Origin of the sequence: Pseudidiomarina piscicola (assembly GCF_902806985.1) — a bacterium.
Lineage (GTDB): Bacteria > Pseudomonadota > Gammaproteobacteria > Enterobacterales > Alteromonadaceae > Pseudidiomarina > Pseudidiomarina piscicola.
This window is the reverse complement of record NZ_CADCXY010000006.1, coordinates 1-115,343: the sequence shown is the minus strand read 5'-3', so window position 1 is coordinate 115,343 and position 115,343 is coordinate 1. Positions and strand designations below refer to the sequence as shown.

Annotated in this window: 100 protein-coding genes, 2 tRNA genes, 1 pseudogene and 1 riboswitch (1 of these 104 running past the window's edge); of the genes and pseudogenes, 47 read left to right on the top strand and 56 right to left on the bottom strand. The window is 49.6% G+C overall.

The window, feature by feature from the left end:
- Positions 1 to 801, bottom strand: partial view of a S8 family serine peptidase gene (locus PSI9734_RS10765; RefSeq protein ID WP_173921150.1) — the start only. 813 nt of this gene lie to the left of the window's left edge; the window shows 801 of its 1,614 coding nt (coding positions 1–801); the start codon lies at positions 799 to 801; the stop codon falls past the left edge of the window.
- Positions 802 to 1,021: 220 nt separating this feature from the next.
- Here PSI9734_RS10765 and trmA point away from each other — a divergent pair, with 220 nt between their 5' ends.
- Positions 1,022 to 2,128 carry a tRNA (uridine(54)-C5)-methyltransferase TrmA gene (trmA, locus tag PSI9734_RS10760; protein WP_173921149.1) on the top strand — a complete coding sequence of 369 codons (1,107 nt, stop codon included), beginning with the start codon at positions 1,022 to 1,024 and terminating at the stop codon, positions 2,126 to 2,128.
- On the opposite strand, the gene PSI9734_RS10755 is transcribed toward trmA, so the two are convergent.
- The 3 genes from PSI9734_RS10755 to efp form a co-directional block, all read right to left on the bottom strand.
- Entirely contained in the window at positions 2,103 to 2,489 is a 387-nt protein-coding gene (locus PSI9734_RS10755) for a MerC domain-containing protein (protein ID WP_173921148.1), read from the bottom strand. The two genes, trmA and PSI9734_RS10755, sit on opposite strands and share 26 nt — an antisense overlap.
- Before the next feature lie 98 nt (positions 2,490 to 2,587).
- Positions 2,588 to 3,559: an elongation factor P--(R)-beta-lysine ligase gene (gene epmA / locus PSI9734_RS10750; protein ID WP_173921147.1), complete on the bottom strand. Its 972-nt coding sequence runs from the start codon at positions 3,557 to 3,559 to the stop codon at positions 2,588 to 2,590.
- A gap of 16 nt (positions 3,560 to 3,575) precedes the next feature.
- On the bottom strand, positions 3,576 to 4,145 hold the full coding sequence (gene efp, locus PSI9734_RS10745) for an elongation factor P (RefSeq protein ID WP_173921146.1): 570 nt from the start codon (positions 4,143 to 4,145) through the stop codon (positions 3,576 to 3,578).
- Between the two features lie 111 nt (positions 4,146 to 4,256).
- Between efp and epmB the strand changes: the two genes are divergently transcribed.
- Positions 4,257 to 5,273 (top strand): EF-P beta-lysylation protein EpmB, encoded by a 1,017-nt coding sequence (epmB, locus tag PSI9734_RS10740; protein WP_173921145.1) that lies wholly within the window; start codon positions 4,257 to 4,259, stop codon positions 5,271 to 5,273.
- On the opposite strand, the gene PSI9734_RS10735 is transcribed toward epmB, so the two are convergent.
- From PSI9734_RS10735 to PSI9734_RS10725, 3 genes are all read right to left on the bottom strand, one after another.
- On the bottom strand, positions 5,270 to 5,782 hold the full coding sequence (locus PSI9734_RS10735) for a DUF3016 domain-containing protein (RefSeq protein WP_173921144.1): 513 nt from the start codon (positions 5,780 to 5,782) through the stop codon (positions 5,270 to 5,272). The genes epmB and PSI9734_RS10735 overlap by 4 nt on opposite strands.
- Positions 5,783 to 5,911: 129 nt before the next feature.
- Positions 5,912 to 7,549: a chaperonin GroEL gene (gene groL / locus PSI9734_RS10730; RefSeq protein WP_173921143.1), complete on the bottom strand. Its 1,638-nt coding sequence runs from the start codon at positions 7,547 to 7,549 to the stop codon at positions 5,912 to 5,914.
- 37 nt (positions 7,550 to 7,586) lie between these two features.
- Positions 7,587 to 7,880, bottom strand: a complete 294-nt coding sequence (locus PSI9734_RS10725) for a co-chaperone GroES (protein WP_173921142.1) — start codon at positions 7,878 to 7,880, stop codon at positions 7,587 to 7,589.
- A gap of 172 nt (positions 7,881 to 8,052) precedes the next feature.
- Between PSI9734_RS10725 and cutA the strand changes: the two genes are divergently transcribed.
- The 11 genes from cutA to purD all read left to right on the top strand — a co-directional run bounded on the left by cutA (position 8,053) and on the right by purD (position 18,849).
- The gene (gene cutA / locus PSI9734_RS10720) at positions 8,053 to 8,373 is read left to right on the top strand and encodes a divalent-cation tolerance protein CutA (protein WP_173921141.1); all 321 of its coding nucleotides are present in this window, start codon (positions 8,053 to 8,055) and stop codon (positions 8,371 to 8,373) included.
- Positions 8,373 to 10,172 (top strand): protein-disulfide reductase DsbD, encoded by a 1,800-nt coding sequence (locus tag PSI9734_RS10715; RefSeq protein ID WP_173921140.1) that lies wholly within the window; start codon positions 8,373 to 8,375, stop codon positions 10,170 to 10,172. The genes cutA and PSI9734_RS10715 overlap by 1 nt, the downstream gene beginning before the upstream one ends.
- A 143-nt stretch (positions 10,173 to 10,315) precedes the next feature.
- Positions 10,316 to 10,789, top strand: coding sequence for a type II 3-dehydroquinate dehydratase (gene aroQ / locus PSI9734_RS10710; RefSeq protein ID WP_173921139.1), 474 nt, complete (start codon positions 10,316 to 10,318; stop codon positions 10,787 to 10,789).
- Positions 10,790 to 10,818: 29 nt separating this feature from the next.
- A complete protein-coding gene (gene accB, locus PSI9734_RS10705) occupies positions 10,819 to 11,274 on the top strand; it encodes an acetyl-CoA carboxylase biotin carboxyl carrier protein (RefSeq protein ID WP_173921138.1) in 456 nt (151 codons plus the stop codon).
- 23 nt (positions 11,275 to 11,297) lie between these two features.
- Positions 11,298 to 12,647 carry an acetyl-CoA carboxylase biotin carboxylase subunit gene (accC, locus tag PSI9734_RS10700; RefSeq protein WP_173921137.1) on the top strand — a complete coding sequence of 450 codons (1,350 nt, stop codon included), beginning with the start codon at positions 11,298 to 11,300 and terminating at the stop codon, positions 12,645 to 12,647.
- Positions 12,648 to 12,652: 5 nt separating this feature from the next.
- Positions 12,653 to 13,534: a 50S ribosomal protein L11 methyltransferase gene (gene prmA, locus PSI9734_RS10695; protein WP_173921136.1), complete on the top strand. Its 882-nt coding sequence runs from the start codon at positions 12,653 to 12,655 to the stop codon at positions 13,532 to 13,534.
- 124 nt (positions 13,535 to 13,658) lie between these two features.
- Positions 13,659 to 14,624, top strand: coding sequence for a tRNA dihydrouridine synthase DusB (gene dusB / locus PSI9734_RS10690; protein WP_173921135.1), 966 nt, complete (start codon positions 13,659 to 13,661; stop codon positions 14,622 to 14,624).
- A gap of 19 nt (positions 14,625 to 14,643) precedes the next feature.
- A complete protein-coding gene (gene fis, locus PSI9734_RS10685; RefSeq protein WP_173921134.1) occupies positions 14,644 to 14,937 on the top strand; it encodes a DNA-binding transcriptional regulator Fis in 294 nt (97 codons plus the stop codon).
- Positions 14,938 to 15,029: 92 nt separating this feature from the next.
- On the top strand, positions 15,030 to 16,601 hold the full coding sequence (gene purH / locus PSI9734_RS10680) for a bifunctional phosphoribosylaminoimidazolecarboxamide formyltransferase/IMP cyclohydrolase (protein WP_173921157.1): 1,572 nt from the start codon (positions 15,030 to 15,032) through the stop codon (positions 16,599 to 16,601).
- A 78-nt stretch (positions 16,602 to 16,679) separates the two neighbouring features.
- Positions 16,680 to 17,534, top strand: coding sequence for a class I SAM-dependent methyltransferase (locus tag PSI9734_RS10675; RefSeq protein WP_173921133.1), 855 nt, complete (start codon positions 16,680 to 16,682; stop codon positions 17,532 to 17,534).
- A 25-nt stretch (positions 17,535 to 17,559) separates the two neighbouring features.
- Positions 17,560 to 18,849, top strand: coding sequence for a phosphoribosylamine--glycine ligase (gene purD / locus PSI9734_RS10670; RefSeq protein ID WP_173921132.1), 1,290 nt, complete (start codon positions 17,560 to 17,562; stop codon positions 18,847 to 18,849).
- Positions 18,850 to 18,899: 50 nt separating this feature from the next.
- On the opposite strand, the gene PSI9734_RS10665 is transcribed toward purD, so the two are convergent.
- From PSI9734_RS10665 to PSI9734_RS10645, 5 genes are all read right to left on the bottom strand, one after another.
- Positions 18,900 to 19,262 carry a MaoP family protein gene (locus PSI9734_RS10665; protein WP_173921131.1) on the bottom strand — a complete coding sequence of 121 codons (363 nt, stop codon included), beginning with the start codon at positions 19,260 to 19,262 and terminating at the stop codon, positions 18,900 to 18,902.
- Positions 19,263 to 19,360: 98 nt separating this feature from the next.
- Positions 19,361 to 21,556, bottom strand: a complete 2,196-nt coding sequence (locus PSI9734_RS10660) for a TonB-dependent receptor domain-containing protein (RefSeq protein WP_173921130.1) — start codon at positions 21,554 to 21,556, stop codon at positions 19,361 to 19,363.
- Entirely contained in the window at positions 21,556 to 22,107 is a 552-nt protein-coding gene (locus tag PSI9734_RS12105) for a cytochrome D1 domain-containing protein (RefSeq protein ID WP_281351470.1), read from the bottom strand. Before PSI9734_RS12105 ends, PSI9734_RS10660 begins: the two co-directional genes overlap by 1 nt.
- Positions 22,104 to 23,642, bottom strand: a complete 1,539-nt coding sequence (locus tag PSI9734_RS12100) for a cytochrome D1 domain-containing protein (RefSeq protein WP_281351469.1) — start codon at positions 23,640 to 23,642, stop codon at positions 22,104 to 22,106. Before PSI9734_RS12100 ends, PSI9734_RS12105 begins: the two co-directional genes overlap by 4 nt.
- Before the next feature lie 142 nt (positions 23,643 to 23,784).
- On the bottom strand, positions 23,785 to 25,068 hold the full coding sequence (locus tag PSI9734_RS10645; RefSeq protein ID WP_173921129.1) for an acetyl-CoA hydrolase/transferase family protein: 1,284 nt from the start codon (positions 25,066 to 25,068) through the stop codon (positions 23,785 to 23,787).
- A gap of 57 nt (positions 25,069 to 25,125) precedes the next feature.
- On the opposite strand from PSI9734_RS10645, the gene PSI9734_RS10640 reads away from it, so the two are divergent.
- The 4 genes from PSI9734_RS10640 to dgcN all read left to right on the top strand — a co-directional run bounded on the left by PSI9734_RS10640 (position 25,126) and on the right by dgcN (position 27,931).
- The gene (locus tag PSI9734_RS10640) at positions 25,126 to 25,497 is read left to right on the top strand and encodes a DUF423 domain-containing protein (protein ID WP_173921128.1); all 372 of its coding nucleotides are present in this window, start codon (positions 25,126 to 25,128) and stop codon (positions 25,495 to 25,497) included.
- Positions 25,498 to 25,503: 6 nt separating this feature from the next.
- The gene (locus PSI9734_RS10635) at positions 25,504 to 25,905 is read left to right on the top strand and encodes an Lcl C-terminal domain-containing protein (RefSeq protein ID WP_173921127.1); all 402 of its coding nucleotides are present in this window, start codon (positions 25,504 to 25,506) and stop codon (positions 25,903 to 25,905) included.
- A gap of 17 nt (positions 25,906 to 25,922) precedes the next feature.
- Positions 25,923 to 26,807: a LysR family transcriptional regulator gene (locus PSI9734_RS10630; RefSeq protein ID WP_173921126.1), complete on the top strand. Its 885-nt coding sequence runs from the start codon at positions 25,923 to 25,925 to the stop codon at positions 26,805 to 26,807.
- 119 nt (positions 26,808 to 26,926) lie between these two features.
- The gene (gene dgcN, locus PSI9734_RS10625; RefSeq protein ID WP_343039827.1) at positions 26,927 to 27,931 is read left to right on the top strand and encodes an N-acetyltransferase DgcN; all 1,005 of its coding nucleotides are present in this window, start codon (positions 26,927 to 26,929) and stop codon (positions 27,929 to 27,931) included.
- A gap of 5 nt (positions 27,932 to 27,936) precedes the next feature.
- Here the strand turns inward: dgcN and PSI9734_RS10620 are convergent.
- The 3 genes from PSI9734_RS10620 to orn all read right to left on the bottom strand — a co-directional run bounded on the left by PSI9734_RS10620 (position 27,937) and on the right by orn (position 28,747).
- Positions 27,937 to 28,012, bottom strand: a tRNA-Gly gene (locus tag PSI9734_RS10620).
- 27 nt (positions 28,013 to 28,039) lie between these two features.
- Positions 28,040 to 28,115 (bottom strand) — tRNA-Gly (locus PSI9734_RS10615).
- A gap of 77 nt (positions 28,116 to 28,192) precedes the next feature.
- Positions 28,193 to 28,747: an oligoribonuclease gene (gene orn, locus PSI9734_RS10610; protein ID WP_173921125.1), complete on the bottom strand. Its 555-nt coding sequence runs from the start codon at positions 28,745 to 28,747 to the stop codon at positions 28,193 to 28,195.
- Between the two features lie 115 nt (positions 28,748 to 28,862).
- Between orn and rsgA the strand changes: the two genes are divergently transcribed.
- The 3 genes from rsgA to PSI9734_RS10595 are packed head-to-tail and all read left to right on the top strand — an operon-like array spanning position 28,863 to position 31,527.
- Positions 28,863 to 29,927 carry a small ribosomal subunit biogenesis GTPase RsgA gene (rsgA, locus tag PSI9734_RS10605; RefSeq protein ID WP_173921124.1) on the top strand — a complete coding sequence of 355 codons (1,065 nt, stop codon included), beginning with the start codon at positions 28,863 to 28,865 and terminating at the stop codon, positions 29,925 to 29,927.
- Entirely contained in the window at positions 29,924 to 30,793 is an 870-nt protein-coding gene (gene asd, locus PSI9734_RS10600; protein ID WP_173921123.1) for an archaetidylserine decarboxylase, read from the top strand. Before rsgA ends, asd begins: the two co-directional genes overlap by 4 nt.
- Before the next feature lie 5 nt (positions 30,794 to 30,798).
- On the top strand, positions 30,799 to 31,527 hold the full coding sequence (locus PSI9734_RS10595) for a glycerophosphodiester phosphodiesterase (protein WP_173921122.1): 729 nt from the start codon (positions 30,799 to 30,801) through the stop codon (positions 31,525 to 31,527).
- On the opposite strand, the gene PSI9734_RS10590 is transcribed toward PSI9734_RS10595, so the two are convergent.
- The 4 genes from PSI9734_RS10590 to nudC form a co-directional block, all read right to left on the bottom strand.
- Entirely contained in the window at positions 31,524 to 34,631 is a 3,108-nt protein-coding gene (locus PSI9734_RS10590) for an efflux RND transporter permease subunit (RefSeq protein ID WP_173921121.1), read from the bottom strand. The genes PSI9734_RS10595 and PSI9734_RS10590 overlap by 4 nt on opposite strands.
- 2 nt (positions 34,632 to 34,633) lie before the next feature.
- The gene (locus tag PSI9734_RS10585; protein ID WP_173921120.1) at positions 34,634 to 35,689 is read right to left on the bottom strand and encodes an efflux RND transporter periplasmic adaptor subunit; all 1,056 of its coding nucleotides are present in this window, start codon (positions 35,687 to 35,689) and stop codon (positions 34,634 to 34,636) included.
- Positions 35,690 to 35,798: 109 nt separating this feature from the next.
- On the bottom strand, positions 35,799 to 36,863 hold the full coding sequence (hemE, locus tag PSI9734_RS10580; protein ID WP_173921119.1) for a uroporphyrinogen decarboxylase: 1,065 nt from the start codon (positions 36,861 to 36,863) through the stop codon (positions 35,799 to 35,801).
- 49 nt (positions 36,864 to 36,912) lie between these two features.
- Entirely contained in the window at positions 36,913 to 37,740 is an 828-nt protein-coding gene (nudC, locus tag PSI9734_RS10575; protein ID WP_173921118.1) for an NAD(+) diphosphatase, read from the bottom strand.
- Between the two features lie 88 nt (positions 37,741 to 37,828).
- Between nudC and rsd the strand changes: the two genes are divergently transcribed.
- Positions 37,829 to 38,299: a sigma D regulator gene (gene rsd, locus PSI9734_RS10570; RefSeq protein ID WP_173921117.1), complete on the top strand. Its 471-nt coding sequence runs from the start codon at positions 37,829 to 37,831 to the stop codon at positions 38,297 to 38,299.
- Between the two features lie 46 nt (positions 38,300 to 38,345).
- On the opposite strand, the gene fkpA is transcribed toward rsd, so the two are convergent.
- Positions 38,346 to 39,128, bottom strand: coding sequence for an FKBP-type peptidyl-prolyl cis-trans isomerase (gene fkpA / locus PSI9734_RS10565; protein WP_173921116.1), 783 nt, complete (start codon positions 39,126 to 39,128; stop codon positions 38,346 to 38,348).
- An 87-nt stretch (positions 39,129 to 39,215) separates the two neighbouring features.
- Between fkpA and PSI9734_RS10560 the strand changes: the two genes are divergently transcribed.
- Both PSI9734_RS10560 and PSI9734_RS10555 read left to right on the top strand, forming a co-directional pair.
- The gene (locus PSI9734_RS10560) at positions 39,216 to 39,452 is read left to right on the top strand and encodes a SlyX family protein (RefSeq protein ID WP_173921115.1); all 237 of its coding nucleotides are present in this window, start codon (positions 39,216 to 39,218) and stop codon (positions 39,450 to 39,452) included.
- An 84-nt stretch (positions 39,453 to 39,536) separates the two neighbouring features.
- The gene (locus PSI9734_RS10555; RefSeq protein ID WP_173921114.1) at positions 39,537 to 40,430 is read left to right on the top strand and encodes a phosphoribulokinase; all 894 of its coding nucleotides are present in this window, start codon (positions 39,537 to 39,539) and stop codon (positions 40,428 to 40,430) included.
- Here PSI9734_RS10555 and PSI9734_RS10550 read toward each other — a convergent pair.
- The 8 genes from PSI9734_RS10550 to rpe form a co-directional block, all read right to left on the bottom strand.
- Entirely contained in the window at positions 40,427 to 41,299 is an 873-nt protein-coding gene (locus PSI9734_RS10550; protein ID WP_173921113.1) for a 23S rRNA (adenine(2030)-N(6))-methyltransferase RlmJ, read from the bottom strand. The genes PSI9734_RS10555 and PSI9734_RS10550 overlap by 4 nt on opposite strands.
- Positions 41,300 to 41,704, bottom strand: coding sequence for an OsmC family protein (locus PSI9734_RS10545; protein ID WP_173921155.1), 405 nt, complete (start codon positions 41,702 to 41,704; stop codon positions 41,300 to 41,302).
- A 15-nt stretch (positions 41,705 to 41,719) separates the two neighbouring features.
- Positions 41,720 to 43,204, bottom strand: a complete 1,485-nt coding sequence (astD, locus tag PSI9734_RS10540) for a succinylglutamate-semialdehyde dehydrogenase (RefSeq protein WP_173921112.1) — start codon at positions 43,202 to 43,204, stop codon at positions 41,720 to 41,722.
- Between the two features lie 27 nt (positions 43,205 to 43,231).
- Positions 43,232 to 44,245 (bottom strand): arginine N-succinyltransferase, encoded by a 1,014-nt coding sequence (gene astA / locus PSI9734_RS10535; RefSeq protein WP_173921111.1) that lies wholly within the window; start codon positions 44,243 to 44,245, stop codon positions 43,232 to 43,234.
- 15 nt (positions 44,246 to 44,260) lie between these two features.
- Positions 44,261 to 45,463, bottom strand: coding sequence for an aspartate aminotransferase family protein (locus PSI9734_RS10530; protein WP_173921154.1), 1,203 nt, complete (start codon positions 45,461 to 45,463; stop codon positions 44,261 to 44,263).
- 183 nt (positions 45,464 to 45,646) lie between these two features.
- Positions 45,647 to 46,240 carry an anthranilate synthase component II gene (locus PSI9734_RS10525; protein WP_173921110.1) on the bottom strand — a complete coding sequence of 198 codons (594 nt, stop codon included), beginning with the start codon at positions 46,238 to 46,240 and terminating at the stop codon, positions 45,647 to 45,649.
- A gap of 19 nt (positions 46,241 to 46,259) precedes the next feature.
- A complete protein-coding gene (gene trpS, locus PSI9734_RS10520) occupies positions 46,260 to 47,264 on the bottom strand; it encodes a tryptophan--tRNA ligase (RefSeq protein ID WP_173921109.1) in 1,005 nt (334 codons plus the stop codon).
- A 43-nt stretch (positions 47,265 to 47,307) separates the two neighbouring features.
- Positions 47,308 to 47,982 carry a ribulose-phosphate 3-epimerase gene (gene rpe, locus PSI9734_RS10515; protein WP_173921108.1) on the bottom strand — a complete coding sequence of 225 codons (675 nt, stop codon included), beginning with the start codon at positions 47,980 to 47,982 and terminating at the stop codon, positions 47,308 to 47,310.
- Between the two features lie 187 nt (positions 47,983 to 48,169).
- Here rpe and PSI9734_RS10510 point away from each other — a divergent pair, with 187 nt between their 5' ends.
- Together PSI9734_RS10510 and PSI9734_RS10505 are read left to right on the top strand one after the other, a co-directional pair.
- The gene (locus PSI9734_RS10510) at positions 48,170 to 48,502 is read left to right on the top strand and encodes a hypothetical protein (RefSeq protein WP_173921107.1); all 333 of its coding nucleotides are present in this window, start codon (positions 48,170 to 48,172) and stop codon (positions 48,500 to 48,502) included.
- Between the two features lie 8 nt (positions 48,503 to 48,510).
- On the top strand, positions 48,511 to 48,708 hold the full coding sequence (locus PSI9734_RS10505) for a DUF2970 domain-containing protein (protein WP_173921106.1): 198 nt from the start codon (positions 48,511 to 48,513) through the stop codon (positions 48,706 to 48,708).
- On the opposite strand, the gene prlC is transcribed toward PSI9734_RS10505, so the two are convergent.
- A complete protein-coding gene (prlC, locus tag PSI9734_RS10500; protein WP_173921105.1) occupies positions 48,705 to 50,771 on the bottom strand; it encodes an oligopeptidase A in 2,067 nt (688 codons plus the stop codon). The two genes, PSI9734_RS10505 and prlC, sit on opposite strands and share 4 nt — an antisense overlap.
- Positions 50,772 to 50,875: 104 nt before the next feature.
- Here prlC and PSI9734_RS10495 point away from each other — a divergent pair, with 104 nt between their 5' ends.
- On the top strand, positions 50,876 to 53,191 hold the full coding sequence (locus PSI9734_RS10495) for a S9 family peptidase (protein ID WP_246194917.1): 2,316 nt from the start codon (positions 50,876 to 50,878) through the stop codon (positions 53,189 to 53,191).
- Between the two features lies 1 nt (position 53,192).
- Here the strand turns inward: PSI9734_RS10495 and PSI9734_RS10490 are convergent, their stop codons facing one another.
- The gene (locus tag PSI9734_RS10490) at positions 53,193 to 53,900 is read right to left on the bottom strand and encodes a M48 family metallopeptidase (RefSeq protein WP_173921104.1); all 708 of its coding nucleotides are present in this window, start codon (positions 53,898 to 53,900) and stop codon (positions 53,193 to 53,195) included.
- 110 nt (positions 53,901 to 54,010) lie between these two features.
- Between PSI9734_RS10490 and gorA the strand changes: the two genes are divergently transcribed.
- On the top strand, positions 54,011 to 55,366 hold the full coding sequence (gorA, locus tag PSI9734_RS10485; protein WP_173921103.1) for a glutathione-disulfide reductase: 1,356 nt from the start codon (positions 54,011 to 54,013) through the stop codon (positions 55,364 to 55,366).
- Here gorA and PSI9734_RS10480 read toward each other — a convergent pair.
- Positions 55,363 to 56,058 carry a DNA-3-methyladenine glycosylase I gene (locus tag PSI9734_RS10480; protein ID WP_173921102.1) on the bottom strand — a complete coding sequence of 232 codons (696 nt, stop codon included), beginning with the start codon at positions 56,056 to 56,058 and terminating at the stop codon, positions 55,363 to 55,365. The two genes, gorA and PSI9734_RS10480, sit on opposite strands and share 4 nt — an antisense overlap.
- Positions 56,059 to 56,163: 105 nt before the next feature.
- Here PSI9734_RS10480 and PSI9734_RS10475 point away from each other — a divergent pair, with 105 nt between their 5' ends.
- The 3 genes from PSI9734_RS10475 to PSI9734_RS10465 all read left to right on the top strand — a co-directional run bounded on the left by PSI9734_RS10475 (position 56,164) and on the right by PSI9734_RS10465 (position 61,239).
- Positions 56,164 to 57,177, top strand: coding sequence for a CNNM domain-containing protein (locus PSI9734_RS10475; protein ID WP_173921101.1), 1,014 nt, complete (start codon positions 56,164 to 56,166; stop codon positions 57,175 to 57,177).
- Between the two features lie 2 nt (positions 57,178 to 57,179).
- Positions 57,180 to 58,211, top strand: coding sequence for a GGDEF domain-containing protein (locus tag PSI9734_RS10470; RefSeq protein ID WP_173921100.1), 1,032 nt, complete (start codon positions 57,180 to 57,182; stop codon positions 58,209 to 58,211).
- A gap of 139 nt (positions 58,212 to 58,350) precedes the next feature.
- Positions 58,351 to 61,239, top strand: coding sequence for an insulinase family protein (locus PSI9734_RS10465; protein ID WP_173921099.1), 2,889 nt, complete (start codon positions 58,351 to 58,353; stop codon positions 61,237 to 61,239).
- A gap of 65 nt (positions 61,240 to 61,304) precedes the next feature.
- On the opposite strand, the gene PSI9734_RS10460 is transcribed toward PSI9734_RS10465, so the two are convergent.
- The 3 genes from PSI9734_RS10460 to PSI9734_RS10450 form a co-directional block, all read right to left on the bottom strand.
- Complete coding sequence (locus PSI9734_RS10460) at positions 61,305 to 62,840, bottom strand: DUF3300 domain-containing protein (protein ID WP_173921098.1); 1,536 nt, start codon at positions 62,838 to 62,840, stop codon at positions 61,305 to 61,307.
- Positions 62,841 to 62,974: 134 nt separating this feature from the next.
- Positions 62,975 to 65,137, bottom strand: coding sequence for a S46 family peptidase (locus PSI9734_RS10455; protein ID WP_173921097.1), 2,163 nt, complete (start codon positions 65,135 to 65,137; stop codon positions 62,975 to 62,977).
- Between the two features lie 168 nt (positions 65,138 to 65,305).
- Positions 65,306 to 67,786, bottom strand: a complete 2,481-nt coding sequence (locus tag PSI9734_RS10450) for an ExeM/NucH family extracellular endonuclease (protein WP_173921096.1) — start codon at positions 67,784 to 67,786, stop codon at positions 65,306 to 65,308.
- 104 nt (positions 67,787 to 67,890) lie between these two features.
- Here PSI9734_RS10450 and PSI9734_RS10445 point away from each other — a divergent pair, with 104 nt between their 5' ends.
- From PSI9734_RS10445 to PSI9734_RS10430, 4 genes are all read left to right on the top strand, one after another.
- Positions 67,891 to 68,205 (top strand): DUF488 family protein, N3 subclade, encoded by a 315-nt coding sequence (locus tag PSI9734_RS10445; protein ID WP_173921095.1) that lies wholly within the window; start codon positions 67,891 to 67,893, stop codon positions 68,203 to 68,205.
- Complete coding sequence (locus PSI9734_RS10440; RefSeq protein ID WP_173921094.1) at positions 68,205 to 68,903, top strand: 2OG-Fe(II) oxygenase; 699 nt, start codon at positions 68,205 to 68,207, stop codon at positions 68,901 to 68,903. The genes PSI9734_RS10445 and PSI9734_RS10440 overlap by 1 nt, the downstream gene beginning before the upstream one ends.
- A 53-nt stretch (positions 68,904 to 68,956) precedes the next feature.
- Positions 68,957 to 70,636, top strand: a complete 1,680-nt coding sequence (locus tag PSI9734_RS10435; protein ID WP_173921093.1) for an NAD-dependent malic enzyme — start codon at positions 68,957 to 68,959, stop codon at positions 70,634 to 70,636.
- A gap of 69 nt (positions 70,637 to 70,705) precedes the next feature.
- Entirely contained in the window at positions 70,706 to 71,683 is a 978-nt protein-coding gene (locus PSI9734_RS10430; protein WP_173921092.1) for a hypothetical protein, read from the top strand.
- Between the two features lies 1 nt (position 71,684).
- Here the strand turns inward: PSI9734_RS10430 and PSI9734_RS10425 are convergent, their stop codons facing one another.
- The gene (locus tag PSI9734_RS10425; protein WP_173921091.1) at positions 71,685 to 72,896 is read right to left on the bottom strand and encodes an Nramp family divalent metal transporter; all 1,212 of its coding nucleotides are present in this window, start codon (positions 72,894 to 72,896) and stop codon (positions 71,685 to 71,687) included.
- Positions 72,897 to 72,944: 48 nt separating this feature from the next.
- Here PSI9734_RS10425 and PSI9734_RS10420 point away from each other — a divergent pair, with 48 nt between their 5' ends.
- Entirely contained in the window at positions 72,945 to 73,445 is a 501-nt protein-coding gene (locus tag PSI9734_RS10420) for a methylated-DNA--[protein]-cysteine S-methyltransferase (protein ID WP_173921090.1), read from the top strand.
- On the opposite strand, the gene PSI9734_RS10415 is transcribed toward PSI9734_RS10420, so the two are convergent.
- On the bottom strand, positions 73,417 to 73,956 hold the full coding sequence (locus PSI9734_RS10415) for a WYL domain-containing protein (protein WP_173921089.1): 540 nt from the start codon (positions 73,954 to 73,956) through the stop codon (positions 73,417 to 73,419). The genes PSI9734_RS10420 and PSI9734_RS10415 overlap by 29 nt on opposite strands.
- Before the next feature lie 210 nt (positions 73,957 to 74,166).
- On the opposite strand from PSI9734_RS10415, the gene PSI9734_RS10410 reads away from it, so the two are divergent.
- The 5 genes from PSI9734_RS10410 (at position 74,167) to PSI9734_RS10390 (ending at position 81,150) form a co-directional block, all read left to right on the top strand.
- Positions 74,167 to 74,472, top strand: coding sequence for a hypothetical protein (locus tag PSI9734_RS10410; protein ID WP_173921088.1), 306 nt, complete (start codon positions 74,167 to 74,169; stop codon positions 74,470 to 74,472).
- 155 nt (positions 74,473 to 74,627) lie between these two features.
- Positions 74,628 to 75,671 carry a bifunctional glycosyltransferase family 2/GtrA family protein gene (locus PSI9734_RS10405; RefSeq protein ID WP_173921087.1) on the top strand — a complete coding sequence of 348 codons (1,044 nt, stop codon included), beginning with the start codon at positions 74,628 to 74,630 and terminating at the stop codon, positions 75,669 to 75,671.
- A gap of 339 nt (positions 75,672 to 76,010) precedes the next feature.
- Positions 76,011 to 78,713 carry a TonB-dependent receptor gene (locus PSI9734_RS10400; RefSeq protein WP_173921086.1) on the top strand — a complete coding sequence of 901 codons (2,703 nt, stop codon included), beginning with the start codon at positions 76,011 to 76,013 and terminating at the stop codon, positions 78,711 to 78,713.
- Positions 78,714 to 78,781: 68 nt separating this feature from the next.
- Entirely contained in the window at positions 78,782 to 79,513 is a 732-nt protein-coding gene (locus tag PSI9734_RS10395; protein WP_173921085.1) for a hypothetical protein, read from the top strand.
- A complete protein-coding gene (locus PSI9734_RS10390) occupies positions 79,510 to 81,150 on the top strand; it encodes a 2Fe-2S iron-sulfur cluster-binding protein (RefSeq protein ID WP_173921084.1) in 1,641 nt (546 codons plus the stop codon). The genes PSI9734_RS10395 and PSI9734_RS10390 overlap by 4 nt, the downstream gene beginning before the upstream one ends.
- 41 nt (positions 81,151 to 81,191) lie before the next feature.
- Here PSI9734_RS10390 and PSI9734_RS10385 read toward each other — a convergent pair whose 3' ends face one another.
- Positions 81,192 to 82,265 (bottom strand): helix-turn-helix transcriptional regulator, encoded by a 1,074-nt coding sequence (locus tag PSI9734_RS10385; protein ID WP_173921083.1) that lies wholly within the window; start codon positions 82,263 to 82,265, stop codon positions 81,192 to 81,194.
- A gap of 102 nt (positions 82,266 to 82,367) precedes the next feature.
- Between PSI9734_RS10385 and PSI9734_RS10380 the strand changes: the two genes are divergently transcribed.
- The gene (locus tag PSI9734_RS10380) at positions 82,368 to 83,276 is read left to right on the top strand and encodes a MaoC family dehydratase (protein ID WP_246194910.1); all 909 of its coding nucleotides are present in this window, start codon (positions 82,368 to 82,370) and stop codon (positions 83,274 to 83,276) included.
- Here PSI9734_RS10380 and PSI9734_RS10375 read toward each other — a convergent pair.
- From PSI9734_RS10375 to recC, 5 genes are all read right to left on the bottom strand, one after another.
- On the bottom strand, positions 83,257 to 85,776 hold the full coding sequence (locus PSI9734_RS10375; protein ID WP_173921082.1) for an acylase: 2,520 nt from the start codon (positions 85,774 to 85,776) through the stop codon (positions 83,257 to 83,259). The genes PSI9734_RS10380 and PSI9734_RS10375 overlap by 20 nt on opposite strands.
- Before the next feature lie 72 nt (positions 85,777 to 85,848).
- Entirely contained in the window at positions 85,849 to 86,268 is a 420-nt protein-coding gene (gene arfB / locus PSI9734_RS10370) for an alternative ribosome rescue aminoacyl-tRNA hydrolase ArfB (RefSeq protein ID WP_173921081.1), read from the bottom strand.
- Positions 86,265 to 88,190 carry an exodeoxyribonuclease V subunit alpha gene (gene recD, locus PSI9734_RS10365; RefSeq protein ID WP_173921080.1) on the bottom strand — a complete coding sequence of 642 codons (1,926 nt, stop codon included), beginning with the start codon at positions 88,188 to 88,190 and terminating at the stop codon, positions 86,265 to 86,267. The genes arfB and recD overlap by 4 nt, the downstream gene beginning before the upstream one ends.
- Positions 88,181 to 91,870 carry an exodeoxyribonuclease V subunit beta gene (gene recB / locus PSI9734_RS10360; protein ID WP_246194920.1) on the bottom strand — a complete coding sequence of 1,230 codons (3,690 nt, stop codon included), beginning with the start codon at positions 91,868 to 91,870 and terminating at the stop codon, positions 88,181 to 88,183. The genes recD and recB overlap by 10 nt, the downstream gene beginning before the upstream one ends.
- Positions 91,860 to 95,297 carry an exodeoxyribonuclease V subunit gamma gene (gene recC / locus PSI9734_RS10355; protein ID WP_173921078.1) on the bottom strand — a complete coding sequence of 1,146 codons (3,438 nt, stop codon included), beginning with the start codon at positions 95,295 to 95,297 and terminating at the stop codon, positions 91,860 to 91,862. Before recC ends, recB begins: the two co-directional genes overlap by 11 nt.
- 110 nt (positions 95,298 to 95,407) lie before the next feature.
- Between recC and PSI9734_RS10350 the strand changes: the two genes are divergently transcribed.
- The 4 genes from PSI9734_RS10350 (at position 95,408) to PSI9734_RS10335 (ending at position 97,822) form a co-directional block, all read left to right on the top strand.
- Positions 95,408 to 95,941, top strand: a complete 534-nt coding sequence (locus tag PSI9734_RS10350; RefSeq protein ID WP_173921077.1) for a protein tyrosine phosphatase family protein — start codon at positions 95,408 to 95,410, stop codon at positions 95,939 to 95,941.
- 72 nt (positions 95,942 to 96,013) lie between these two features.
- Positions 96,014 to 96,937: an oxygen-dependent tRNA uridine(34) hydroxylase TrhO gene (gene trhO / locus PSI9734_RS10345; RefSeq protein ID WP_173921151.1), complete on the top strand. Its 924-nt coding sequence runs from the start codon at positions 96,014 to 96,016 to the stop codon at positions 96,935 to 96,937.
- 106 nt (positions 96,938 to 97,043) lie between these two features.
- On the top strand, positions 97,044 to 97,520 hold the full coding sequence (locus PSI9734_RS10340; RefSeq protein WP_173921076.1) for a Dps family protein: 477 nt from the start codon (positions 97,044 to 97,046) through the stop codon (positions 97,518 to 97,520).
- A 104-nt stretch (positions 97,521 to 97,624) separates the two neighbouring features.
- A complete protein-coding gene (locus PSI9734_RS10335; protein WP_173921075.1) occupies positions 97,625 to 97,822 on the top strand; it encodes a DUF3185 family protein in 198 nt (65 codons plus the stop codon).
- Between the two features lie 99 nt (positions 97,823 to 97,921).
- Here PSI9734_RS10335 and PSI9734_RS10330 read toward each other — a convergent pair whose 3' ends face one another.
- From PSI9734_RS10330 to ubiD, 6 genes are all read right to left on the bottom strand, one after another.
- Positions 97,922 to 99,268, bottom strand: a complete 1,347-nt coding sequence (locus PSI9734_RS10330) for an MFS transporter (RefSeq protein ID WP_173921074.1) — start codon at positions 99,266 to 99,268, stop codon at positions 97,922 to 97,924.
- 9 nt (positions 99,269 to 99,277) lie between these two features.
- On the bottom strand, positions 99,278 to 100,060 hold the full coding sequence (locus tag PSI9734_RS10325; protein WP_173921073.1) for a phosphotransferase: 783 nt from the start codon (positions 100,058 to 100,060) through the stop codon (positions 99,278 to 99,280).
- The gene (gene pnuC, locus PSI9734_RS10320; RefSeq protein WP_173921072.1) at positions 100,042 to 100,662 is read right to left on the bottom strand and encodes a nicotinamide riboside transporter PnuC; all 621 of its coding nucleotides are present in this window, start codon (positions 100,660 to 100,662) and stop codon (positions 100,042 to 100,044) included. Before pnuC ends, PSI9734_RS10325 begins: the two co-directional genes overlap by 19 nt.
- 27 nt (positions 100,663 to 100,689) lie before the next feature.
- Positions 100,690 to 102,792 carry a TonB-dependent receptor gene (locus PSI9734_RS10315; RefSeq protein ID WP_173921071.1) on the bottom strand — a complete coding sequence of 701 codons (2,103 nt, stop codon included), beginning with the start codon at positions 102,790 to 102,792 and terminating at the stop codon, positions 100,690 to 100,692.
- Positions 102,793 to 102,853: 61 nt separating this feature from the next.
- Positions 102,854 to 102,969, bottom strand: a riboswitch (TPP riboswitch).
- Between the two features lie 21 nt (positions 102,970 to 102,990).
- Positions 102,991 to 103,689: an NAD(P)H-flavin reductase gene (fre, locus tag PSI9734_RS10310; protein WP_173921070.1), complete on the bottom strand. Its 699-nt coding sequence runs from the start codon at positions 103,687 to 103,689 to the stop codon at positions 102,991 to 102,993.
- The gene (ubiD, locus tag PSI9734_RS10305) at positions 103,689 to 105,173 is read right to left on the bottom strand and encodes a 4-hydroxy-3-polyprenylbenzoate decarboxylase (protein WP_173921069.1); all 1,485 of its coding nucleotides are present in this window, start codon (positions 105,171 to 105,173) and stop codon (positions 103,689 to 103,691) included. Before ubiD ends, fre begins: the two co-directional genes overlap by 1 nt.
- Positions 105,174 to 105,293: 120 nt before the next feature.
- Between ubiD and PSI9734_RS10300 the strand changes: the two genes are divergently transcribed.
- The gene (locus PSI9734_RS10300) at positions 105,294 to 106,295 is read left to right on the top strand and encodes an endonuclease/exonuclease/phosphatase family protein (protein ID WP_173921068.1); all 1,002 of its coding nucleotides are present in this window, start codon (positions 105,294 to 105,296) and stop codon (positions 106,293 to 106,295) included.
- A 57-nt stretch (positions 106,296 to 106,352) separates the two neighbouring features.
- Here PSI9734_RS10300 and PSI9734_RS10295 read toward each other — a convergent pair whose 3' ends face one another.
- From PSI9734_RS10295 to PSI9734_RS10285, 3 genes are all read right to left on the bottom strand, one after another.
- Entirely contained in the window at positions 106,353 to 106,658 is a 306-nt protein-coding gene (locus tag PSI9734_RS10295) for a hypothetical protein (RefSeq protein WP_173921067.1), read from the bottom strand.
- Positions 106,655 to 106,993 (bottom strand): hypothetical protein, encoded by a 339-nt coding sequence (locus PSI9734_RS10290; protein ID WP_173921066.1) that lies wholly within the window; start codon positions 106,991 to 106,993, stop codon positions 106,655 to 106,657. The genes PSI9734_RS10295 and PSI9734_RS10290 overlap by 4 nt, the downstream gene beginning before the upstream one ends.
- 71 nt (positions 106,994 to 107,064) lie before the next feature.
- Complete coding sequence (locus PSI9734_RS10285) at positions 107,065 to 107,745, bottom strand: hypothetical protein (RefSeq protein ID WP_173921065.1); 681 nt, start codon at positions 107,743 to 107,745, stop codon at positions 107,065 to 107,067.
- Positions 107,746 to 108,537: 792 nt separating this feature from the next.
- On the opposite strand from PSI9734_RS10285, the gene PSI9734_RS10280 reads away from it, so the two are divergent.
- Positions 108,538 to 109,077: a hypothetical protein gene (locus PSI9734_RS10280; protein ID WP_173921064.1), complete on the top strand. Its 540-nt coding sequence runs from the start codon at positions 108,538 to 108,540 to the stop codon at positions 109,075 to 109,077.
- A gap of 24 nt (positions 109,078 to 109,101) precedes the next feature.
- On the opposite strand, the gene istB (PSI9734_RS10275) is transcribed toward PSI9734_RS10280, so the two are convergent.
- The 5 genes and pseudogenes from istB (PSI9734_RS10275) to PSI9734_RS10255 form a co-directional block, all read right to left on the bottom strand.
- Positions 109,102 to 109,848 (bottom strand): IS21-like element helper ATPase IstB, encoded by a 747-nt coding sequence (istB, locus tag PSI9734_RS10275; protein ID WP_173921063.1) that lies wholly within the window; start codon positions 109,846 to 109,848, stop codon positions 109,102 to 109,104.
- Between the two features lie 11 nt (positions 109,849 to 109,859).
- Complete coding sequence (gene istA / locus PSI9734_RS10270; protein ID WP_173921062.1) at positions 109,860 to 111,404, bottom strand: IS21 family transposase; 1,545 nt, start codon at positions 111,402 to 111,404, stop codon at positions 109,860 to 109,862.
- 390 nt (positions 111,405 to 111,794) lie between these two features.
- Positions 111,795 to 112,415 (bottom strand): annotated as a pseudogene (gene istB, locus PSI9734_RS10265) (IS21-like element helper ATPase IstB); the annotation flags it as partial.
- Between the two features lie 142 nt (positions 112,416 to 112,557).
- Positions 112,558 to 112,779: a hypothetical protein gene (locus PSI9734_RS10260; RefSeq protein WP_173921061.1), complete on the bottom strand. Its 222-nt coding sequence runs from the start codon at positions 112,777 to 112,779 to the stop codon at positions 112,558 to 112,560.
- Between the two features lie 16 nt (positions 112,780 to 112,795).
- The coding region (locus PSI9734_RS10255) for an RHS repeat domain-containing protein (protein ID WP_217420783.1) at positions 112,796 to 115,343 on the bottom strand (2,548 nt) is incomplete at its 5' end.

Genomic DNA, 115,343 nt, shown 5'->3' with positions numbered 1-115,343 from the left:
AGCCGGATAGGAATGACGCGTATTACCATCATTACCAGCAGCGGCAATACTTAACACACCGGCATCGTGTAACTGGCTAAACGCCCGTTCTTCTGTACGGTTCGCGCGCGAACCACCGAGACTCATATTGATAACTTGAGCACCCTCGTTCGCACATTGCTCAGCCGCTGCGATCAATGAAGATGAATAGCTCCAACCACTAGCGCTAAATACTTTAACGATATGAAGATTAAGGTTACCACTTGGCAACACACCAACCACACCCTCACCATTAGTTAATGCCGCAATCGTACCGGCAACATGTGTTCCATGACCATTTTCGTCTGTATACCAGTTACCTGAACCACTATCGTAGCGCCCCGTAACACCCGACGTTGGTAAGTCTGGGTGGCCGAGATCATAGCCAGAGTCGATAATACAGACTTTGCGACTACCGGCACCTGCATCTGAGACTAGGTCAGCCTGAACTTGGGCAATACCATAAGGCGAACCTGGTTCATACTGTGAGCTAAACAGCTGGCGTGGCGTATCTTCTTCTACCAAGACGACATTTGGATTATTGCGCAAACCATTTAATGCTGCCGCGGGAACCGATATCGCCATGGCGTTAAAGCTTGACAAGTCAACGTGCTTATTACCGCCAGCTCGCGACACCGAACGTTCGACTTTCGCTTGGCTACCCGGCTTGAATTGAATAATGACACGCTCTTTATCGTTACCTGCTTGAGCGACTGAGCTGCTCACCGCCAGTGCGAGTGCTGCTAGGGCAAAGCTACCGTGCTTCACAAAGTGCTTAGACATGTTGTTCACCTTATTATTGTTAAACCTAGTGTTGTTCAGCGTAATTATTCGTCTGTTTATCGTACGCTTGAAATCATACTGAAACATCCGCACTGGTTAATCAATGTACAATTGCAAACTTTTTTGTAAAGACCGTGGGCACGCTCTACGCTAGACTTTTCGACTCGAGGGTTTACAATTCGGCCTCGCGCAATGCATCGCCCAACCATGAGGAGTGTCCATGACACATTTAGCCGTACAACCGGAACGTTACCAACAACAATTGGCTGAAAAGCAACAACGCTTGCAGACACTGTTGGCTCCACACACCAGTTCCGAGCTAGACGTGTTCGCTTCACCTGCCCTGCACTATCGCATGCGCGCTGAGTTTCGGATGTGGCATGAGGGCGATGACCTGTTCTATATCATGTTCGATCCGGAAACCCGGGAAAAGATTCGTATGGATGAATTTCCTCCGGGCAGTAAACTCATCAATGAATTGATGCCTGAGCTCATCACGCAAATTAAAGATCGCCCAGTGTTGCGCAACCGACTTTTTCAGGTTGAGTTTCTCACCACCACCAGCGGCCAGGCATTAGTTTCGTTGATCTACCACCGTCAACTCGACGAAGAGTGGCAACAGGCGGCGCAACAATTAAGAGCCGAACTGCAACGTAAGGGGAAAGTTGAACTGATTGGTCGCGCGCGAAAACAAAAGCTACCGCTGCAGCAAGACTGGGTGGTGGAGGAGTTAAACATTGCTGGGCGCGATTATAAATTTCAGCAAATCGAAAACAGTTTCACCCAACCTAATGCGGCAGTAAATATAGCTATGGTGGAGTGGGCTCTCGCAGCAACCGAAGAGACCGATCACGATTTGCTAGAACTCTACTGTGGTAATGGAAATTTCAGTTTGCCTCTGGCGCGTAACTTTAATCGTGTTCTGGCAACTGAGATCAGTAAGGTTTCTGTCGCCTCGGCGCGTTACAACTGCGAGTTGAATAACATTGATAACGTTACTGTGGTTCGAATGTCAGCCGAAGACTTTAGTGCAGTCATGAAAGGTGAGAAAGAATCGCGGCGAGCAAACGAAGCGCAAATCACCAGCTTCGACTGTCAAACAGTGTTGGTAGACCCACCTCGCGCAGGCCTAGACGACGATACTATCGAACTGGTTCGCCAATACGACCGCATTATCTATATTTCTTGCAATCCTGAAACGCTGGTCGATAACTTAGAGAGCTTGGGCAATACGCATAAAGTAGTGAAATGTGCCCTGTTTGATCAATTCCCGTACACCCATCATATGGAAGCTGGGGTTATTATTGAAAGGCGTTCGTCGCTATAGGAGTCGCTTGACGGGTGAGCTTTAAGTTCACCCAATGCGCAGCAACAATAAGTGCAGCGCCGGTAAGAATGATAATAGGCTCGCCTACTTCACCAAGGCTGTCTTTGTGCCAGTAGATAACACCGCCAGCTATCAGAAGCAGCAAAGGGTAAACTCGAAAGTGCTTGCGCATACCCATCACCAGTGCAACTAGACCAAGCGCGATACTGGTGCCCAAAATAACTCGCTCGAGTAACTCTTCACCAATAAACGATAAGCCCATTAACGACAACATCGGCAGAATCACTGGCAGCAGCAAGCAATGCAATGCGCACAAGGTGGTCACCCACATACCTGTTCTGTCTAATGATCGTTGTGTCATGGCTACTTAGCCTTTCGTCGTAAAATCTGTTAGTTGTTATATTATAACATCACGAAAGTGTCGGCAAGTTTTCGGCTAAAAGTTTTATCGGTGACGACTTAGGCTCGGTCGATGGCGAACGGTAGCACCTTCTCAATCTCACTCTGGTTCAATAACACCATTAATAAGCGATCGACACCGAGAGCAACGCCTGAGCAATCAGGAAGCCCTTGTTCCAATGCCGCTAATAGACGAACGTCTGGCACAGCCTTAAGCTTTCCCGATGAGTTTCGGCGCTGGTTATCGCGCTCAAACCGCAATTGTTGCTCACCGGCATCCGTCAACTCTTGATACCCGTTCGCAAGTTCCAGACCGCCATAAAAAAGCTCAAACCTTAACGCCGTGCGTGGATCTTCTGGATTAACTTGCGCCAAAGCTGCCTGCGAGACCGGGTAGTGAGTGACAAAAGTGGGTTGCTTCGGGTTTAACTGTGGCTCGATAACTGTTGCCATCGCTAAATCTAACAACAGATCGCGATCATCTTCGCGATGAACGAGGTCGGCTAACGAAGAATAACTACTTAAAGCGTCACGCAGCTGGCCTACAGCATCATCGGCTAGTGGGTCCACGCCAAGCTGATCGATAAATAGTTGCTGATAACTGATGCTCACTGCGGCAGGAGCATCGCTAACGTATTGCATCAACTCGTTGATTTCTTGCATCAGCTGCGCGGCAGTAAAATCAAGGCGATACCACTCTAACATGGTGAACTCAGGGTTATGCCTAGAGCTTAGTTCGTCATCACGAAACACTTTCCCAAGCTGATAGATACTACCGCTACCAGCAGAAAGTAAGCGCTTCATGGCATATTCAGGGGACGTTTGCAGGAAGTATGGCTGCGCGGCGCCGCTTATCTGTGTGCGCAGATTATCTAAATGAACATCGGTGACAGCAAACTGACCGAGCAGCGGGGTGTCGACTTCAAGCACATCGCGGGCCGCGAAAAATTCTCGAATCGCAGCTAACAATGCAGCGCGTTGGCGCAGTACATCCATGGTTGCGGAAGGTTGCCAAGCATTTGAACGCTGCATCGTTAGGGCTTCGTCATTACTTTTGAACGCGTGACACGTACTCACCAGTACGCGTATCGACCTTAATCACTTCGCCAATTTGCACAAATAAAGGTACGCGAACCACAGCGCCAGTAATTAATGTTGCTGGCTTGCCGCCGGTACCTGCAGTATCACCTTTTAAACCTGGATCGGTTTCGGTAATTTCAAGTTCGACAAAGTTTGGTGGCGCCACAGTAATAGGGTTTCCGTCCCATAACGTGATGGTGCAGGTATCTTGTTCAACGAGCCATTTCACCGCATCACCCACGGCTTTTTCGTCGGCGGCAATTTGCTCAAAGGTTTCGTTATTCATGAAATGCCAAAACTCGCCGTCGTTATACAAGTAGGCTAAGTCGACGTCCATAACGTCTGCACCTTCAACGCTGTCACCAGACTTGAACGTCTTTTCGACCACTTTACCACTGATCAATTTACGAATTTTGACACGGTTAAACGCCTGGCCTTTGCCTGGTTTAACCATTTCGTTTTCAACGATGGCACAAGGCTCGCCATCTTGCATAATCTTTAATCCAGCCTTGAATTCGTTCGTACTGTAGTTCGCCATAGTTTCCTCTTCATTCCACAGGTTTAGCGATTTCGCGCGCAATAATAAACCATAACCACGCAATTTTCAGGTAAAATAACACGTCTAGCTAATGAAATCTGAGAGTGACGTGTGACTGAAGCAGCTACGATCGCGGTTCGCCCTGCTTGGCAACAGGCCCTTGCACAGGCGATTCGTGCCCCCGAACAACTTGCCGAACACCTAAACCTTCCCCACAGCTGGGTGCAGCAGCACGGCGCAGCCCGGGAGCTTTTCCCGCTAATGGTGACGCGCCATTTTGCTAATTTGATGACCCCAGGCGATATCGATGATCCGTTGCTGCGACAAGTCATGCCTCATCTTGATGAGTATCAAGAAACCGAAGGTTTTACCACCGACCCGCTAGAAGAGCAAAACGCTCAACAGCCTAGTTTATTGCATAAATATCGATCACGCGTTTTAGTCATTATGCGCAGTGGTTGCGCAATTAACTGTCGCTACTGTTTCCGTAGACACTTTCCCTATGCTGATCATCACTTCGGACCTCAGCAACGGGCGCAACTACTAGCTTACTTGCAGCGTGACCCAGCGATAAACGAGGTGATTGTAAGTGGCGGAGACCCATTGTTGGCAACCGATAAACAGTTTTCGCAACTGCTCGACGAGCTCGAACAATTGCCGCAGCTCAAACGTATCCGCATACATTCACGCTTACCGGTGGTACTTCCCGAGCGCTTAACCCATGAACTGGCTGAGCGGTTGGCGCGAAGTCGTCTGCAAGCAGTGTTGGTAATTCACGCTAATCACCCGCAAGAAATTGCGCCACAGCTGCAGCAGCGGCTAATTCACTGGGCCGATGCTGGTATCACACTATTGAATCAAAGTGTGCTATTGCGCCAGGTAAATAACAACGCGGATGTTTTAGCGGAGTTAAGTGAACGTTTATTTGCCGCCCGAGTCCTGCCCTATTACTTGCATATGCTCGACAAAGTAAAAGGCGCCAGCCACTTTGCTGTGACTGACGCCGAAGCCTGTGCATTGGCAGCGCAACTAAGAGCTCAGCTACCGGGCTTTCTAGTGCCGCGACTGGTTCGCGAGGTAGCGGGTGAACCGAGTAAAACACCACTCGAACTCACCATGTCTGACTAACGGACATCGAACTGACGTTGCACCCACTCGGTCATTAAGCGTTTCTCGCGAAACAGATTATCACTGCCTGACTTACGCGTATTTCGCAAGCTTGCTGAACGGTCGCCGAGATCTTTTAAGCGGACATCGGCTTCTTGCGCAATGACCTCACCGTTTGCTCCCTTATAAGTGTAGGAAAAGCTCATGGTTGGGTAAGACACACTATCTAATACTCGAATATGGCCGCTGCCACCCATACCGTAGGTCGGTTCAATATGCCCCGTAAGATCAAGGTCCGTCATGGTAATAGCTAACGTGTTCGCCGCTGGAAGTTTAGCGCCAAGTTCTTGCCAGTGCTCGGTAAGCTTGTTCATGATGCGGTTTTGAAACCGCTCCTGGATATCACTTACCGCTTCGATATCACGGTAATCTTCTACGCCTTGCCATTTCACCGTAACCTCGGCTGCATACACCGACGTACTCAAAATGGCTGCTGCCAATCCAAGACTTATTTGGCTTAACTTTTTCATACTGCACCTCCATTGAACTGCTTTAATTATAAGATGCGTTATAGCTCGAATTTGTGACAAAAAAAAGCGGCACTCTATCGAGTACCGCTTCGGTTCATTTGGCAGATCTTTTGCCAAAGGCCGGCGAGCTTACATCATGCCGCCCATGCCACCCATGCCGCCCATGTCTGGGGCTGCTGGTGCATCGTCTTTTGGTAACTCTGCGACCATGGCTTCGGTGGTGATCATCAGTGCTGCAACAGAGGCTGCGAACTGCAATGCTGAACGCGTAACCTTAGTTGGATCCAAGATACCCATTTCCAGCATATCGCCGTAGGTGTCGTTACCCGCATTGTAGCCATAGTTGCCTTCGCCATTTTTGACGTTGTTGGCAACAACAGAGGCTTCTGCGCCAGCGTTCATAGAGATTTGACGCAGTGGTGATTCCATCGCTCGCAACGCAAGTTTAATACCAACGTTTTGATCTTCGTTTTCACCACGTAAGTCACCTAGTTTGCTAGCGGCACGTACCAGTGCAACACCACCACCAGGCACTACGCCTTCTTCTACTGCAGCACGAGTTGCGTGTAAGGCATCTTCAACGCGCGCTTTCTTCTCTTTCATTTCGACTTCGGTTGCAGCGCCGACTTTGATAACTGCAACACCGCCAGCTAATTTAGCTAGGCGCTCTTGTAGCTTCTCTTTGTCATAGTCTGAAGAAGTTTCTTCGATTTGCTGACGAATTTGCGTCACGCGACCTTCGATAGCTGTGTCATCACCGTTACCGTCGACAACAGTGGTGTTGTCTTTGTTGATCACGATGCGCTTTGCAGTACCTAAGTCTTCGAGCTGAGCTTTCTCAAGCTCCATGCCGATTTCTTCAGAAATCACTGTGCCACCAGTTAGCACGGCGATGTCTTGCAACATTGCTTTACGACGGTCACCGAAACCAGGCGCCTTAACGGCTGCTACTTTTACGATGCCGCGCATGTTGTTCACGACCAAGGTCGCTAAGGCTTCGCCTTCCACGTCTTCAGCAATAATTAGCAAAGGCTTGCCTGACTTAGAAACCGCTTCCAAGGTTGGCAGCAGTTCGCGGATGTTCGAGATCTTCTTGTCAACCAACAAGATGTACGGGCTGTCGAGTTCAACGGTGCCGTTCTCTTGGTTATTGATGAAGTAAGGAGACAAGTAACCACGGTCGAACTGCATACCTTCAACAACGTCGAGCTCGTCTTGCAAGGCTTGGCCTTCTTCGACGGTAATAACGCCTTCTTTACCGACTTTTTCCATCGCGTTGGCGATGATTTCACCGATAGTGCTGTCAGAGTTTGCAGAAATGGTGCCTACCTGAGCAATGGCTTTGTTGTTGTCGCAAGGCTGAGAGATTTTTTTCAGCTCTTCAACGGCGCTAATCACGGCTTTGTCGATGCCGCGCTTAAGGTCCATTGGGTTCATGCCCGCAGCAACAGCTTTTAGGCCTTCGTTGACAATCGACTGCGCTAAAACTGTGGCAGTTGTAGTACCGTCACCAGCTTCATCATTGGCTTTCGACGCAACTTCTTTAACCATTTGTGCGCCCATATTTTCAAACTTGTCTTCAAGTTCGATTTCTTTCGCTACTGATACACCATCTTTGGTGATCACAGGTGCGCCAAATGACTTTTCTAATACAACGTTACGGCCTTTCGGGCCCAAGGTGACTTTCACCGCGTCGGCTAAGACATTTACGCCACGGAGCATACCTTGACGAGCGGTGTTACCAAATTTTACTTCTTTAGCTGACATATTCGTAATCCTCTTTCAAAACCGTTACTCGGGAAGCTTAACCTTCAACAATTGCGAGAATATCTGACTCGCTCATGATCAAGTATTCTTCACCATCGATTTTTTCTGTTTTTACGCCATAACCTTCGCTAAACAGCACGCTATCGCCGACGTTTACGTCAAGCGCTTTCACTTCACCACTGTCGAGCATACGGCCTTTACCGACTGCGACGACTTCACCGCGGGTTGATTTTTCCGCAGCTGAGCCAGTCAGTACGATACCGCCTGCAGACTTGGTTTCTGCTTCCGAACGTTTAATGATCACACGATCATGTAAAGGACGAAGTTTCATCTTTGATAACTCCTACACCTAGTTTGTGGATGGATAACCTACCCTTGTGCTAAAGCACTTGGGCTGTTAAAAAGTTTGTGCCACAGTTATGGGGTGACATCAGACCGAACTCAAGGCTTAAGCTGAAATTTTTTTTGCTTTGTGAACTCTCTTTACTTCTTAAGGATGCGCTATGACCACAGCCTTTCATGTTGTTTTATGTAGTTGCCCAGACAAAGGAACCGCCAAAGCTATCGCTGAAAAGGTTCTACGTGCAGGCCTTGCCGCTTGTGTTAACATTGGCGCCCCTTCTACGTCGATTTACTGGTGGGACGATCATTTACACAGTGACGAGGAAGTTATGCTCGCCATAAAAACTTCGCAATCGCACCTTGATGACTTGTTTGCGATGGTCGAAGCCGCGCACCCTTACGATGTAGCAGAACTTATTGCACTGCCAATTACCGCTGGCAGTGAGGCTTACTTGCAATGGTTAAAAGAGGTAACGAACTAATGTGGCAGAGTTGGAAGGCGTTGATAGGTATTATTGCGCTCACTGTAGTTTCAGCTTTAAGTTTGAATACCAGTGCTTACGCACAAGATTTTTCCAACAGCAGCGCAGATCCCTTTGCCAGCTCTGAGTTTTTGCCAGTTGACCAAGCGTTTGAGTTCGATTTTCGCCAGCAGGGAAAGCAACTTACCGTACAGTTTGATGTTGCCCAAGGCTACTATCTTTACCAACATCGATTTGGTTTTGATGAGCAAGTACCTTTAGCAGAGCAGGTCACGCTACCGGCGGGTGAAAGCCACTACGATGAATTTTTTGGTGAATCCACCATCTATCGCGATCGCGTTGAATTCACTATTACCCTTGCAAATACCTCGGCCGAGTCGTTTACGCTCAGCTATCAGGGCTGTGCTGATGCTGGGTTGTGCTACCCACCTACTCGTAAAACAATTCCATTAGCGGCAGTGACGGATTCCATTGCCGCAGAAGATGCGGTGGCCTCAGCCATTGCACCGCCAACCATCGACGTTGAACAAGTTTCGAAGAACAGCCAACAAGGTGCAAGCCAAACGGTCTTCTCTGAGTTAAATGACCAGCCTTTATTATGGTTGCTCGGGATCTTTCTGCTCGCTGGTTTAGGCCTTGCGTTCACGCCTTGCGTGTTACCCATGTATCCCATTCTCTCGACCATTATTATGGGTCCGCAACAGCGTTTATCGACCGGTCGGGCCTTCACCTTGTCATTTGCCTATGTGCAAGGCATGGCCCTTACCTATTCTTTATTAGGTGTGGTCGTCGCGTTTGCCGGTTTGCGCTTCCAAGCCATGCTCCAACATCCAGTGGTGTTGATTACACTGGCGGTGATTTTCTTAGTTTTGGCACTGAGTATGCTTGGTGTGTATAACCTACAATTGCCCGCAAGTTGGCAAAATCGCCTGAATGAAATTAGTCAGCAACAGCGTGGCGGGGCGCATCGTAGTGTATTTGTGATGGGGGCACTTTCGGGGTTGATCGCCTCACCCTGCACGACAGCTCCATTATCAGGTGCGCTCTTGTTTATCGCGCAAACTGGTGATTTGACCATCGGCGCCAGTGTTCTTTATGCGCTCAGCCTCGGTATGGGAATCCCGCTTATTTTGTTCGGCACCACAGGCGGTAAACTGTTGCCCAAAGCCGGTGCTTGGATGACTATTATCAAGCGTATCTTTGGCATTGTGCTGGTGGCTATGGCTGTCTTTTTCGTTGAACGCTTGCTTCCTATCGCAATCGCCGACTGGTTATGGGTTGTCTTTATATCGCTCAGTGCGCTTTTCATGATTGTAAGCACCCTGCGCGATAGCGAAGGGGTTTTAGGCGTAACCTTGAGCACCTTCTGGCTGGCCATCGCCACCGTGCTATTGATCACATGGTGGCCGCAAGGAGAGCATCAACGTTTACCTTTCACGGAAGTGACCTCGGTCAGTGCTATCGAACAACAACTTGCCAAGGCCGAACCAAACCAACTGGTAATGCTTGACCTCTATGCCGACTGGTGCGTCGCCTGTAAAGAGTTCGAACGCTACACCTTTAGTGATGCAGAGGTTCAGCAAGCGTTAGCAGACGCCATCGTGTTACAGGCCGATGTCACCGCGAACTCGGCGGCAAATAATGCGATTTTACAGCGCTACCAAGTTCTCGGTCTACCCACGATTTTGTTTTTCCGTGATGGTGAACTCCTAAGCGGTGCTCGCGTAGCGGGTTTCCTTGATGCGAACGACTTCTTACAACATGTCCAAGAGCTTGACCAGCGACAGCAATTGCAGTGATCGTCGGTGATAAGACCAGTATTTTGCTGCGTTTTGGTTGATTTTAACTATAATGCCTAAGTATCGACAGAAAAAAGCCAAGATACCCTCGTGAACCTTGGCTTTTTCAACATAAAGACAACTTCGCAACAGATCGCAGCATAATGACCGAAAATACCAGTAAAAAACATAGAATCTTGCTGTTGAACGGGCCTAACCTGAACCTGCTAGGTCAGCGTGAGCCCGATATCTACGGCGCTGAAACGCTTTCACATATCGAAAGTCGTCTCCGTCATCGTGCTGAAGCGGTACATGTCACGCTCGATTGTCGCCAGTCCAATGCCGAGCATGAGTTGCTCGAATGGGTTCATGAGGCGGCGCATAGCAAAGTCGACTTTATTATTATTAATCCCGCAGCCTATACCCATACAAGTATTGCGCTGCGTGATGCACTTGCTGGCGTAAACCTGCCTTTTATAGAGGTTCACTTGTCAAACATTCACGCACGTGAAGCGTTTCGTCGCCACTCGTATCTTGCCGAATTAGCTGTTGGGGTTATTTGTGGCTTTGGGGCTCATGGTTATGAACTTGCCCTAGACGCCGCAGTCGAACATTTACAACAGCGTCAATCAAATTAACAACATTGAGTATGGGGTCATATTAGATCATGGATATCCGTAAAATTAAAAAACTGATCGAGCTGGTCGAAGAATCAGGCGTCGCTGAACTGGAAATTACCGAGGGTGAAGAGTCTGTACGAATCCACCGAGGTAGTAGCCAGGCAGCACCAATGCACTATGCCGCGGCACCTATGCCGCAACAAGCTGCTCCTGCACCGGCACCAGCTCCAGCGGCACCTGCGGCGGAAGCTGCAGAGCCAGAGATCACCGGTCATATCGTCCGTTCACCCATGGTCGGTACTTTCTACGCTGCTCCTGCACCTGGAGCAAGTGACTTTGTCGCGGTTGGCCAACAAGTCAAAACGGGTGAAACACTTTGCATCGTCGAAGCGATGAAGATGATGAACCAAATCGAATCTGATAAGGGCGGCGTAGTGAAGCAAATCTTGGTTGAAAACGGCGAACCAGTAGAGTTCGATCAGCCATTATTCGTGATCGAGTAAACGCATCAATTCGGGACATCATCATGTTAGATAAGGTTGTCATTGCAAACCGAGGTGAAATTGCGTTACGCGTACTGCGTGCCTGCAAGGAACTCGGTATTAAAACAGTCGCGGTACACTCCACTATTGACCGCAATCTTAAGCACGTTTTGTTAGCTGACGAGTCCATTTGTATCGGCAATGCGCCAGCAACAGAAAGCTATTTGAATATTCCACGGATCATCAGTGCCGCTGAAATAACCGACGCCGCAGCGATTCATCCAGGCTATGGATTCTTAGCTGAGAATGCCGACTTTGCCGAGCAAGTCGAAAATTCCGGCTTTATCTTTGTTGGACCTACTGCTGATATTATCCGCTTAATGGGCGACAAAGTGTCGGCCATCGAAGCGATGAAGAAAGCCGGTGTTCCATGTGTACCAGGCTCTGGCGGTCCACTTGATGACGATGAAGCGACCAATAAAAAAGTCGCGAAGCGCATCGGTTATCCAGTTATTGTAAAAGCCGCCGGTGGTGGCGGTGGGCGCGGTATGCGCGTGGTTCGTAACGAAGACGAGCTGGTCAGCGCAATTAGCACCACCAAAGCGGAAGCCGGCGCAGCCTTTGGCAACTCCATGGTATACATGGAGAAGTTCTTAGAGAACCCACGCCATATTGAAATACAAGTATTGGCCGATGGCCAAGGCAACGCTGTCTATTTAGGCGAGCGTGACTGCTCGATGCAACGCCGTCACCAAAAAGTAGTTGAGGAAGCACCCGCTCCTGGCATTACACCAGAGATGCGCAAATTCATCGGTGAACGCTGTGCGAAAGCCTGTGTTGAAATTAACTACCGTGGCGCCGGCACCTTTGAGTTTTTATACGAAAACGGCGAATTCTATTTCATTGAAATGAACACCCGTATTCAGGTGGAGCATCCAGTGACCGAAATGGTCACCGGTATTGACCTAATCAAAGAACAACTTCGGGTTGCGGCGGGGCGTCCACTGTCGTTCTCACAAGAAGACGTGGTGATTCGTGGGCACGCAGTCGAATGTCGAATTAACGCAGAAGATCCCGATACCTTTGTGCCTTCACCTGGCTTGATTCACCGCTTCCATTCACCGGGCGGGTTGGGTGTTCGCTGGGACTCTCATGTCTATGCAGACTACAAGGTTCCGCCAAACTACGACTCGATGATAGGTAAACTCATTACCTATGGCGAAAACCGTGATGTGGCGATTGCGCGCATGCGCAACGCACTCGGTGAGTTGATTATCGAAGGTATAAAAACCAACGTGCCATTGCAGAAAGATATTATGGCAGACGAGAACTTCCAACATGGTGGCACCAATATTCACTATCTTGAGAAGAAACTCGGTATGGGTGGACACTAACCCTTATGGCATGGATGCAACTTACTGTATCTGCACCGGAGCAGCATGCGCCCCTCGTCGGGGACATGCTGCAAGGCAATGGTGCGCTGGCAGTCACCTACCGTGATGCGCAAGACAACCCTATTTTCGAGCCGCCGTTAGGTGAAGTCCTGTACTGGCAAGAAACCCTAGTTACGGGGCTATTTCCTGCCGAAACAGATCTTGCACCGATACTGCATAACTTAAAGCAGTCTCGCTACTTTGACGACGACCTCAAGTTTAAAACCGACCAACTTGAAGACAAAGACTGGGAACGTGAATGGATGGACAACTTTCATCCGATTCAGTTTGGTCAACGTTTATGGGTCTGCCCCACCTGGCGTGACATTCCTGACCCTGCTGCGGTGAATATTATGCTTGATCCAGGCATGGCGTTTGGCACAGGAACCCACCCCACTACCGCACAATGCCTCGCATGGCTTGACGGACAAGACCTGCAAGGTAAGACTATTGTCGATTTTGGTTGTGGGTCGGGCATCTTAGCCATTGCCGCCTTGTTACTGGGCGCCGAAAGGGCGATTGGTATCGACATTGACCAGCAAGCACTCATCGCCAGCCGAGAAAACGCTGAGCGCAATGGGGTGGCCGACAAGCTCGAAGTTTATTTGCCAAGCAATCAACCGTCGTTGGCGGCCGACATTGTGTTGGCAAACGTACTGGCAGGGCCCTTGCAGGAACTCGCCGACGTTATTCAAGCGTATGTTGGCGAAAATGGTCATTTGGTGATGTCTGGGATCCTACCAAGACAGATCGAGCAGGTACAAGCAGCGTACACACCCACGTTCGAATTCAGTGAGCCGCAACAGCAGGATGATTGGGTGATGCTCCACGCACTACGCAAGCATTAGATTGTCCGACAATTGTCAAGAGTAAAAAGTGCAAAAAAGGCGGCTTTTGTACAAATTACAGCCTTTTCTTTCGCCGCCAAATTCCCTAAAATTTCCGACCCTTGAGTTGAACAGTTTTTAACCGATGCAGATCGGAAATTATACGTTAGAAAATCCAGTCATCTTAGCGCCTATGGCAGGCGTTACAGACCTCCCCTTTCGGCAACTTTGCAACGAGTTGGGAGCTGGCCTTACCGTATCCGAAATGCTCTCAAGTAACCCACGCGTGTGGCAAACAGAAAAGTCACAAAAACGCATGGGCCACGCCAATGAGCCCGGTATAAAAGCTGTTCAAATTGCTGGTTGTGAGCCTGAGTTGATGGCCGCCGCAGCGCAACATAACGTTGCCAACGGCGCGCAGATTATCGACATTAATATGGGCTGCCCAGCAAAAAAGGTAAACAAGAAAATGGCAGGCTCTGCGTTACTGCAGCACCCCGATCTAGTACAGGACATTTTGTACGCCGTGGTGAATGCAGTTGAAGTGCCTGTCACATTAAAGATTCGTACAGGTTGGGATCCTGACCATCGCAATGGCGTCGAGATTGCAAAGCTAGCTGAACAAGCCGGTATTCAATCTTTAGCCGTGCATGGCCGCACTCGAGCCTGTATGTACAAGGGTGAGGCAGAATACGACACCATTCGCGCGATTAAGCGCGCGGTGACCATTCCAGTGGTCGCTAATGGCGATATTGTGTCACCCGAAAAAGCCCGAGACGTTCTCGATTATACCGGCGCCGACGCCGTCATGATCGGCCGTGGAGCTCAAGGTAACCCATGGCTGTTTCGGGAAATTGCGCATTTTTTGGCAACCGGAAAACAGCTGGCGAAGCCTGAAACAGCTGAAGTTACCGAAGTGGTCATGCGGCATGTACAACGCCTTCATGACCATTATGGTGAATTTAGCGGCATCAGAATCGCCCGCAAACATGTAGGTTGGTATTTGCAACAGCAACAGCCCGCAGCAGAATTTCGCCGCCAATTTGTGGCAATCGAGTCGGCCACTGAGCAGCTCGAAGCCTTGGCGTCGTTTTTTAACTCAGTAAACTAAGAAGAGATAGAGCGCACCTATGTTTGATCAAAACGCAAATCGTGACCAAGTTTCACCTTTCACGACGATTGGTAATAACGCCCAGCCAAAACCGCTGCGCGACTCAGTAAAGCAAGCCATGAACTCATTCCTAAAGCAACTTGATGGACAAGATCCTGAAGAGCTATATGAACTGGTTCTCGCTGAGCTTGAAGCACCACTACTGGAAGAGGTCATGACCTATACTCGCGGTAATCAAACCCGTGCAGCGACCATGCTCGGTATCAACCGCGGCACATTGCGTAAGAAGCTGAAAAAATACGGCATGAATTAAGTGCCCCTGAAAAAGAGCGCCTTGTGTGCTCTTTTTTTTTTGCGAAAACGAACTTTTACGACTACATACTTAGTGACTCTTAAATGGTGACCATCATGACTTCTCGACCCATTCAACGCGCTCTTCTTAGTGTTTCCGATAAAACTGGTATTGTTGAATTTGCTCAAGCCTTGCAACAACGTGGCGTACAGATCCTTTCTACTGGCGGCACAGCTCGGCTGCTGCGTGAGCATGAGGTAACAGTCACTGACGTATCTGAACACACAGGCCAAGCCGAAATCATGGACGGTCGTGTCAAAACCCTCCATCCGAAAATTCATGGTGGTATTTTGGGGCGTCGAGGTACCGATGACGGTGTTATGCAAGAGCAAGACATTGCCCCAATAGACATGGTTGTGGTTAACCTATACCCATTTGCTTCTACGGTCGCTGACCCCAATTGCTCGCACCAGGATGCCGTTGAAAATATCGATATCGGTGGCCCTACCATGGTTCGCGCAGCGGCGAAGAATCACCAAGATGTCACTATCGTGGTCAATGCCAACGATTACGACCGCGTGATTGCTGAAATGGACACTCAAGCCAATAGCTTAAGCTTCGACACGCGACTCGATCTAGCCGTGCGTGCATTCGAGCATACAGCACAATACGATGGCATGATTGCCAACCATTTCGGTGCGCGACTACCACAACAAGAAAGCCCGTTTCCGCGTACTTTCAATGCCCAGTTTGAGAAAAAGCAAGACCTACGTTATGGCGAAAATAGCCATCAACAAGCGGCTTTCTATGTCTCCGCACAGCCTCAAGAGGCCTCAGTTGCCACGTCAGTGCAATTACAGGGCAAAGCGCTGTCATTTAACAATATCGCTGACACCGATGCCGCGCTGGAGTGTGTAAAGTCCTTCAGTGCGCCCGCATGTGTCATCGTTAAACACGCAAATCCTTGCGGCGTTGCTGTTGGTGAGTCATGCCTCGACGCCTACGACCGCGCCTTTAAAACCGACCCGACCTCAGCCTTTGGCGGTATTATTGCGTTTAACCGAGAGCTTGATGAAGCGACCGCCAAAGCGATTATTGAGCGTCAATTTGTCGAAGTAATTATCGCACCGAGTGTTAGCGAAGCAGCTCAACAAATCGTTGCTAGTAAAGCCAATGTGCGCTTACTGTCAGCCGGCCAATGGCCAGCCCAACGCACTCCTAGCCTTGACTTCAAGCGTGTTAATGGCGGCCTACTGGTTCAAGATAACGACCTCGGCAGCATTACTGAGGACGAATTACGCGTGGTTAGTAAAGTACAACCTACAGCGGCCCAGATTGACGACTTACTGTTCTGTTGGAAAGTCGCTAAATTCGTTAAATCAAATGCCATCGTTTACGCAAAAGACGGTATGACTATAGGCGTGGGCGCCGGTCAAATGAGTCGTGTTTATAGCGCCAAAATCGCCGGCATCAAGGCCGCTGACGAAGGCTTAGAGGTTGCCGGCAGTGTCATGGCATCTGATGCTTTCTTCCCGTTCCGCGACGGCATCGATGCCGCTGCCGAAGCCGGTATCAAGGCCATTATTCAGCCTGGTGGCTCAATTCGCGACGACGAGATCATCCAAGCGGCTGACGAGCACGGTATTGCCATGCTATTTACTGGCATGCGTCACTTTCGTCACTAATAACGTTGCCGATCAGCTATCCTCGGTCTAGGATTAGACCCATCGAATGATAAATCGACTCATAATAAGGATAACGCTATGAAAAACGTCATTGCATTAGTCGCTATTGTTGCCAGCTCTCTTGGGCTGGCCGCCTGCTCTGAGAACACAACCACAACAGCGACAACGTCAGACACCATGACGCTGGAACAAGCTGTTAATGAGAACTCAGCGCGCAGCGCAGCGAATCTCGACCGCGATGTGCACCGTCACCCCATCGAAACATTAGAGTTCTTCGAGGTTGAACCCGACATGACCGTGGTGGAAATTTGGCCAGGTGGTGGCTGGTACAGCGAAATCCTCGCCCCTTATTTAAAAGAGAACGGCCAATTCTATGCCGCCCACTTTGCACAGTCAGAAACCCGCAACTATTACGTGAATTCGCGTAAAGAGTACGCTCAACGTGTTGCCAATGACCCTGCGTTTGACGCTGTCGTAATGACCGAATTCGCACCCGGCGCCAGCAATGAAATTGCACCCGCCGGAAGCGCAGACCGCGTACTTACCTTCCGCAACCTTCACAACTGGTACATGGGCGGCGGTGAAGACGGAGTCAAAGAAGCCTTCGCAACATTCTATAAAACACTCAAGCCAGGCGGCATTCTCGGTGTGGTTGATCACCGCCTGCCAGAGGCGCGCCCAGACACCCACATGGATAGCTCTGGTTATATGAAACAAAGCCTCGCAGTGGATGCTGCTGAAGCCGCTGGCTTTGAATTTGTTGGCGCTAGCGAAATTAACGCCAACTCAGAAGATACCGCAGACTATCCGCGAGGTGTTTGGACCTTGCCACCGACATTAGGCTTGGGCGAGGAAGATCTCGAACGCTATCTCGAAATTGGTGAAAGCGATCGCTTTACTTTGAAATTTAAGAAACCTGAATCATCTTCTTAAACAAAACAAGAGAGTCTGAAACGACATGAATGTACTTGTGATTGGCGGCGGTGGTCGCGAACATGCGTTAGCATGGAAAGCGGCCCAATCGCCAGCCGTAGAAACGGTTTTTGTGGCACCCGGTAATGCGGGTACGGCAACTGAATTGAAGTTAGAGAATATAGCCCTTGCAGCTGACGATATTGACGGCTTATTGGCATTTGCCCAAGAGCACAATGTTGGCTTAACCATTGTCGGCCCTGAGGCTCCCCTAGTGGCTGGTGTTGTTGATCGTTTTCAGGCGGCAGGTTTGACCATTTTTGGTCCGACCAAAGGCGCCGCCCAACTCGAAGGGTCCAAAGCGTTCAGCAAAGACTTCCTCGCGCGACATTCAATACCAACGGCTGCCTACGGCACTTTCACCGATAGCGAACAAGCCAAAGCTTATGTCGCCCAGCAAGGCACGCCGATTGTCATCAAAGCCGATGGTTTGGCGGCTGGTAAAGGCGTCATCATCGCCGAAACAGTCGAGCAGGCCAACGCCGCTATCGATGATATGCTGGCCGGAAACCGTTTTGGCGATGCGGGTAGTCGCGTCGTGATTGAAGAGTTTCTGGTGGGCGAAGAAGCTAGCTTCATTGTGATGGTCGACGGTGACACGGCCTTAGCCTTCGCTAGTAGCCAAGACCATAAAGCCCGTGATAACGGCGATAAAGGACCAAATACTGGTGGTATGGGCGCCTACTCCCCCGCTCCTGTGGTCACCCCAGACGTACACAATTGGGTGATGGATAAAGTCATCGAACCGACCGTTAAAGGTATGGCCGACGAAGGCCACCCCTACACCGGTTTTTTATATGCAGGTTTGATGATTGCGCCGGATGGCACTGCAAAAGTGCTCGAATACAACTGTCGGTTTGGTGATCCGGAAACCCAACCGATCATGATGCGTTTACAGTCTGACTTAGTTGCTTTGTGCCTTGCAGCCTGCGCTGGTGAACTTGAGAATGAAGTGATTGATTTCGACCCACGCGCAACAGTTGGCGTAGTGATGGCTGCCGGCGGTTACCCTGACTCTTATGCAAAAGGCAAGGAAATTACCGGCCTCGAAAATGCGGATACTAATGACACTAAAGTGTTTCACGCAGGCACCAAATGCCGCGACGATGGCACTATAGAAACCTCAGGCGGGCGTGTTCTGTGCGTAACGGCAATCGCTGATAGCGTGCAGTTTGCGCAGCAAAAAGCCTACCAGGGTGTGACTAAAATTCGTTGGGAAGACGCGTACTATCGTACCGATATTGCTCATCGCGCAATCGCTCGCGAACAACAGTAGCACTAGAATGAAAAAGGCCACATGGGAAACGATTCCACATGTGGCCTTTGTTAGTCTTCGACCACTAAGTCGTCGTCGTGAGAACCGTAGTCAAAGCTTTCGTCGCTGAATCGACTACGACCATACATACTTGCGACTTTTTGCCGGTTGATGCGGCCTTGATATTTCACCCAAGCTTTTTCAACCAAGCTAACTGCAGCTTTTTCACCACGCGCCACGGCGAGCAACGACTGTTCCTCTGAGTTTATCGGTTCAATGTCGCCGGCTAGCAGCGCAGCTATCAGGTTTCCATGCTTACTTAGCAGTTCACTTTCGCGAATTGAAAAGTCGCCCGAACGTGCAAATCCGTATGGATAATTTTTAAAATCGTTAAACGATTTCTTTGTGATTAGATCACGATTTTGTGTTGCCATTAGTGCCTTCCTCCAGACCAATAACCAAAGGAAATGACATTCGTCTTTCCGTTACTGACGATATAGAGTCGAACGGCGAACTTGTCAATTTATTTCTGTTAAAAACGATAATTAACGGTCGCTTTCACGTGCCGGCCCGCTGCCGCCATAATAGGGATAATTGGATCATCTTGCGGATAATTACCTACTTGTATGGGATTCCAGTATTTACGATCTGCAAGGTTGAACACTCCCGCGCCTACCTGTAGCTGATGGCTTGGAAACCACTGAACCAGCCAATCCATCGTGGCATACCCGGGTGCTGCATATAAGGCTTCATCATCGACATTATAAAGCTGCTTTTGACCCTGTTGGGCACGCAGTATAAAGCGCGTTTCCCAAGCTCCAGAGGGCGCTGCGTAGTTTACTTCCGCCAACATTGAAGGTGGGCTTACTGAAGCAACATCTTGGCCTGTGGTGCGGTCTTCGCCCTGACTATAGTCGAGCCACAGCTGCGATTCCCAGCGCCGGTTCCACTGCTGCTTCCAACTCAACTCAAGACCTTCAATAACCACCTTGTCGCGGTTGACCGATTGGAAAATGAGTAACTGCTGTTGCGGATCAAATCCTTGTGCAGCACGACTATCAATAAAGTCACTAAATCGATTGTGATAGCCGGTCAGAGTAAGCTCCGTATTTTTAGCACGCCACCGTAAACCGGTTTCGAAGGTATAACCTCGTTCTGGCTTTAAATCAGGGTTTGCGATCGCGAGAACTCGAAACTGCGGGTAATACAAGCCCACATTTACGTCTGCAAAAGGTGGCGCACGGTAGCCGCGGGCGTACTGCGCAAACCATTCCGCCTGCGGGCCTAACGGCCACAGCACACCAAGTTTCGGCAACCATGCGGTGTGAGTGAGATCGGTTACTGCCGTATTGGGGTAACGCAGGTCGAACAACTCATCGGCTTGCGTCGCTAAGTCATAATACTCATAACGTAACCCTGGACTCACCGTTGGCCCGCCACGCCAAAGTTTTATTTCATCGTGAAGGTAGAGCCCGAGCTCTTGAATTTTGCTACGCGGAAAGTCTCGAAGCGGGAAGGTTTCGCCAAGTAAGGTCTTGGTCGTTTGCTGTGTGACTTGATTAAATTGCCACGCATCACGCTCGTCCCACACTTCAGCTTGTGACCATTCAAAACCGTAACCGATGCGTTGCGACAGGCCTAGCAACTGAGTTTCGAACTCAAGATCTGCAGCGGCACCGTAATTTGAGTAGTCGTAGCGAAAGCCACGAAATATCGATACCGGCTCGGCCAAGCGGCCGCGCTCTTCAAAAGAATTTTGTTGGGTTTGCGCTTGTTGCAAAAAGACCCGCCACTGCCCCTGGTCATAAAACGCGGTAGCAGCGCTATCAAAGCTGAGAATGGCGCGCCACTCATACCGCTCATCATCACCACTTAATGCGGTTGTAGACGCTTGTCGTCCGGTTCCCAAGCTATGTTTAATTTGGCTGTCGCGTTGCTCTCGTAAAGCATCAAAACTTAGTTTCAGTTCACCCTGATCGGTCAAATAGTGCCACTTTAATAACGCAGCCCTTTGTACCGTTTTTTGAGGATCAAGCTGATCGCCTTCTAGGCCTTTTGCTTCAACCTCATCGTTGTGGCTCACAGCGGCCGCCATTAATAGGCTATGGTTGCCCGAGCTCAAGGCCGTAGCAACACGGCCATAGCCACGATCGGCATCTGAGCCATAACCTAGGCGCACGCGTGTGCCTTGATGTTCGGTGGTTAAAACGTCCTCAGGTTGAAGTGTCTGTACGGCCACGACACCACCTAAAGCGTCACTTCCATAGAGGGTCGACGCTGGACCTCGAAGAATTTCGACCCGGTTTGCTAGGCCTAAATCAAGTAAGCCTCGCCCGGTATCTGAAAAGCTGCCAACCGCAAAGCGATCAGCGATAGCTACTTGGTCGACGACAATGGCGGTGCGGTTGCCACCAACACCACGAATGCGGAAACCGCTGTAACCAAAGCGATGAGTAGTGTCATCGAGCTCAACTCCCATTTCATAGCGAATTAAATCGCTGGCGTTAAAAACCAGATCTCGTTCAAGCTCGGCATCACTCAACACCGATACCGTACCCGCGACTTCGCTTAGGGCACGCGCTTGGCGGTGAGCAACAACAGTAATGATTTCATCTGGAAGGATCGTGTTATCTGAATCGTTGCTTGTCTGTTGAGCGGTGGCCGGTAAGGCCACCGCCAACATTAACGCGCTACAGACATTGGTTAGCCTGTGGTGCGGTGTTGCCATTAATACACCTCGTTACGAGTATTGTAGTTATTGAATTTACCTGTTGGAGTAACAATTTTATCGCCCTTAATTACGTGCTTAAGTTCACGAGTTTTGTCATCCACAATCACAATCGCTGATTCTTCTTCCATGCCACTCCAGACCGAGAACCAGACTTCATCACCTTCCATATTGTACTCTGGTTGCACGATACGCTTCGGACCAGGACCTAAGTCAGCCCACTCGGCAATCGGCAGTACTTCATAGCCGGCATCAAGATTATTGACGTCGAATACTGCAACAGATTGTGCTTTATCACTGGCTGGGTTCAACGGAGTGTCGACCCAAAGGTTCGTTGATTTTGGATGGGTCTTAATAAACAGTGAGCCACCGCCTTGACCTTCGAGTATACGAACCACTTTAAACGCGTTGTCAGGGTGTCCCTCTGGGTCAGTACCAATCAGGGTAATGTTGGCATTACCTAAAGCACTAGTGGCCCATACAGGTCCATTCTCTGGGTCAACAAAGTTGGCACCGCGCCCTGGGTGAGGAATCCTTTCAACCGGAATCAAGCTTCCAATTCACGCTCGAGCGCATCAACAACAGCAATGGTGTCATTCTCGTTCGCTGCGGTCATAAAGTAGCGGCCAGAGCGATCCCAACCACCGTCATGCAAAAATGGTGCAGCGTCGATGGTAGTCACCTGGAGGTTGTCGATATCAGCATAGTTCACAAGCTTAATTTGCCCTGTTTCTTTCACGTTAACGATAAACTCAGGGTGTTTGTGTGAACCAACAATCGCTGCCACACGCGGCTCTGGGTGATACTCCTGAGTATCGACCGTCATTCCACGGGTTGAAACAATTTTCTTCGGTTCAAGGGTTTGACCATCCATTAGCACGTAGTGCGGCGGCCAATAAGCGCCTGCGATCGCGATTTGATCTTCGTAACCTTTGTAACGAGAGTTCTCGACCGAGCGTGCTTCTAGACCAATTTTTATTTCGGCAACGACTTGCGGCGGAAACATGTACAAATCGATAAGGTCAATTTTGCCGTCACGACCGATGGTAGTGAAATAACGCCCTGAACTAGAAGCGCGTGAAATATGCACCGCGTAGCCAGTTTCGACATAGTTCAACACTTCTTTACTGTCACCATCTATGATCGCAACTTCACCAGCATCACGCAGAGTGACGGCAAACATATTGTCGACATCATAGTCGTGCTGCGGCTCACTCGGACGATCTTCAGGTGCAACATGCACTTCCCAGCTGCCCTTCATTTCTGGCATGCCCCACTCAGGTGGTGTTGGTGGCTCATGCTGAATAAAGCGCGCCATCATATCGATTTCTTCGTCCGATAGCTCACCAGAAGTACCCCAGTTTGGCATACCGCCTGGAGAACCGTAATTGATCAACGCTTTAAGATAATCAGTGCCTTTTTCCTGAGTAATATCTGCTGTCAGTGGCAAACCGGTAGCGCCCTTACGCAACACTCCGTGACACCCGGCACAGCGCTGGAAATAGATCTCTTGAGCGTGTTTAAACTCTGCTTCGCTCATCGGTGGTGCACCAGGTGAAACAATTTGCTTGCCTCCACTCATTGCTGACGGAGCGCCTTTGTAGCGAACTTCAGCCGCCGTTGCGCCAGCATGTGGCTTACCGGCAGCTCGGTCTTTCAAGCCAAGCTCCACACGCACGTCTTCAACGTCATCATCGTCAACTTCGGCACCAGTATTGCCCCAGCTTGACAGCACGTAGTTGGTGATAGCGGCGATGGTGTCATCACTTAAATGCTGCATCGGGGGCATCATGGCGTTGTAATTTTGGCCATTGACCTCTAATGGACCCGACTTACCTTGCAAGATGGTGGTGATCAAATAATTCGGTTCACCATCTACATTAGGGTTATTCGCTAACGGTGGAAATGCACCTGGCAACCCAGTACCCGTAGGTTGGTGACAGGCTTGACAATTTTTTTCGTAAGCTGCTTTGCCATCTTCATCGGCAAGCACCGGCTGGCCCGAGATCATTAGCGCGGCTAACCCACAAAATACTGCAAGTGGTGAACGGCGCCAATTTGGCTGATGATTAACTTTATTACGCATGAAACGTCCTCCTTGATGGACTATCAGTTAGTTGCTAACTAACGTCAGTTTAACTGTAAAGGATAGACGGGATTTGATCGATATCAAGGAAGGGGGGGCTACCTAGTAGCATAAGGAGTACCCCCCGAGGAGTAGTTAAAAATTAGAGACTTAGGTTTAATCCCCAATCATTTCTGGCATCTCTGGCAAGTTGCTCACGAAACTGTGGCGCGGCAATTTGAATGAGTGCTTGCGCACGCTCCGATAGGCTTCTTGCACGCAAGTTCGCGACGCCATATTCGGTTACAACATAATGCACATGCGCACGTGTCGTTACCACCCCCGCACCTGGCGCGAGCATAGTTGAAATACGCGACACCTGTCCGCCTTTTGCCGTCGCTGGCAGCGCTATCACCGAGCGGCCGCCCTCGGACAGGCTCGCGCCTCTAACGAAGTCCATTTGCCCACCGACCCCTGAGTAAACGCGCGTGCCAATCGAGTCGGCACAAACTTGGCCTGTCAAATCAACCTGTAGCGCACTGTTAATCGCCATGACTTGTTTGTTCTGACGAATTACTGCGGTGTCGTTGGTGTATTCAACATCCAAAAAAGCGACCTGCGGATTGTCATCGACAAAGTCATAAAGCTGCTGACTTCCCATCGCAAAGGTTGTGACAATACGCCCACGATGCTTACGTTTACGCGAGTTATTGATCACACCACTTTCAACTAAAGGTAATACGCCATCAGAAAACATCTCGGTGTGAATACCTAAATCTCGGTGGTGCCCCAAACATCCTAACGTCGCATCTGGAATCGCACCAATGCCCATTTGCAAACAGTCACCATCGTTTATCAGTTCGGCAACGCGTTCGCCAATACGTAGCGTTGTCTCGCTTTGCTGGGGTCGTTGGTGTAACGGTAAGTCCAGCTCAAGCTCAAAGTAACGGTCGATTCGCGACATCGAGATGAAAGAGTCGCCGTGGGTTCTCGGCATTTTAGGATTCACCCAAGCAATAACTTTTTTCGCGACTTGTAACGCCGCGCGCGTCGCCTCTACAGAAATGCCAAGGCTACAATTGCCATGAGCATCTGGTGGTGAAACCTGAATCAAAACCGCATCCAAAGGCTGCTCGCCAGATCTAAAGAGCTTCGGGATCTCGGACAAGAAAATCGGCACGTAATCTGCTAAGCCTTCATTCACCGCCTCTCGCGTCGACTTTCCCACAAAAAATGCGCGCTGGCGTAAGTGCCCTTGCAACGCTGGATCGCCAAGAACCTCGCTGTGCTCGGTATGCAGTTGAAGCAACGTCATGTTTTTCCGCGAGAGCGCAACTTCTGTTAATCCCTCTAATAATTTATAGGGAGTGGCCGCCATCGACTGGCACCAAATTGTATCGTTATCAGCCAAAATACTTAGGGCTTCTGCCGCTGTTGCTACACGCATTTTCACTCCTTTTGCGGTACATTAGGATCATATTCGTTGAACTAGGGTAATCACAGTATGAAGTTATTCGCAATGTTAGGTGCGATCAATATGGCGCTTGGGGTAATTCTTGGGGCATTTGGGGCACATGGATTAAAGGCGAAATTAAGTTCTGAAATGTTGGCAGTGTTTCAAACGGGAGTTCAGTACCAGATTTATCATGCACTAGGCCTTCTCATGGTCGCTGCATTATTGATTCCCTACCCGCAAGCGGCAGGCTTAAGAACGGGCGGCTGGTTACTTTTAGCGGGTACCATTTTATTCTCAGGTAGCTTGTACTTGTTGGCCTTAAGCGGAAATAAGGTGTTCGGCCCCATTACGCCGGTGGGAGGCGCCTGCTTTATTCTTGGCTGGCTATGGATATTTTGGGCCATGCTCAAGGAGTTTTAAGCTTAGATGTCGCTGTTAACTGCACTGTTGTTACAACTTCTATCCGTTTCCCTGCCACAGGCGGACGCGCCAAGTGAGCTGCATTGGCGTGCTTGCCTGCTTGGTCAAACCAAGGTTCAACAGCAATGCCAAGGTGCACTGCAGCAGTTCGATTGGCATCAAGCGAAAGCTGAAATTTACCGTCTCAAAGATCAAGGCGCATGGCGTTTGCCGACCGCCGACGAACTTAGCTCTTTGATTGATAACGCTCCCGAGGTGTTAGCCAAAGTGTCAGATCAATGGCTACTTAGCGCCTCAGTGTTACGTCACGGTAACGAGCTATTGGTTGCCGCAGTCCACTACCCGTCAGGTAAGGTGGAATATATTCCCGTACGCGAGCCGGCCTTAGTGTTGCTGGTTGAAATTTAGCTTAGGTGACAGAATTAATGCGTTTACGTCATATTGAAGTCTTTCATGCTATTTATTCGTCGGGGTCCATTACTGCGGCGGCGCAGTTGCTGCATATTTCACAGCCAGCAGTCTCAAAAGCGTTAGCTCATGCCGAACAGCAACTGGGGTTCGCTTTGTTTAAGCGTGAAAAAGGTAAATTGCTACCCACCGCCGAAGCGTTAAGCCTGATTCCAGAAGTCGAACAGTTGAATCGCCAATTGCATAGCGTTAAGGCGCTTGCGCAAAACCTCCAGCGCCACGACGAAGGACTCATCGACCTTGCTATCACACCGGCGTTGGGCTTTGATGTGATCCCGCGAGCTATTGCCAATTTCTCACAGCACTATCCCAAGGTGCGCTTTCGGGTGCAAACCATTCACAATGACGAAGCCATGCGCGCATTGATTGAGCAAGACTGCGAATTGGCGCTATTATTCGCCTCGCCAAACTACCCTAATGTCAGTGCCATTGGCTTGGGCGACGTAGAGATCAAGGTCCTTTATCCAGCTAACACCTGGAATTCACAACCAGCTTCAGTTGGCTTGTCTGAACTTGCCGCGCAAAACCTAATCGCAATATGGGATAGCGGCCCCGTCGGGCAGCTGCTTTGGCAGCAGTTAAACCAAGCCGGCGTTGAAACGTCGTCAAATCTACAAGTCGATACCTATTTTGTTGCCGCCAAAATGGTTGCTGAGGGGCTTGGCTGCTGCACCATTGATGCGTTATCTGCAACTGGCAATAGCGATACCCGGGTCGGTACCGCACGGCTCGAGCCGCCACTTTTTGTTCCACTACGCGCCCTACACTTAACCACCAAACCCTTAAACCAGCTAAGCCAAGCCTTTCTGCCCTTTGTTCAACAGGCGCTGCCTACTCTATAACTTAAGGTTATACCTAGCCCCCAACTATTCACTGTTGCTTGGCGCTGCTTTCGTTATGCTGCTGTTCGGCGTTGCAATAGTGCTACCGAATAACGACATTGAGCAAATGAGGACAAGCTGTGAGCCAGTTAAAAGCCCCCTATCTATTATTTATTGGTGATGCCAAAGATCCCCTAAGTATTAAAATGGCGCGCAGTGCTGCCGACTGGAGTCCCGAAAAGTGCCTTGGCGAACTAAGGCTTGACGGCTGTGAAGTGACCACCGGTTGCACTGCAATGAGTCTCGACGAGGCGGTTTCACGCGGCGCCAAAAGTTTAGTGCTCGGGTTTGCCAACAGTGGTGGTTACATTGATTCGGCATGGCTGCCGATATTACAGCAAGCACTTGCCTCTGGGCTCGACATTATCAGTGGTCTGCATGATCGACTCAACGACCTTCCTGAGCTTGTTGCGGCCGCGCAGAGCAACGGTTGCACCCTGCACGATATTCGCCACCCGTCAGCTAAACTAAGAACAGGTAAAGGCTATCACCGCCAAGGTAAGCGCTTACTTACGGTAGGTACTGACTGTTCGGTAGGTAAAATGTATACCAGCCTCGCACTTACCAAAGAGTTACAGGATCGACACATCAAGGCAAGTTTTCGGGCGACTGGGCAAAGTGGTATTTTAGTTGCCGGCGACGGTATTGCTGTTGATTGTGTTGTGGCAGACTTCATTGCCGGAGCTATTGAAGACCTCGCGCCCGCCAATGACGCTGATCATTGGGATATTATTGAAGGGCAAGGGTCGCTGTTTCACCCTGCTTTTGCTGGCGTCAGCCTTGGCCTGCTGCATGGTGCACAAGCCGATGCTTTAGTGGTGTGCCACGCGTTAGGGCGTTCCAGTATGCGTGCCATCGATGATCGACCACTGCCTAGCTTAGTTGAGACTATTGCAGTGAACGAGCAATTGGCTCGCACCACCAATCCACAGGCAAAAGTCATCGCCATCGCGGTCAACACGTCTGCGGTTGATGAAGCTGCTGCTATGGCTTACTGTCGCGAGGTTGAAACGCAATTAGGCATGCCCTGCGTAGACCCTATACGGCATGGGGTTTCGCGCATCGCAGATAAACTAAATGGATAAAGTATTGGAGCGGGAAACGAGATTCGAACTCGCGACCCCAACCTTGGCAAGGTTGTGCTCTACCAGCTGAGCTATTCCCGCATCAAGAAAGTAATCGAGGGTGAAGTTTGGAGCGGGAAACGAGATTCGAACTCGCGACCCCAACCTTGGCAAGGTTGTGCTCTACCAGCTGAGCTATTCCCGCATGAACTTCGGTTATCAAATGCGATAACGGAGGCGAATTTTACTTAATTCAGCGGGCTTTGCAACCGCTTTTTAGGCTTATTGGCCCTGAATGTCGAAAAAGTGTGCACGGTAGTGCTTTAATTCATCGATTGATTCACGAATATCGGCAAGTGCAGTGTGTGCTCCCTGCTTAGTCACCCCTTTTGCAACCTCAGGTGCCCAATATTTGGCGAGTTGTTTTACGGTACTTACATCTAAATTACGATAATGAAAGAAAGCTTCAAGTTCGGGCATATAACGCGCCAAGAAGCGTCGATCCTGACAGATGCTATTGCCGCACATAGGTGAGCTATTCGGCGTGCACCAGCGTTTAAGAAACGCCAGGGTCTGTTGTTCTGTCGCCGCCTCATCGTGGTTACTCTCTTGTACTCGCGCAACGAGGCCTGAACCTGTATGAGTGCGCACATTCCAATCGTCCATCAGATCTAAATTGGCTTGGGGCTGGTGGACTGCGATAACCGGTCCCTCGGCCAAAATGTTCAGCTGTTGATCGGTAATGATAGTTGCGATCTCGATAATCACATCGCGCTCTGGCTCCAAGCCAGTCATTTCTAGGTCAACCCAAATCAGTCGATCTGCTTGTGCGGTCATGACTTTACCCTCTAAATTGTGGTGTTAGGATGCATTGTCGGTAATTCAGGCGCTGTTGCCAAGAATATTGTATCATTAGCAGTGAATTGACGTAGCCAATTAAGTTAGGAGCCTTGTGGGAAAACATCGAAAGCTAAATAAAGGACAGCTACGCCGTGTCCGCGCCAATCAACAAAAGCGCTTGCAGCAGAACGATCTTGAGCAAGAGCTCGACGACGCTAGCCTAGGCGGCACTGAATCAGGTGTCATTATTAGCCGGTTCGGCCAACATGCCATCGTTGCCACCGACGACCAACAGCCAATTCGTTGTAATATTCGTCGTGCCATTGAGAGCTTGGTTTGCGGTGATGAAGTTGTCTGGCGTCGCTTTACTGGACAAAGTGCTAACACTGAGCAAGGTGTCATTGAAGCGGTACAGGAACGTCGCTCACTGTTGAGCCGCCCTGACTATTACGATGGGGTAAAACCTGTCGCAGCAAACATTGACCAAATTCTGATTATCACCAGTGTATTGCCGGCTTTTTCGGCACAAATTATTGACCGCTATTTAGTCGCCTGCGAAGACATTGATATTACCCCAGTGATTGTCTTGAATAAGGCTGATCTACTTGACGATGTTGAGCCTGAACAACGTCAAGAAATTGCGGATGCGTTAGCGATGTATCAAGCTATTGGCTATCAAGTTCTTAGCGTAAGTGCCAAAACAAGCGGTGGCTTAGATGACATACAAGCGGTACTTAAAGACCATGTCTCCATTGTCGTAGGTCAGTCTGGTGTTGGTAAGTCGTCTTTAGTGAATGCACTATTACCCGACATTGATGCCGACGTTGGCGATGTCTCAAGTAATTCAGGCTTAGGTCAACATACCACCACCGTCGCAACACGTTATGCGCTGCCTAGTGACGGCTTTTTAATTGACTCACCTGGCATTCGTGAGTTCGCGTTATGGCACTTAGATGAAACCCGAGTGGCTTGGTGTTTTATCGATTTCCGTCCGTTTTTAGGGCTTTGTAAATTTCGCGACTGTAAGCACCAGCCGCAAGATCCGGGCTGTGCCTTACAACAAGCTGTTGAAGCAGGTGACCTTCACTCTCTTCGACTGTACAATTTCCATAGAATCATAGAGTCGATGGCAACCAGCAAGCCATCGCGAGCGATACCTCGAGGTAGCAAGAAGTGAATTGGGACGACGTTAAAATTAAAGCACAATACTTAACCCCTAAGCATGCTTTATCACGCTTAGTTGGCGCCTTTGCAGCTGCCCGTGCAGGGTGGTTCACTCAACTTTTTATTCGCTGGTTCATTCGCCAGTATAAAATTGATATGAGTGAAGCTGTGCATGAGAGTCCGGCAGCTTATAAAACCTTCAATGACTTTTTTACCCGACATTTAAAGCCGGAACTGCGCCCATTGGACGCCAGCGATCCAGACCAGTTCGCCCATCCTGTCGATGGTGCTGTGAGTCAACTTGGCGACATTAACGACGGTCGCATTTTCCAAGCCAAAGGACACGATTACAGTCTCACCGAACTGCTTGGTGGTGACCCGCGTGACGCGCACGCATTCAAAAATGGAAAGTTCGCGACTATCTACCTAGCGCCGAAAGACTATCACCGTCTTCATATGCCTTGTGATGGTACCTTACGCAAAATGGTGTATGTACCAGGTGACTTGTTTTCAGTAAATCCTCTAACGGCCGCCAATGTGCCTAATTTGTTTGCCCGCAACGAGCGTGTGGTCGCTATTTTTGATAGCGAATTCGGCAAGTTCTCGATGGTTCTCGTTGGCGCAACCATTGTCGCCAGTATCGGCACTGTGTGGGCCGGAACCGTAACGCCACCGACCGGCGACCATGTGCACAGTTGGGATTATCCAGCCTCTGGAGATCAAGCGATACGGCTGAAAAAAGGTGAAGAAATGGGACACTTTAAATTAGGTTCGACCGTGGTGCTGACCTTCCCTGAAGACACCATCGATTTCGACGACGCACTTGAAGCCGGCTCACAAACACGTATGGGGCAAGTGCTCGGTCAACGAGACGATTAGCCCGGATGCAGGTTATCGCGCACCGAGGGGCTAGTTTTGAGGCCCCAGAGAATACACTCACCGCTTTTGGTCGAGCGCTTGATGCCGGAGCCGATGGAATTGAGCTGGATATTTATCCGTTGCAGGACGAATGGATTGTCTTTCATGACCGGTATCTTGCGCGCTTAACAGCCCATCCTGGGCGCTTGCAAGATTTAACCCTCGAACAAGTGCGGCAACTCAAGGTATTTGGGCAACAGCCGGTACCTACCCTCGACGAGGCTTTAGCCTTCATCGCTGGGCGCTGCATGGTCAACATCGAGCTCAAGGGAGCCGATATTCGACGCGGTCTGACCCAGCATTTAAGGTTGGCCTGTGAGAGCGCCGGCTTTCGCCGCGAACAACTGCTGGTTTCGAGCTTTAATCATCATTGGTTACGTCAGCTCAAACACGATCATCCTCAGCAGCGTATTGGTGCACTTACCGCCTCCTGCCCGTTAAGCTATGCGGCCTTTGCCAGCGAACTTGATGCTTGGTCCGTGCATATTGCCGTCGATTTTGTGACAGCGGAATTCGTTGCCGACGCGCATCAGCGCCAGCTACGCGTCTATGTTTATACCGTTGATGAAGCCGAAGATATCCAAGAGCTGCAGCGCATGGGCGTTGATGGTATTTTTACCAATCATCCCACTGCAGCTCGTAACTGTCTGCGAGGGCTGCCCGTGCAGCCCGCAGAAGCTTGGCATATTGACTAGTTCGGTTCATCGTTATACTTCGGGTATTGCTGCTCTAACTCATCAAGCTTATGGCTTAACGCCATCGGCGAAGTGGTTTTTCGCGCTAACGCCGAGTACAACGATGGTATGATGAAAATCGTCAAGAACGCCGAGAACGCCACACCACAGAAAATCACCGTACCTATCACCATCCGGCTTTCGGCACCCGGCCCGGTACCTAAAATCAACGGTACGGCACTCATGAGCGTGGTAAATGCCGTCATGATGATCGGCCGCAAACGCTGCTGTGAAGCTCGCACAACTGCTTCATCAAAACTGTAGTTTGCATCACGGAGTTGGTTCGCAAATTCAACTATCAAGATACCGTTTTTCGCGGCTAAACCGATCAGCATGACAATACCAATTTGACTATAGATATTAATCGTTAAGTCCGTGAAAAATAGTCCAAATGCAGCACCAAGAATGGCAATTGGCACCATTAACATGATCACCAGCGGGTGAATAAAGCTCTCAAACTGCGCAGCCAGCACTAAGAAAGCGATCACCAAGGCTAAGACAAACACAAAGATCACCGAGCTGCCGCTTTCTTGGTAAAGTTGTGATTCACCTTTGTAGTCGATTGAAATATCTTCTGGTAGCTTTTCTGCAACCACAGACTCTAAATAAGCTAACGCATCACCTAGCGAATAGCCTTCAGCCAAGTTAGCCTCGATAGTAATACTCCGCATGCGATTGTAGCGGTTTAATTGGCCTGAGGTTGCCTGTTCTTCAACGGTAACAAGGTTCGACAACGGGATCAGTTGACCACTGCTGTCGGACCGTACATAGATTTGATCAATCGCAGTAGGGTCCCGGTAGTCCGAGCGTTCACCCTCGAGAATAACATCGTACTCTTCACCGCGATCTAAATAGGTGGTCGCACGACGTTCGCCGAGCATGGTTTCAAGGGTACGACCAATATCGCCTACCGAAACACCTAGATCGGCAGCTCGCGTTTGATCAATTTGAATCAGCAATTGCGGTAGCGTTTGTTTGAAATCACTATCAAGCTCTAGCAAGTTTGGGTTCTTACTAGCTTCTTCGATCACAATATCTCGATAGGCCGCCAGCTCCTCGTAGGTGTTCCCTTGCAGTACAAATTGCACCGGCCGACCATTGCCGCCAGAAATACCACTGCGCATAAAGGCAAAGGCGCGCACCCCGGTCACTTGATTTAACTTCTCGCTGACCTCGTCCATTAAATCGAACGAGCTCCATTCACGCTCATCAAAAGGTACGGTTCCGACAATAGCGATACCGGCAGAATTTCCCCAACCTGGTGCTCGCACCAGTAAGCGATCGATTTTTCCTTCGTCTAAATAAGGTAACAGTAAGGCTTCAATTTCGCGCATGTCTTCTGCGTTCGATTCAAAGCTCGCACCTTCAGCACTGCGCACCATCACAAAGAAAGTGCCACGGTCTTCGGGTGGCACAAACTCTTGCGGGACCAGTTTCAACATGTTGTAAGAAACAACCCCGGCTAGCAGCACTAAAACGACGGCCATCCACGGGTAAGCCAGCGTGCGTTTTAAGACCCGCCCGTAACCTTCTTCTACTCGATTAAAAAAGCGGTCCATGCCACGTCCAAAGCCACTTGTACGTTCGCGCCGACGCAGAATTTTGGAACTTAGCATGGGTGATAAGGTTAAAGCGGCAATACTCGAGCACAATACTGCTGCGGCGATGGCGAGGGCGAATTCGGTAAACAGCTGACCTATGTTGCCTTCCAAAAAGGCCAGTGGTACGAATACCGCAATCAACACTAGGGTTGTTGCCACGACCGCGAAGCCGACTTCGCGCGCTCCACGATAGGCCGCCAGTAACGGTGGTTCTCCGGCTTCCACGCGGCGATAAATATTCTCCAAAACAACAATCGAGTCGTCGACAACCAAACCGATAGCAAGCACTAGGGCTAACAATGTCAGTAAGTTGACCGAGAAACCCATCACATAAAGCGCGATGTAAGAAGCAATAATGGCTACCGGCACCGTCAGCGCAGGAATTAATGTGGCTCGAATATTGCCTAAGAACAAATAGATCACGACCACCACGAGGCCCATAGCGATGGCGAGAGTGTTATACACTTCATCAATGGAGCCTTTGATGAATATCGATGAGTCGTAGCTAGGTACAATCATCATCGACTCTGGCAGCGTTCGCTGGATACTCTCTATTTCGGCCTGAACATTTTCAACAACGGCAAGGGTATTGGCTTTCGACTGCTTAATGACCCCCACCCCGATCATGTTTATGCCATTGCCGCGAAACTCAGTTTTATCGTCCTCGGAGCCCATTTCGACCCGAGCAAGCTCACCCAAACGCACCAGTTGGCCATTATCACCGCGCTTGATCGACAGCATTTTAAAGTCGGTTGGGTCTAAATAAGTGCGAGCCACGCGCACGGTGAATTCACGATCAACGGATTCCACTTCACCCGCCGGAAGCTCGATATTTTCGGAACGCAGGCGCGTTTCGATATCTGTCACAGTAACGCCACGAGCTGCCATTGCATCTCGATCAAGCCAAACTCGCATTGCATAGCGGCGCTCACCACCTAAGTTCACACGCGCCACACCGTCCACCACCGACAGTCGATCAACAATGTAGCGATCGGCATAATCAGTGAGTTCTAGAATGCTAAGGTTTTCACTGCGCAAGTTGTACCAAACCACAGTGGTTTCATCAGAGTTCGCTTTCGACACCTCGGGCGGGTCGACCTGCTCTGGTAGATTATCAACCACCCTTGAAACCCGGTCACGAACATCATTGGCGGCCGAGTCAACATCACGACTCAAGTCGAATTCAATAGTAATCCGCGAGCGGCCATTGCGACTGCTCGAACTTATATTTTTAATACCCTCGATGCCGCTGATTCTGTCTTCGATCGGCTGGGTGATTTGAGTTTCAACAATTTCAGCAGAGGCGCCGGCATAATTAGTATCAATCGACACAACGGGGGGATCAATGTCGGGGTACTCACGGAGCGGTAGCATGGTGAAACACACAATACCGAAAACAATCAGCAGTAAGTTAACGACCGTTGCAAATACCGGGCGTTTAACTGAAATATCGGAGATCACCATAACTAGCCCTCCTTAATGCTGACTTCGATACCGTCGCGCATACGCACGATACCGTCCGTCACTATTTTTTCACCGGGTGTAATCCCATCAATGATCTCGACACTGCCGGGTTGTCGACGACCAATCGTCACTTGACGTTCTTTAGCAATGTTATCGGCGCCAACCACATAGACAAAGTGGCGAGTATCCATAGGGACAATTGCCCGCTCAGGCAACAAAAGAACGTTATCAACGCTGCGCAGTAGCTCTACTCGCAGTAGCATACCCGGACGCAGTAAACCTTCGTCGTTGGGAACTTCAGCACGCACAAGAATCGAGCGAGTCATGGGGTCTACGCGCGAGTCGATACTTTGAATGACGCCCTCGAATGCACGTTGCGGATAAGCGCCACTGGTCGCAGAAACCTTTTGCCCTACAGCGAGGCTGGCGAACACTAATTCAGGCACATTAAAGTCAAGCTTAATCGGCGTAATATCATCTAGGGTTGTGATCTGTTGACCGGGCGAAACAAGCGAGCCAACACTGATATGGCGAATACCAAGTCGTCCATCAAAAGGTGCCACAATACGTTTTTGTGCTAACTGCGTTTTAGCAACTTCTAACGACGCCACGATCTCTTTGACAGCGACATCTTGGGTCTCTAGCTGCTGTTGCGACGCGGCGTTTTGTTGAGCAAGGTTTTGTAAGCGTTGGTACTGACGTTTGGCTTCGGCTAAGCGAAACTTGAGCTCCTGCACACGAGCTTGTTCTTCGCGCGCGTCGAGCTCCACCAGCAAATCTCCCGCGGACACCGTCTGGCCATCACTAAAGTGAACCGCAACCACCTGCTCTTGGGTTTGTGCAGTAATCACCACTGACTCGTTGGCCTGTGACGTGCCGATGGCAGAAATCACATCGCGGAACGGCTTTACCTGCGCCTCAGCAACTTCTACGGGAACCGCGTCGCGTTGCCGCGGTTCGTCGACCACGGTTTCGTGGACGAGCAAAAAGTAAGCTGCTGCTAATGCTAGCGCTGCAACGATTAAGGAAACCGGATTGAAAAACTTTGTCACCGCCATATACTCCCCGACGTGCTGTGAAGGAATGATAAGTCTATGGCTTTATTGTAACGTGACACGCGTCGGCGGTAGTTCCACTTACCGCCGATTCGTATAGTTTTACCGCAAATTAGCGGTGGTAGGCAGGGCTTAACTTATGCACAGCTTCAATAAACGCTTTGGCATGCTCTGGATTAACTTGAGGATGAATACCATGGCCTAAGTTAAACACATGTCCGTTACCTTTACCGTAGCTCGCTAAAATGGCGGCAACTTCTTCTTCGATGCGCGCAGGTGAGGCATAAAGCACACTTGGATCCATATTACCTTGCAAGGCGACTTTATCTTGCACCAATGTTCTCGCTTCGGCTAAGTCGGTGGTCCAATCGACACCTAAGGCATCGGCACCGGTTTCCGCCATCTCACTTAGCGCATTACCAGCATTCTTAGTGAAGAGAGTTACAGGAACACGGCGCCCGTCATTCTCACGTGTCAGGCCATCGACGATTTGTTGCATATACCGCAACGAAAACTCACGATAGTCACGTGGGCTCAACACCCCACCCCAAGTGTCAAAGACCATAACAGCCTGTGCACCAGCAGCTATTTGCGCATTTAGATAACTGGTTACCGACTGCGCTAGCTTATCCAACAGTTGGTGCATTGCTTGCGGCTCTGCAAACATCAGTTTCTTTACTTCACTAAAGTTTTTTGTACTACCACCTTCGACCATGTAGGTCGCGAGTGTCCACGGGCTACCAGAGAAACCTATCAATGGTACCTCGCCTTTAAGCTCGCGACGAATCGTGCGCACGGCGTTCATTACATAGCCAAGCTCTTGCTCAGGGTCTGGCACACTTAACTTATTAATTGCAGCTAGATCACGCACTGGGCGCTCGAATTTCGGCCCTTCACCTGTTTCAAAGTAGAGCCCAAGCCCCATTGCATCAGGAATGGTGAGGATATCCGAAAACAAGATAGCTGCATCCAGCGGGAAGCGGCGCAGCGGCTGTAAAGTCACCTCGCAGGCTAACTCTGGGTTCTTACACAGAGTCATAAAGTCGCCAGCTTGCTGACGCAATTCTCGATATTCAGGAAGATAGCGGCCAGCTTGACGCATCATCCAAATAGGGGTGCGTTCAGTTGGTTCCCGCATTAACGCTCGTAGATAAACATCATTTTGCAAAGTATTCATTCGCTTCAACTACCTATTTTAGCCAGTCAAAAATTATGCCGGTATTCTATCAGTCTCTGGCTTCAGATTCTTGATCTATTTGGCTTTTGACTGTCTCAATTAAACGATGAGCGATGGTTCCTGCTAAAGGCGTTTCAGGTAAGTCATGAATATTGAACCAGTCGCCTTCTTCAAGCTCAAATGGGTCTAAGTGTAGCTCGCCACTTTGCCACTCAGCAGTAAAGCCCATCATTAAAGAATTTGGAAAAGGCCAAGGTTGACTGCAGACATACTGAACCTTAGAGACTTTTATCCCGGCTTCTTCCATAACTTCACGCGCTAAAGTTTGTTCTAAGGTTTCACCTGCTTCCACAAAGCCGGCCAGCACCGAAAACAGCCCCGGACGGTGGCGTTTACCGCGAGCCAGCAAGATTTCATTGCCTTTGCGAATGGCCACGATAATACAAGGCGAGATCCGCGGGTAGCAACGGTGATTGCAGGTATGGCATTGCATCGCCAATTCCCAGTCCACCGACTGCATGCGGGTTCCACAGCGACCACAAAAACGGTGGGTCGATATAAATTCAGTAATTTGTTTCGCCCGCGACGCCATGGAAAACATTTCTTCGTCATGTTGCGCGATCATTGGCCGCAATGATTGGAACTCGCCTAACGCCGCAAATGCGTCGTCACCGTAGTCCGCCAAGACCAAATAGCAACTGCGCTCACGCACTTCGCCGAGCCATACCACCCCATAGTCATCGAGTGTCGGTAAGGGCAAGTCATCTAACCGACCATGAGGAGGTTGGTTATTGTCATCTAAAACAATCTCCCCTGCTGAACAAATAAACCACCACGCAGGTTCATCAGCAGAAGGTCGTTGATAAGGTTTCGTCATAGTATTAAGTTATCTATCGAGTAAAAACGGTTGACCTTAGCTTAGCATCATCGGTAGATTGACTCTATGCAAAGGAAGAGGGACACGCATGTTAACGCGACAAGAACAAGCTAAACAACGCTGGGGCGGTGCTCATCAAGAAATTGATGCTTGGTTGCATGAGCGCCAAGAGATGCTCATTGAGTACTTTAAGCTGGCCGGTTTACCGCCATACAATAAACGACAAGCAGCATTGCCCTCAGCAGAGGAAATTCGTAATTTTTGTGGTCTACTTGTCGACTATGTGTCGTCGGGGCACTTTGAGATCTATGATCGCATCGTACGCAACAGCACCAGTGAGCCAGATCAAACGGAAGCCCTTGCTAGTGAGCTTTTTCCGCTGATTAGTGAAACCACAGAAGTCGCTCTTGCATTCCATGATCAGTATGGGAACAGCGTGGATGAGACACAACTCAATGAATTTGACCGGCGTTTATCTGAGTTAGCCGAGGTACTCGAGTTAAGAATGGAGTTTGAAGACCGTCTATTGCAATCGCTTGAGCAACAGCAACTGCTATAAAGAAAAAAAGCGCCAAACGGCGCTTTTTTTACCAACTACTTACCTATTAACCTTCAGCTTCAACGTCCGCTGCAGGTGCTTCCATCGCTGGCTTTTCTTTTACATCAAGTAGCTCAACTTCAAAGATAAGCGTCGATTTCGGTGGAATAGTGCCACCGCCAACTTCACGGTCGCCATACGCCAATTCCGGCGGGATAACAAAACGGAATTTGTCACCAACGCTCATCAATTGCACGCCTTCGGTCCAACCTGGGATCACTCGGTTAAGTGGGAAAGTTGCTGGTTCGCCACGTTCAACTGAACTGTCAAAAACAGTACCGTCAATCAAGGTGCCTTCATAATGAACTTGCACGATATCTTCGGCTGTTGGCTGCTTGCCACCCTCTTCGCCTTCATTGAGTACTTCGTATTGCAGACCCGACTCAGTGACCATCACACCTGCTTTTTCAGCGTTTTCCGCCAAGTACGCATCGCCGGTCGCTTTCGCTTCAGCACCTAAATTGGCAGCTTTCTTTTCAGTAAATTGCTGCTGCATGGCGGTCAGCAGTTCTTGCTGTTCTTCTTCGGTAATTTTTGACGTGTCTTTCAACGAGTCAACAAAGCCCGCAATAACTTGGTTACGATCGAGTTCAAGATCCATTTTATCTTGCTCTACCAAGTTACTGTTTACGAACGTACCTACCGAGGCACCTAAGGCATAGGCCATTTTCGCTTGCTCTTCCGTAGGTGCTTTCTCAGACACAGGATAAGCTTCCTGCTCTTGCTGAGTACAGCCAGTAATCGCGATAGCTACTAAGCTAAGCGCTAAAGTCTTCTTTAAATAGCTCATTCATTTACTCCGTGATTGAATTCTTGTGTCTAACAAGGTCTAATTCGTCGCGACCACTATATTACACATAAAAAGGTACTTTTGCCTATGGCTGAACATCCAGAGTCTCAACTTGAATTGCGTGTTGCTAATCTTGAAAGCCAACTAGCGTTCCAAGATGACACGATTGAAACGCTCAATCAATTAGTGACAGCACAGTCTGAACAGTTACAACTAATGAGCCACAAAATGAAGTTGCTCGGCCAGCGCCTGCAGCAGTTGCAAGAGCGCACTGATGACGGGGACACGTCTGACCCCGCGGCCGATGTACCGCCTCATTATTAAGCAGAACACCTACCGGCGCGGTACTTAACTTGACCCTTGTGGACTGACCCCGTATAACATTCATTCAACTTTAACGGAGTTTCTATGTCGGTCAAGCACCCAATTATTGCGGTAACAGGCTCATCAGGCGCTGGCACAACCACCACCAGCCAAGCCTTGCGACACATTTTTCGCTCGCAAGAGATCACCGCTGCGTGCGTAGAAGGTGACAGCTTTCACCTGTACTCACGCCCGGAAATGGATGTCGCCATTCGTAAAGCACAAGAACAAGGGCGACATATTAGTTATTTTGGGCCGGAGGCGAACGACTTTAATCGCTTAGAAGCGTTGTTCCGCGAGTATAGTGCCAACGGGAGAGGCGAGGTTCGGCGTTACCTGCACAACTTTGACGATGCAGTTCCTTATCACCAGATGCCGGGTACATTTACCCCGTGGGAGCCGCTGCAAGAAAACACCGATCTACTGTTTTACGAAGGCTTACATGGTGGAGTGAAAACAACCGATCACGATGTCGCAAAAAACGTTGATTTGCTCATAGGCATGGTGCCTATCGTTAACCTTGAGTGGATTCAGAAGCTACTCCGTGACACGGCAGAACGTGGGCATAGCCGCGAGGCAGTCACGCAAAGTATCGTTCGCAGTATGGAAGACTATATTCACCACATTGTGCCGCAATTCTCACGCACTCATATTAACTTCCAACGCGTACCCACAGTTGATACATCGAACCCTTTCAGCGCGAAAGATATACCCTCGTTAGACGAAAGTTTTGTGGTCATACGCTTTCGCGGCATGCGTAACGTCAACTTCCCCTATTACCTACAAATGATTGACGGGGCATTTATGTCGCGTATGAACACGCTCGTGGTGCCTGGTGGAAAAATGGTGTTTGCCATGGAGCTAATTCTAGCTCCCTTAATCGAAGAGATGATGTTCGCTAAACAGCACGGCGGTAAACCGGGCTGGCTGAAAAATTAGTTGTGCTCGCCTGCCAACCAATGCTGTTGCCATTGCGCACCGCGATCTTGAGCCAGCAACGGGGTGAGAAAGTTCATTATCTTCGGTAACTGCTGCACCACGCCGAAAGGCGGGTTAATAAACAGCATGCCACAACCATTTAGGCGACTTGCATCTTGTGGCCCACGAATCAACAAGTCCACAGCTAAGGCTTTTTCTACCTGGGGTAAATCAGCAACGGCTTGCTGAAACTCGCTCGCCACGATGGGGTCTTTGATAGGATACCAGACCACATAGGTACCATTGGCCCAGCGCTTCGTTCCCTCAGCTAACGCCAACGTTACTTGCTCAAGCTCATCGGTTTGTTCGAACGGTGGATCGATCAGCACCATGCCGCGTTTAATGGGCGGTGGGGTAAGCGCTTTTAACATCGCGAAACCATTGCGACCACCGGCAACATTAATACGCTGACTCAAAGGAAAATCGTGACGAACATTTTCGCCGAGAAGTTCAGCGTCTTCAGGGTGCAGCTCACAGAGTGTGAGCAGGTCTTGCTCGCGCAATTGCAGGGCTGCCAGGTAAGGTGACCCCGGGTACCATCGACAACTCTCAGCGTCGCTGCCATGATTGAGCTCGCGGACCGCTTGCACATAGCCGGTAAGTTCAGCGGGTACCTCGGCGGCACTCAACAAACGTTTAATGCCAAGCTCCCATTCCGCGGTCTTTTGCGCCTGTTCAGCTTGCAAGTCGTACATGCCAATTCCGGCATGGGTGTCTAACAACCAAAACGGTTTTTCTTTTTGCTGTAAATACGACAAGCACGCCCATTGTAAGGCGTGCTTCATCACATCGGCAAAATTACCCGCATGATAGCTATGACGGTAGTTCACCTAATCGGCCTGCTCGATGCTGTAGCTGTGAGTGATTTCAACGGCGGCCTCAAGCATTTTTGCCACTGAGCAATATTTCTCAGCAGACAGCTGTACTGCTCGCTCAACATGTTTTTCAGCCACGTCGTGGCCGGTGATCACAAAATGCAGATGAATTTTGGTAAACACCGCTGGTACCGCGTCGGCACGCTCACCTTCAACGTCACAGCGACACCCTGTCACCTGTTGACGGGCTTTCTCTAGAATACTCACCACGTCTACTGATGAGCAACCGCCGGCCGCAGCCAGTACCAATTCCATAGGCGATGCGCCAACGGCTTTGTCGCCGTCCAACTGCACTTGATGGCCGGTACCAGAGGTGGCGTTAAACACCATCCCCTGTTGCCATTCAACGGTCGATTTCATTGCTGCAGCCATTAGTTAGTCCTCGGCTTTATCAAAGTTAAGCCCTGGGGCTAGCTTCTCTGGCATGGCGACTTTTTCAGCTTCCACTGATGCCACTGGGTACGCGCAGTAGTCGGCTGCATAATAGGCACTTGCGCGATGGTTACCACTTGCGCCAATACCGCCGAAGGGCGCTGCACTGCTTGCGCCGGTGATCGGCTTATTCCAGTTCACAATGCCCGCACGAATGCGCTTGAAGAAATAACGGTAGGTTGCTTCTTCGTCACAAAGAATACCCGCAGACAAACCGAAACTGGTGTTGTTGGCTTCTTTAATAGCAGCATCAAAATCAGTATAACGATAGACTTTTAATAATGGCCCGAAGTGCTCAATATCAGGCATATCTTCAACGTTAGTCACGTCAAGAATACCTGGAGTCACAAATCCTAGGTTATGATCTTGCTGTTGCATCCGTACCAGCACTGACGCACCGGCTTCAGCGAGATCGTTTTGTGCTTTGACCATTTCATTTGCTGCTTTAGCAGAGATCATTGCGCCCATAAACGGCTGCTTTTCAGCGGCATAATCGCCGACTTCAATCTGCTTGGTGACTTCAATTAAACGCTCGAGAATAGCATCACCGTTTTCACTGCGCTCAATAAACAAGCGGCGTGCGCAGGTGCAACGCTGACCAGAGGTGATATACGCCGACTGTACGATGTCGTGTACCGCACCTTCAATATCTTCAACGTCTTTTACGATTAAGGGGTTATTACCACCCATTTCGAGCGCCAAAATTTTGTCGGGACGGCCGGCAAATTGTTTATGCAACACGTGCCCCGTACCTGACGACCCGGTAAAGAAAAGACCATCAATTTGAGGGTGTGCAGAAAGTGCTTTACCCGTTTCAACCAGGCCTTGAACCAAGTTCAATACGCCTTTAGGCAAACCGGCTTGTTGCCATAGCTTCACCGTATACTCGGCGACATTAGGAGTCAGTTCACTTGGTTTAAACACCACGGTGTTACCCGCTAATAGCGACGGTACAATATGCCCGTTAGGTAAATGTCCCGGAAAGTTATAAGGGCCATAAACAGCGACCACACCGTGTGCTTTGTGACGGATAAAAGCTTTGCCTGCTGGCATTGGGTTTTCGACGGTGCCTGTACGTTCATGATAGGCGCGCTCAGAAATCGCCACCTTGCCCATCATTGCGCCAACTTCAGTTGAGGTTTCCCATACTGGCTTGCCGGTTTCGGCAGCGATGATTTCGGCGAACTCTTGCTTATTTTGTTCTAGCAACTCGGCAAACTTTTTACAGATCGCTAAACGCTCGTCAAACTCTCGATCGCTCCAGTCAACAAAAGCGTCTCGCGCTGCCATAACAGCGGACTCGACTTGCGCTTCAGAGGCACACGCGCCGCTCCATACGACTTCGTCGCGAGCTGGGTCGACCGACTTAAAAACTTCACCTTCACCAGCGAGCCATTCGCCGGCAATAAATAAATTTTGTTCTGACATTATCTGTTCCTCGTTATTTGAGTCCAGTTACAGCGCGACAAAACGCGCTGAGTCTCCGTGCTTCAAGCGCAACGCCTCGGCGGTGTCTTGGGAGACTGTAATCGAATCTTCAGCGACGTGGATAGTGGCACGTGCGGCGCGAAAATCTGCGACACGGGTGTTACAAAGAATAACATCGGCACCGTCCGCAACGTCACCAATGTGGACAGGTTTACGCATACTCTCACGCACGGTTTTAATATTTTCGACATCAACTTCAACTGTTGGCCCTGCATCGAAAATATCAACATAGCCGCGGAACTTGAAGCCTTCGCTTTCTAGCATCCGCAAAGCGGGTCGAGTGTTATCATGAACCTGGCCAATCACTTCTTGTGCTTTCGGCTCTAGCATTTTCACATACAGTGGAAACTGCGGCATTAATTCCGCCACAAACGCTTTTTCGCCAATCCCGGTCAGGTAATCCGCCTGGTTGAAGTCCATGGTGAAGAAGTGCTGTTCCAACCAATCCCAAAACGGTGATTCACCATTTTCGTTTGAAACACCGCGCATTTCGGCAATCGCTAGGTCACTAAAACGTTCACGAAACTCAGCCATAAACAGCATCCTGAAACGTGATAACACACGGCCATTTTGGTTTTTACGGAATGGTTCGCGCAAAAATAAGGTGCAAAACTCGCTCACGCCAGTGTAATCGTTGCACAGCGTCAAGGTTTCCAAAGCGTTGTAAACATCAAGGCTTTTCGAGTGATGGACGACTTTGCCGAGCCGGTAATGATAGAACGCCTCGGTTAAACCTACGGCGGCTTCGATACCACTACAGCCGACGATTTCACCCGATTCAGTGTCTTCCATTACAAACAAGTAGCCTTCTTCACCTGGCTCACTTACGTGTTCGCGGGCAAAGGCTTCCTGAGCACGAGCGATGCGACGACGCAACAAGTCTTCGTCAATCGGCAACGAAGTAAACCCATAGCCTGACTCAACCGCGCAAGAGTAAAGCGCCGCATAATCTTGCGGCGTAATTGGACGTACCACTAACATAAAAGCTCCGTCGTCTTAGCCGACGATTTTTGCGATGGCTTTTTCAAAACGCGCTAAACCTTCAAGCACATCAGCTTCAGGAATAATTAATGATGGCGTAAAGCGAACCACACTTGGTCCGGCGACCAACACCATCACACCTTCTTCAGCACCGGCGTTAAGGAAATCTCGAGCCTTTCCGGCGTAATCGTCACTCAACTCAGCGCCAATCAATAGGCCTTTGCCACGGATATCTTTAAAAATTCCGTAACGTTGATTGAGTTCTTCTAACTTACTTTTGAAGAGTTCTTCGCGAGCCTTTACGCCAGTCAAAACTTCATCGGTGTTGACCACATCAAACACCGCTTCGGCAACAGCACACGCCAGTGGATTACCACCGTAGGTGCTGCCATGTGTACCTGGCTTAAGATGTTCAGCAATTGCCGCTGTGGTTAGCATGGCACCGATTGGGAAACCACCACCCAGCGATTTAGCCGAAGCTAAAATATCAGGTGTCACACCTAGTTGTTGGTAAGCATACAAGCTACCCGTGCGACCGAAGCCCGTTTGCACTTCATCAAAAATTAACAACGCATTGTATTTGTCACACAACGCACGAACGCCTTTAATGAACTCAAGGTCAGGGCTAATAACACCGCCTTCACCCTGCAAAGGTTCCATCATCACCGCACAGGTTTTGTCGGACATTTGCGCTTCTAAAGCGGCTAAATCATTGTAGTCCACGTGCTCTACGCCACCTGGCTTAGGGCCAAAACCGTCTGAGTAAGCCGGTTGACCACCCACGGTTACCGTAAAGAAGGTACGGCCGTGGAAGCCTTTGTTAAAAGCAACGATTTGGTCTTTATGGGCACCGTGTTTATCCATCGCCCAACGACGTGCCAACTTCAAAGCTGCTTCGTTTGCCTCGGCGCCAGAGTTGGCGAAATAAACACGATCAGCAAAGGTGGCATCGGTCAGTTTTTTGGCCAAACGGATGGCCGGCTCATTGGTGAACACGTTGCTTAAGTGCCAAAGCTTGTTGCCTTGTTCAGTTAACGCATTGACCATGGCAGGATGGCAGTGACCGAGACAGTTCACGGCGATACCGCCGGCAAAATCGACGTATTCAGTACCGTCTTGATCCCATACACGCGAACCTTCACCTTTCACCGGGATCATTTTCGCTGGGTTATAGTTAGGGACCATTACGTCGTTAAACGTTGCGCGGGTAACTTTCATCTGATCTGCCATAAATTCCTCTCTTTCGGATTCTCTTACGGATAATTTAAGTGGCCATATTATTGCAGATATTGCGTCGGTTGTCGTGGCTGAAGAACAGAAAAAACAGGGCGTTCAGCGAATCAGGTTAAGCTTGCGGGTTCCCTGCATAACTATGCGTGAGCTGACTTTTCAGGTGCATAGTTAACGCGTGAAATTTGCACAGAAAGTGACGAAATTCTGCAAAACGGCGTGCCCATACTCGGTTTCGACTGCTTCCGGGTGATACTGAACCCCCCAAATCGGTAGCTGTCGATGATGCAGCGCCATCACCTCTTGACGACCGTCGTCGGCGCTGGTCCAAGCGTCAACGTGTAGACACTCAGGAACTGATTCTGGTGCCAGCACCAAAGAGTGGTAGCGCGCCACACGAAATGGTTGTGGTAAGCCCAACATTAAGCCCTGATCGGCATGCGAAAGCAGCGAGGTTTTGCCATGCATCACTTGCTGCGCTTTGACCACGCGTGCACCAAACACCTGACCAATAGCTTGATGGCCAAGGCAGACGCCAAGTATTGGTAGTTTGCCAGCAAAGCGCTCAATCACAGCAAGAGTAATACCGGCTTCGTTGGGGCTGCAGGGCCCAGGTGAAATGACAATACCTGACAGCGCCAGCCCTTCAATTTCCGTAAGCGATATCGCATCGTTTCGGCGTACTAAAACATCGACCTCTAACTCACGCAGATACCTTACTACGTTATGGGTAAACGAGTCATAGTTATCGATCATCAACAGCATGGACGGCGCTCTGGTGCAATCAAGGACGCGGAACTAAGCCAATCACGTCATAAACTTTGCGTAACGTTTCGGCGGCATGAGCACTGGCTTTTTCAGCACCTTTCGCCATTACCTGGTTAAGAAAGTCGGTATCGTTACGGTAGTCGTGATAACGCTGCTGCAAAGGCTCGAGCATTGCTACCACAGCCTCTGCCGTGTCAGTTTTTAAGTGGCCATACATTTTATCTTCGTAGTCTGGCACTAAATCTGCAATTGAGCTTCCGGTTGCTGCTGACAAAATCGATAGTAAATTCGATACCCCAGGCTTTTCTTCTGGATCAAAGAAGATTCGCGCTTGTTCGTCGGAGTCGGTGACTGCCCGCTTAAGCTTCTTCGTAATTTTTTTCGGGTCTTCGAGCAAGCCAATAAAGTTATTTGGATTGTCGTCAGACTTTGACATTTTCTTGGTAGGATCTTGCAGGCTCATTACCCGCGCACCAACTTCTGGAATAAAAGGCTCTGGAATAGTAAACACATCACCATAAATATTATTAAAGCGTGTCGCTACGTCGCGAGCCAGCTCAAGGTGCTGTTTCTGATCATTGCCCACCGGCACTTCGTTCGCCCGATAAAGCAAAATATCAGCGGCCATAAGCGCTGGATACGTAAATAAACCGGCATTGATATTGTGTGCATGACGGTCAGACTTATCCTTAAATTGCGTCATACGATTGAGTTCACCCATTTGCGTATAGCAATTTAACACCCAAGCTAACTGTGCATGCTCCGGAACATGTGACTGCACAAAGATGGTGCTTTTCTCAGGATCCAAACCACATGCCATATAGAGCGCTAACCCATCTAACGTAGCTTCGCGCAACTGGGCAGGGTCTTGACGCACGGTAATGGCATGTAAATCGACCAACATAAAGCGACAATCATGGGTTGCTTGCATGTTCACCCATTGCCGTAATGCGCCAATGTAATTACCGATAGAAAGTTGTCCAGATGGCTGACAGCCACTTAATACAATAGGTTTACTCATAAATAGTTCCGTTATTACGTTCAGTGCAACACTTAACCCTTGGCTACTTTGCGACTGTTGCTAGTTGTTGGCGCATTTGGCGAATAACCTGCGCATAATCGGGTTGATTGAAGATGGCAGAACCAGCGACGAACATATCCGCCCCCGCGGCTGCGATTTCGGCGATGTTATCGGTCTTCACACCACCATCAATTTCCAGCCGAATGGGCAAACCACTGGCATCAATGCGTTGCCTTGCTTCACGCAGTTTGTCTAAGGTTGCTGGAATAAAAGCCTGGCCGCCAAAGCCTGGGTTCACCGACATCAACAAAATGACATCGACTTTATCCATCACATAATCAAGATAATGCAACGGCGTCGCAGGGTTAAACACCAAACCGGCTTTACAGCCATGATCGCGAATTTGTTGTAAGCAGCGGTCGATATGTGTCGCGGCTTCAGGATGAAAGGTAATAATCGACGCCCCAGCTGCGGCGAACTCATCAATCATGCGCTCGACGGGTTCCACCATCAGATGTACATCGATAGGCGCTTCAACACCATGCGCACGCAAGGCCTTACATACCATTGGTCCAATCGTTAAATTCGGTACGAAATGGTTGTCCATCACATCAAAATGAACCACATCCGCGCCTGCTTTTATCACCGCATCAACTTCTTCCCCCAAACGGGCAAAGTCAGCGGATAAAATCGATGGTGCAATCAGAAAGTCTGCCATAGTGTTCCCCGTAACCGGTGATCGGTAACTGCAATGGTGCCCAGAAAGTGCACTAGTGTACCAGACCGCTGTGCGCTTGCCAGTTAAAATAATCAGCTAAATGCCTTGGCAAAGTTGTTAAAAAACTGCTAGATTGTACGTTATCTACGCGACCTTCGAAGCGGTTTAAGTTCCTAGGAGTTCCAGTATGTACAAGCAACGTTCACACAAAAAATTAGCGAGTGGCTTCATTGTTGCCTCGGTAATGATTGGTGCCGCCTTGTTCACTGATTTAGGACCGACCACTCAGGCGCCTTCAGACACAAAGTGTCAGCAAGCCTCGAGTCTTACTGATGAGGCTCAGCTCGCGCAACAGTGCACCCTCCAGACTGGCACCAATGAACTCTCTTGGAGCTCTTGGTTTTCTGGCAATAGCCGCTCTACGCAGTTTCATTTTATGGATCTTTTCGAACTCCTGTTTGGCGACTCAAACCACAGTCAAAGTGATTACGGAAGCAATAAGAAAGTAAGCATAGGCTAAGTGGCGTAATGAGCTCAGATTCCAAGCCGGGTGTCTTCAGTATTATTCTTAGTGTCCTTGCTGCACTCTTTGGTGTGCAAACGGAAACCAACCGCCAACGCGATTTCACTCAGGGCCACCCTGGTATTTTTATCGGCGTTGGCATCGGCTTTATCGTGTTATTTGTCGTAAGTCTACTGTTGATCGTAAACTGGGTGCTCCCTTAAAGGTGAGCACCCGCTTGTTCTTGCGTCGTAATTCCAGAGTGTCGCAATAACGCCTCCACTTGTGGTTCACGACCACGAAACTCTTTAAACAGCTGCATTGCCTCGCGCGAGCCGCCACGCTCAAGAATCGCGTGAAGGAAGTCCATACCAACCTCGCGGTTAAAAATACCTTCTTCCTCGAAACGGCTAAAGGCATCTGCCGACAACACTTCAGCCCATTTGTAACTGTAATAACCAGCGGCATAACCACCGGCGAAAATATGCCCGAAGCTATGTTGGAAGCGGTTGTAGCTCGGTGGTTGTCGAACTGCAACTTGCGCTCTTACGTTATCGAGAATAGCTTGAATTTGATCGCCTTTGGCGGCATCGAAATCACGGTGTATGCGCAAGTCGAATAGGCTAAACTCGAGCTGCCGCACCATTTGCATTGCTGATTGAAAATTTCGCGCTGCCAGCATTTTATTTAGCAGCTCTTCAGGTAAGGGTTCACCCGTCTCATAATGCCCAGAAATAAGTGCTAAAGCATCGGGTTCCCAACACCAGTTTTCGAGGAATTGCGACGGTAACTCGACGGCATCCCAAGCCACACCATTAATGCCAGACACACCAGCGACATCGACCTTAGTGAGCATATGATGCAAGCCATGACCAAATTCGTGGAATAGTGTCAGTACTTCATCATGTGTAAAGAGCGCAGGTTTATCGCCCACAGGTTTGTTGAAATTACAGGTTAAGTAAGCCACTGGAAATTGCAGCTTATTTTCACTGCTAATACGCCGTACAGCGCATTCAGCCATCCAAGCGCCACCTCGTTTGCCGTTACGAGCATAAAGATCGAGGTAAAAACTCCCGCGTAATTCGCCGTTACTATCACCGATCACAAAGTAGCGTACATTTTCGTGGTAGGTCGACGGCGGTGTTTGCTCTTCCACGTGCATGCCAAATAGACTTTGGACGACACTAAAGAGCCCTTTTAGAACTTGCTCTTCCGGGAAGTACGGGCGCAACTCTTCATCGGAAATCGCGTATTTTTGTTGTTTCAATTTTTCACTGAAATAAGCAACATCCCATGCTTCAAGTTCATTGCGGTTATAGTTTTGCCGCGCGAAGTCGAGCACTTCTTGGTAATCTGCTTTGGCTTGCGGCAAAGAACGCCTTGCTAGGTCTTGCAGGAACTGTTCAACCTGATCCGCAGATTCAGCCATTTTCGTAGCAAAGCTCAACTCGGCATAATCTTTGAAACCTAGTAACTGAGCCATTTCATGACGCAGCGCTAGAGTTTCCGCCATAATTGCAGTGTTATCAAACTCACCTGCCTGGGGTCCTTGCTCCGATGCACGCGTGGTGAAGGCTTGATACATTACTTTACGCAGTTCGTCATCGTCGGCGTACATCATTACCGGTAAATAGCTTGGAATCGCCAAGCTAAAGCGCCAGCCTTGCTGGTTATTTTCTTCAGCCGCGCTTGCCGCAGCATCAATGGCACTTTGTGGTAGGCCTTGCAGGCGAGCTTCTTCGGTCACCAAGTGATGCCAGTTATCCGTGGCGTCCATTAAGTTATTACTAAAGCTGGAGCTAAGTTCCGATAGTCGCGTTTGAATTTCGGCAAAGCGTTGCTTTTCGGCCTCAGGTAGCGCAATACCAGATAGCTCGAAGTCTCGTAACGTATCATCTATAACTTTGCGCTGCGCCTCGGAAAGCTGCGAATAGTCATCACTATGCCGAAGCGCTTTAAAGGCTTTAAACAGCCCTTCATGCTGACCGACAAAGGTGCCGTACTCACTCAGTAGCGGCAAACAGCCATCATGCGCTTGACGCAGCTCGGCCGAGCTAACCACCGCATTTAAATGTGCCACGGGCGACCAGCTACGTTCGAGTAAATCGTCGCTATCCTCAAGCGGTGCCACCAAACCTTGCCAGCTGAAGTCTTGCGCTTGAAGCACTTGCTCGATGGTCGCTTTACAATCGGCAATGCGCTGCTCAATCGCCGGTACCACATGCTCGGGTTCGAGCTCATTAAATGGCGGCAGTCGATATTCTTTTAATAAAGGGTTTTGACTCATTCGGCTTCCTCTTGAATAATGCGCTGTGTAACTACTTTAATGAAGATGTTAGGCCAAAGCTCTTAATTTCAAGGTCGCCGCCTAAATAACAACAGGAAACCACCATGAACTTAGCTCACCTATGGTCACGCAAGTGGTCACGCAAAATGCGCCACGGAATTGCACTGGGGCTTGCGTTTACCGCGCTTGCCGGTTGCAGCAGCGTACCTAGCTATGCACCAACAGACTCACAAAATAGCGCAACCACTGGACAAGACCTCGACTTAGACGCACTTTATTCGAGCGGCACCTATCAAGCTCGTGGTGTTCCCCCGACACGCTGGCTTGCCGACGGCAGCGGCTATACCACCCTTGAAGAAGCGGCGCAGGGCGAGGGCCGCGATTTAGTGCGTTACCACCCGCGCACGCAAGCCCGTACCGTATTGATTAGCGCCACTGAGCTGACACCTGAAAACGCTGATGAAGCGCTTCATATAGCCGACTACCATTGGTCGAATAGCGGCAATAAACTACTTATTTTCACCAATACCAAACGTTCATGGCGTACCCACACCCTGGGCGATTACTGGGTGTTTGACCTCACCGATCGAACACTCAACCAATTGGGGGCTTTTGCCGAACCATCGACCTTACAATTTGCCAAGTTTGACCCTGCTGCTGAACGCGTTGCTTATGTTATGCAAAACAATATCTATGTTGAGCAACTGAGTAGTGGCAAGGTCACTCAGCTCACACACGACGGTAGCGACACTATCGTCAATGGTACTTTTGATTGGGTCAACGAAGAAGAATTTTTCTTGCGCGACGGCTTTCGCTGGAGCCCCGACGGTAAAGAAATTGCTTACTGGCAACTCGATACCTCGGGCACGCCGGTGTTTACCATGATTAATAATACCGACCAGCTATACCCGACACTGAAAACCTTTCCCTACCCTAAAGTAGGCGAGACCAACGCTGCCATGCGCATTGGTGTGATGTCAGCTGACAGCGGTGAAACCACTTGGATGAACGTACCAGGCGATCCACGTCAGCACTATTTAGTGCGGATGCAATGGGCTGGCAATTCCGAGCAATTATTTATCCAGCAACTGACCCGCTCACAAGCCGTCAACCGCGCCTTTTTAGCCGATGCAGACTCAGGCTCTGTGACCGAAGTCGTCCGAGAAACCACAGCCAGTTGGGCTGAATATGTGGACGACGTAACCTTCCTTGATGACGGCAAAGCCTTCACCTGGTTGAGCGAGCGCAGCGGCTATCGACATATCTACCGCGTCGACCGTGCAAGCGGTCGGTTGAAGGCGATTACTCGGGGTAATTGGGACGTCGTTGAAGTGTTGCAAATAAACGAGCAGCAAGGCTGGGTTTATTTCATTGCCTCGCCTGAGACACCTCTTGAACGCTATCTATTTCGTGCAAGCCTTGACGGTAGTAGCAAGCTGGAACGTTTAACGCCAGCGCGTGCAGGAACCCATAGCTATCAGCTGTCTGCGAACGCTGATTATGCAGTTCATACTTTCTCCAGCGTGAATCAAATGCCGCAGGTCGACATGATTAGCTTGCCTGAGCATCAACAAATTCGTTTGATCAAAGACAATGCTACACCACAGGCCGCCTTTAATGAGCTTGCGCGGGGTGATTTTGAGTTTTTCCAAGTAACAGCACAAGACGGTCTTACACTCGATGGTTTCTTAATGAAACCGGTCGATTTTGATCCTACCAAAGAATACCCGATCGTATTTTATATATACGGCGAACCTTGGGGGCAAACTGTTAGCAACAGCTGGGGCGGAGAGCGCTTTTTGTGGCACACCTATCTCACTCAGCAAGGCTACATCGTGGCCTCTATTGATAACCGTGGAACTCGCTCACCACGCGGCTTTGAATGGCGTCGTTCGATCTATCAACAGCTAGGTGTGGTTACCGTACGTGATCAGCACGACGCGCTGCAGGAAATGCTTGCACGTTGGTCGTTTATTGATGAAGATCGCGTCGGCATTTGGGGCCATAGCGGTGGCGGTTCACAAACCCTCAATGCGCTGTTCCGCTACCCAGAGTCGTATCATGTCGGCCTTGCGCTTGCTCCCGTGCCTGATCTGACTCTGTATGACACCATCTACCAAGAACGCTATTCAGGCTTACTGCCCGACGCTGCAGCAAGTTACCGCGAAACGTCGGCACTTACCCATGCTGAAAACCTGCAGGGCGACTTACTTTTAGTCCACGGTACCGCTGACGATAACGTTCACTTTCAAGGTTCTGAGCGACTCGTCAACGAGCTGGTGAAGCATGGAAAGCAGTTTGAGTTCTTTGCTTACCCTAACCGTACCCATGGTATTCGCGAGGGCGAAGGTACAACACTCCATTTGCGTACCATGATGACGGAATTTTTGCGCCAGCATTTACCAGCAGACGCTAACTAAGTTAGTCAATATAATCTAGATAGGCTTCGTTCAGCACGGTCATTCCGTGCTGACGTAGCCACTTCTCAGCAGCCTGATAATCATCAGAGTAACGCGCAACCAACTGCCAAAATCGGGCGCTGTGATTGAACTCTGCCAAGTGGCATAACTCGTGGATGACCACATTTCGTACTATCCACTCTGGTGCGAGCCAGAGCTTCCATGAAAACTTCAACTCGCCGGCACGACTACAGTGCCCCCACTTACTGGAAAAATTACCGACTCCCCAACTCTTCGGCTGTAGCGGATGGGTCGCTGGCCAAGCCGCAAAAAACGCATCTAACCAAGCTAACGCGTGTTGTTGGTACCAGGCTCGTACGATACCACGCGGTTCATTTTCTGGATTTGAACGTGCCGTTACCGTTGCCACCAATTTAGCAAGCTTGCGTTCACACGTTTTGCGAGTTGCAACGTGCACTTCAAGCACTAAAGGCTCACCTAACCAGCGTAACCGTTCGCCGGTTCGCCAGTAACGCCGCTTTAGACCGGACAGTTGCTGTTGTTGACGGTGCCGGTGGCGCTCTATCCACTCTTGTTTACTGGCTACAAAGCGTTGAATTTCTGCTTCAGATACCGCCCACGGCGCATGCACCTGCACTTCGCCATCGCGAATTTTGATGGCAACTGAGCGGCGTCTTCGACTGCGATGGATAGGATAGATTAAACTCATCGGTTCTTTGGTCTCGCTGTAGCGGTAGCTTGCATTGCACAGAGGCTCATTTTAGGCGATCATAACGCCATAATTTAGACACAGATTAGCATGTAACAGGAGTACAACGCATGGCTCGACATTATGATTATTTAGCAATTGGCGCTGGTAGCGGAGGTATTGCATCCGCAAATCGCGCGGCAATTCGCGGTGCTAAGTCCGCCGTTATTGAAGCTAAAGCGGTCGGTGGAACCTGCGTCAACGTTGGTTGCGTGCCGAAAAAAGTAATGTGGTACGGTGCTCACATTGCTGAAGCCATCAAGTACAGCGAAGCCTACGGTTTCGATTTGCAGCAAAACGGCTTTAACTGGAAAACCTTGGTCAACAACCGCGAAGCCTACATTGAGCGCATTCATGGCGGCTACAAAAGAGGTTTCGAAAGCAATGGTGTTGAGTTTATTGAAGGCTTTGCCCGCTTTGTAGATGCTAACACGGTCGAGGTCGATGGTGAGCACATCACCGCTGACCATATTACCATTGCCGTAGGCGGCAGAGCCACGATTCCTGACTGTGAAGGTGCTGAGTACGGTATTGACTCAGATGGTTTCTTCGCGCTCGAAGAACGCCCCAACAAAGCTGTTGTGGTGGGTGCCGGTTACATTGCGGTTGAAATCGCAGGTGTTCTACACGCTCTGGGTAGCGATAGCCATTTATTGGTGCGCCGCGATCGCCCTCTGCGTCACTTTGATGAAGACATTACTGAAGCTCTCCTTGAGCGCCTAGCGTTAGACGGCCCTACGCTGCACACCAATACCAATGTTGCGAAAGTCGTCAAAGACGATAACGGGCTGCTGCAAATTCATACCCAAAGTGGCGAAATCCTTGAAGATGTTGATTGCCTGGTTTGGGCTATTGGCCGCGAACCTGCAACTGACAAAATTAACCTTGAGGCGGCAGGCGTTGAAGTTGACCCGGTTGGCTTTATCCGCACCGATAAATACCAAAACACCAATGTGAAAGGTATTTATGCGGTCGGCGATATTACCGGCGAAGCCCAATTGACCCCAGTAGCGATTAAAGCGGGCCGCTTGTTAGCAGAACGGCTATTTAACCCCGAGCTCGGCGATGTGCACATGGATTACACGCAAATCCCAACCATCGTATTTAGTCACCCGCCGATTGGCACCGTGGGTTTAACGGAAGTTGAAGCGGTCGCCAAGTATGGCGATGGTAATGTAACAGTGTATAACTCCAAGTTTGCGGCTATGTACAATGCAGTAACACCGCACCGAGCACTCAGTACCTTTAAGCTCATATGCACCGGGCCCGATGAAAAAGTCGTTGGTATTCATGGTATCGGCGAAGGTATGGACGAAATTTTACAAGGCTTCGCGGTAGCAATGAAAATGGGCGCAACGAAGGCTGACTTCGATGCCACCGTTGCATTGCACCCAACCAGTGCCGAAGAGTTTGTCACGCTGCGTTAGCGGCGTGCAGGCTTGCGCTCGGCAGACGCAGCATCAAGGGTCATCGACACAATCCGCGACAGGTGACTGTACGGTAGACCCGTTTCCTCATGCCACTGATTGAACACTTGCTGCACCTGACGCAGTCCTTTTTGACTGGTGGGTGATGCATCCAACAGGTTGTGGTTCTTCAATGCGGTGACCACGTCGGGCGACAGTACAAAGCCATCCCAGCCAACACGGCGCAAAAAGTGCTGCGCTGTTGCGCCGGCAAGTCGGGAACCATTTTTTTTGAAAAAATGAAGTAGTTCGAATTGCTCCGACGATGGCCAATCGGCTAGAAACTTTCCGAAGCTACCATGGCGCTCCGCTACTTCGACAATCATCCGTGCGTTCACAGGAACGGTGTTAATTTTTTGCCAGTTGCGCACAATACGTTCGTCATTTGCTAGCGACTCAAGGCGATCGGGCGGAACCTGTTGCCAATACAGGGGCACAAAGCCGCTAAAAGCCTGTTCAAAACCGCTCCATTTAGCGTCAATAATACGCCAGACAAAGCCCGCTCGGAAAATCCCTCGCGTCATTTCCGCCAAGTAAAAAGCGTCATCATGTTGTACGAGCTGTTCCACTGGAGGTAGTTTTGGCAGTCGAGCCTGTAGTTCTTTTGGCCCTTTTCTCGCCAACGCGCGGTCATAAAAGTAACTAAATTTCATCAGTTTCACTTTAACCTTTATCGTATTGGTACTAGCTTAGCTAACCATCTCTGTGCTAATTTCACAAGATTGCTTCATGTTCATTCTTTTGGTTAGTAGGTAACCATGTTTTTACTGATTGTTTTTGCGTTTATTGCGATTGGCATTTCCTTTCTCTGCTCGATTCTTGAGGCTGCGCTGCTTTCAATAACGCCAAGCTATATCGCACAACTCCGCGAGCATCGCCCGCATTTACATCAACAATTACAAGGTTTGAAAGCCAACATCGACCGGCCCTTAGCGGCCATCTTAACGCTAAATACCATCGCTCACACCGTCGGTGCAGCCGGTGTTGGCGCCCAGGTGGGCGTGGTCTTTGGCGATGGTTACCTGGCGATCGCCTCGGCGGTCATGACGTTACTGATTTTAGTGCTCTCTGAAATTATTCCCAAAACCATCGGTGCAAAGTTTTGGCGTGGCTTGGCCCCCATGCTCCCAGCACTTTTGAACACCATGATCACGGGCTTGAAGCCTTTCATTTGGGCCTCTGATCAAATCACCAAGCGAATAGGCGGCAACGCCCACGACATTGATGTTCGCGCCGAAATAAAAGCCCTTGCCATCGTGGGTAACGAGCAAAAAGCGATTGATGATGACGAAAAACGCGTGATCAGTAACATTCTCGATTTGCACTCAATTAAAGTAAGTACCGCAATGACCCCACGTACGGTCTGTGAAGCTGTACACCCCGACGCTACAGTGGGTGACTTTTTAGAGCAGGTTAAAGCTTTGCCCTACTCACGCTTCCCGGTCATTGATGAAAACGAAATACCGCACGGTATTCTGTTGCGTAACGAAGCTCTCGAATCGCAACACGACCAAGTTGTCAGTTCACTGATTCGCGACGTTGAAGTAGTAAGCCCCAGTGTTGATTTAGAAAGCGCACTCACCTTATTGCTCGAAAAGCGTCAGCACCTCGCGGTCGTCTTTGATGAGCACGGTTCTTGGCTCGGCTTAATTACGTTAGAGGACATCATTGAGACCATTCTTGGCCAACCAATTATGGACGAAACAGACACCATTCCTAGCCTGAGGCGTTATGCCAAGCAGCGCTGGGCGCAACGCATAAAGCCTGAGTAGCTATGCAGTTAAACGTGCCCACACCTTCCGAACAGCCGTTTGTTCACCAGTCACAGTTACTGCGCGCCGTACTAAAAATTATCGGTGTGTTTTCGCTACTTATCGGTACGATCAATATATTTGCGTTTGAACGTTTTGACATTGCGGCCTTTAACTTTGTCAGTGCGATTGTAGCGCTGTTGCTACTTATCTACTTTCAACGGTCCAAACAGTTACTACGCACCTCATGGCTAACCTGTGCGGCAGTTACATTCAATGTCCTGATGTTTATTCACCTCGCTAACGGTGAAAGCTACTCAGTGCTGTGGGTCATGATTCTGCCGCCTATTATGTTTTTCTTACTTGGCAGAGCTGTAGGTGCATGGCTGACAGCGGCGTTGTTTCTTTATGTGATTGTTTTCATGGCGTTGCAGCTACCATCAGCTGAGCCTCGCGCATTTAGCATCAGTGGACTGTTAAATATCACAGAAGTGTGCATTGCACTGTGGTTTTTGTTTCGATTTTACGAGGGGTCACGTGAGTCTGCCTATCGACAACTAGAGCGACAGTCGATGACTGATAAATTAACCGGGCTATATAACCGCATAAAACTCGACGCAGTGGTCGCAGAGCAACATCAGTTGGTCAGCTCAGGTCAGCTGAAGCGTTCGATAGTGGTCATCGCTGATATTGATGATTTCAAATCGATCAATGACCAGTTAGGCCATATTCAAGGTGACAAAGTGCTTCAGCATGCCGCCACATTACTGCGCAACTTCACCCGCGACGACGGCATTATTGGCCGCTGGGGTGGCGAAGAATTTATGCTGATTCTACCTAATTACACGCTGACGCAAGCGCAGCACTATAGCGATTTGTTAAGGCGATATATCGCTGACCACGGCACGCCTTTTGCACAACCCTTAACGATGAGCTTTGGGCTTGCAGAGCTTGGTAAAGAGATTCCCGCCGAGCAAACCTTTATTCGTGCTGACCGGGCGCTTTATAGAGCCAAAGAGGCCGGTCGAAACTGCGTCAAAGTAGCGCATAGTTAAATTTTGTTACAAAGCTATCGTTTATCTTAAGCTTCTACGCTGCCAAACAAGGGCAACTCGCTTTACACTCTGCTGATAACTTATTTTTCGTTAACTCGCCCGTTAACGTCTCCGTTCGTTACCAAAGAGAACTTAATCTATGAAACGCTTATTTCTAAGCAGTGCCATAAGCATGGCGCTACTAGCTGGTTGCAGCAGCCCCATGAACGCTCCTAGCGACGCCAATACCGTTGCCGAACAGCAAGCCCAAGCCGCATCATCGGTCATTACATCACCGAACGACGAACGGGCCTATAAGACCATTGTCTTACCGAATCAACTTGAAGTCATGTTGATTTCCGACCCAAGTACCGAGAAATCTGCAGCCGCACTGAGTGTGGGTGTTGGTTTGCTTCATGATCCGATGTCGCAGCAGGGCATGGCTCACTACTTAGAACATATGTTGTTTTTAGGCACTGAACGGTATCCCGATACCAAAGGTTACTCAGCATTTATGACCGCTAACGGCGGCAGTCAAAATGCCTCAACCTGGCTGGATATCACCAAATACATGTTCAGTGTTAACAACGACGCCGTCGACGAGGCACTCGATCGCTTTTCTGACTTCTTCAAAGCCCCTATGCTTTACCCAGAGTACACGGACAAAGAGAAGAATGCGGTGAATGCCGAATGGTCGATGCGCCGAGAAATGGACTATTTTGGTCAATTCAAACTGGCGCGCAATCTACTTGGTGACCACCCAGCCAACCGTTTCTTGATAGGCAACCTTGATTCGCTAGGTGATAAGGAAGGCAGCAGCTTGCATGCTGAAACGGTCGCGTTTTATGAGCGTTTCTACTCGGCAAACATCATGAAAGTTGCGTTGCTTGGTAACCAGTCACTCGCGGAGCTTGAGCGCCTTGCCGTAAAACACTTTAGCGCAATCGAAAACGCCCAAATTGCGGAGCCAAACGTCAGCGCGACCATTGATTTCTCTGAGGTAGGTGGCAAGCGTATCCACTATGTGCCTAATCAAGATATCAAACAATTGCGGCTAGAGTTTATTATTGATGATAATAGCGACGCGTACGCGGTGAAGCCGAACCGCTTTATTACTTATTTGCTGGGTTCAGAAATGCCTGGAGCACCGGCCTATGAACTGAAAGAGTTAGGCCTTGTTTCGAGCCTTAACGCTTCAGCAAGCCCAACCTATTATGGTAATTACGGTGTTTTGCAAATTGACGTGAACCTGACCGATACGGGCCTTGAGCATCGCGAGCAAATTACATCGTTACTGATGAGCTATATTGAGCTCATCAAAAACCAAGGTGTCGATGAAAAATATTACAGCGAGATTAAAACCAGTCTTACCAATCAGTTCCGCTTCTTAGAAAAGTCTGACGAGTTTGGTTATGTGTCTAGCCTCTCTGAAGCAATGCAAAATGTACCTGCCGAAATGGCCATCGCGGCACCATTCCACTACCAAGAGTTTGACGCACAAGCCATTCATAATGTGCTGGATCAACTCACACCTGAGCGCCTGCGTGTTTGGTATGTCAGTAAACAGGAGCCGCACGATAGCGAGCTGCACTATTACGACGGTAAATACCAAGTCGTCGATATTTCTGCAGCTGAACAAGCTGCTTGGCAACAGCCGCCCATGGTTGATTTAGCCTTGCCGGCGGTCAACCGGATGCTGCCAGAAGACTTCGCGATTGTTGCGAGCCAGCAACGCGAAAAACCAGAAGTGGTTATTGAAAACGATCAGGTCAGCGTATGGCATTACCCCAGCGAAGCGTTTTCGCAACAGCCGCGTGGATTATTGAATATTCACATGAACAGCGCTGAACCCTTAACCTCAGCTAAAGCCGATGTGCTGTTAGCTTTATGGCGCGACCTATACAGTTTGCAACAGAGCGCACTCGCCACCGAGGCGGGCATTGCCGGTATGCAACTGTCACTCTCTGCAGGAACAGGCCTAACGTTAAGGATTGGCGGTTTTACCGATAAGCAGCCGGTATTGCTTGAGCAGGCATTAGCAGGGTTACTCATTGATGTAGAGCCGCAGGCATTTAATCAAGCTGTTGACCGCTATGTTCGCGCACTCAATAATCAAGGCAAGCAATTTCCGTTTTATCAAGCCTTTGGGGCTTACAATAAACTTATTCGCGAAGGCAATTACGCGACCGATACGTTGATTGAAACTGCACAGTCGCTTAGCGCCACCGATTTGCAGGTGTTCATGAACGAGTTCATCGCTAAGCATCAGCTGCGTATCTTCGCTTTTGGTAATTACAACAAAGCTGCGTTAGAAAATGTTGTCACCACCTTAGCGGATGCGCTTCCTGAAAAAGCTACAGCCAGCGATTACCATCGCGCAGCGTTCTGGCAGCCTGAAGCAAACAAGCACTTGGTTTGGCAACAAGATATCGATGTCGCAGATGTCGGCTTGATTGACGTACATATGAACCTGACGCCCGGTTATGCGACCTATGCCGCCGCCACCGTGCTAAGGGGGCACTTTAGTAATGTAGCCTTCGACCGCTTACGCACCGAAGAGCAACTTGCTTATGCTGTGGGCGGAACCGCGACACGGTTAGAGGATTACACTGGCTTTGCCATGTATATTCAAACACCAGTTAAAGACGTTGCAGCAATGCAGGAGCGCTTTGAGCAGTTTAAAACGGAGTACGCGAACGAACTTGAGCAGCTAAGTGAAGAAGAGTTCCAGCAGCTGAAAACCAGTACTTTGGTAACTCTAAAAGAGCCACCTAAGAACCTTCAAGAAGAACTTGGCCCTCTGCTGGCCGACTGGTATCGCGAAGACTATGACTTCAACAGTCAACAACAGTTAATTGACGCTGTCGAACAAGTCACCTTAGCTGATGTTAAGGCCTTCTATAGCGAAACCATGCTGAACTCAGCGGCACCGCGGATCAGTGTACAGATGCGTGGCACGAAGTTTGCTGAACAACCATTTGCAAACTTTGATTCACAAACATTGGTCGAGCAGTTTGATGCTTTTCACCAAGAAATGAAAAAGCAGTAGCGAGACATTCTCAACCACTGCTTTCAATCAAGCACGCTGCCCAGCAGCGTGCTTTTTTTTGCTCTTCAATCGATATGACTAGCTTCTTTACTCTTTGTTGGCTGGCGTACTGGCTTCGCTTCCATCGTCGGCTGCTGACGCATTACCGGCTGACTTGGCTTCGGCTCAAATCGCGGCTGCTGACGCATTACCGGCTGACTTGGCTTTCGCTCAAACCGCGGCTGCTGACGCATCACCGGCTCACTTGGCTTCGGCTCAAACCGCGGCTGCTGACGCATTACCGGCTGACTTGGCTTTCGCTCAAACCGCGGCTGCTGACGCATCACCGGCTCACTTGGCTTCGGCTCAAACCGCGGCTGCTGACGCATCACCGGCTCACTTGGCTTCGGCTCAAACCGCGGCTGCTGACGCATCACCGGCTCACTTGGCTTCGGCTCAAACCGCGGCTGCTGACGCATTACCGGCTCCACCGGTTTTTGCTCATAAAATGGCTGTTGACGCATGACAGGTGTGGTTGGTTTTTGTTCCACCTCACCCGGCTTAGCTGCGACACGACCACCTTCGCCAACCCGACGCATGCGCGGCTGCGCTTCGGCTTCTAGTAAACGTCGACGCACTTCAACCTGCGGTGGGCGCGTGTCTTTTACCGGCGCTCCGACCACACGACCCGGCGACTCTTTACCTATACGCGGTGGCGGGTTTTGCACCAGCTCGCGATGTCGATAGTCTACATTGCGGCGATGGCGAGGATCATGACGCCATCGGTCGCCATCATTTGGCGTGGGCCGATAATCGCGACGGTCACGACGATGATCACGGCGGTCACGATTATGATAATGGTGGTGATGCACAACGACATAACGGTTGGGCCAGTAGAAATCGCTAAAGAAATACCACTGTGGTACATGATACGAGAACGACCAGCGGATACCGCTACCAAGTGAGACAGACAAACCTGGATAGCCCCAGTACACCGGTGGTGTTCTATGCCACCATGGCCCATAAACATAACGTGCATCATAAACGGGGACGTAAACGTATTCACGGCGCACTGTTTCAATACGAATAGTGCGTTCTTGGCGCGCCACCGTTACGGTTTCATCACTGCGTAAATTACCGGCGATATAGGCTTTATCACGGAGCACCTGGATACTGGCTAATACGTCTTCTTGTTGCGCTATGAATGCTTCGCCCACGGCTTGGGTCCATTCGAGGTTTTCACTCATCTGCTTGAGTACGTCAGGCGTCGCAACCAGTGCTTTAACGCTGGGATCCCAGCTTTCGTTATCAGCCTGCTCAAGGGCTTGTTGCGCTGATAAGTGATCGTTTCGACGGGTCCACCGCTCGGCTTGAACAACCTCTAACGGGTAAGTAGCAGCTATTAGAATATGTGACAGCAGGCTATCAGGGTATAACGCCACTGGCGCTAGCATGCGATCTAAGTCAGCTTGGCTGTAAACACCGTTGGTGGTGCTAACCGAGTAACTTTCCGACTCGGCATGTGCGGTGGTTATCGCGGTGCAACCGACCGACGTCGCAAGTGCCAGCGATAACACACTAAATTTAAAAAACGGCGCTTTGGCCATGCTTAGTTTGAACATGAGATCACCTCCGTTTGGCGAATCATTTCGCCTACTCGTTAGAGTATAGACGCTGGAAACCGTTCATTAGTGACACTGTGCGGATAAAAAAACACCGCCTCAATGGGCGGTGTTTCAATAAACCACTAATTTTATTAGTGAATACCTAGTTCTTTCAATAAATTATCAGCGCCATCGACGTGTTCCATTTGCCAAAGCATGAAACGACTATCGACCTGAATTGAGCGCGTATTATCAATATTGAAATCCCAGTCCGAGATAATCGAATCAAGCGTTCCATCAAAGGCTAAGCCAACAAGTTCGGCTTTACCATTAAGTACCGCGGAACCAGAGTTACCGCCGGTAATATCTAATGTCGCTAAGTAGTTGACTGGTACAGAATTCAAGCTTGCTACCGCATAATCACCGTAGTCTTGGTTCTTGATTGCTTCAAGCTGGGCGGCCGGTGCATTAAACTCGCCTTCACCTGTGGCTTTCTCTTGGATGCCTCGTAACGTAGTAAACGCAGTCCACGCGGTACCGTCGTAGGTGCCATGATCGCGACCTGTCACGGTGCCGTAAGTGACACGCAAGGTACTATTTGCGTCTGGGTAAACCGCTTCGCCCTGTTCACGCATAAAGGCGATTTTGGCACGCATATAATTTGCATAAGCCGCTTGAATTTTACCCGATAACTCTTCAGCTTCATCTTGCTGAGCTTGCTGTTCGGGGTAAATTGCTACCGCTGCTTTAACAAAAACATCGTCCTGACTCGCAAACTCGCTTGGTGTTGCAGCCAACAACTGATTACGCACCGTGAGCTCAGTCAGGTTCGTTTGCGCATACCAACTTGCAATCAAACCACGTAATTCCGCATCCGACATTTTCGCTTTAAGGCCTAATGCTGCATCGAAGTCTTCATCGCGCTGAGCTTGCGGAACTTGCAGGTAGTTTTTTAGATTATAAAAATCTAACGCCATTTCCACGCTAGCGTCAAAGCTGCGTTCAAACCCTGCGACATAGGCTTCATAACGCGGAAAATCACGTTCTTGATAGCCCGCTTCACGCTCGGCATCAGGCTTACTACGCTCCTGGCTGAGCTTATATAAAACCGCTGCAAGCCCCATCAAACGCGGGGTTGCCAGTGAGCGATAGTAACCTTCACGACTTTCAGCATGGCGCTCGGCAAGTAGTTTTTCAATCGCTTTTAAGTCATCCGCATAAGCCGCACCATTATCGGCACTCGCGTTAACCCACTTGGTCAATGCAGCATGCTCGGCCTGCTTGCGCTCTAGTAAGTCAGAGTTGGCAAAACTGTCTAACATTCCTTGACGGTTTTTCAGGTAGTTGTTCAGACCGGCCACACGGCTGGCATATTTTAGTTCTGCATCTTTGTTGTCTGCGGTTTGCTCGGCAATAATTGCCAAATTTTCTTGGAAACGTTGAACGGTATTTGGGTAGCTCCATTCAAAGGTATTTTCGACTTCACTCGGCAACCGGTGACGGTTGGTGCGGCCCGGATACCCAAGCGCCATTACAAAATCACCTTCGTTTAACGCATCACTAGCAATCGTTAAATGATGCTCAGGTTGATAAGGCACATTCTCTTCAGCAAACGCAGCTGACTCGCCTTCGGGGCTCACGTACGCGCGGTAAAAAGAATAGTCTCCGGTATGGCGTGGCCACATCCAGTTGTCCGTATCACCCCCAAATTTACCTACCCCTTCGGCTGGTGCATGCACGAGTCGTACATCTTTGATTTCGAGTTGCTTAATTAAATAATATTCCAAACCACCGTAAAAAGACGAGACAGAACAGCGGTGACCAGGATCTTGCTCACACTCGGCAACGATCGTTTTATAGTTCTCTTCAATCGCATCTACACGAGCTTTACCGGTAAGTTGAGATGTTTCAGCATCAACGACTTGGGTGGTGACATTTTCGACGGCCTTGGTGACATAAATACGTGACCCTGGCGCCGCAGCCACTTCATCTTCCATCGACGCAGCTAAGAAGCCATTCGCTAATAGGTCGTTTTCTGGCGTCGAGTTGTAGGCAATGCTGTTATAAACACAGTGATGATTGGTCACTACTAAGCCTTTGGGCGATACGAACGACGCCGAACATCCGCCCAAGCTAACGACTGCTCCCATCGGGAATTCGGTTAACTTTGTCAGGTCGTTTGGATCAAGCTCTAACCCAGCAGCTTTTAACTTACTGGCGATTTCTGGTAGCTGTTGCGGCATCCACATGCCTTCATCTGCGATGGCGGCAGAGCTCATGCTCACAAGAGCCAATGCAAGGAGTGACTTTTTCATTCTGTTTCTCATTGTTTTTAGGTAAAAATTAAGGTGTTTTTAATCAGTCTATAATTGCTTTTGTCAGCCGCAAAGTCAATCGCCACTTGTGGTTAGCCGATAGACTTCTCCAACAAAAAAAGCGCCGGCCAATCGGCCGGCGCTTTCAGTTCTTACCGTTCGAGCGAATTAAACCCGACGACGGACTAAACCTAAGAACAACGCACCTAAACCTAGCCAAATAGGGAACGAACCACTGGTGGTTGCGTGATCTAAGTTAGGAACTTCGTCTGTAGGTGGCGCTGAACCACCGTCATCGACGTCCGGATCGCCACCGTCGTTATCGCCGGTATCGCCTTGCTCAGTGGTCATGGCAACCACAACTGGGTCGTGGTCTGAACTACGATACGGGTCGTCGTTGTAGTAGTTCGCCATATTCACTTCACTCTTAAACTCGGTGTTGTAATCGAATACTTTTGGCTCATCTGAGTTGATGTTCCAGTTCGCAGTCGCCACAACTTTTTCAGTCAAGCTGGCAGAACCAAACGCATGATCAAGAGAGCCCGACAGGCCTTGATAAACATAAGTATGATTTTCCGCACCCAGCTCAGCCATCTGCAAATCAGTGTAGCCACCATCAACTAAAGCCTGGATAGGGTCTTCCATACCGTATGCGTTAAAGTCACCGATTAAGATAACATCGTCGACAGCGCGTCCAGTTGGATTGTTAGCAACCCACGCCATGAGTGTTTCTGCTGCTTCCACCCGTGTTGCGTTCCAGCAACCTTGGCCGTCACCATTATCTTGGTCACCTTCGGCAGCACTATTACTACAACCACCTTTAGAACGGAAATGATTCACCACTACGGTAACTTCGTCTTCGTTGGCAATATCATGGAAGGTTTGCGCAATCGGCGGACGGCTACCAAAGTCAAAGGGGACATCCGTGGTAAATACCGCTGTGCCTGTTTCTGCCACACGATCGGTACGATAAATGAGCGCGTTGGTGATTGCATCACCACCGATGTAGGAAGCATCACCAAAGCTTACAAATGCCCATTCAACATCGCTTTGTGCATTCACTTCAGCAACCAATTGAGCAATGGCACTGTTGTCACCAAAGCCGTCATTTTCGATCTCATTTAAGCCAATAATGTCGGCGTTCATGCTCGTGATTGCAGCAACTAACTTCGCCAACTGACGGTCGTACTCAGCTACGCTATCTGCGCCGCGCTCGGTTGGGAAGCCTTCACCTTGGCCATCGCCATTAAAAAAGTTTTCAACGTTGAACGAAGCAATTCGGAGATCGCCTTCGGCGGCCAATTCCGGCGCATCAGTACGCGGGTTGGTATCAACGTACTGCAGTTCAGCGGTAGGCAGTAAGCGATACTCACTGAATGAGTAGTTAATGATTCCGGTAGGGTTGGTGATCTCGGTGCCTAATCGTAGCGAGTTCATTGCGCTCAAACCACCGGCTGGGAACGGAACATCTTCCGCGTTTGTAACACTACGAGCATCGTCGATTGAAAAACCATTCAAGCGCACGTTAACGTTGTTGTTTTCAACCGGTGCGGCAACTTGTGTCGGCACATACAGACGTTCATGTGCAACCCAGAAATCACCATATTGACCAAGTGAGTCGGTATTAGTCACAATCACAGGGTGGCTAACACTTACCAACATACCCTCAATCGCTTCAAACTCATTCATTGATTCAACGGGGACACTGAACGATGCGGGCGTGACGCTCGCTCCCGAAGCACAGACTGAGATATTGGTGATATTACTGACTTGGGTTGAATCATAGTACTCTGCAACACTACCAGCGAGACGAACTGTGTCACCAGCAGCTACTGCGGTGTCTTGATGATAAACAAAGATACCCTCAGAAGTTGTCGCGTCACCGTCTTGGTCCGCATCTTCCTCTTGCAAGAAGAAACCATTTAACGGACGTTCACCGTCTAAGTAGACACCCGTGACAACCGCTTCGATAACCACTTCAGAGTCAACCATTGGACTCGACAAGCCACTACCTTGTACCGCAGAAATCAAGGTCGCTGAATCGCCACAAGCACCAAATTCTGGAGCAGGCTCTGGTTCAGGTTCAGGCTGGCTTTCACCGTAACCTAAGTGCATACCTAAATTACTAATGTCATCGATATCGAAGCCGTTGAATTCATCACCCGGTGCATACGCATCACTTGGGTCGGTGTCGCCGGCTGTAATAGTGTCTTTGCGACGAATGGTTTGGTCTTTCATGGACACACCACCAGACGCCCAAACCTCATCAACACCTACTTGCCCCATAGAGTCGACAACGGTGTCACCGTTTTTCAATACCAGCGCATCGTTACCGTTGTAATAGAGGTTACCGGTTTTGTCTGCGATCGCTTGGATCTCGGCATTCGCTGACGGATGGGCGATAACATAAATGCCATTGGCCGGCAGAGTTCCCGCTAACGGAACAGTGTTGCCTGCTTCAGTGCCGCCGTTTGAATAAATTTCAAGGGCATAGGTACTGAGGTTAATTTCAGTACTACCTGCGTTATAAAATTCAACAGCCTTGTTGTTGCTGCTACCTTCAATGTATTCAGAAATAATAATATCTGCATTTGCAGCGCCACTGGCAAGTAGTGCTGAAACTGCGAGTGCTAAATTATGGCGTTTCATAGTCCATTCTCTTATTGTTGTGTAATCCAATCAATTTGCATGGCTAACTATAGCGTAATTCATGTGACAACTTAATGACTTTTTTACGACATGGGTCAAACACAATGAATCATGGTTATATCATTGATATAAAATCCTTTTTTGATGTGCAATCTGATACAGATAGGTGCCGGGCACAGATAGATCTTCGGATTGGGCCTCCGCATGTCGTTCCGTTACTTCGTTACGCCAGAGAAAGTAAATTAACCTTGCTCAGTGCTACCAAAGCCACCACTGAAGTCCATCTTGAAGATTTACGTGAAAGGATTATTGAAGCATTACAGCTAGAGGATGCACAAGCGTGCGACGGTGAGTTACAATCGCCTGTCTGTTTCGCTACAGAACCCACAGTGCCAACGACCAGCGATGAGGATAACTAATGACGGATGATTTTATCGAGGTCTATGACAACGCATTAAGTGCTGACTTTTGTAAGCAATTCATGCAAACCTTCGACGCCAGCCCTCACCTGCAGGCCGGACGCACCGGGGGTGGTGTTGATACCAGCAAAAAGCTAAGTACCGACCTGTACTTAAATCAACACCCCGAGTACCAACGTCAGCTCGACATTATTACTGAAACCACACAGCGCTATGCGCTCGAGTATTTCAAAAAATATCGCTTCGCACTCATCGCTCCGGTAGCACTGCAGGTACGTCACCCTACAACCGGACAGCCGGTGACTTTGACCAACGACAACTTTGACGAAGTTGCTGCCGGCAATGAAGCCGCCTTCATGCAATTGCTCTACCGCTTAGGTCAAATTCAAGCGCAAAAGTACGAACGGGGCAAGGGCAACTACAACTATTGGCACTGTGAGGTTTTTCCCGAACAAAACAGCGTTGAAGCTTTGCATCGTAGTTTACTCTTTATGTACTATCTTAATGATGTAGACGAAGGCGGAAGTACTGACTTTTATTATCAAAAACGTAGTATTAAGCCACAGCAAGGGCGAATGGTGATTGCACCTGGCTATTTTACCCATACCCATCGCGGCACCATTCCCGTTTCGAATGATAAGTACATTTTAACCAGCTGGATCCTGATGAACTCGGGACAGCAACTCTTCGGTCGCTAACGCCACCAAAGCCATTAACGCGACAACTTTTTTCGCGCCAGGAGAATGATTCCATGAAGAATCCGCTGTATATTCCCTATGCAGGCCCAAATTTATTAGAAACCCCCTTGCTGAATAAGGGCAATGCTTTCACCCGTGAAGAACGCGCCATGTTCAACCTAACAGGGCTACTGCCGCCGCGTTACGAAACCATAGAAGAGCAAGTTCAACGCTGCTACATGCAGTATTCAAGCTTTGACACAGCACTGAATAAACACATCTACCTAAGAGCCATTCAAGACAACAACGAAACACTTTTTTATCGTTTGCTACAAGATAACTTAGAAGAGATGATGCCCATCATCTACACCCCAACGGTGGGCGATGCCTGTGAACAGTTTTCCGATATCTATCGCAGCTCGCGCGGCCTCTTTGTGTCTTACGAAGAGCGTGATCAAATCGATGATATTTTGCGCAACGCGACCAAGCGTAAGGTGAAAGTAATCGTGGTGACCGACGGCGAGCGTATTCTTGGCTTAGGCGACCAAGGCATTGGCGGCATGGGTATTCCAATCGGTAAGTTGAGCCTTTATACCGCCTGCGGCGGCATTAGCCCAGCTTATACTCTGCCTGTTTGTTTAGATGTCGGAACCAATAACGAAAAGTTATTGAACGATCCAATGTACATGGGCGCGCGGCACAAGCGTATTGACCAAGAAAGCTACGACGCCTTTATTGAAAAATTCATGCTGGCAGTGCGACGCCGGTGGCCTGAAGCCATGATCCAATTTGAAGACTTCGCGCAACCAAATGCAATGCCGATTTTGCAGAAGTATCGCGACGATTTTTGCTGCTTCAACGACGACATTCAGGGCACTGCTGCGGTTACCGTTGGTACCTTGCTTGCTGCGTGTAAAGCAAAAGGTGTTCAACTCAAAGACCAACGCGTAGCTTTTGTCGGTGCCGGCTCTGCGGGATGCGGTATTGCTGAACAAGTTATTGCGCAAATGGTCGCCGAAGGGTTAAGTGATGCCGAAGCACGTCAGCGCATCTATATGGTTGACCGCTTTGGATTGCTTACCGAGGGTATGGAAGGGTTAAGAGACTTTCAGACAGCTCTCATACAGCCGCAAGCGCAATTGAAAGATTGGCAGCACAGTGGCAACTACCCGTCGTTGCTAGACGTTATGCATTGCGCCAAACCGACGGTTTTGATTGGTGTGTCTGGTCAGCCCGGTCTCTTTACCGAACAGGTGATTCGAGCAATGCACAGTTATACGGCCCAACCCATCATTTTCCCGCTGTCGAATCCGTCACGACAAATTGAAGCGCACCCGGCGCATGTCATCGAATGGACCGAGGGCAATGCCATTGTCGCAACCGGAAGCCCTTATGAACCGATTAAGTTTAACGGCAACGAGTATCCTATTGCGCAGTGCAACAATAGCTATATATTCCCCGGAATAGGTTTAGGTGTACTGGCCGTTAAATCACGAGTCATTTCTGACGCTATGTTAATCGCCGCAAGTAACACGCTTGCCGAAGCGTCGCCTCGCGCCAGCGATGTCAATGCGCCGTTATTACCGCCATTAACCGACATTGGTGAGCTCAGCAAACGTATCGCCTTCGCGGTTGGTAAAGTTGCACAAGACGAAGGAAACGCACTCGAGATCAGCGATGACACGCTCACTCAGCGTATTAATGCTCATTTTTGGTCACCTGAATACCGCCACTATAAACGCATTAGCATTTAACTTTGCTTAACTGGAGAAGTACGCAAATTCCTTGTATGTTGAGCATATGCTCAATAAGGAGTTTGCGTCATGCGCTGTCAGTTGTGCTTATACCAACTTTTGAAGTGGCTTACGTTTGCGTTGTTCGTGCTGGGCGTGAGTCCGAGTATTGCCGCGCAACAAAGCGAGCAGGATGACTCTGAAGAGCTGCTCGAAGACATTCGCTCGGGCTTACAAACCACTGTCGGTTCAACCGCCGCTTGGTTAGACTCCTTTTTTACTGAATCCATCGACCCTGCCGATTACAACAACGCCAAAGGTAGCCTAACGGTTCGCCCAGAATGGGACGAATATGGAGGCTTTAAAATCGACTCTAGCTTTCGCGCAAAAGTTATTTTACCGCACGCCGAACGAAAAATTTCGGCAATTATCGGACGTGGCGACTTTGACGATTTTATCAACGACCAGCAGACAACTCGGCCCACCGTTATCCAACGTAGCGAAGCGGATGAAGAATGGATGATAGGCTTAGGATTCGACCCCGTTGTTCATGCAAATCATAGCTTATCGTTTGGGGCCGGCTTTCGTGGTGGTCTTAAGCTAGATCCGTACGTTCGCAGCCGCTACCGTTACGAAGGAATTATCAATGAACGCAGCGAGATCCACCTACAAACCGTCGGATTTTGGCGTGATAGTGATGGTTTTGGTGTCGCACAAACCATTGAGCACGACTTCGCCCTAAGCGAACGTTGGTTTAATAAGTTCTGGGTTCGTGGCACCGTCGCCGAACGAACCCAGGGGTTACGCTGGCATGCCTCGGAGAAGCTTTACTATATCTATCATCATGAACGCGCTATCGGCGCCGAGTTATGGTGGTACGGTGAAACAAGTCACGATGTGCCAATGCAAGACTATGGCTTACGCGCTTTGCATCGCTCTCGCCTACTAAAAGACTGGTTCTACCTTGAAACTTGGGTTGGCCTTCATTGGCCTCGTGAAACCCAAGCCGAACGCCGACAACCACGTTGGTTAGTGGGCCTCGAGCTTGAATTACAGTTTGGTAGCTAACTCACCACCATTGAAGCGCCGCGCCAATACTGCGTAAGCCTAAACCAATAGCCACCAGCACCACGACAGCCGCCAGCAGGTTTTGTTTTAGCGAATTACGATAGTTACCCATCATTTTGTGGTTACAGGCCCAAACTAAAAATAACGCCATAATCGGTAACAATAAGCCATTCGCAACCTGTGCAAACCAAATAACGCTGACGGGCTTTAGACCCAGCGACGCAATACAAACACCGATACCGATAATTGCCAGCCAAGTTAGGCGAAACGGCAAACTACGTAAGTCACCACCGTAACCAAGAATACCGCTCAGTGCATAAGCTGAGGCTAACGGGGCCGTAAGAGACGACGATAAGCCGGCCGCAAACAGACCGATGGCCATTAACCATGTGGCACCATCACCGGCCAGTGGTCGCAATGACTCGCTTAAGTCGGCAGCTCCTTCGAGGCTCACCGCCTGACCAAAAAATGCCGCCGCCGCAGTAGACACAATCGCAATTGAAATTAAGCCGCCCAACGGAATCGATACCAGCAAATCGCCACGAGCTTGCGGCAACTGCTCGGCACTTTGCCATTTCTGAGCTGAACTAGCGGCATGCAAGAATAGGTTATAGGGCACCACCGTGGTGCCAATCAAAGCGACCACCGTCAGTAATGATCCCACAGGTAAGCTCGGCACCAACATACCTCTAAAGAACGCCGACCAATCGGGCTGCGCAATTAAAAAGGTCGCGACAAAGGCTAGGCTCATAATCAACACCAAACCAATCAACACCCGCTCTAATAAACGATAACTACCATTCCATAACAGCCCCGCCGCTAGCATTCCTAACACCAAGGGTAACCAAGCAGCATGTTCACCAATAACACCTGCCATACCAAGGCTTGCACCGCTTAAGTTTCCTCCTTGGTAGACACTATTACCGATCACCACTGCACCTAGCACAAGCGCAATAGAGAACCATTTTATAAAAGGGTTTTGCAACTGAGAACGGATCGCCTCACCTAACCCCTGTTGGGTTACCACCCCCAACCGCGCGGCCATTTCTTGCAAAATCATGGTGGCAATAACTGAGAAAACCAAAGCCCACAGCAATGCATAACCGAAGTTGGCGCCCGCGAGGCTTGCGGTCACTACAGTTCCTGGACCAATAAAGGCTGCCGCGACAAGGGTCGCAGGACCAAAGCTAAGATTTTTAAGCTTACTAAACATAAGTGTTACTCTCTGGCTATCACTGGCTGGGTGTGCTAAATCAATACCATGAACACAATTTATCAAGCAAGTATCGAAACTCAATTAGGCACGGTCACTATCGATAGCGACGGTGAAGCAATCACGCGTGTGGCGTTCGGCCAACCTAACTTGAACACTGCCCGCGAATGCAACGTGTTGAATGAAGCGGTACAGCAGCTTAGCGACTACTTCGCCGGCCATCGTGAGCACTTTAAACTACCGTTACGGCCGCAAGGCACAGAATTTCAACGTAAAGTTTGGCGAAGCTTAGAAGCCATCCCCTATGGCAAATTGGTAAGCTATGGCGACATTGCCAACACTATCGGTAATCCTAAAGGAGTGCGAGCCGTGGGAATGGCAAACAGCAAGAATCCCATTGGCATCATCATTCCCTGCCATCGTGTCATCGGCGTTAATAGAACCTTAACAGGCTATGCTGGGGGCTTGGATAAAAAAGAAAAGTTATTACGGTTGGAGGGATGTTGGCCACCACAGTTTGCTATGAACTTCGGTAATAGCGATACATGAGAGCTGCTTGCTCGGCCACTTTGGTTCTAAGCTCCGTTGGCGCTAAAACCTCAACTTGCCCTCCGTAACTTAGCAACCACACGATCAACTCATCGGTTAGTTCCGCCTGCGCCGTGAGCCTTAAGCTATCGCCTTCGGTTCTAAGCTGCTGGCTATCGTTGAGTGGGAAGGCCTCAAGTTGCTCTTTTATCTCAGCCACACAACGTAATTCGATGGTAGCGGGGCCGGCCAATGCGGCATCGCGAGCTTCCGCAATACGTTGCATTTGAGTAGAGGAAATTAGCGGCAACAGTGGCGTGTCGGGCAACAGACTCCAGCCATAAGGCTTGCAGCGCTCATCAGTGGTCAACGGAAACACTTCAGAAAGCTCAACGAGGTTGCGCTGTATAGTGCGAATACTCACATCAACACCGTGTTCAGCAAGTCGCTCGCGTAAGGTGTTAACATCAATTTTTTGTGGCTGCTTTGGTACATGCCGCAGCATTAACAGGTAGCGTAAAACCGTTTGCATTACTGAACTCCCTTTCTTAATTCAGTTTCGGCTTTGTGAAAGACTATACTCCCAATGCGACATGCTATGTCGCAGCGTGTTAATTTTGTAAAATAGTCGCAAACTTACCCCCAGCTTGTCGAATTAATAAGCAAAAGTCTTCGTTCTGGCGTACAATCGACCCATAGATGATGTTTTACTCTGCACATGTATGAGCGATCAGGAGGTCCTATGAACCGTTTAATCACCCTATTAATTTTTGGTATCGCGCTGCTGATGCCGCTGGCTGCTTCAGCGCAAAGCCAAAACGCTACCCAAGGCCAACAGCAAGCTGAAGATTCCAAAGACAAAGCCGAACAGCGTAAAGAAGATCTGCGCGCGAAGATGAAAGCTGAACACGAAGCAATGAAAGCTGAGCGCGAAGCACAAAGGGCGGCATTGAAATCGAACACTGAAGATAAAGAGAAAGACACCAAAGATAAGGACAAAAAGAAAAAAGATAACGGCGATAATGGCGATAACGGAAATAACCGCTAGCCCTCGACCGGCTTTTTAATAACCACACTTATTTTCAGTTTTCTTCTCACAATTCAAAAATTTTTTCTTGTGTGCCGTGATATATTCTGTCTTACTGTTTATAGCCTTTGTTATCATGGTATTTACCGGTATTTGAATTGCTTAGAGAGGAAATTTTGGCCAACTGCCAGCCTGCTATCGTTATACCCGCATATAATCCAGATCATCGTCTTACGCAATTGGTGCAAACTCTGCGCGAGCAAACCACGAATGATCAGCAAATTGTTGTCGTAAACGATGGCAGTGACTCGCGCTCGCTATTTACCGAACTTCAAGCGCTCCCTAACGTCGAGGTTTTGCACCATGAGCACAACCAAGGCAAAGGTGCGGCATTAAAAAGTGGGTTTAGTTGGATACAAAAACATGTTGGCCCACAGTGCGGTGCCATTACCGCAGACGCTGACGGTCAACATTTACCGAAAGATATTCTTGCCCTCGCACAAGCTTTCATCACAGAGCCTGAAGCTTTATGGTTAGGCTGCCGTGACTTTAGCGCCAAAGATATTCCGTTTCGCTCATGGTTTGGCAACACGTTTGCCCGTTATACCTTTCGTTTGGGGTTGCGAATCAACATTCCAGACACGCAAACCGGTTTGCGGGGCGTACCTGCGTCACTGTTACCTGAGTTAATCGACACACCAAGCAATAGGTACGAGTTTGAACTCGACATGCTGATCATTGCCAAGCGCAACCAATTAGATTTTCGCAATAAAAGCATCACCACTGTGTACGAAAAGGGCAACAAAAGTAGCCACTTTAAGCCCTTACAAGACTCAATTAAAATCTACAGTAAGTTTTTAAAGTTCTCAGGTGTCGGCATTGCATCCGCGGGGCTCGACTATGGCTTATTTGCACTAATTTATGGCTTCACCGGAGAAATACTGGCAGCCATCGCAGTCGCTCGGCTTTGCTCCGGTGTTTTTAATTTCAGTATGAACCGGCAGTGGGTGTTCGGTCGTGGCGGTTCTTTAGCCCGCGATGCCACCCACTATAGCTTGCTCGCAGCGACGCTCGTAGGTATTAACTACCTACTGACCAAAGGCTTACTCCTGCTCGGCGTCTCACCTTTTATCGGCAAACCTGGCGCGGAAGTGATTGTTTTCTTGCTCAGCTACCGACTACAAAAGAAGCTGGTTTTTCATGATAAGAACCCTGCTTGAGATGCATTATCTTGCGTTTATAAGACATATTTATGATGCACCTTTAAAGGGTTTCTTTGTTTTTCTACAACTTTTTTTTATCGCTCAACATTAGTCATTTTATCGCGCCACACTAACTGTTTGACGCGTTTTGGAATGGCAGCCCCTTGACTATACAACCCCTGCAAAGCCCTAGATATCGTGCTTTCCTTATACAACTTTCATTTCCTTATGCCTTTACTCCGGAAAAAAAACTTCTATTGTAAGAGTTGTATAAACAAGTTATTCGAGTACACTCGGAAACGCAATTCGGAAACGAATACATAAACTATAACTATGATAAATATGCAGGGTGACAAGATGAAGAAATTACTACTCTCCACCGTCGCAATTGGTGTTTCAGCAAGCTTTTTGGGCGCTCCATCAGCGTTCGCGCAATCAGGTGAAGCTGAAGCCGAAGCGGCAGCAGAGCGAATTACCGTAACCGGCTCGCGCATTAAACGCGCCGAAGCCGAAAGCGCTGCACCAGTTCAGGTTTTTACGGCTGAAGATATTGAAGTTTCAGGTATGACTTCAGTCTCTATGATTCTTCAAAAAATGTCGGCTTCTGCTGGCTTTGCTGGTAACCAAAGTAATGCGTATTGGACCGGCAATGGCTACGGTACAGCTCAGGTTAACCTTCGAGGCTTAGGTATAAATCGTACCTTGGTATTGCTTAACGGTCGTCGTATCGTGAATGGCGGTACCGGTGCCAACAGCTCTGTTGACTTGAACATGATTCCCGTTGAAATGATTCAACGCATGGAAGTTTTGAAAGACGGCGCTTCAGCCATTTACGGTGCCGATGCGGTCGCGGGCGTGGTTAATATCATCACCAAAAAAAGCTTCGACGGTTTCACCATTGAAGGTCGTGTTGGCTCAACAGACGAAGGCGAAGGACAAGATCGCAGCGTCAATATGATCATCGGCACGAGCAGCGACAAAGGCCGCATCATGGCAACTGTCGGCTATCGCTCTTCTGATGAAATTAACATGGCCGACCAGGCTGGCTGTGCATTGGCTGAAAGTACTCCAGGTCAACTCGACTGCTTCGGTAGCTCAAGCACCATTGGTGGACGTGCGACGATCTTATCTGGGCCCAACGCAGGCGACCGTATCAACTTTAACCAAGACCCTAACGGGGATGGTGACTCTTACGAAAGCTATGATAGCGCTAAGCATAACTTTGCATTTTTCCCCTATCTAAATGCCGTTAACCCAATTACCAACTGGAACGTGTCAGCCTTTGCTGATTATCAACTCTCTGCTGATACTACGGTATTTACCGAATTTCTTTTTAATAACCGTACTTCCGAGCAGCTTGCCACCCCTGGCACCGTGCGCGGTATTGAATTTGCCGCTGACCACCCGACCAATCCAACTGGTGAGGCCATTCGTTTAGACGGTCGCCGCTTACTGGAAGGTGGACCACGTATATTCTTCCAAGACGTCAACACCTTCCGTACAGTTGTTGGCGCAAGTGGTTTTATTGGTGACGGCTGGAACTGGGAAGTCGCTTACAATTACGGTCGCAATACCGCCATTGATGGTATGACGAACATTGTGAACATGCAGCGACTTGGTCAAGGGCTAGACGCCGATACTTGTGGTTCTAATGGTATCCCATGTATTGACCTGCTTGGCTACGGCGATCTGTCGCAAGAAGCGCTGGACCACATCATGTTCCGCACCACTGATAATGGCGGCAACGAGCAACGTTCACTTACGGCAAACATTACCGGGGACCTGTTTGATCTCCCTGCAGGCTGGGTCCCGGTAGCGTTTGGCGTAGAACACCGGAAAGAAAAAGGCTGGCGTCATCCTGACTCCTCAATCGCTGCAGGCATTATGAACACCAACCAAGCCGACCCGATTGAAGGTAGCTATACCGTTAACGAAGTGTACGCCGAAACATCTTTACCAATCCTTGCTGACGAAGACTTCGCAAAATCTCTAAGCCTAGATTTAGCCTATCGTTACAGCGACTATGATACCTTCGGAAGCGATGGTAACTACAAAGCGAGCCTTCACTGGCAGGTGTCTGATGCTTTAAAATTACGTGCAACGAAATCAACCGCATTCCGTATTCCTAACATTCCGGAGCTATTCGGTGGCGTGGCGGAAGGTAACTTAACCACCACAGATCCATGTGATGGATGGGACCAACCAGGTGCAAACCCTACTGTTGCGGCAAACTGCCAAGCCGACGGCTTACCTGCGGGTTATACGCAATTCGGCGCAACCGTGCTGACCACAGTGGGCGGTAACCCAGACTTAAAACCTGAAGATGCAGATACTTTCACCGCTGGTGTGGTTTGGGATGTCAACTTCGTTGAGAACCTGCAACTGACAGTCGACTATTACAATATCGATATTGAGAACGCCATCCAGCGCATTCCAGGATCGACCAAGCTTTCGGTTTGCTACAACTCTGACAACCTATCGCATCAGTTCTGTAGTGCCGAACACTTTACCCGTGACTCACTCACCGGTGACATTAACTATTTGTCAGCACAACCGACAAACGCAGCAACAGAAAATGTCTCTGGTATTGATGCCGCATTATTCTATAAAACGGAAATTGCGGGTTGGGCAAGCGACTTTAGCTGGAACGTAAGCTATCTGGACGAGTACACTTTCGCACCATTTGCTGGAGCTGCTGAAATCGAGTACGCCGGCTACATTACTGGCGGTCGCGGTAGCTACACTAACTGGCGCTCTAATGCCAACGCGACCTTTGCGCGTGACGACTGGCGTGTTCACTACAGCGTGCAATATATCGGTGGTGCAGATGACATCAATGCCTCACCTGGTGATATCGGCGACCAAGCACCAAGCGTGTTCTATCATAATGTGCAAGGTACGTACTTCATGAACACGAACCTCAGTGTTACAGCGGGCGTCAATAACCTGCTCGACAAGGAACCGCCGTTCATTCAGAGCTGGACTGATGCAAATACTGACACCATGACCTACGATCTGCTGGGTCGTCAGTTGTATCTAAAAGTTCGTTATAGTTTCTGATAGTCTGCACTACTGCTGCCGCTCACCCACCGAGCGGCAGCTTTTTCAAATTAATTCCGAGGTAAGACATGGCGCAACATCAGCGTTCCAGTCAATGGCGAATATGGCACCGCTGGCTGTCATTAATTTTCGGCGTACAAATGGTTATTTGGACCATCAGTGGCGCCTACATGGTGTTTTTCCAGCTCGATTTTATCCATGGTGACCATCTGGTCCAGGATATTTCAGCTCCAGTTCCCGCAGGTACCAACGCAGCCCCCTTAACCGAGGTATTGCAACAGTATCCGCACAGTCAAACTATTGCGCTTGAAACACGTTGGCTTGACCAACAGTTAACCGCTGTCTATAAGCTTGATGGCCACCAAGGCCAAGCGCTCATTAACGCGGAAACCTTAGTCCCCATCACCCTACAAGAGTCTCATATTCGCGAGCTAGCAAATCGCTACTATGCGCTTGAAGAGCCGACGATTGAGTCAGTCGTTTATCTGACAGACAATCCGCCAACGGAGCTGAACCCGGCTTTGTTGCCGATTTGGCAGGTGAATTACGATGACTTCGGCAACACTAGTCTGTATTTATCTGAAACTACTGGTGAAATGCTCGTTAAGCGACACACTTTCTGGCGTGGCTTTGATATTGTCTGGATGACTCACATCATGGACTATAGCGAACGGGTCGATATCGAAACCTGGTGGCTCAAAGCCTTTATTATTGGCACCTTCATTCTGATGATTACCGGCGCCGTACTCTTGGTTTACACCATTAGTTTTAAAAAGAAAAAGCCCGGAGGTGAGCAATGATGCGCTTTATGCAATGGTTGCACCGTTGGGTGAGCCTCATTTTGGTCGTACAGGTGCTGTTATGGTTGTCCAGTGGTTTATTTTTTGCCTTTACCGGACACCACGGTATGTCTGGGCATCAGTACCTAGAGCATCAACACCCTGCTATGTTGACCGACACCGAAACCACCGTCGGCATCGAAACGGTTTACGCCAACTATCCGCAAGCCAAATCCATTGAGCTTGCCAGTGTGATGGGGGTTGGGCAATACATTGTCACGCTCGCAGATAAAACCCTCTATTTAGACGCAACATCAGGCCAAGTTTGGCGCACTGATGCCACATTAGCGCAAGAGATTGCCCTTGCAAGCTACAGTGGGCCCGGCTCTTTCGAAAGCATCGCGGCAGTCACCGGCAGTGACGAAGTGGTCGGTTGGGATGCCAAAGGCTTTCGCGTCGATATGGCGGACGACCTTAACACCCGTATCTATGTCGATGCAGCCTCCGGACAGGTCGTAGAGCATCGCAACACACCCTGGACCATCGCTGATTGGGCCTTCAAGCTTCACTTTATGGATTACAGTGGCGAGCGAAGCTTTAACCACTTGCTGATATGGAGTGCGGGGCTATTAGCGCTATGGTTTTCGTTGTCAGGTTTGATTTTGCTCGGGCGTAATATTGCCCAAGGCGATTTTAACCCGCGCCGCAAGCCAACCTTACTTGAGCATTTGCAAAATACTCAGCAACCTGTCGCCAGCAGCTGCGGCGGTGGTGGAACCTGTGGTTTGTGCAAAGTAACCCTGCATGGCGATCAGTTGCCGCAGCCTACGGCCGCCGAGAAGGCCATGCTTAGCCCTGCGGAAATAAAGGCTGGCTTGAGGTTATCGTGCCAACATCGCGTCAACGACAGTGTGAAAGTCGAGTTACCCAATAACGACGTAGCTACGGTAGAGCTCACGTTAGCGGCCAAGCGCCAGTTGACGCCTTCCATTGTCGAACTAACTTTCTCAAGCGAGCGTGCCATTGACTACGCTGCTGGGCAATTCTTACAGTTCCGTATACCTCATCAAGAACAGGTATTGACGCGTCATTACTCGGTTGCAACGCGGCCAAACCCACAGCAGTTGGTGTTCACTGTGCGGCAAATGCCGTCGCCAAGCGAAGGCGTGCCTCCAGGTATCGGTTCAAGCTATCTCTGCCAATTAGCCATTGCTGATACGATTGAGGCCATTGGCCCATTCGGTGACTTCCTGCTAACTGATGCGAACGCGCGAACCCAATTGTTTATTGGCGGCGGCGCTGGTATTGCGCCACTTCGTGCCTTGTTGCAAACAGAGCAAACCGCTGAATCACCGCGTGACTGTGTGTTTTTCTACGGAGCGCGCCATCGCAGTGAGTTATGTTATCGCGATGAATTCGAGCAGCATACTGGAATCAATTACACCCCGGTTCTGTCTGAAGCTTCAGCGGAAGAGCAATGGCAGGGGGAGACAGGGTTTGTACACCAGGTCGTGGAGAAATGGTTGCAGTCGCAAAACGCTGCCAACCTCGATATTTACGTGTGTGGCCCGCCGCCTATGCTGAAGGCAACCATGGCTATGCTCGCGGCAGCAAAGGTACCTCGCGATCAAATCAGATTTGATGACTTTGGTATCTAACTAAAGATAAGCGCTTGGTATGGATACGCCAAGCGCTTTTTTTATGACTCTTGCGCATCACCAAAGTTGCGTTTTTTGGGCACCTGTAAGGTCTCGCCCTCAAAGTTCGCAAGAGCTCGCTTTAACTCTTCTCGCAACTTTTCGCGAAATGGTACCGGTGAAATAACTTTAATATAAGCCGCCCGCGCTAATAACCATTGGATAAGGTTCAAGGTGTAAGGGACTTTTACCTTTAATAAGCGACAACTGGGCTGCTCGGGCAGTTCAAACAATTCCTGACCTTCGCCTAATGGCGCATCTTCAATTTCTCGTCGCACCGAATTAAACACAATGGCTTCAAGCCAAAAAGGTTCACCATATTTGAACGCTAGGGCGCCACTTGCGCGGTACTCCGCTAAGTTAAAGTCATGCACCCGTGGCGCTTCGGTAATGACTTCTCTCACCTCACTAATGCGTGAAAACGGCAGTTGACGTAATCGGTCATTCTCATGATCACGAATCACCAAGTACGCTACAGCGCCGCGATAAAAAACAGCGAGTGCTGTGGCGCGAAGTACTTCCGCGGGGTCGCCTTGATGCGGATGGTAATGAAGCCTTACCGCAACTTGTTTAAGAGCAACTTCTAGCAGCCTTTGCGCCTGCTCCTCGTTGAGGTCAGGACCAATTAAACGGTGTGACGAAGCCCCCACAGCGACACGCTCAAGCCACTTTGAGGCGGTGCTAGTTCGGGCCGCGAGCTGCTCGCGTGCGCGTTCAAATAGGCTGGTTACTGGCGCAAATACCGACACTGGCCCCAGCTCTTCGAGTTGCTGCTGTGCGATCACCAGAGCAAGCGCAACTGGATCCTCTAATTCAAGTAAGCGCTCAAACTCAGGCTGCGCCAATGCCCAAGTATCTGGACTATTGAGCGCATGACGCTCGCGCCGATAAAGCCCAAAGTAGCCCTCAAGGTCTTCCAGATTTCGCTGCAGAGAACGTTTCGAAACCTTAGGTAGCTGCTTGTCCGCAAGGTAATCAAGCAGTTCGTCAACGGTTCTCGGCCGCTCATAAAGCGCTAGCAGCATGTAGATACACCGAATCGTTAACGATGCGCCCGCAGTGGTTTGTCCTTCCATAGCTTTATTCCATGTATACTAGTAGTACACCGATGCTACTGACGAATAGCCATAAAAGTCAAAATTATGTTATAGTTGGCGCATCTCACGTAAGGAATTATTATGCAGGACTCGCAGGGGATCATGTCGCATCCATCAGCTTTACCGAAACTGCCAGGCATGTTTTTTCGTTCGCTGTTCACTGTAGCGCGTAACGATCAAGCAGAGGCAGCGGCAACCACTGTCGATAACGACTACAAAGCGCCAGCCCTGACGCAAGCTCAGGTTGGCCGTTATAAAGACGCGTTTGGCGGCTTTGTCAGTGACGTTCCACTGACGCTGATGTACTGCCTTGCGCAACGTGTACATCTTGCGCAAATGCTCGATGAAGCCTTCCCATGGCCGGCCCCAGGGCTGGTACATGTGAGTAATGAATTGGAGCTGCATGCACCTATTGCTTTAGGTCAAGAGTTTCTGATCCGCGCCCAAATCAAGCTTCCAGCGCGGGGCCCCAAAGTTTCGCCGAGGCGTCTGCGCCCGCTATTTACCGTCGAGTTCTGGCAGCAAGATACAAAAGTCGTTACCTGTGTTAGTCAGTATCAGGTCATGCCAAAACAGGCGACAAAACCGAACAAGTCACGCGATAGCAAAGTAGGTAATGCGCTGGGCGAAGACTGGCAGCAGCTACAACTTTGGCAACTTGAAGCACCTGCAGGTCGTGCTTATGCGCGTCTCTCTGGCGACTTCAACCCGATTCACCTGCACCCATTGGTGTCACGTTGGTTTGGATTTGAAAAACCTATCATTCATGGCATGTATATGGCTGGGCGAGCACAAGCTGAACTCGAACGCGCCTACCAAAAGCCGGTACAGCGCATCGATGTGAGTTTCAAGCGTCCAGTACCATTACCGGCTGCGATCACCTTATGGCAGAAGCCAGCAGCCGATAATAGCAGCGGACACTATCAAATTTGTGGCGCTGAGGATCACCTGCAGCGCCTTGAAGGAAGCTTTACTCTTCAGTCAGAGTAATTTGTTCTGCCGCAACACTGGCAACATCATCATTGTTAAAATGAAGCGGTCGCAGTTGTGGCGCTGACGAATAGAGTAACGTTTGGTCCAGATAGTGATCAGAGTCACTATTGGAAGCCTGCGAGTAGGTTAGCAACCCTTCGGCAACCGGCCCTTGCGCAGTAAACTCCATCGCAAACATCCAGCTAGAACCGTAAGTAATAGGGTAGCCTCCGGCTACTGCACTTAGGTCTGAACCTGGCAGCGTTGGATAGATATGACGCGGCAACAAGGTTCCATCTTTACCATTATTGGCACGGAAAACGTTAAAGCCGCCTTCAATATTGTTTGCACCACCCCAAGGCAGACGAACACCAGACGGTGTACCGTCAGGCAAGCTACGTTCAACGAATTGCACGTCTGATAATGTGGCTGCCACGGAAAGGTTGGCACTCTCAATACGCTCTTGTGCTGTTGCCAACTGCTGCAACACACGATTATTGGCCGCTAAGGTATTCGGGGTCGTTACCGGTTGAGCTGGGTCAAATGCCACTTGCCACTGTGGATCACGGCTGAATTCCGTCGCAAACTCACGGAACATCATTGCACCTACACTACCGAGGTTCATGCGCCCGTCAAACTGCGCTAGTGCCGCGCAACCACTGGAGATATCAACACTGCTACCACCTGCAGTCATTACCGGTGTTGAGCCTTGAGCCTGGCACTGTGCAACAAGGTCGTCTAACACTTCTTCAGCAAGCCATGTGCGATTACCAATCAAGCGGTCAACCAAGTCAGCACGCGTAAATTTGCCATCCACTGAACCACCTTCGGCTAGCATTTTTTGGCCCAAGCGTGAACGGAACGATTGTTGATCACCAACCGGCCCCCACAATGGCGAAACGCCAGTAATCGGTGTTGCCGGGTTCGTTAGCCAGTAACTGTTATTCGAGTTTTGCACGAAGTCGCTGCGCTCAAGCTGAGGCGCTTGGGCAAAAGGTACGGTGCCTTGAGGTAAGTATAGGCTGTCATCACCGGGGAAAATAAACAAGCCAGCTTGTTGCGAGAGCCCTTGATAGAGCGCATTTTGCGACCATGCGGCTAAAGCTTCAGGTACAATGTTTGGTACCGAAGAACCATCGGTAAAGAACGCGTTACCGTCTTTATCCACCGCCATGGCATTGTTAAATACCGTCCCTGTGTAATCGACAAAAGTCTGCTTATAGCTTTCGATGCTATCCGCAAGGTTCATCCCCAACCAATGGTCAAATAAATCATAGTTAGGCAAGTTTGCATCATGCAGCGCATAAGCGACTTGTTGACCGGTTACTGGATCAGTCCCCCAAGGGAGTGCATTTGGAATAACGATGACTGGGCCAAACTCGCTATGATAGCTTGAACGCTGTAAGGTCATGAATGAGTTCGGGCCTGTGGCCACTTCGATTTCGTGAAATTTGCGAGTCATTGGTACCGACTCACCGTCTAACAGGTAAGTTTTACCTTCAGCGTCGTTCTCATCAAGGGTCAAGCGATGCACAGTGAAACGCGATGCCGTTGAAAAGGTATGTGTCCACGCCACGTTCTCGTTAAACCCAATATTGATAATTCCCGGCATGCCCGACAAAGAGCCACCGACCACTTTTAACTCGTCAGGGATCTCGATTCCAAATTGCCAAAACCGTTGGTTACCGGTGTGCGGAAAATGTGGGTTGGCAATGAGCATTCCTTGTCCAGACGCACTCATATCACTACCCAACGCCCAGCCGTTCGAACCTGATTCAGTAGGGTTGGTGTCCGGAATGTCACTATGCATGGCAGCGATGGTATTCACTGACATGGTTTCACCTGTTTCTTTGTTAGTGGCACCACTGTTTTGCTGCGGTGGATTTGCCAAGAACAAGGGGCCCGTGAAGTTTGCCGCACCAGGCAGTAGCGCAACCCCTTGGGCGTAGGTCATTACGTCGATCGGCGTGATCGGCTTAACCCATGGTTGGCCGGCACATTCGGGGGCAATGTTATCAACTCCGGTATCGGCTAGGTAACGGTTGTAGCCAGCAGCATAGCCGGTGATCAAAGCTTGCGCGCGCTCACTAATTTGGCTGAAACCTTGCTCTGCATTGTCGCGAATACCAAGCGCTAAATAACCGAAATCATTTAAAATGTTGTCGGAATCACCGCTTCCTGGAACACGATCAGGGCCAAAGTAGCGCGCCCGTTCAGAATTAAACTTCACCACCTGATCGGCAAGAATACAAATGTTATCACGGGCGAACGCGAAGCCTACACCATAGCCTAGGCTTTCGAGGTTGTCGGCGGTGATATACGGAACACCGTAGTCGGTCCAAGTGATATCTGCTTTTACTTGACCGTCAGCTGCAAAAGCAACCAGCCCTGTGGGTTCTGAGGGGGTGACCACATCTTCTTCGACGGGGTCAGAGTCGCTACCGCAGCCCGCCAGAGCCATTGCACATGCGGTTGCAAGTACCGGTAGCCATAATCGTGTTTTAAGCTGTTCTGCCATTTTAAATACCTGTTGTTTTTTTGTTTTAAGCGTTTCGATTATGGCTGCTCAATGGCACAGCTGCAAGTAAGACTAGACCAATGGCTTTTGTCGCAAACTCTTAGTGTCACTGCGCTTTTTCTTCTTTTCAATACGACGTCGTTTGCTCGCTTTAGTGGGCCTTGTTGCGATGCGGCGTTTTGGCACTTTTCCGGCACTGGCCACCAACTCAATGAATTGTTCAAGCGCCAATTCACGGTTATGCGCCTGACTACGCGTGGTTTGGCTTTTTATAATTATTTTGCCGCTTGCGGTAATGCGGTGATCACTTCTAGCTAACAGTCGCTGTTTATAGACGTCGGGTAATGACGATGACCGAATATCAAAAATTAATTGTGCGGCGGTGGCGACTTTATTTACGTTTTGCCCACCGGCGCCACTTGAACGAATAAACTGCCATTCTATTTCATGCTCAGGCAAAATCACGCGCTGAGATATTTGGATACCACTCATGTTAAACCACCACCTCGATGAATACGTCGCTGGGTTGCTTGCAACACCAGCTTAGGGTTCGCAGCCACTAAGGTTAACCGTTCACGCGCTCGAGTGATACCGGTATAAAGCAGCTCTTTGGTTAAAATAGGTGCGTCATACTCGGGAACCACCACTACGGTATGGGTAAATTCAGAGCCTTGTGATTTATGAATTGTCATCGCGAAGGCGGTTTCCACGTGAGTCAGCCGCGACGGTAGCAGCCAGCGTAGGCTTCCTTGTTTATGACCGCGAAACAGGACCCGTGGAGGGTCAGTTGGGTCAAGCTGTACTACAAGGCCAATATCACCATTACGCAAGTCTAAGCTGTAATCATTATGGGTCACCATTACGGGCCGCCCAATAAACCATTGGTCGCTTGTGACTCTATCGCCGTGCAGCCATAACGTGGCAAGCTCATTGATACGTCGCATGCCCCAGTCCCCTAGCCGAACCGCGGTCAGCAGTTGAAACTGCTCTAACTGATGCAGCAGAGCATCCCCCCACTCAGTTACATCATTGAAGGCCTGCGGGCCATCGTGCAACAGTTTCTGTAGGGGCGCATAACCTTGCTGAACCAATTGCTTCAGTGCGCCGGACGCACTACTTTGGGTGTTTAACAATTCAATATTGGCCATTTTGGGGTCCGCGAGGGCCATCGCTTCCGACTGCTGAATCCACTCACCTAGCCATGCAGTTTGCTGGCGGTTTATTTCGGTGGCTAATTTGCCGATACCCTCGTCGGCTTTAAAGCGTCGACTTTCTCGCAACATTACTGTGTGCTGCAGATACGGCCACTGGCTGGCTCCTTGAGGATCTATCAAAGCATCGTCAAGGACGACTCGATCGCCTTGTGTTGCATTCAACCACTGCGCCATATCCGGTGCATAATGCCCCTGCTCGGCTTCGTTACAGAGTTGTCCCAAAACCGCGCCAGCCTCAACCGATGCCAGTTGGTCTTTATCGCCCAGCAAAATTAACTTCGCCGACACCGGCAAAGCCGCTGTCACTGCGGCCATCATCTCGATATCGACCATTGACGCTTCATCGATAATGACCACATCGGCAAGTAATGGATTGCTGGCATTATGGCGAAAAGCGCGGCTGCGAGCTTGCGTTCCCAGCAATCGGTGTAAGGTGACCGCTTGGTTTGCCGTTAAGTTGTCACGATACTCAGCGGGAAGTTGTTTTAGCTCTTCATTAATTGAGTCTTCCATGCGCTTTGCTGCTTTGCCCGTCGGCGCTGCGAGTTTAATGCGAAGTGGCTCGGTTTCATCTCGGTGTTGTTGCAGCGTCGCCAATAGCCTTACAACCGTATACGTTTTGCCTGTGCCCGGCCCGCCGGTGATCACCGTAAAACCACTTTTAACCGCCATAGCACAGGCTAAGCGCTGCCAACTTATAGCTTCATTCTTGCCAAATAAAGTGTCTAAGGTGGCACACAGTTCGCGGGTGTGAATAGGGGCGTCTTGGGCCATCCGAGTACCCAGATCAGCGATAATCTGCTGCTCGTAATTCCAGTAACGGCGTAAATATAAACGCTGGTTAGCATGCAGAACCAATGGCGAATTCGGCTGATTAACCGCTCGTGATTGTGCCAGTTGGCTAAAGCTCTCGTCACCTAACTCACTGAGCAATTGTTGCGGCGAAATGCAGGCATGTAAACTACTGGCAGAAGCGTGTTCCGGAGGCAGTTGCAAGGTCACGTCAGGCGCTATCTGCAACTGCTTTAAGTCGAGGCACGGGTGCCCTTGCGCCAACTGATGACTTACCAAAGCCCCTAGTACCGCTGTCGCCTCAGCTTTAGCGCCCAACTTCTCATATAGATATTCAGCGAAGCTTAGGTCAAGGGCGCGTATCCAACCTTGCTCATGCCAGCCACGTAAACTCGTCATCAATTGCATACTGGCTCCTCGTGGGCAAAAAGCTGCTCAAGTTCTTCGATTAACTGGCGACTCGGTCGATGGCAGAAAGCACCACCAGAGGGGGCTTGATGCCCTCGCAAAAAGAGATACACGGCACCGCCTACATGTGTGTCGTAATCGTAATCAGCCAAACGCGACTGCAGTAACTTATGCAGTGCTAGGGTGTAAATGACAAATTGCATGTCATAACGACTTTCAAGAATTTTGGCGCGCATTTTTGCTGGCAAATAAGCCGCATCATTGGCGCCTAGGTAATTCGATTTGTAGTCAGCAACGTAGTACTTACCTTGCCATTCAAACACCAAATCAATAAAACCTTTGAGCATGCCATTGAGGGTGGTTTGTAGAACCCGTGGTCGACCATATTCGGGCAACACATGACTGCGCACTAACAGATCGAGCTGCTCGGCATCGACGTGGCGTGCAGGGAACCAAAACTCTGGCTCGGGTTGATATAGTTTCAAGTCACTTAACCGGCAGCGTGCTTGCTCTTTATCATCTAATACGAACTCGGTTTGCAAGTACTCACTTAGCCATTGCTGCAGCACATGCTGGTAGTCAGCCCACGGCGCTAACTGGGTTCGCTCGGCAACCCAAGCAGCGAAACTGTCGGGTTCCTGAATCAGTTCGGCAAAGCCCTCGTTGCCAGCATCTTCAAGTAAATTATGCAAAAAAGTACCTGGTGTCGCACCGCGGGGAAAGCTATGAATGGTATTTACTGCGGGCTGTTCGATAGTCTCGGTTTGGTCCTCATGTAAGCCCTCAACAATATTACCGCCTTCAGCATCATCACTGGCCACCCACTCGCCATAACGCAGCGCGCTATAGCTTGCCACCCACCACGGCTCAAACCGGTGCTCAGTTGGCATTTTACAAACATCAAACTGATTAGGTTTCGTTTCACTCGATACATAAGCCGTGCAGTGGGTCGCACTTGGAAGCTCATAACTGTGACTGATTCCAGTAAGGGCAAATTCGTCTAAGCTTGGCTTTTGGTGATTTTGCTCAGACTCGTCTTTGGCACTAGAAAATAGATAATTTAACGCCGTATTTGCGCGGGTTTTATAGTCGGCGATGCCAATAAAGGTCGCGTATTGGGCGCGGGTCACGGCAACATAAAGTTTTCGCACTTCCTCGGCAAACAACTCGTTGCGAATTTTTTCGACGACCTCTTTGTCGTCGTCATTTAAGGCTACATTTAAGCGGCCTTGGTCATCGTGGTAACGATGGGGGAAGGTTACCTTGTCTTGTCGACCACGCATCACAAAGGGTAAAAATACAAGTGGGTATTGCAGACCTTTAGACTTATGGATGGTTACCACTTGAATCAGCTCAGCATCACTTTCCAAACGCACTTGCAGTTCAGCATTACTGGCGCTGTTATTTTCGTCGTTCGCCTGCTCAATATGCTCAATCATAAAGCGCAGCAAACCATGGTGACCTTCGACCAGTTGCGCTTGTTGCTGTAGCAGCTCGGCAATATGCAATACATCGGTGAGTTCACGCTCGCCGTTCGGTCCGGCCAGGAGCCGTGCAGGCACGTTAAAGTCGTGCAACACGCGTTGCAGCATGGCCAAAACCCCTTGTTTTAGCCATAGTGCATGATAGTTGGCAAATTGCTCCGCAAAGCTATCCCAGCGCAACTCTTGATCGGTTATTTCAGCAACTTCCTGTAATTCCAAACCGAGTAGCTCACAGCCTAAAACACCTCTAATACGGCTCGGATCTCGAGGATTCGCGCAAGCTTCAAGCAAGGTATACACGTCCATGGCTTGCTTGCCGGTAAACACCGACTCACGCTCAGAAAGATAGACACTTCCCAGCCCACGCTGACGAAACGCTTGGCGGATCCAGTTGGCCTGATTTCCACTGGTTACTAACACCGCAATATGCTTTGGCTGCAGCGGCTGGAACTCGCCAGTTGAGCGGTCTTTAAAACCAGCACTGGGGTTGTTCAATAGCTGCACAATGCGCTCCGCGAAACCGGCTGCGAGCGCACGGTCAAGATCGGGGTTATTCCCCCCGCTGTCGCTTGGCACATGATCAAACTCAATAGCGGCTGGTTGTTGCCCGTCACAGACAAAATCACTTGCTAAGTCGTTCGCCTTCACGGGTAAAAACGGAAGTGGATTTTCATCGCCCTGCTTAAATAAGAAGGCACCGCTGGGTGATTCTTCTGCTTGCAAAAAAAGTTGGTTGGCGGCGTCTACCATCGCTTGTGTCGAACGAAAGTTAGTACCTAGAGTGTGATGACGACCTGCGGTTGCGCGCCGTGCCGATAAGTAGGTATAGATGTCGGCACTTCGGAATGAATAGATCGCTTGTTTAGGATCACCGATCAAGAAGATCCCTTGCTCGTCTCCGGTATCAGCAATAGAGTAAACCCTATCGAAGATTTCATATTGCACCGGGTCGGTATCCTGAAACTCATCGATCATGGCAATTGGAAATTGTTCGCGCAATTTATTGGCTAACTGCGTGCCGTTATCACCACGTAGCGCATCACGCAGTCGTGTCAGCATATCATCGAAGCCTATTTCAGCACGTTGCTGCTGTAGTTCGCGGAACCGCTCCTGAGTCCAGTGAGCAGCATGCATTAGTAGGTCGGCCGCCGGGTCTGGTAATGCTGCGTGAGCTTGCCACATTTCGTCCAGCAGGTTCAAAAATGCTAACTCATCGGCATCGAGCGTGTATTTTGCCGCCTCTTCCATACCAGTTGGGGTCAGGCGTAGTTGCGCACTTGAACTGAGATCCGGTGTCAAGGCTGCATGTGCGCCAGCCACAGTCAATTCATCAAGCCAGTCGTCAATCGCGGCTAGCCACGTCTCTATATAATCCCTTCTTAGCTTACGCCCATCGAAATAAGCTTTATTTCCGACTTTAGGCATCACGCTGTTACGAAAGTTTGCCAGCTTGGCTTGCCATAGTTCAGGCTGGTGAAAGCGTTCTCGAAACGCCTGCTTAGCGCTAACAGAAGTGTAAACGCTATCAAGGTTCGAGTCTGCCAGGTGCGGACGGTGTATTACCTCTTTACAGCGCTTTACAATGGCTTCGGGGCTGGCAAATGTCCCGGTGATTATTTCGTAAGCTGTGACATCTTGTTCAGCCGTCGAGGCAATAAAATGACGCCAGTAGTCCTGTGCAGCTTGTAAACGTAAGTCACTGTTATCTGCATTTAAGGTTTGGGTAAATAAGCTACCACTGGCAAACGCATGCTCGCTGAGCATACTGTTACACCAGCCATGAATCGTGGAAACTGCGGCTTCGTCCATTTGCTGCGCAGCCAGGTCAAGCAGCCGTGCTTGCAATGGCCATGACTCGGCAGCATAGTCGCCTCGCAATTGCTGTAAAAAACCGTCAACTTGGCTCGTTTCTTCACGAAAATAGCGAGCCGCTTCGGTTAGCCGCTGACGAATTCGGTCTCTTAGCTCTTCAGTCGCTGCTTCGGTAAAGGTCACCACCAAGATGTCTCGAGGTGATTTCATACGTTCACCGGCATGCTGCTGGCCAGTATCGTCGGGATCGTGACCGAGCACTAAACGTAAATAAAGTGCCGCAATGGTATAGGTTTTACCCGTTCCGGCACTGGCCTCAATCAAATGGCTATTACGCAGCGGAAACTGTAGTGGTACAAGTGGCTGTGCAGGCTCATTCGGCATCACTATCATCCTCCTTGAAGGCGCTAATAAGCGGCAGATATAGCTTTTCCGCAAGCGCAGTGGCACATTCTTGGTGCGGCATTAAGGCCGCAAAGTCAGGAAAGAACCGGCTCATATAACGGGCCTCGACACGCAGAGCCGTTAAATGTTGCTGCGGATTATTCTCGTCGTAGCGACTTTTGGCTGCCTCATTAAGAAAATCGTACTCACCCCCCTCAATAAAGGCCGCTATTTTCTTACCGAAATTTTTATGCCAGCCGGCTAACACGAGCTCTAAATGCACGGGCAAGGGTTCACGTAGACCTTGCTCAGCACAAACTAGTAACTGCTCGATGTGATATTTCGCATCTTCACCAGTGAGCTCGGGAAGACACCAAGTCTTTTCTTCCGAAACCACGTAGGTCGCAGTACTCGCCGCAGTGTTCAACAGCAAGTGTTCAAGCCATGTTTGGCTAAGCTTCACAAAGCGCGGTGAGCCATTTTTTTCTGTCACGCGACTCGCTGTAAGCTTAAGCCGTATGCGCTTACCGGCGGTATTTTTACGTAGGCCATTAAAGCTATCGGCAACTTTCAACTGCGCGCCCGCCTGCACTAAAAGCGGTGGTAGCGGCTGTGGGTACTTTACACAGAGTTCTTGCACTCGCGACCATAACCGGCGCCCGGAAATTTCTAACTGCTGTTTTTGCGTTTCACCGCCCGCACCTACACCGATGCGTCCTTCGCGCTGCAACCGTGCGCCATAATTAACCAACCATTGCTGCCACTGCTCATCGTCGTCACCGTCATTTGCGGCATCCATTAGCGGCTGATTCATCGCATCAATTAATTGCCAACGCGTCAGCCCATCAAGCGCAAATAATTCTTCGTCATTACTGTCGGCGCGCGGGGTTGGCAAGTACGACTGAAACCTCAGGTTCATCAACCAACGCGCCGGCTCTTTATAAAAATGATGTAGCTGCTGAAGGTTAACCGGCGCCTCAGGTAACCATGCCTCAAGCGGTTGATACTGGGCTTGCGCGCTAAATTTCTCATGGTGTAAGCGATACCAGTCTTGAGCGTAGGTGAAATAGCCTTCTCCGCTGTGTTGCTGGGTAAAGTAGGCTTTATTAAAGGGCTGTAAATAGTGTTGCTGCACCGGCACACTGACCCCAAGTTGCTGCAAATGCTCGCGCAATTGGCTGACAAGTACCGACGGTGGCTTTTCAGTATTATCTTTGATGCTGCGACCGCACCAACTTAGATACAACCATTGCCGCGCAGATAACATAGCTTCAAGGAAAAGGTACCGATCATCTTCACGGCGCGAGCGGTCACCTGGCCGGCTGTCATGCGCCATCAAATCAAAGTCAAAAGGCTTACGCTGACGCGGATAATCGCCATCGTTCATTCCCAGTAAAAAGACCCCTTTAAACGGAATCGCACGCATCGGCATTAAGGTTGCGAAATTGACACTACCTGCTAAGAACCGTTGGTTGAGCTGATGCTCATCGACCCGAGAAAGCCAGCTTTCAACGACCACTGTCAACGGCACAGGTTCATTGAAGTCCGCCGCTTCAGTCGCTGCGACCCAGGCTTCAAGCTGTTTACTTAATCGACTTAACAGCAATTCATCGGCGTCATCCTTTGCTACGAATAGCTTACTCATGAGTGCTTGTAAGTGCTCACTCCATTGGCCTGGTGACAGCGCTTCAGTCGTCAGTGCAAACGCTTGATCAAGTACTCGCACAAGCTGCTGTAATGCTCCAGCTGCATTTGCTGCAAGGCCACCGACTTCAGGGTAAGGCTCATCGTTTTGCCACGCCGAATAACTTTCGTTTTGCTCGCCCAACGCATAACCAAGCAGCATGCGACGCAAGCCAAACCACCACGAGTTACGTCCCTCGGCAGCTGGCAAACCAAGCGCTTGACGATGCTGCTCATGTAAGCCCCAACGCACACCGGCTTCATGTAACCAGATTTGCAATTGTGCGACATCTTGCTGGGTAAGGGCAAAACGCTGCTGTATGGCCTCAACTTGTAGAAGGTCTAACACTTCACTTGCCGTAGCACGATGCAAATTCAGTGTCAGCACATACTCTAAGGCCACTAACACCGGGTGTCGATGCCGCATGCCCTGATCGGCAATAGTGAACGGAATATAACGTTGATCATCACGCGGATACTGACCAAACACCGCATTGATATGAGGTGCATAGCCATCAACGTCGGGCACCATCACAATGATATCGCTGGGTTTTAAATTTTTATGATTCGCAAATAGATGTAGCAGTTGGTCGTGCAGCACTTCCACTTCGCGCTGCGGGCTATGACAGCTGACAAACTGAACCGAGCTATCCGCCGAGATGTCAGCCCACTGGCTGCGCGCCTCTTCGACACTTCGAAGGTGCAACACATCACTTTGCAATTGACTAAGCTGAGAGGCTGATGCTGGTAAGGTTTCGTCAAATAAATCAAAATTCAAACTTTGGAAGTCGGCCGCTTTGTCGGCCGTGGCGTCAAACCGGTCCAGCATACCGATGTAGTCACCGCCTTGTTTACCCCAAGAGGCTAATAGTGGGTGTGTCTCGCTGTGTAGGTTGGTGATATCTAACTCAGCTTGGCCTGGTTTGCGATGTTGACGTTTGCGTTTGATTTCTTTAAATAGGTCGCGGCCGTCGATACTGTCCATCCAAAAATGCTTGCACGGGTTGTGCACACATAAAATCACTTGGCAACACGACGACAAGGCATGTAAAACTTCAATCATCTGCTGTGGCAAACTCGAGATGCCAAACACGATAATACGTGGTGGTAGCCCGGCGGGTCGCTGTTGCGGCGTTAATTGCTTGGCTGCCTCGACAAAGCGTCGATGTAACTCAGCCCGGTTATTCCAGCCTTGCTGCCCGACATCACTTAACAAGGCTCGCCAAAGTATTGGCTGCCAAGCATTTTCGTCGTCAGCCTGCACATTGCCGCCAGTTGCCCAGTCCGCGAGCCAGTCGGCACGATACATTTGATACTGGTCGAAGAGATCGGCCAAACGTTCGCAAAGCTGATAGAGCTTGCGCTGTTCAATGTCGTCTTGCATATAGCTCTGTAGCGCTTGGAATTCGGGCTGCCCAAGGTAGTTAGGTAGTACCCGCATCAAGCGCCAGGTTAAACGGTCTTTGTCGAAGGGTGAATGGCGCGGTAGGTTGGTTCCCAACACCGCTCGGTAGGCTTGCCACTGGAACCGCGCTGGCAGAGTAACATCGAGCATCGCAGCGATACCGGTAGCCTCAGCCAAATGTAGCTTTAACCACTGTGCAATGCCGTTCGATTGCACCAGTACGCACTCGCTCTCGAGTGGGGTGAGAGGTGCAATCCCTGTGAGCCGTACAACCAACTGAGTTAGATCCTCTAACCTATGGCCGTGGGCGACGATTAATCCTGCGCTTTGTTCACTCATTTGCTATCCTCTCCATGCATGAAGTTCATCCTACCCAATCATGCACAGCTAGGCTAGCAAGTCAGTACGACATTTAGCGTCGCGCGAAACAAAACTAAGGGGCTTAACAGATGCAAAAACGACTATTAGTTTTCTTATCACTTGTTGTTATGGGTGTTGCTGGTTGCGCAACGCAGCCTACCTCTAGCGATTCTGTGGTTGTCAGCGAGCAAGTACAATCAATTTATAATTTTTCACACCCTGCACCGAAGCACCTTGCCGGTGGCCAGCCAAAAAAACATGAACTTGCACTGCTGGCTGACAGCGGTGTCGACATGGTGATTAATTTGCGTAGCCAAGCTGAAATGAATGATATTCACGAAGCTGAATGGGCCACCGATAACCACCTTGCCTACTATCATATTCCGATTGCTGGGGCGGCAGGCTTAACTGAAGAGAACGTCAAACTGTTTCATCAGACCTTATGGCTCAACGAAGACAAAACCATTTTTATGCATTGCGCTAGCAGTAACCGCGTGGGTGCCATGATGGCTTTGCGCGAGGCTTGGTATAAAGGTGCCGATGTTGAACAGGCCTTAAGCGTAGGTGAACGCTATGGCATGACAAGTTTGCGTGGTGCTGTTGAAGAACTACTCAACGACTAAAAATATGTTAAACTGCGCGCGCAAATTTTGACCTCGGATTTGCGATCCGAATCGCCAAAAAAGGAAAATATGATGTATATTTGCGCCGCACTTTATAAGTTCGTCGAATTCAATGCTTTTGAATCATTTCGCCAGCCGCTATACGATTGCATGCTGGAAAATGAGGTTAAAGGCACCCTACTCCTCGCTCGCGAAGGTATTAACGGTACTATTTGTGGTACCCGTGAAGGTATCGACAAGGTATTAGCATTTATCCGCGCTCGCGATGAATTTGCTGATATTGAGCACAAAGAATCTCCTAGTGACACGCAGGCATTTTACCGCACGAAGGTTAAACTAAAGACCGAGATTGTTACTATGGGTATCGACTGGGTAGACCCGAAAAATGTCGTGGGTACTTACGTTGAAGCTAAAGACTGGAACGATCTTATTCGTGATCCCGAAGTTCTGCTCATCGACACCCGTAACGACTATGAATATGCCGTGGGCACCTTCGAAGGTGCAGTGAATCCGAAAACGGAAAGCTTCCGCGATTTCCCGCAGTACGTAAAAGACCATTTAGACCCAGAACAACATAAGAAAGTAGCGATGTTCTGTACCGGTGGCATCCGTTGTGAAAAGTCGACGGCGTATTTGAAGTCGTTAGGCTTTGATGACGTCTATCACCTTAAAGGCGGTATTTTAAAATACTTAGAAGAAGTGCCAGAGTCAGACACCAGTTGGAATGGCGACTGCTTTGTGTTTGACCAGCGCGTTACGGTGCGTCATGGCCTTCAACAAGGTGATTACGACCAGTGCTACGCCTGTCGCATGCCAATTACGGAAGCAGAAAAACAATCAGAGCATTATCAAAAAGGGGTTAGCTGCCCACATTGTTACGCTAGTACCTCAACTGAGCAGAAAGAGCGTTTCGCCGAACGCGAGAAACAAATCCAGCTCGCCAAACAACGCGGTGAAAAACATATCCGTGACGGTAAATCCGAGCAAAACCGATAAGCTTAATCGTTTGTTTCTTTTATCTGTTGCCCTTGAAAGCGTCTATACTTGGAGTCATATCTAGTTGTAGAAGCTAGAAATTTAGCAACAAGCAAGGAGACTTTAGATGCAACAATTAAACGTTATTGGTCTTGATCAGCATCATGCTGAGCAGTTGGCAGAGAAGCTAAACCAGTTGCTGTCGAATTATCAAGTGTTCTATATGAATGTCCGTGGTTTTCACTGGAACATCAAAGGGCAAGAGTTCTTCGAACTGCACGCCAAGTTTGAAGAAACCTACAACGACCTACTGCTAAAAGTAGACGAAATTGCCGAGCGTATTTTGACTTTAGGTCAACGCCCTCTGCACGCCTACTCAACGTACATTAAGAGTAGCGAGATTCAAGAAGCTAAAGATATTCACGACGGTAAAGCATGTGTTCGTGAAATTCTTGAAAGCTACCGCACCACCATTCGCTTACAGCGCGAAATTTTGGAGCTCGCCGGAGACGCAGGCGACGAAGGCACGTCGGCCTTGATGAGCGATTACATTAAAGAGCAGGAAAAAACTGCTTGGATGCTCACCTCTTACTTGGGTTCATAAGCTTTATAGTACGCAAAAAAGCCGAGGCGATTGTATCGTCTCGGTTTTTTGCTATGCTCAAGGCGGTTGTATCGAAATTCCTACACTCATAAAAGGACTGTTTCATGAATAAACTTCTCGGAATTATTTTGCTTGTCGTAGGTATTATTTTGCTTTACTTCGGTTATGAAGCCTACAACTCAGCGGCCTCTGAAGTGTCGCAGGCCGTCACAGGTGAAACCACGGATAACGCAATGTGGTACTTAATTGCCGGAGCTGTTGCCGTAATCGCAGGGCTGTACGGGACTATCCGCGGTAAGTAATCCGCGGCAAGTAAACCGCGGCAAGTAAACCGCAGTTAATTAAGTTAGCTCATTCGGAAAAGCCAATGCTTGGTTTAGCATTGGCTTTTTTTATGCCTGTTAGTCTTGTTGAACGTTCGGTAATGTCATCGCTCGAACACCCGCAATACAGCCGAGTACAATCAGCATTACCATCACTGCCTCGACACCTGCAAAGCTGTCAAGCACACCAAGTAAAATACCTAACAGAAGAATACCGCCAATAACCGTATTCGATACGGCCGTAAGCTGCCCTCGGTTATCTTGTGTCGCCATGTCAATGAGGTAGGTTTTACGCCCCACTCGAGCACCATGATGCGCAACAGCCGCAATAAAAATCAATAAACCCGCCAGCCACTGAGAGGCTAGCCAGTCTGGCGCCAACGTATAAAGCATGAGCGCAGCCGCCATCACACCCACCGCAATAAAGGCCGCCGCCGCCATAACATGATGGCTAGCTGAGTCTGACCACTTGCCCCAAAAGCGCCCCGCCAACATTCCGGCGATACCACTGGCCAACATCAATCCACCTAAACTGGTTAAGCCGCCTTCACCGCTCCGCTGAATCATCACCACAATGTAAGGAATGGCAAACGCCGACGACACCAATAAGGCCCGCGTCAGCACAAAGCTGCCAAATTGTTTGTCTTGCCAGAGCAACCGCATTGAGCGCAAGGCCTCAATTATCGCATTCCCCCCGCCTTCCGTTGCACCCGCCACTTCAGGAACTTGAGCGTAGGTTACTGCGGCCGCAAACCATAAGATCGCAGCAGTACCTAGTAAACCACTGAAAATGAGTATATTCCCTTGTTCAAGGCCGCCGCTGAGTAGGGTGGGTGCGAACAACACCACTAGCGCTGTTAACACCGACAATAGCCCGGCAACCGACGCAGCTATACCTGACAGTCGGCCACGACGGGTTTTCGATATGGTTTTACCTTGCACATCTTTAATCGACACAGAGCAAACACCACGGGCAATACTGAATATCGTCAACAAAATAACGATGGCCCAACCTAATGCGCTTTCGCGCAACGTCAACACACTGAACAACATGCCGACTAGGGCAAGCCCTTGACCGATACTGCCAAATACCCAAAACCACTTTCGAATAGGAGTTTCTCGCAGCTGTTGCGCAATCACCAGTTGCGGCAATAAGGCTAAGGATTCTCGCAGCGGCACTAAAGCACTCACAAAAGCAGACGGCGCACCTAGCGAGGTCAGTATCCACGGCAGCACCAATCGTGCGCTTACCAAAGAGTCACCGAGCTTCGTCATACTAAGAGCCACTAGGTGAGCGACAAAAGCCAACGGCTGGTCATTACACGCCGAATCAGGTATGTCTTTACAAACGCGCGCGTCTTCATCTTCAGCCAAATAACCATAAATACGATCGGTTAAGTCTCGCCCGGAAGAGTCTTGACTCATGTTCGCTCCTTAGTCGGTAATTCGTTGTAAATAATGATGTAACTCGTACCAGAGTTGGTTCACCACAGCAACCAATTCAGACCAATGGTCTAAGGTTTGGCGTTGCACCATAAAACCCGCTTCGGCTTCGTAGGCGTTTAGAAACGCATTACGCTGTGGCAGCTCAAGCTGGTTCGCGGCCATAGTGCTGGCGAGGTCAAAATAGCGCTCCCCTAGCCCAGCATATTCCCAATCAATTACCCGTGGCGTGGGTGATATAAAGATGTGATGCATGGCTAAGTCGTTATGGCAAAACACTGGCCGCGCGGCAAAACTATCAAGCAACTTGCGAAAGCCCGCTAAACGCTTGGTGAAATGTGTTGCACGCTGTTTATCAAACTCGCCCAACTGCTGACAATAACGCTGCAGCCGCTGACGCAGCGACCAAACTGAGACATCGACCGAGAGCCGATGAATATGCGCCGAGGTGTCTGCCAATTCCCGCAACTTGGTTGCCATAGGCAAGTCGGCACTGGCAAGGTCGGGATCAGGAAGAAAGCTCTGTAAGACAATACCTTGCTCGGCATCGTAATGGATTATTTCGGGGGCTAGTTGGTAATGGGCCAACTGTTCTTGAACTCGAATTTCTTGTTCACGATCGAGCCCGTAGGGGTGATTAAATCGAAATTCTTTAAGTATATAGTGAGCTTTAGTGGTGGTTATTTTATAAACATTATTCGCCACGCCGCGCAGTAGCGGCTCAGCTTTGATGACCCCACGTATCGGTAAGCTCTCTAACCACTGTTCTCGCATAATTCCCGATCTGCCTTTGCTGTGTGCCACTGCTTCATCGCGTAAACAACTAGTATAAGGTAAACGAAATAAAGTGCACCTGTGATCACAAACCCCTTACTGCTATAGAGGTAAACATAAATGGCATCAATCGCCAACCAATACCACCAGTTCGCGAATTGCTTGCGCGTTAATAACCAAGTGGCAAACAGCGAGTAGACGGTGGTATAGGCATCTAACCAGACCGCCTCGGCATTGGTGTAGCGTTGCAATAGTAAAACGATAATAAGTGCAATGACGGCTAATAGCGCAATCCATTTCACATGCCACCATGCTGCATAGGCGGTGACTTCTGTGGCTTCTTCTTGCCCCTTACCATAACGCCACTGCCACCAGCCATAGCCAGCTAACACCACATAAATGAGTTGCAGCACCGACTCCATGTACAACTTTGCATCAAACATTAAATGGGTATAGATAACGCAACTGATACCGGCGGCGAGCCAGCACCAAAGCGACTGATGCGCGGCGAGTACCAGATACACAATGGCCAGCCCCACAGCCGTCCATTCTAGCCATGAGGTTGCATTAAGTTGTTGCCATAGCTCCGACCAAGTCATCATCACCGCGCATCCTTTATTGTTGCTGACCTAAAAACGAGACTCAAAAGTGACCCCAACACGACGCGGCTCGCCGAATTGTTCGTAGGTCTCGGGGGTGTACTCGTTACGTGGGTCATTACCAAAGTAGAAGCCTCGAATACCATAGGTCTCATCGGTTAAGTTCCGCGCCCATAGGGTTAGTCGCCATGACTCACTCTGCCACGCAACGCTGGCATGCAACAACGCCATGTTATCAGCACGACTCATATGTGAATCGGAATAGTAGAAACCGTCTTTCGCATCAACCTCGAGCACGCTTCTAAGTTTAGGCGTCCAAGCATAACTTAGCCCTGCATTCACCTGATAGTTGGGCGCATGTGCTTGTTCACGACCACTCATGTCAACACCGTCTTCAGTTATAAAACCTTCGACCTCGGTATCCAACAACCCTAATGAAGTAAATAGCTGTAGCCGCTCTGTTGCCCGATAATTCAGTTCAAATTCAGCACCATAGGCATTACCCTCGGCCGCATTTTGTAAAAATCCGACGAAGCTTTGGTCACGATTCACCCACCCTTTAAGTTGCACATCATCACGCTGATGCGCAAACAGTGCGACTTGCAGGCTCAAATGACCATCGGCACTGACACGCTTATGGCCGAGTTCTAAGCTAGTCAACAGTTCTGGCGCAAAGGTTGAACGTGCCATTAGGTAGTCGCGTAACTCGCTAAGTTCGGTGTCTTGTACTTTGCCAAGAGCTTCACCATTGACGCCTCCGGCCTTATAACCCCGTGCCAATGTCGCATACCAAAGATGATCCACTTGTGGCAGGTAGCTCAGACTCAAGCGACCGCCCCACATGGTATCTTCGGGCCGTTCCTGCACGGCATTACTATCCTGATATGGGTTTCGATAACGCTCCACCCGCGCTCCAGCAGTTAAGCGCCAGCGTGGGCTAAAGTTCTGTGTCAGTTCACCGTAGGCAGCAAGGTGACGACTATCATAGGTACTATTAAATTGGTCTTGCTGATACAGATCCCAGTTAAAGAAATCTCGTACCAATTGCTCTTCGCGTTGATAGTGGTAAATACCCAGCACCCAGTCGGCTTCACCGGCCAACATTGTGACCGGTTGGGCGCTTACCCAACGAGCGTCTAGCGTATGATCGGTGCGGTCACGACGGTAAGCATCAAACGAACTGTACTCCCAGCCTGGGGCGATACCCACATAACTCCAGTCTTCGTCATAGCTATAAACACTATCGGCGGAGAGATAACTATAGGCCAACTCAAAATCAACAGCGGCACCACCATAGCTCAAAGCCCAGCGTGCGGCCGAGGTCTCTAGATCATCCTCTCCCGGCTGATCAGACAACGTCTGACGATTATGGTCCAACGAGAAGACGTCATAGCCGTTGTCTTGGTGCAAGTCGTGCAACGTGGTGCGAAGCTGCCAGTTTGAACTAAGTTCACTGACAAGGTTAAAGCGCACCGAGCGCTCCGAGCGGCGGTTAGTGTCATCACGATCAAGATAAAGGTTTTCAGTAAAACCGTCGTCGCGTTGCTGAAACACACTCAAGCGCGCACGCCCGAGCTGGGCTAACGAACCACCCACGGCAAAACCACCGCTCATGGCATCGTAGTTGCCAACGCCCAGTTGCCATACCCCTTTCGTTTCAAGGCTCGGCTGGGTACTTTCCATGACCACCATACCGGCCATCGCATCGGCACCGAAGCGCCCACTCTGAGGCCCGCGATACACTTCAACTTGGCTAATATCAAACAGTTGAGCCGCCTGCGCTAAACCACTGTAATTAATACCGTCAACTAGCAAGCCAACCGACGGCTGAATCGGATCAACAAACTGACTGCGTTCGCCGACACCACGGATCTGGATAAAACGCGCGCGCGAACTGCCGCCAGAAAAATTAACGTTGGCTAAGGCATTCAGTGCACTTTCAAGATGTAAGGCATTGCGTTGACTGAGGCGCTCTGCCACCAAAGCAGTCACACTGGTGGGTGCTTCTTGCACAGTCACACGGCGAAACTCGCCCTGAATCGTAATACGCTCTACAGCTTTTTCAGGTTCAACTTGTGCCAGGGTAGAGCTCGACGCAAGTAGCGCCAAAACTAAGTAAGACTTACGGAACATGGATTATTTCCTCAACTTCTGGTTCAGAAACAATCCGGTCGGGTGGGATTTAAAATGGACTAAGAGTGTTAGCTACCATCCCTACGCCAGTATTAACCGGATCAGGTGCAAAGGGTTTGCGATATGCATCTCAGCCTGCCTGTACGCGAACGTACAGCGGCACCCCTTGGTATTGCGCGGCGAAGTATAGCAGTGCCTTTAAATGAAGGCTAGCGCGTCGCCATAAAGTTGCTCGAGCGGTAGCCCTTGGGCATGAAAGTCATCGCGGATGACCCTGACCATCTCAAAACGCCCCGCAACGTAAACATCGGCTTCATTCAGATCACTTTGCTCTTCCAACACGGCGTGATGCACTAGGCCAATGGCTCCGTGCCAGCTTTCATCGGCATGTTCAATTACCGGCCGGTAGTGAAAGTGGCTATGTTGTTCGCTAAGTTCCCGTAGCTTTTCATCATAGTAAAGATCGGCCGCGCCACGGCCACCCCAGTACAATGTCACCGGCCGCGTACTAGCGGCACGCAAGTGGGCCTGTAAAATAGACCAAGTATACGAAAAGCCCGTACCGCCAGCGATAAGAATCATCGGGCGTTCGCTGTCGGCGCGGTAGTCTGCCTGCCCCAGCGGAACTTCGATCGTCGCCTTACCTTGCTCACGCATCTGCTCGAGCACTTCCATCGCATAAGGGTTATCTGGCGCGGCACCGATATGCAATTCAAGTGTATTCGTATTTGAAGGGCACGAAGCAATCGAGAACGGACGCTTATCACGCTCACCCATGACTACTTGCAAATACTGACCAGCACTAAAGCTGATCGCTTCTGGTAACGTCAGTATAACCCGGTAAACATTGTTCGCTAGGGTCGTCAATGTTGTGACTTCAACTTGCATTTTTTTCATTACGCTTGCGTATCCTGTTGCAGAATTCCTAGATCATCCCAAATGTCATCAACCCGTTGTTTCACCTCTTCGTCCATCACAATGGGCACTCCCCACTCACGATCGGTTTCACCTGGCCATTTGTTCGTGGCGTCCATCCCCATTTTTGAACCGAGCCCAGATACCGGTGACGCAAAGTCGAGGTAATCTATCGGGGTGTTTTCCACCAATACGGTGTCGCGTGCCGGGTCCATACGTGTGGTCATTGCCCAAATCACATCATGCCAATTACGGGCATTCACATCATCATCACAGACAATCACAAACTTGGTATACATAAATTGACGCAAAAACGACCACACCCCCATCATCACCCGTTTTGCGTGGCCAGCATATTGTTTCTTCATGGTCACTACAGCGACCCGATACGAACAGCCTTCTGGCGGCAAATAAAAATCGACAATTTCTGGAAATTGCTTTTGTAACAAAGGCACAAACACCTCGTTCAACGCCACCCCAAGTACCGCTGGCTCATCGGGTGGACGACCTGTATAGGTACTATGGTAAATCGGGTCGCGGCGATGAGTGATGTGGGTCACCGTAAATACTGGAAACTCATCTACTTCATTGTAGTACCCCGTGTGGTCACCATAAGGACCTTCCGGAGCCATCTCGCCAGGCTCTAAATAACCTTCGAGAATCATTTCAGCGTGCGCCGGTACCTGTAAGTCATTACTCAGACACTTCGTCACTTCAGTTTTGCCATCACGCAATAGGCCCGCAAACGCATACTCTGACAAACTGTCGGGTACGGGCGTCACCGCACCTAGAATCGTCGCTGGATCAGCGCCAAGGGCTACCGCAACGGGAAACCGCTCGCCCGGATGCTGCCGTTGCCATTCCTGAAAGTCCAACGCGCCGCCGCGATGTGACAACCAGCGCATGATCACTTTGTTTTTTCCTAACAGTTGTTGCCGGTAAATACCTAAGTTTTGTCGTTCTTTGTGAGGACCTTTTGTGACGGTAAGCCCCCAGGTGATGAGTGGAGCCACATCTCCTGGCCAACAGTGCTGAATGGGAAGCTTGGTTAAATCAACGTCGTCGCCACTTTGTACAACCTCCTGACAAGGCGCCTTCTTCAGCTGTTTGGGCGACATACTGAGCACTTTCTTGTACATCGGCAGCAAATTCAACGCATCGCGAAACCCTTTAGGTGGCTCAGGCTCTTTCAGAAATGCCAATAACTTGCCGACATCACGTAATGCCTCGACAGATTCCTGCCCCATACCTAAAGCAACGCGTTCGGGTGTGCCAAATAAGTTCGCCAGTACCGGAACGCTGTGGCCTTTCACATTTTCAAACAACAGCGCAGGCCCGCCCGCCTTTAATGTGCGGTCCGAGATTTCGGTCATTTCCAAATAAGGGTCGACCTGTAACTGTATTCGTTTTAGCTCGCCGCGAGCTTCCAGCATAGCTATAAAATCACGCAAATCTTGATACTTCACTGTTGGCTTCCCCGCACCTTAAATCGTCGGCTTAGTGTACCGTTTTTTATTCTGGTTTTCAGCGCTTTCAAATTCAGCTAGGCTAACCCTATTATCGGCATCTAGGGATACCACAACCCGATGGACAATTCTTTTCTCGCGCTCAGTATCATTGCTAGCTTCACCGGATTGCTCGCGCTTGTTTCGTTACTGCCGTTATCGGCCCGTACGCACTGGCTCATTCGGTTATGGGACTTTCCACGCTTACAATTGACTAGCGCCGCCTTATTGCTGCTACTCGCTTGTGCTCAATGGCTACCTGCTCAACATTGGAGTACCTGGCTCATAGTTACGGTCTTATTAGCCTGTTGCGCATGGCATTTATGGTGGGTTTTCCCATATACACCCTTAGCATCACGCTATGTTCGCCGCTACAAGCGCAAACGCGACGAAGACACTATCGCCGAACATTTGAGAATACTCACCGTAAACGTGCTCGAACCAAACCGTAATGCAGTAGATCTGGTACGAATGATCAATCGCGAACGCCCGGATATTATCGTGGCCGTCGAGACGGATGATTGGTGGGAAGAACAACTGACAGATATCGAGGACGACTTACCCCATGTGGTACGTGTACCTCAAAATAACTTGTACGGCATGATGCTTTACTCGGTATGGCCATTAGAGAATTACTCCGTCGAAACTATTGTTGAAGACAACGTCCCGTCGATACACGTTGATATACAAATGCCTGGTGGACGAGTTATTAAATTACACTGCGTGCATCCGGCGCCGCCCAGCCCCACCGAAAACAAAAAATCAAAGCCTCGCGATCGTGAGCTGCTGATCGTTGCCAAGCGGGCCGCAAAAGAGTCCGGCCCGGTCGTGGTGACAGGCGACTTAAACGATGTTGCATGGTCTCCGACAACTCGCGAGTTCCTACGCGTCAGTCAATTGCTCGACCCTCGCATGGGCCGAGGGTTCTTCAACACCTTTCACGCGAAACTGCCCTTCCTGCGCTGGCCACTCGATCACCTGTTCCACAGCGAACACTTCATGCTGGTAAAAATGCGCCGCCTGCCCAAATTCGGCTCCGACCACTTCCCGCTGCTGATTGAACTGGCGCTAAAGAAAGAGTGAGGTGACCTCTTCCCCTGATACAAACGACGGCAATTGGCTGGCAGCTCAGCATCTTTTTTATTCTTTAACTTTGTTATCGTCAATGCGTTCTGACCGCGGCTGTGGCTCGCGATAATATTCGTATATATCCGGATCGGTTTCTGCCAAGGCTTCAACGATTTCGTATCCATCGGTTAAAGTGCGCTGCAACAACGAGCGCGCGGAGGCAATTTCATTACTTTGTAACCGTTGCTGAATTTCGACGGCGATGACGTATCTACGCAGCTCCATCTGTAATATTGATAGACGCGACATTTGAAACCCTAAGGCTAGGCCGATAACGCAGAATAGAATAAAGGATAACAGGGGTCCCCAAATTTTCATTCTTCAATCTCCTTTACGCGCTTCTCTAGCACAAAGTCCCACTCTTTCTTCTGCGGTTCATTAAGAAAAAACTCATTTTGATAAAGGTCGTCAAGCTGACCATCGCGATTACTCAAGTAGAATAACTCGAGACGCCTTTTCGCTTCCGGAATGTCATCCTCCGCCAAGCTATTGTCAACAATTCTTAACACCTTTAGAAAGCCACCTTCACTCGCTAATAGTGAATTAGGAGCCATACCCACCCCCATCCACACACCAGTCAAAAGCCCTATAACGCTTGCGACAAAACTGAATAGCCACGAACGCACTCTGTAGCCCTTTTTAGATTGATTCATTGGCTTCTCCTATTTGTCTTTATGGCCTCACAAGGCCATTACGTTAATTCATCCTTATAAGAACTTAAGCTCTATAAGTATACGATATAACATACCGGCGTTGGTTCTGTTGAGCCCGAAGGACCAGTATATGCAGTTGTGCAAATGCGTCGCATAAACAGACCATTGGTGTCAACATAAGAATAAAATCCAGAATAGCCAGAGCCGTAACTCCCGCCACCGCTTGTTCTGCCCGACCCAGCAAGACGGTTTCCTGCTGCGTCTTGAGCTGTCTCGTGTAATGGCCGAAACATCGCTGTAAAAAAGCCGTTAAAAGCGAAAGCTACCGTATCCCCGTTTTCAAAACGGACTGTATATTGAAGCGGTAAATCTAATAAGAGTTGACTAAGAGAAGCTTTCATTCCGTTGGTCGTTACCGATAAAAGCGAGTCCAACGACGTAAGAATAATGAGTTCTCTATTAACGGCTACCTCATTCGCTTCATCGCTAATCATCCAACTGTATGAAGGATAGGGAACATTATAAAGTGCCTGCCCTCTCAACATTCGGTAAAGCAAACTTTCACGCTGAACCTGAGCGTCCGCTACACCAGATGAAAACGAAGTGTCCGAGTCATAAATATAGAAAGTTCCGTCGGCTGTCTGAATACTGACCCACTGGTTATAAATATCATTTAACAGTGTGTTATATGCCGATACGGCGTCTACAATATTTACATCATCATTTGTAAGAAAAGAAGTTTCTCGTACCACTCTTCCAAGTTCTGGCTCATACAAAATCCTCACAACGAATGTGCGCACTATATCAGCTACCGGATCGACGATAGCAAACCGCGCTTCATAGTGATTGGTGCCAATCGGCCAGCTCTATCTTGCCTCAAATAAAGCTTTGGTTTCAGCTTGCTCAAAAGTACAGTCTAAGCATGGAACGATCACATCTGCTCGCGCACTTGAAAAACAGAAGCCGACAATAACTACAAGAAATAATATGAACTTTTTCATTTAATTTCCTCTGAAAAACAGCAGAAACATTAAATTACATTTTTATCAAAATAAAAACAACCGTTAGAAAGCGTTGACGGCGGATTTTTCCATACGACATCGCCGCTGAAAGCTTCATTAAAAAGTACCCTCGAAATATTGGGTAGGTATTCTGTGACCAAATTCGTCGTTAACTGGTCTCAAATGAATCAAATTTCGCTTAGCCGATAAAACGGCAGGACTAACGTTTTGGACATCGGAGCATGGCGAGCATGCCCGAAGGGCGAGAGCCACAGAAGGCTTGAGTCAATCCTGTCGGCTGCGTCTTTTCTACTGGCCTGTAGCACACGTTGTTGTCTTATAAGTTCGTGTGGAGGAAAATAATGCGCCCGCTTATAGGTTTTAAAAAGGAGGTGTAAACACAAACAGCAAAACCCAACACTTTACAATAATGTTTCAGATTGTTATAAAGTTAAGTCAATTTTGCGTTTTGAAAAATGTTGGTATGGCTGACGTCACTATATGACTGATATTTAGAAGGACCTTAATGTAAATAAATTAAAGTTGTTAGCAGTATCGGCGGCTCTTATCACTTCTTTGCCCATCGCCCACGCAGCACTGAAGAAAGCCGAAACTCATCCCGCTGGAACTCTAATCGAGACTGCCGCAAACGTCGCAGGTATGAATCGGGGTGAGTTAAACCGCTCATTTAAAGTCTTGTATGCATTCGAGACTCAACAGCTCACCCTGCCCGATCTGGATGCTATGAGCGATGACTATGTCTTAGCTCAAATTGATATGAACAGCGAGCCCTACACAAAATTCGCAGGGAACGAGAGTGCGATGATTCGTTGGAAGCGGCTTGAACTCAGGGGTGAAATGTTAGCCGAAATCGCAAATGTCGAGTTTGAAAAGTTCTGGCCATTTTATCGAGCCTTCCCAACAATTCTACACAATGCGTATGATCTTATTGAAAGCCAAGCAAAACTTCAGTATCAAGCACAGTCAGGCTCCACCTATAACTATCACGTTTTCGACGATGACCCGATTGCGTATTTCGGTGATTCCGAACAGCGATTCCGGAGTTATCCGATCACCTATTAGCCGTTCTTTTTCATAACTCTCTTTTTACGCTAAGTGATCGGATTGGTCTAGTTTTCTCATCGACTCTCCTGTGAGTTCAATTCGGTGGCTGTTATGCAGTAAACGGTCAAGTAAGGCATCGGCGATGGTGGGACTCGGGATCAGTGTGTACCATTCGCTGGTAGGTATTTGACTGGCGATGATGGTGCTGGACTGTTGATAGCGTATTTCCATTACATCAAGCAGGTCATTCGCCTGACGTGCACTCAACTTTTCCATGCCCCAGTCATCCAGGATGAGTAATTTGCGCTTCGCCAACGTATTCAGCTGCTGGCGATAAGAGCCGTCGGCACGGCCAACGTTTAACTCATCCAGAAGTTCACCTAGCCGATAATAACGTGCACTGTGATGCTGTTCGCAGGCTTGTGTTGCCAGTGCACAAGCCAGATGTGTTTTGCCGCAACCAGTTGCGCCCGTAATGATAATGTTTTGGTTGTAATGCAGGTATTGTCCGCTAAGTAGTGTGGCTATTTTATCTTTTCGAAGGCCACGGCCACTGCGATAATCGATACCACTGGGTCTCGCATCGAAGCGCAATTTTGCTTGTCGAGTCAGTCGATGTACTTTGGTGTTATCACGACATAGGAGCTCATGAGTCGCAAGCAGGCCTAGTCGCTCCTCGAAGCTCATATCGGTATAGATATCCGGTTGCGCCTGCTGCTGTTGCAGAGCTTGGCAGAAGTGGCCTAGACGCAGCGCCCGTAATTGTTCGTGTAGTGAGGATAAACTCATTGTTGATGTCCTTATTGGTAGTAGTGTTGTCCACGGATGTTGTGATGGCTAACGGTTGACTGCTCATCGGTATCAGTACTGCTAAGCGGCTGTTCTTTATTATTAATCAGCAGATTCAGAATGACTTTCCGATGTGGCTGCTCCAGCAGTAATGCTTTTTGACAGGCTGCTTCAAGGCGTTCCTGCCCGTATTTACTGGCTAGATTGAGGATGGCAAGACAACTTTTTATTGCCTGTTCGGGGTGCTGTCGTCGCTGAAGTTGTGAAGCGATAACGGCGCGACTACCACTGCCGATACTCTCCCCCCAACTCAGTAGGCGTTCGGCACTCCAGCGCTGTTTGACGTGCGCATCGGGCATATGCTCTCTAATCGTGCTAAAGCCTCCGGGCTGATGTTTTCGGGGATGCTGAGCCACCACGTTACCTTGGTAGTAAAGGCAGATGATTTGCGCCGTTGCCTCCAGAGTCACGGTTTGTCCGACCAGATTGTGCGGTACGGAGTAAGCATGTTTGGCATACAGAACATGATAGTCCGGCCCAACGCGAGCCTGTTTACTATCGATGTACTCATAGCCGTACGCAGGCAGGGGCATCAAAGCAGGTTTATCAAGGCGGATATAAAGTTCATGGCGTGAACCAGGGTGAACACGCTGCTGTCGGTGATTGAGATCGATTAGCAGCTCACGGATCCGCTGGTTCAGGCTCGATAGCGTATAAAAATGCTCATGCCGTAGCCGCATTAAAATCCAACGCTCAACGATAAGCACAGCATTTTCGGCCTTTGACTTGTCTTTGGGTTTATACGGGCGAGCCGGCATGATACCGGTGTTATAATGGCGCGCCATGCGCGCATAGTTTTCATTCAGCACTGGAGCGTATCGATTCGCTTTCGTGACCGCCGAACGCAGATTATCCGGGACCAGTAACTGTGGTACGCCACCGAAGAACTCAAAGGCTCGAACATGTGCCATGATCCAGTCTTCAAGCTGTTGTGAACGGCCAGCTTCAACGTACGTGTAATTTGACGCTCCCAGAGTTGCCACGAAGATTTGTGCGTTATAGCGAACTTCGCCAGTATCAGGATTGAGGATCGGCACCGTCGGACCGCAATAATCAATAAACAGCTTATCGCCGGCTAGGTGTGACTGTCGCATACTTCGCTTTTGGGTCTTGCGCCAACTCCGATAATGTTCACAGAACTGCGTGTAACCATAAGCAGTTGCGGGGTCATTTTCGCGGTATTCCTGCCATAGAAGCAGCTTGGTCATGCCTTTGCGTTTGAGCTCCTGATGCATTTCAACAAAGTCGGGTTGGCGTTTGGCACGAGATACGCTTTTGCCTTTATAGATTGCATTCTCAAGGTCTGTATCACTACAGTCCGGCGGTAGCGGTAGCGGCCACGATAATTCACTGGCAGCAAAGCGCGATAAAATTTCACTGATCGTAGCGGGACCGACAGCACAGCATTTACTGACGTCGCGTAAACTGAGCCCAGCATTAAATCGCAGTCTCAGAATGTCTCTTATTTTACTCATTTGAGTTCTCTTTCTAGTCATGGTCAGCCAATCCTCAATACAGGTGTGTTGAGTCAAGCTTACCAGTTGATTTAGTTAGAAAAAGAACGGTATTTCGGCATTCCGATCACCGATTTCGGCAATCCGATCACCGATTTCGGCAATCCGAACAGTGATTTCGGGAAAAGTCTAAAAGTGATCGGATAAAACCGAAACAGGTGATCGGTTTAAACCGAAATGGGTGATCGGATTGAACCGAAATGAGTGTTCGGATTCATCCGAAACATGCACCGATTATCGAATGCTCAGTCTCATGTGATTACACCGACGAAAATAGTGATAGCTCTATGCGTTGGATAAAGCTGGCGGAAGAGATGCAATTGTGGGAGCTGCGGCAGCCAAAAGATTCTGTCGATTATGGTGCGGAGGCAACTATTGTGAACCCCCGACACAGGTGACCAAGTTGGCATGAGAAAGATAATGGCTGGCGGTGGATGGGGTCCAACCTCGTATACTGGTGGTGACGGCGGTGGCGATGACTTGATCACCAAAGACTTCACCCCAGTCCATAAAACTTTTGTTCGACGTCAAGATCGTACTCGCTCTCTCGTATCGACGATTCACGAGCCTAAATAATAAGCTCGCTTCTTCCCATGTCATCAGCAAGTAACCGATTTCATCTAAAATGAGCACTCGAGGATAGGTCAGTTGCTGTAGTTGGCGCTCAAGACGGTTCTCCTGCCGAGCGCGTACCAGCGCAGTCACTAACTTATCGAGCGTCATAAACATTACCCGGTGACCCGCTTCAGCGGCCTTAACGCCGAGAGCACCGGCGAGATGCGTTTTACCGACTCCCGGAGGACCGAGCATGACGACATTTTCATGTCGTTCAACGAAGCCCAAGCCACTGAGTTCACGTACGGTCTTCCTATCAACGCTGGGCTGGAAGCTGAAATCGAACTGCTCAAGGCTCTTTATCCATGGCAAGCGAGCTTGTTTAAGGCGTGCTTCAAGGCCGCGTTGATGACGCCCGCCCCATTCCTGAGCAAGAGCATGACTCCGGTGAAGCTCCCCTATAACCCCACCAATACCCAACAATTTTGACTTTTTGTTTATTTTATAATATTTACGATTTTGATTGCTGATGAACGAAAAAAACGTCGCAAAAACGGGGGACGAGGTACGTCGAGTATGATTATTCTACTTTTCCAAACATTAAAAATTTTGCTTCTCTAATCGCCAAGTCTTCGGTTTCAAATTGCCCTGAGGGATCTGGAAAAACTCTGACTGTGTATTCACACCCCTCTTCTTCATCATATTTTGTCTCATAAAGCTCAAGGGAGAAAGAGCTCCCTTGCTGGACAATATCGATGTGTTGATTATCAGAATTCGATCGTATACGTTTAATTACTTCCATCACACTTACCTCGAGTTTAACAACTACTTCTTTTAATTCTACTACCTGTACAAATCATTATCGTTTTAGGCTCCAAAACGCTATTTGTAGTAGCGTCGCGAAAGGCGTGAGTTTCTAGAGATGTACCATCTTTAGCTTTGTGTGCACTTGAACTAACTTTTTGTACATTTGCAGCGTCTATCCCATGTTGAGCTGCTATTCGGTCAGCTTGCTTTGCTGGTTGACTGATTATTGTGCCACCACCTTCGGCTAGTTCAGTTAATTGTGACTCTGAAGCCAATTGTTTTTCAAACTTCACCCCACTTATTGCTGATTCGGCCTTGCGAGAAGCACTTATAGCCATACCCGCACCGCCCGGAACAAATGGTAGTGCAAGGGCAGCTCCATCAGCTATAACCCCGATAGCATCCACCCCTGCGGCAGACCAGTTTCCTTGGTACAAGTTTTTACTAAAAGATACGATCCCCACACTTAGACTTGCAGCATCCCACAGAGATTCAGCAACTCTTCCATTCGAATCCACCATATTCAGCGGGTCATTCCCAACATAAGCATACCAGTTCATGCCATCTTTGTAGCCGATGGGGTCGGTTTGCATAAACCGGCCTAGCCGTGGGTGGTAAACCCGTGCTTTATAATAGTATAGCTCGGTGCCCGGAATGAGGATTTGTCCGGTAAAACGAAAGCGTGCGTCACTGCTGTTCTTCGGATTGCCGTAGGCGTCGTACTGATGTGCTTGCAACAGGCCGCCATTAGCGGTCATCTCGGCGATGATGCTGCCGCGCTCATCCGCCAGCAGATAACGGCGGGCATTTACCCCAGCACCTTCGTAACGAATGACCGGGTCATCGTTGCCAAGGCCATGAATAAAGCGCCGCAACAGCGTACCGTTGCTGTGATACTCAGCCACCAACTCATCGGCGTCGTACAAATAATCAATGATTTCGCCGTTATGTACTGTACGCGTTAAGCGACCGGTAGCATCGTAGCTAAGCGCGACTGTATCGTCAGAGCCGTTCGCTGTAACCAGGCGATTGTGGGCATCGTAAACGTAACTCCACCCGTCAAAGCCAGTAAGGTTGCCTGCACTGGTGTAATTCGCGTACTCCGGCACGCCATCGACAGTGACTTGCGTATACTGATTAAGGTTATTCACGCTGTAAAACTCAGTGCTTTGCGTCGGCACCTGAATTTGATAATCCGCGGTACTGACCGTTTTGCTCTGCAACTGACTGGCCGGATTATAGCTGTAACTGCTGTCGTTGAACCCCTGGTGGTCGAAATCAAGCACCCGGCCCATGCCGTCGTAGTTCAATGTGGTGATGGTGCTGCCAGCACGCTCAATGCGACTGACACGACCTGCACGGTCGTAGCTAAAATCAATCACCGCCGAAGCGCCATTTTCAAAAATGTTGGTTAAGCGCCCGCCCGCGTCATGGTTGTAGGTGACATAAAAGCCATCCGGGAACGTCGTGCGCGTACGGCGATTGGCGTTATCAAAAGTGTAGCTCAACGTGCGATTATTCGTACGCTCCGAGATACGCCGGCCCAGGCCATCATAACCGTAAGCCACCACTTGAGTTCCACGGGTGATTTGAGTTTCACGGCCCAGGCTGTCATAGCTAAAGTAAATGGTGCTTTCGTTTGGTATGACTGAGCTTGTACGCTGATCCTGGCTATCGTAGCTATGGATCAACGTCACCCCGTCACGCTTGCGAAACGCTGTCAGATTACCGTTCGCGTCATAACTATTTTGCTCATAGCTCGCATCCGGGAAGGTGGTACGGTAAACCCGGTCATGCCCATCGTAGCTGTAAAGCGTGCTATTGCCATTACCGTCTTCGCGCCTGCTGACCTCGCCATTCGCGGTATAGGCCGTGAACTGCTCAATACCCTCGGCGGCGGTACCGAGTCCCGTCAGGGTACTGATTAGATTTGAGTTCGCATCATAGCTATAGCTTGTAATGCGGTCAGGTCCGGCACTACCTTCACTGCCTAAGGTACATGCCGAAGCTGGCAATGCGCCAAAACTTGCAGCATTCATCCGCGTCGCTTCGCACCGCAACCGCCCTCGGGCGTCGTACGTATATTGCGTCGCTTTGGTTAAGGTCGATGGTGCCGCCAGCGTCGATTTGCTGACCCGGTTGTTCACATCCAGATAGTCCGTCTGGAGCGTATCTATTGTCAGGCTGGTACTGCCTCGCGAGGCAACGGTGCCACTTTGTACCAGTGTTCTGCGGGTACTCACCGTTGGGTACGTGGTTTTCTGCGCCGGGTAAAATCCGGCGGCGTTGCGTGCACCGATTTCCCACGTTGGCCGGCCGGATAAATCATAACGATACGATGTGGCATCATCACTGCCGCTTAACGGCCCGTCTTCAATGAGTTGGCGACCCACTGCATCATAGGTGTAGGTCGTCGTTTGGCTCAATGTACCACTGGCATTGGTAAGTGTTTTGCTTTGTATCAGTCCTGTCGAGCCCGAGTAGGTGTACTCTGTGATCTGGGTCTGTGCTCCACCGCATTGGCCAATGGCGCATACCGTGGTCTTGGTGAGACGATAA

Bases quoted from the DNA above. Each gene is read 5' to 3' on its own strand.
- istA (WP_173921062.1), bottom strand. From the start codon at position 111,404: ATGACTAGAAAGAGAACTCAAATGAGTAAAATAAGAGACATTCTGAGA.
- PSI9734_RS10450 (WP_173921096.1), bottom strand. From the start codon at position 67,786: ATGAAACGCCATAATTTAGCACTCGCAGTTTCAGCACTACTTGCCAGT.
- PSI9734_RS10335 (WP_173921075.1), top strand. From the start codon at position 97,625: ATGAATAAACTTCTCGGAATTATTTTGCTTGTCGTAGGTATTATTTTG.
- PSI9734_RS10505 (WP_173921106.1), top strand. From the start codon at position 48,511: ATGAGCTCAGATTCCAAGCCGGGTGTCTTCAGTATTATTCTTAGTGTC.
- PSI9734_RS10440 (WP_173921094.1), top strand. From the start codon at position 68,205: ATGACGGATGATTTTATCGAGGTCTATGACAACGCATTAAGTGCTGAC.
- groL (WP_173921143.1), bottom strand. From the start codon at position 7,549: ATGTCAGCTAAAGAAGTAAAATTTGGTAACACCGCTCGTCAAGGTATG.
- gorA (WP_173921103.1), top strand. From the start codon at position 54,011: ATGGCTCGACATTATGATTATTTAGCAATTGGCGCTGGTAGCGGAGGT.
- PSI9734_RS10665 (WP_173921131.1), bottom strand. From the start codon at position 19,262: ATGGCAACACAAAATCGTGATCTAATCACAAAGAAATCGTTTAACGAT.
- PSI9734_RS10640 (WP_173921128.1), top strand. From the start codon at position 25,126: ATGAAGTTATTCGCAATGTTAGGTGCGATCAATATGGCGCTTGGGGTA.
- PSI9734_RS10290 (WP_173921066.1), bottom strand. From the start codon at position 106,993: ATGAATCAATCTAAAAAGGGCTACAGAGTGCGTTCGTGGCTATTCAGT.
- PSI9734_RS10755 (WP_173921148.1), bottom strand. From the start codon at position 2,489: ATGACACAACGATCATTAGACAGAACAGGTATGTGGGTGACCACCTTG.
- recD (WP_173921080.1), bottom strand. From the start codon at position 88,190: ATGCAATTGATGACGAGTTTACGTGGCTGGCATGAGCAAGGTTGGATA.
- PSI9734_RS10330 (WP_173921074.1), bottom strand. From the start codon at position 99,268: ATGAGTCAAGACTCTTCCGGGCGAGACTTAACCGATCGTATTTATGGT.
- PSI9734_RS10555 (WP_173921114.1), top strand. From the start codon at position 39,537: ATGTCGGTCAAGCACCCAATTATTGCGGTAACAGGCTCATCAGGCGCT.
- PSI9734_RS10425 (WP_173921091.1), bottom strand. From the start codon at position 72,896: ATGTTTAGTAAGCTTAAAAATCTTAGCTTTGGTCCTGCGACCCTTGTC.
- astA (WP_173921111.1), bottom strand. From the start codon at position 44,245: ATGTTAGTGGTACGTCCAATTACGCCGCAAGATTATGCGGCGCTTTAC.
- PSI9734_RS10465 (WP_173921099.1), top strand. From the start codon at position 58,351: ATGAAACGCTTATTTCTAAGCAGTGCCATAAGCATGGCGCTACTAGCT.
- PSI9734_RS10530 (WP_173921154.1), bottom strand. From the start codon at position 45,463: ATGAAAGTTACCCGCGCAACGTTTAACGACGTAATGGTCCCTAACTAT.
- PSI9734_RS10480 (WP_173921102.1), bottom strand. From the start codon at position 56,058: ATGAAATTTAGTTACTTTTATGACCGCGCGTTGGCGAGAAAAGGGCCA.
- recB (WP_246194920.1), bottom strand. From the start codon at position 91,870: ATGCCGAATGAGCCTGCACAGCCACTTGTACCACTACAGTTTCCGCTG.
- PSI9734_RS12100 (WP_281351469.1), bottom strand. From the start codon at position 23,642: ATGCGTAATAAAGTTAATCATCAGCCAAATTGGCGCCGTTCACCACTT.
- PSI9734_RS10715 (WP_173921140.1), top strand. From the start codon at position 8,373: ATGTGGCAGAGTTGGAAGGCGTTGATAGGTATTATTGCGCTCACTGTA.
- arfB (WP_173921081.1), bottom strand. From the start codon at position 86,268: ATGAGTGGTATCCAAATATCTCAGCGCGTGATTTTGCCTGAGCATGAA.
- PSI9734_RS10525 (WP_173921110.1), bottom strand. From the start codon at position 46,240: ATGCTGTTGATGATCGATAACTATGACTCGTTTACCCATAACGTAGTA.
- PSI9734_RS10415 (WP_173921089.1), bottom strand. From the start codon at position 73,956: ATGCAAACGGTTTTACGCTACCTGTTAATGCTGCGGCATGTACCAAAG.
- aroQ (WP_173921139.1), top strand. From the start codon at position 10,316: ATGACCGAAAATACCAGTAAAAAACATAGAATCTTGCTGTTGAACGGG.
- orn (WP_173921125.1), bottom strand. From the start codon at position 28,747: ATGACCGCACAAGCAGATCGACTGATTTGGGTTGACCTAGAAATGACT.
- PSI9734_RS10445 (WP_173921095.1), top strand. From the start codon at position 67,891: ATGAATCATGGTTATATCATTGATATAAAATCCTTTTTTGATGTGCAA.
- PSI9734_RS10460 (WP_173921098.1), bottom strand. From the start codon at position 62,840: ATGTTCAAACTAAGCATGGCCAAAGCGCCGTTTTTTAAATTTAGTGTG.
- PSI9734_RS10645 (WP_173921129.1), bottom strand. From the start codon at position 25,068: ATGCGTGTAGCAACAGCGGCAGAAGCCCTAAGTATTTTGGCTGATAAC.
- trpS (WP_173921109.1), bottom strand. From the start codon at position 47,264: ATGAGTAAACCTATTGTATTAAGTGGCTGTCAGCCATCTGGACAACTT.
- PSI9734_RS10430 (WP_173921092.1), top strand. From the start codon at position 70,706: ATGCGCTGTCAGTTGTGCTTATACCAACTTTTGAAGTGGCTTACGTTT.
- rsd (WP_173921117.1), top strand. From the start codon at position 37,829: ATGTTAACGCGACAAGAACAAGCTAAACAACGCTGGGGCGGTGCTCAT.
- epmA (WP_173921147.1), bottom strand. From the start codon at position 3,559: ATGCAGCGTTCAAATGCTTGGCAACCTTCCGCAACCATGGATGTACTG.
- PSI9734_RS10725 (WP_173921142.1), bottom strand. From the start codon at position 7,880: ATGAAACTTCGTCCTTTACATGATCGTGTGATCATTAAACGTTCGGAA.
- accC (WP_173921137.1), top strand. From the start codon at position 11,298: ATGTTAGATAAGGTTGTCATTGCAAACCGAGGTGAAATTGCGTTACGC.
- PSI9734_RS10455 (WP_173921097.1), bottom strand. From the start codon at position 65,137: ATGAAAAAGTCACTCCTTGCATTGGCTCTTGTGAGCATGAGCTCTGCC.
- PSI9734_RS10545 (WP_173921155.1), bottom strand. From the start codon at position 41,704: ATGAAATCGACCGTTGAATGGCAACAGGGGATGGTGTTTAACGCCACC.
- istB (WP_173921063.1), bottom strand. From the start codon at position 109,848: ATGAGTTTATCCTCACTACACGAACAATTACGGGCGCTGCGTCTAGGC.
- PSI9734_RS10380 (WP_246194910.1), top strand. From the start codon at position 82,368: ATGCAGGACTCGCAGGGGATCATGTCGCATCCATCAGCTTTACCGAAA.
- PSI9734_RS10400 (WP_173921086.1), top strand. From the start codon at position 76,011: ATGAAGAAATTACTACTCTCCACCGTCGCAATTGGTGTTTCAGCAAGC.
- PSI9734_RS10735 (WP_173921144.1), bottom strand. From the start codon at position 5,782: ATGAAAAAGTTAAGCCAAATAAGTCTTGGATTGGCAGCAGCCATTTTG.
- PSI9734_RS10410 (WP_173921088.1), top strand. From the start codon at position 74,167: ATGAACCGTTTAATCACCCTATTAATTTTTGGTATCGCGCTGCTGATG.
- accB (WP_173921138.1), top strand. From the start codon at position 10,819: ATGGATATCCGTAAAATTAAAAAACTGATCGAGCTGGTCGAAGAATCA.
- trmA (WP_173921149.1), top strand. From the start codon at position 1,022: ATGACACATTTAGCCGTACAACCGGAACGTTACCAACAACAATTGGCT.
- fkpA (WP_173921116.1), bottom strand. From the start codon at position 39,128: ATGAGCTATTTAAAGAAGACTTTAGCGCTTAGCTTAGTAGCTATCGCG.
- PSI9734_RS10595 (WP_173921122.1), top strand. From the start codon at position 30,799: ATGCAGGTTATCGCGCACCGAGGGGCTAGTTTTGAGGCCCCAGAGAAT.
- PSI9734_RS10675 (WP_173921133.1), top strand. From the start codon at position 16,680: ATGAAAAACGTCATTGCATTAGTCGCTATTGTTGCCAGCTCTCTTGGG.
- prmA (WP_173921136.1), top strand. From the start codon at position 12,653: ATGGCATGGATGCAACTTACTGTATCTGCACCGGAGCAGCATGCGCCC.
- PSI9734_RS10420 (WP_173921090.1), top strand. From the start codon at position 72,945: ATGAACACAATTTATCAAGCAAGTATCGAAACTCAATTAGGCACGGTC.
- PSI9734_RS10435 (WP_173921093.1), top strand. From the start codon at position 68,957: ATGAAGAATCCGCTGTATATTCCCTATGCAGGCCCAAATTTATTAGAA.
- hemE (WP_173921119.1), bottom strand. From the start codon at position 36,863: ATGAATACTTTGCAAAATGATGTTTATCTACGAGCGTTAATGCGGGAA.
- PSI9734_RS10470 (WP_173921100.1), top strand. From the start codon at position 57,180: ATGCAGTTAAACGTGCCCACACCTTCCGAACAGCCGTTTGTTCACCAG.
- PSI9734_RS10390 (WP_173921084.1), top strand. From the start codon at position 79,510: ATGATGCGCTTTATGCAATGGTTGCACCGTTGGGTGAGCCTCATTTTG.
- PSI9734_RS10260 (WP_173921061.1), bottom strand. From the start codon at position 112,779: ATGGAAGTAATTAAACGTATACGATCGAATTCTGATAATCAACACATC.
- prlC (WP_173921105.1), bottom strand. From the start codon at position 50,771: ATGAGTCAAAACCCTTTATTAAAAGAATATCGACTGCCGCCATTTAAT.
- purD (WP_173921132.1), top strand. From the start codon at position 17,560: ATGAATGTACTTGTGATTGGCGGCGGTGGTCGCGAACATGCGTTAGCA.
- pnuC (WP_173921072.1), bottom strand. From the start codon at position 100,662: ATGATGACTTGGTCGGAGCTATGGCAACAACTTAATGCAACCTCATGG.
- PSI9734_RS10630 (WP_173921126.1), top strand. From the start codon at position 25,923: ATGCGTTTACGTCATATTGAAGTCTTTCATGCTATTTATTCGTCGGGG.
- PSI9734_RS10340 (WP_173921076.1), top strand. From the start codon at position 97,044: ATGCAACAATTAAACGTTATTGGTCTTGATCAGCATCATGCTGAGCAG.
- PSI9734_RS10315 (WP_173921071.1), bottom strand. From the start codon at position 102,792: ATGTTCCGTAAGTCTTACTTAGTTTTGGCGCTACTTGCGTCGAGCTCT.
- PSI9734_RS10590 (WP_173921121.1), bottom strand. From the start codon at position 34,631: ATGGTGATCTCCGATATTTCAGTTAAACGCCCGGTATTTGCAACGGTC.
- dusB (WP_173921135.1), top strand. From the start codon at position 13,659: ATGCAGATCGGAAATTATACGTTAGAAAATCCAGTCATCTTAGCGCCT.
- fre (WP_173921070.1), bottom strand. From the start codon at position 103,689: ATGAAAAAAATGCAAGTTGAAGTCACAACATTGACGACCCTAGCGAAC.
- efp (WP_173921146.1), bottom strand. From the start codon at position 4,145: ATGGCGAACTACAGTACGAACGAATTCAAGGCTGGATTAAAGATTATG.
- recC (WP_173921078.1), bottom strand. From the start codon at position 95,297: ATGAGTGAACAAAGCGCAGGATTAATCGTCGCCCACGGCCATAGGTTA.
- PSI9734_RS10325 (WP_173921073.1), bottom strand. From the start codon at position 100,060: ATGCGAGAACAGTGGTTAGAGAGCTTACCGATACGTGGGGTCATCAAA.
- PSI9734_RS10660 (WP_173921130.1), bottom strand. From the start codon at position 21,556: ATGGCAACACCGCACCACAGGCTAACCAATGTCTGTAGCGCGTTAATG.
- PSI9734_RS10490 (WP_173921104.1), bottom strand. From the start codon at position 53,900: ATGAGTTTAATCTATCCTATCCATCGCAGTCGAAGACGCCGCTCAGTT.
- rpe (WP_173921108.1), bottom strand. From the start codon at position 47,982: ATGGCAGACTTTCTGATTGCACCATCGATTTTATCCGCTGACTTTGCC.
- PSI9734_RS10475 (WP_173921101.1), top strand. From the start codon at position 56,164: ATGTTTTTACTGATTGTTTTTGCGTTTATTGCGATTGGCATTTCCTTT.
- astD (WP_173921112.1), bottom strand. From the start codon at position 43,204: ATGTCAGAACAAAATTTATTTATTGCCGGCGAATGGCTCGCTGGTGAA.
- PSI9734_RS10560 (WP_173921115.1), top strand. From the start codon at position 39,216: ATGGCTGAACATCCAGAGTCTCAACTTGAATTGCGTGTTGCTAATCTT.
- PSI9734_RS10495 (WP_246194917.1), top strand. From the start codon at position 50,876: ATGAACTTAGCTCACCTATGGTCACGCAAGTGGTCACGCAAAATGCGC.
- PSI9734_RS10585 (WP_173921120.1), bottom strand. From the start codon at position 35,689: ATGGCGGTGACAAAGTTTTTCAATCCGGTTTCCTTAATCGTTGCAGCG.
- PSI9734_RS10635 (WP_173921127.1), top strand. From the start codon at position 25,504: ATGTCGCTGTTAACTGCACTGTTGTTACAACTTCTATCCGTTTCCCTG.
- PSI9734_RS10300 (WP_173921068.1), top strand. From the start codon at position 105,294: ATGGACAATTCTTTTCTCGCGCTCAGTATCATTGCTAGCTTCACCGGA.
- PSI9734_RS10295 (WP_173921067.1), bottom strand. From the start codon at position 106,658: ATGAAAATTTGGGGACCCCTGTTATCCTTTATTCTATTCTGCGTTATC.
- PSI9734_RS10385 (WP_173921083.1), bottom strand. From the start codon at position 82,265: ATGGAAGGACAAACCACTGCGGGCGCATCGTTAACGATTCGGTGTATC.
- nudC (WP_173921118.1), bottom strand. From the start codon at position 37,740: ATGACGAAACCTTATCAACGACCTTCTGCTGATGAACCTGCGTGGTGG.
- PSI9734_RS10375 (WP_173921082.1), bottom strand. From the start codon at position 85,776: ATGGCAGAACAGCTTAAAACACGATTATGGCTACCGGTACTTGCAACC.
- PSI9734_RS10395 (WP_173921085.1), top strand. From the start codon at position 78,782: ATGGCGCAACATCAGCGTTCCAGTCAATGGCGAATATGGCACCGCTGG.
- cutA (WP_173921141.1), top strand. From the start codon at position 8,053: ATGACCACAGCCTTTCATGTTGTTTTATGTAGTTGCCCAGACAAAGGA.
- PSI9734_RS10510 (WP_173921107.1), top strand. From the start codon at position 48,170: ATGTACAAGCAACGTTCACACAAAAAATTAGCGAGTGGCTTCATTGTT.
- fis (WP_173921134.1), top strand. From the start codon at position 14,644: ATGTTTGATCAAAACGCAAATCGTGACCAAGTTTCACCTTTCACGACG.
- PSI9734_RS10350 (WP_173921077.1), top strand. From the start codon at position 95,408: ATGCAAAAACGACTATTAGTTTTCTTATCACTTGTTGTTATGGGTGTT.
- trhO (WP_173921151.1), top strand. From the start codon at position 96,014: ATGTATATTTGCGCCGCACTTTATAAGTTCGTCGAATTCAATGCTTTT.